The sequence below is a fragment of the Roseovarius salinarum genome, assembly GCF_002834145.1.
GTDB lineage: Bacteria > Pseudomonadota > Alphaproteobacteria > Rhodobacterales > Rhodobacteraceae > Roseovarius > Roseovarius salinarum.
In genome coordinates this window covers 1-111,729 of the sequence record NZ_PHNT01000003.1, presented here as the reverse complement: position 1 = coordinate 111,729, position 111,729 = coordinate 1, and the positions used below count along the sequence as shown (strand labels likewise).

At 65.5% G+C, this 111,729-nt stretch carries 108 protein-coding genes, 1 tRNA gene and 1 pseudogene (1 of these 110 only partly in view); 42 read left to right on the top strand and 68 right to left on the bottom strand.

Annotation, left to right across the window (positions count from 1 at the left end):
* Window positions 1-1,108, top strand: the 3' portion of a protein-coding gene (locus CEF10_RS04845) for a malonate--CoA ligase (RefSeq protein WP_101067102.1). 431 nt of this gene lie to the left of the window's left edge; only the last 1,108 of its 1,539 coding nucleotides appear in the window; its start codon lies beyond the left edge, outside the window; the stop codon is at window positions 1,106-1,108.
* Here CEF10_RS04845 and msrA (CEF10_RS04840) read toward each other — a convergent pair.
* From msrA (CEF10_RS04840) to CEF10_RS04795, 10 genes are all read right to left on the bottom strand, one after another.
* Window positions 1,048-1,563, bottom strand: coding sequence for a peptide-methionine (S)-S-oxide reductase MsrA (msrA, locus tag CEF10_RS04840; protein ID WP_101066905.1), 516 nt, complete (start codon window positions 1,561-1,563; stop codon window positions 1,048-1,050). The genes CEF10_RS04845 and msrA (CEF10_RS04840) overlap by 61 nt on opposite strands.
* The gene (gene msrB, locus CEF10_RS04835) at window positions 1,560-2,009 is read right to left on the bottom strand and encodes a peptide-methionine (R)-S-oxide reductase MsrB (protein WP_101066903.1); all 450 of its coding nucleotides are present in this window, start codon (window positions 2,007-2,009) and stop codon (window positions 1,560-1,562) included. Before msrB ends, msrA (CEF10_RS04840) begins: the two co-directional genes overlap by 4 nt.
* A 170-nt stretch (window positions 2,010-2,179) precedes the next feature.
* Window positions 2,180-3,205: an L-threonine 3-dehydrogenase gene (gene tdh, locus CEF10_RS04830; protein WP_198586150.1), complete on the bottom strand. Its 1,026-nt coding sequence runs from the start codon at window positions 3,203-3,205 to the stop codon at window positions 2,180-2,182.
* An 11-nt stretch (window positions 3,206-3,216) separates the two neighbouring features.
* Window positions 3,217-4,410: a glycine C-acetyltransferase gene (locus CEF10_RS04825; RefSeq protein WP_101066899.1), complete on the bottom strand. Its 1,194-nt coding sequence runs from the start codon at window positions 4,408-4,410 to the stop codon at window positions 3,217-3,219.
* A gap of 99 nt (window positions 4,411-4,509) precedes the next feature.
* Window positions 4,510-5,556, bottom strand: a complete 1,047-nt coding sequence (gene queG, locus CEF10_RS04820) for a tRNA epoxyqueuosine(34) reductase QueG (RefSeq protein ID WP_101066896.1) — start codon at window positions 5,554-5,556, stop codon at window positions 4,510-4,512.
* A gap of 78 nt (window positions 5,557-5,634) precedes the next feature.
* A complete protein-coding gene (fzlA, locus tag CEF10_RS04815) occupies window positions 5,635-6,300 on the bottom strand; it encodes an FtsZ-binding protein FzlA (RefSeq protein ID WP_101066894.1) in 666 nt (221 codons plus the stop codon).
* 99 nt (window positions 6,301-6,399) lie between these two features.
* Window positions 6,400-7,080 carry a monofunctional biosynthetic peptidoglycan transglycosylase gene (mtgA, locus tag CEF10_RS04810; RefSeq protein ID WP_232796404.1) on the bottom strand — a complete coding sequence of 227 codons (681 nt, stop codon included), beginning with the start codon at window positions 7,078-7,080 and terminating at the stop codon, window positions 6,400-6,402.
* Between the two features lie 97 nt (window positions 7,081-7,177).
* Window positions 7,178-7,546, bottom strand: a complete 369-nt coding sequence (locus CEF10_RS04805) for a DUF4189 domain-containing protein (protein WP_101066890.1) — start codon at window positions 7,544-7,546, stop codon at window positions 7,178-7,180.
* A 65-nt stretch (window positions 7,547-7,611) separates the two neighbouring features.
* Entirely contained in the window at window positions 7,612-12,144 is a 4,533-nt protein-coding gene (gltB, locus tag CEF10_RS04800; RefSeq protein ID WP_101066888.1) for a glutamate synthase large subunit, read from the bottom strand.
* Between the two features lie 64 nt (window positions 12,145-12,208).
* Window positions 12,209-13,642, bottom strand: coding sequence for an NAD(P)-dependent oxidoreductase (locus tag CEF10_RS04795; protein WP_198586146.1), 1,434 nt, complete (start codon window positions 13,640-13,642; stop codon window positions 12,209-12,211).
* A gap of 221 nt (window positions 13,643-13,863) precedes the next feature.
* On the opposite strand from CEF10_RS04795, the gene CEF10_RS04790 reads away from it, so the two are divergent.
* A complete protein-coding gene (locus tag CEF10_RS04790) occupies window positions 13,864-14,667 on the top strand; it encodes an undecaprenyl-diphosphate phosphatase (RefSeq protein WP_101066884.1) in 804 nt (267 codons plus the stop codon).
* Between the two features lie 4 nt (window positions 14,668-14,671).
* On the opposite strand, the gene CEF10_RS04785 is transcribed toward CEF10_RS04790, so the two are convergent.
* On the bottom strand, window positions 14,672-15,658 hold the full coding sequence (locus CEF10_RS04785; protein ID WP_101066881.1) for a complex I NDUFA9 subunit family protein: 987 nt from the start codon (window positions 15,656-15,658) through the stop codon (window positions 14,672-14,674).
* Window positions 15,659-15,806: 148 nt separating this feature from the next.
* Here CEF10_RS04785 and CEF10_RS04780 point away from each other — a divergent pair.
* The 7 genes from CEF10_RS04780 to CEF10_RS04750 all read left to right on the top strand — a co-directional run bounded on the left by CEF10_RS04780 (window position 15,807) and on the right by CEF10_RS04750 (window position 20,099).
* Window positions 15,807-15,893 (top strand) — tRNA-Leu (locus tag CEF10_RS04780).
* A 398-nt stretch (window positions 15,894-16,291) separates the two neighbouring features.
* The gene (locus tag CEF10_RS04775; RefSeq protein ID WP_101066879.1) at window positions 16,292-16,903 is read left to right on the top strand and encodes a ribonuclease D; all 612 of its coding nucleotides are present in this window, start codon (window positions 16,292-16,294) and stop codon (window positions 16,901-16,903) included.
* 47 nt (window positions 16,904-16,950) lie between these two features.
* On the top strand, window positions 16,951-17,523 hold the full coding sequence (locus CEF10_RS04770) for a hypothetical protein (RefSeq protein ID WP_232796403.1): 573 nt from the start codon (window positions 16,951-16,953) through the stop codon (window positions 17,521-17,523).
* Window positions 17,524-17,572: 49 nt separating this feature from the next.
* The gene (locus CEF10_RS04765) at window positions 17,573-18,019 is read left to right on the top strand and encodes an LptA/OstA family protein (RefSeq protein WP_101067101.1); all 447 of its coding nucleotides are present in this window, start codon (window positions 17,573-17,575) and stop codon (window positions 18,017-18,019) included.
* Between the two features lie 4 nt (window positions 18,020-18,023).
* Window positions 18,024-18,782 (top strand): LPS export ABC transporter ATP-binding protein, encoded by a 759-nt coding sequence (gene lptB, locus CEF10_RS04760; RefSeq protein WP_101066875.1) that lies wholly within the window; start codon window positions 18,024-18,026, stop codon window positions 18,780-18,782.
* 246 nt (window positions 18,783-19,028) lie between these two features.
* On the top strand, window positions 19,029-19,592 hold the full coding sequence (gene hpf, locus CEF10_RS04755; RefSeq protein ID WP_101066873.1) for a ribosome hibernation-promoting factor, HPF/YfiA family: 564 nt from the start codon (window positions 19,029-19,031) through the stop codon (window positions 19,590-19,592).
* Between the two features lie 42 nt (window positions 19,593-19,634).
* A complete protein-coding gene (locus CEF10_RS04750) occupies window positions 19,635-20,099 on the top strand; it encodes a PTS sugar transporter subunit IIA (protein ID WP_101066871.1) in 465 nt (154 codons plus the stop codon).
* A 5-nt stretch (window positions 20,100-20,104) separates the two neighbouring features.
* Here the strand turns inward: CEF10_RS04750 and CEF10_RS04745 are convergent, their stop codons facing one another.
* The 8 genes from CEF10_RS04745 to cysQ all read right to left on the bottom strand — a co-directional run bounded on the left by CEF10_RS04745 (window position 20,105) and on the right by cysQ (window position 29,168).
* Window positions 20,105-21,535 carry a nodulation protein NodH gene (locus CEF10_RS04745; RefSeq protein ID WP_101066869.1) on the bottom strand — a complete coding sequence of 477 codons (1,431 nt, stop codon included), beginning with the start codon at window positions 21,533-21,535 and terminating at the stop codon, window positions 20,105-20,107.
* Window positions 21,536-21,539: 4 nt separating this feature from the next.
* Complete coding sequence (locus CEF10_RS04740; protein ID WP_101066867.1) at window positions 21,540-23,234, bottom strand: DUF5927 domain-containing protein; 1,695 nt, start codon at window positions 23,232-23,234, stop codon at window positions 21,540-21,542.
* A 19-nt stretch (window positions 23,235-23,253) separates the two neighbouring features.
* A complete protein-coding gene (locus tag CEF10_RS04735; protein WP_101066865.1) occupies window positions 23,254-24,240 on the bottom strand; it encodes a glycosyltransferase family 2 protein in 987 nt (328 codons plus the stop codon).
* 216 nt (window positions 24,241-24,456) lie between these two features.
* Window positions 24,457-25,479, bottom strand: coding sequence for a glycosyltransferase family 2 protein (locus CEF10_RS04730; RefSeq protein WP_101066863.1), 1,023 nt, complete (start codon window positions 25,477-25,479; stop codon window positions 24,457-24,459).
* A gap of 31 nt (window positions 25,480-25,510) precedes the next feature.
* Window positions 25,511-26,494 (bottom strand): UDP-glucose 4-epimerase GalE, encoded by a 984-nt coding sequence (gene galE, locus CEF10_RS04725; RefSeq protein ID WP_101066862.1) that lies wholly within the window; start codon window positions 26,492-26,494, stop codon window positions 25,511-25,513.
* A gap of 17 nt (window positions 26,495-26,511) precedes the next feature.
* Window positions 26,512-27,405, bottom strand: a complete 894-nt coding sequence (locus tag CEF10_RS04720) for a UTP--glucose-1-phosphate uridylyltransferase (protein WP_101066860.1) — start codon at window positions 27,403-27,405, stop codon at window positions 26,512-26,514.
* Window positions 27,406-27,597: 192 nt separating this feature from the next.
* Window positions 27,598-28,398, bottom strand: coding sequence for a 3-deoxy-manno-octulosonate cytidylyltransferase (locus CEF10_RS04715; RefSeq protein WP_101066858.1), 801 nt, complete (start codon window positions 28,396-28,398; stop codon window positions 27,598-27,600).
* Window positions 28,398-29,168 carry a 3'(2'),5'-bisphosphate nucleotidase CysQ gene (gene cysQ / locus CEF10_RS04710; protein ID WP_408638415.1) on the bottom strand — a complete coding sequence of 257 codons (771 nt, stop codon included), beginning with the start codon at window positions 29,166-29,168 and terminating at the stop codon, window positions 28,398-28,400. The genes CEF10_RS04715 and cysQ overlap by 1 nt, the downstream gene beginning before the upstream one ends.
* A 162-nt stretch (window positions 29,169-29,330) precedes the next feature.
* Here cysQ and CEF10_RS04705 point away from each other — a divergent pair, with 162 nt between their 5' ends.
* Complete coding sequence (locus CEF10_RS04705) at window positions 29,331-30,152, top strand: ABC transporter permease (protein ID WP_101066854.1); 822 nt, start codon at window positions 29,331-29,333, stop codon at window positions 30,150-30,152.
* A gap of 24 nt (window positions 30,153-30,176) precedes the next feature.
* Here CEF10_RS04705 and CEF10_RS04700 read toward each other — a convergent pair whose 3' ends face one another.
* Window positions 30,177-30,785 carry an alpha-ketoglutarate-dependent dioxygenase AlkB family protein gene (locus CEF10_RS04700; protein WP_101066852.1) on the bottom strand — a complete coding sequence of 203 codons (609 nt, stop codon included), beginning with the start codon at window positions 30,783-30,785 and terminating at the stop codon, window positions 30,177-30,179.
* Window positions 30,786-30,991: 206 nt separating this feature from the next.
* On the opposite strand from CEF10_RS04700, the gene dnaK reads away from it, so the two are divergent.
* The 5 genes from dnaK (at window position 30,992) to radC (ending at window position 36,157) form a co-directional block, all read left to right on the top strand.
* Complete coding sequence (dnaK, locus tag CEF10_RS04695) at window positions 30,992-32,908, top strand: molecular chaperone DnaK (RefSeq protein ID WP_101066850.1); 1,917 nt, start codon at window positions 30,992-30,994, stop codon at window positions 32,906-32,908.
* Between the two features lie 74 nt (window positions 32,909-32,982).
* The gene (dnaJ, locus tag CEF10_RS04690) at window positions 32,983-34,134 is read left to right on the top strand and encodes a molecular chaperone DnaJ (protein WP_101066848.1); all 1,152 of its coding nucleotides are present in this window, start codon (window positions 32,983-32,985) and stop codon (window positions 34,132-34,134) included.
* Between the two features lie 144 nt (window positions 34,135-34,278).
* The gene (locus tag CEF10_RS04685) at window positions 34,279-34,626 is read left to right on the top strand and encodes a CidA/LrgA family protein (RefSeq protein ID WP_101066846.1); all 348 of its coding nucleotides are present in this window, start codon (window positions 34,279-34,281) and stop codon (window positions 34,624-34,626) included.
* Entirely contained in the window at window positions 34,619-35,335 is a 717-nt protein-coding gene (locus CEF10_RS04680; RefSeq protein ID WP_101066844.1) for an LrgB family protein, read from the top strand. The genes CEF10_RS04685 and CEF10_RS04680 overlap by 8 nt, the downstream gene beginning before the upstream one ends.
* A 54-nt stretch (window positions 35,336-35,389) precedes the next feature.
* Window positions 35,390-36,157 carry a RadC family protein gene (radC, locus tag CEF10_RS04675; protein WP_101066842.1) on the top strand — a complete coding sequence of 256 codons (768 nt, stop codon included), beginning with the start codon at window positions 35,390-35,392 and terminating at the stop codon, window positions 36,155-36,157.
* Here radC and CEF10_RS04670 read toward each other — a convergent pair.
* From CEF10_RS04670 to secA, 3 genes are all read right to left on the bottom strand, one after another.
* A complete protein-coding gene (locus CEF10_RS04670) occupies window positions 36,154-37,674 on the bottom strand; it encodes a substrate-binding domain-containing protein (protein ID WP_232796402.1) in 1,521 nt (506 codons plus the stop codon). The two genes, radC and CEF10_RS04670, sit on opposite strands and share 4 nt — an antisense overlap.
* 75 nt (window positions 37,675-37,749) lie before the next feature.
* Complete coding sequence (locus CEF10_RS04665; protein WP_101066840.1) at window positions 37,750-38,862, bottom strand: hypothetical protein; 1,113 nt, start codon at window positions 38,860-38,862, stop codon at window positions 37,750-37,752.
* Between the two features lie 79 nt (window positions 38,863-38,941).
* Window positions 38,942-41,650, bottom strand: coding sequence for a preprotein translocase subunit SecA (gene secA, locus CEF10_RS04660; RefSeq protein WP_101066838.1), 2,709 nt, complete (start codon window positions 41,648-41,650; stop codon window positions 38,942-38,944).
* A gap of 185 nt (window positions 41,651-41,835) precedes the next feature.
* On the opposite strand from secA, the gene CEF10_RS04655 reads away from it, so the two are divergent.
* The 3 genes from CEF10_RS04655 to mutT are packed head-to-tail and all read left to right on the top strand — an operon-like array spanning window position 41,836 to window position 44,320.
* Window positions 41,836-42,693 (top strand): peptidylprolyl isomerase, encoded by an 858-nt coding sequence (locus CEF10_RS04655; RefSeq protein ID WP_101066836.1) that lies wholly within the window; start codon window positions 41,836-41,838, stop codon window positions 42,691-42,693.
* A gap of 2 nt (window positions 42,694-42,695) precedes the next feature.
* Entirely contained in the window at window positions 42,696-43,925 is a 1,230-nt protein-coding gene (gene argJ, locus CEF10_RS04650; protein WP_101066834.1) for a bifunctional glutamate N-acetyltransferase/amino-acid acetyltransferase ArgJ, read from the top strand.
* Complete coding sequence (gene mutT, locus CEF10_RS04645) at window positions 43,922-44,320, top strand: 8-oxo-dGTP diphosphatase MutT (protein ID WP_101066832.1); 399 nt, start codon at window positions 43,922-43,924, stop codon at window positions 44,318-44,320. The genes argJ and mutT overlap by 4 nt, the downstream gene beginning before the upstream one ends.
* 320 nt (window positions 44,321-44,640) lie before the next feature.
* Here the strand turns inward: mutT and infB are convergent, their stop codons facing one another.
* From infB to pip, 5 genes are all read right to left on the bottom strand, one after another.
* Window positions 44,641-47,115, bottom strand: coding sequence for a translation initiation factor IF-2 (infB, locus tag CEF10_RS04640; protein ID WP_101066830.1), 2,475 nt, complete (start codon window positions 47,113-47,115; stop codon window positions 44,641-44,643).
* Window positions 47,112-47,744: an RNA-binding protein gene (locus CEF10_RS04635; protein WP_101066828.1), complete on the bottom strand. Its 633-nt coding sequence runs from the start codon at window positions 47,742-47,744 to the stop codon at window positions 47,112-47,114. Before CEF10_RS04635 ends, infB begins: the two co-directional genes overlap by 4 nt.
* Window positions 47,745-47,767: 23 nt before the next feature.
* Window positions 47,768-49,384: a transcription termination factor NusA gene (gene nusA / locus CEF10_RS04630; protein WP_101066825.1), complete on the bottom strand. Its 1,617-nt coding sequence runs from the start codon at window positions 49,382-49,384 to the stop codon at window positions 47,768-47,770.
* A gap of 3 nt (window positions 49,385-49,387) precedes the next feature.
* On the bottom strand, window positions 49,388-49,963 hold the full coding sequence (gene rimP / locus CEF10_RS04625; protein ID WP_101066823.1) for a ribosome maturation factor RimP: 576 nt from the start codon (window positions 49,961-49,963) through the stop codon (window positions 49,388-49,390).
* A 164-nt stretch (window positions 49,964-50,127) separates the two neighbouring features.
* The gene (gene pip, locus CEF10_RS04620) at window positions 50,128-51,099 is read right to left on the bottom strand and encodes a prolyl aminopeptidase (RefSeq protein ID WP_101066821.1); all 972 of its coding nucleotides are present in this window, start codon (window positions 51,097-51,099) and stop codon (window positions 50,128-50,130) included.
* A gap of 47 nt (window positions 51,100-51,146) precedes the next feature.
* Between pip and ubiG the strand changes: the two genes are divergently transcribed.
* Window positions 51,147-51,893 carry a bifunctional 2-polyprenyl-6-hydroxyphenol methylase/3-demethylubiquinol 3-O-methyltransferase UbiG gene (gene ubiG / locus CEF10_RS04615; RefSeq protein WP_101066819.1) on the top strand — a complete coding sequence of 249 codons (747 nt, stop codon included), beginning with the start codon at window positions 51,147-51,149 and terminating at the stop codon, window positions 51,891-51,893.
* Window positions 51,894-51,897: 4 nt separating this feature from the next.
* Here the strand turns inward: ubiG and CEF10_RS04610 are convergent, their stop codons facing one another.
* Genes CEF10_RS04610 through CEF10_RS04595 form a run of 4 tightly spaced genes read right to left on the bottom strand, consistent with a single transcriptional unit; the run spans window position 51,898 to window position 54,201 of the window.
* Window positions 51,898-52,344 carry a MarR family winged helix-turn-helix transcriptional regulator gene (locus tag CEF10_RS04610; protein WP_101066817.1) on the bottom strand — a complete coding sequence of 149 codons (447 nt, stop codon included), beginning with the start codon at window positions 52,342-52,344 and terminating at the stop codon, window positions 51,898-51,900.
* Window positions 52,341-53,174, bottom strand: a complete 834-nt coding sequence (locus tag CEF10_RS04605; RefSeq protein WP_101066815.1) for a carbon-nitrogen hydrolase family protein — start codon at window positions 53,172-53,174, stop codon at window positions 52,341-52,343. Before CEF10_RS04605 ends, CEF10_RS04610 begins: the two co-directional genes overlap by 4 nt.
* 5 nt (window positions 53,175-53,179) lie before the next feature.
* Complete coding sequence (gene grxC, locus CEF10_RS04600) at window positions 53,180-53,437, bottom strand: glutaredoxin 3 (RefSeq protein ID WP_101066813.1); 258 nt, start codon at window positions 53,435-53,437, stop codon at window positions 53,180-53,182.
* Window positions 53,438-53,472: 35 nt separating this feature from the next.
* Window positions 53,473-54,201, bottom strand: a complete 729-nt coding sequence (locus CEF10_RS04595) for a double zinc ribbon domain-containing protein (protein ID WP_101066811.1) — start codon at window positions 54,199-54,201, stop codon at window positions 53,473-53,475.
* Between the two features lie 17 nt (window positions 54,202-54,218).
* On the opposite strand from CEF10_RS04595, the gene CEF10_RS04590 reads away from it, so the two are divergent.
* Window positions 54,219-55,040: a methyltransferase domain-containing protein gene (locus CEF10_RS04590; protein ID WP_101066809.1), complete on the top strand. Its 822-nt coding sequence runs from the start codon at window positions 54,219-54,221 to the stop codon at window positions 55,038-55,040.
* A 60-nt stretch (window positions 55,041-55,100) separates the two neighbouring features.
* Complete coding sequence (gene hemH / locus CEF10_RS04585) at window positions 55,101-56,165, top strand: ferrochelatase (protein WP_101067099.1); 1,065 nt, start codon at window positions 55,101-55,103, stop codon at window positions 56,163-56,165.
* 84 nt (window positions 56,166-56,249) lie between these two features.
* On the opposite strand, the gene CEF10_RS04580 is transcribed toward hemH, so the two are convergent.
* A complete protein-coding gene (locus CEF10_RS04580) occupies window positions 56,250-56,435 on the bottom strand; it encodes a hypothetical protein (RefSeq protein WP_101066807.1) in 186 nt (61 codons plus the stop codon).
* Window positions 56,436-56,578: 143 nt separating this feature from the next.
* Window positions 56,579-57,160 carry a L,D-transpeptidase gene (locus tag CEF10_RS04575; protein WP_101066805.1) on the bottom strand — a complete coding sequence of 194 codons (582 nt, stop codon included), beginning with the start codon at window positions 57,158-57,160 and terminating at the stop codon, window positions 56,579-56,581.
* Window positions 57,161-57,330: 170 nt separating this feature from the next.
* On the opposite strand from CEF10_RS04575, the gene dalA reads away from it, so the two are divergent.
* On the top strand, window positions 57,331-57,870 hold the full coding sequence (gene dalA / locus CEF10_RS04570) for a divisome-associated lipoprotein DalA (protein ID WP_101066802.1): 540 nt from the start codon (window positions 57,331-57,333) through the stop codon (window positions 57,868-57,870).
* Here dalA and CEF10_RS04565 read toward each other — a convergent pair.
* The 5 genes from CEF10_RS04565 to hslO form a co-directional block, all read right to left on the bottom strand.
* On the bottom strand, window positions 57,854-58,348 hold the full coding sequence (locus CEF10_RS04565) for a L,D-transpeptidase family protein (RefSeq protein WP_101066800.1): 495 nt from the start codon (window positions 58,346-58,348) through the stop codon (window positions 57,854-57,856). The two genes, dalA and CEF10_RS04565, sit on opposite strands and share 17 nt — an antisense overlap.
* 77 nt (window positions 58,349-58,425) lie before the next feature.
* A complete protein-coding gene (locus CEF10_RS04560) occupies window positions 58,426-59,646 on the bottom strand; it encodes a class I SAM-dependent RNA methyltransferase (protein WP_101066798.1) in 1,221 nt (406 codons plus the stop codon).
* A 10-nt stretch (window positions 59,647-59,656) separates the two neighbouring features.
* Window positions 59,657-60,823: a CCA tRNA nucleotidyltransferase gene (locus tag CEF10_RS04555; RefSeq protein WP_101066795.1), complete on the bottom strand. Its 1,167-nt coding sequence runs from the start codon at window positions 60,821-60,823 to the stop codon at window positions 59,657-59,659.
* Window positions 60,820-61,428 carry a CoA pyrophosphatase gene (locus tag CEF10_RS04550; protein ID WP_101066793.1) on the bottom strand — a complete coding sequence of 203 codons (609 nt, stop codon included), beginning with the start codon at window positions 61,426-61,428 and terminating at the stop codon, window positions 60,820-60,822. Before CEF10_RS04550 ends, CEF10_RS04555 begins: the two co-directional genes overlap by 4 nt.
* A complete protein-coding gene (gene hslO / locus CEF10_RS04545; RefSeq protein WP_101066791.1) occupies window positions 61,412-62,413 on the bottom strand; it encodes an Hsp33 family molecular chaperone HslO in 1,002 nt (333 codons plus the stop codon). Before hslO ends, CEF10_RS04550 begins: the two co-directional genes overlap by 17 nt.
* Window positions 62,414-62,492: 79 nt before the next feature.
* On the opposite strand from hslO, the gene CEF10_RS04540 reads away from it, so the two are divergent.
* Window positions 62,493-62,936 carry an NUDIX hydrolase gene (locus tag CEF10_RS04540; RefSeq protein ID WP_101066789.1) on the top strand — a complete coding sequence of 148 codons (444 nt, stop codon included), beginning with the start codon at window positions 62,493-62,495 and terminating at the stop codon, window positions 62,934-62,936.
* On the opposite strand, the gene CEF10_RS04535 is transcribed toward CEF10_RS04540, so the two are convergent.
* Complete coding sequence (locus CEF10_RS04535) at window positions 62,929-64,209, bottom strand: PP2C family protein-serine/threonine phosphatase (protein WP_101066787.1); 1,281 nt, start codon at window positions 64,207-64,209, stop codon at window positions 62,929-62,931. The genes CEF10_RS04540 and CEF10_RS04535 overlap by 8 nt on opposite strands.
* Before the next feature lie 119 nt (window positions 64,210-64,328).
* On the opposite strand from CEF10_RS04535, the gene CEF10_RS04530 reads away from it, so the two are divergent.
* Window positions 64,329-64,661, top strand: a complete 333-nt coding sequence (locus CEF10_RS04530) for an Hpt domain-containing protein (protein ID WP_101067098.1) — start codon at window positions 64,329-64,331, stop codon at window positions 64,659-64,661.
* Here the strand turns inward: CEF10_RS04530 and ilvA are convergent.
* Complete coding sequence (ilvA, locus tag CEF10_RS04525; protein ID WP_101066785.1) at window positions 64,658-65,896, bottom strand: threonine ammonia-lyase IlvA; 1,239 nt, start codon at window positions 65,894-65,896, stop codon at window positions 64,658-64,660. The genes CEF10_RS04530 and ilvA overlap by 4 nt on opposite strands.
* A 75-nt stretch (window positions 65,897-65,971) precedes the next feature.
* A complete protein-coding gene (locus CEF10_RS04520; protein ID WP_157932958.1) occupies window positions 65,972-66,739 on the bottom strand; it encodes a hypothetical protein in 768 nt (255 codons plus the stop codon).
* Between the two features lie 149 nt (window positions 66,740-66,888).
* Between CEF10_RS04520 and CEF10_RS04515 the strand changes: the two genes are divergently transcribed.
* Window positions 66,889-68,115, top strand: a complete 1,227-nt coding sequence (locus CEF10_RS04515) for an argininosuccinate synthase (protein WP_101066780.1) — start codon at window positions 66,889-66,891, stop codon at window positions 68,113-68,115.
* Window positions 68,116-68,121: 6 nt separating this feature from the next.
* Here CEF10_RS04515 and CEF10_RS04510 read toward each other — a convergent pair whose 3' ends face one another.
* Complete coding sequence (locus tag CEF10_RS04510; protein ID WP_101066778.1) at window positions 68,122-68,835, bottom strand: sulfotransferase-like domain-containing protein; 714 nt, start codon at window positions 68,833-68,835, stop codon at window positions 68,122-68,124.
* On the bottom strand, window positions 68,835-69,743 hold the full coding sequence (locus tag CEF10_RS04505; protein ID WP_101066776.1) for a D-amino acid aminotransferase: 909 nt from the start codon (window positions 69,741-69,743) through the stop codon (window positions 68,835-68,837). The genes CEF10_RS04510 and CEF10_RS04505 overlap by 1 nt, the downstream gene beginning before the upstream one ends.
* A gap of 196 nt (window positions 69,744-69,939) precedes the next feature.
* On the opposite strand from CEF10_RS04505, the gene msrA (CEF10_RS04500) reads away from it, so the two are divergent.
* Entirely contained in the window at window positions 69,940-70,560 is a 621-nt protein-coding gene (gene msrA / locus CEF10_RS04500) for a peptide-methionine (S)-S-oxide reductase MsrA (RefSeq protein ID WP_232796400.1), read from the top strand.
* A 9-nt stretch (window positions 70,561-70,569) separates the two neighbouring features.
* Here msrA (CEF10_RS04500) and CEF10_RS04495 read toward each other — a convergent pair whose 3' ends face one another.
* Window positions 70,570-72,825, bottom strand: a complete 2,256-nt coding sequence (locus CEF10_RS04495; protein ID WP_101067097.1) for an NADP-dependent malic enzyme — start codon at window positions 72,823-72,825, stop codon at window positions 70,570-70,572.
* Window positions 72,826-72,990: 165 nt separating this feature from the next.
* Between CEF10_RS04495 and mutS the strand changes: the two genes are divergently transcribed.
* Window positions 72,991-75,603 (top strand): DNA mismatch repair protein MutS, encoded by a 2,613-nt coding sequence (mutS, locus tag CEF10_RS04490; RefSeq protein WP_101067096.1) that lies wholly within the window; start codon window positions 72,991-72,993, stop codon window positions 75,601-75,603.
* 7 nt (window positions 75,604-75,610) lie between these two features.
* Here the strand turns inward: mutS and CEF10_RS04485 are convergent, their stop codons facing one another.
* Both CEF10_RS04485 and hrcA read right to left on the bottom strand, forming a co-directional pair.
* Window positions 75,611-76,174 carry a nucleotide exchange factor GrpE gene (locus CEF10_RS04485; RefSeq protein WP_101066772.1) on the bottom strand — a complete coding sequence of 188 codons (564 nt, stop codon included), beginning with the start codon at window positions 76,172-76,174 and terminating at the stop codon, window positions 75,611-75,613.
* Between the two features lie 9 nt (window positions 76,175-76,183).
* Window positions 76,184-77,248, bottom strand: a complete 1,065-nt coding sequence (gene hrcA, locus CEF10_RS04480) for a heat-inducible transcriptional repressor HrcA (RefSeq protein ID WP_101066770.1) — start codon at window positions 77,246-77,248, stop codon at window positions 76,184-76,186.
* A gap of 117 nt (window positions 77,249-77,365) precedes the next feature.
* Here hrcA and rph point away from each other — a divergent pair, with 117 nt between their 5' ends.
* The 4 genes from rph to CEF10_RS04460 are packed head-to-tail and all read left to right on the top strand — an operon-like array spanning window position 77,366 to window position 80,195.
* Window positions 77,366-78,082 carry a ribonuclease PH gene (gene rph / locus CEF10_RS04475; RefSeq protein WP_101066768.1) on the top strand — a complete coding sequence of 239 codons (717 nt, stop codon included), beginning with the start codon at window positions 77,366-77,368 and terminating at the stop codon, window positions 78,080-78,082.
* Window positions 78,075-78,683 (top strand): RdgB/HAM1 family non-canonical purine NTP pyrophosphatase, encoded by a 609-nt coding sequence (rdgB, locus tag CEF10_RS04470; RefSeq protein WP_101066766.1) that lies wholly within the window; start codon window positions 78,075-78,077, stop codon window positions 78,681-78,683. The genes rph and rdgB overlap by 8 nt, the downstream gene beginning before the upstream one ends.
* Window positions 78,676-79,833, top strand: coding sequence for a radical SAM family heme chaperone HemW (hemW, locus tag CEF10_RS04465; RefSeq protein WP_101066763.1), 1,158 nt, complete (start codon window positions 78,676-78,678; stop codon window positions 79,831-79,833). Before rdgB ends, hemW begins: the two co-directional genes overlap by 8 nt.
* A 2-nt stretch (window positions 79,834-79,835) precedes the next feature.
* The gene (locus tag CEF10_RS04460; RefSeq protein WP_101066761.1) at window positions 79,836-80,195 is read left to right on the top strand and encodes a YbaN family protein; all 360 of its coding nucleotides are present in this window, start codon (window positions 79,836-79,838) and stop codon (window positions 80,193-80,195) included.
* Here the strand turns inward: CEF10_RS04460 and CEF10_RS04455 are convergent.
* The 7 genes from CEF10_RS04455 to hemJ all read right to left on the bottom strand — a co-directional run bounded on the left by CEF10_RS04455 (window position 80,164) and on the right by hemJ (window position 87,548).
* Window positions 80,164-81,078, bottom strand: coding sequence for a ParB/RepB/Spo0J family partition protein (locus tag CEF10_RS04455; RefSeq protein WP_101066759.1), 915 nt, complete (start codon window positions 81,076-81,078; stop codon window positions 80,164-80,166). The genes CEF10_RS04460 and CEF10_RS04455 overlap by 32 nt on opposite strands.
* A gap of 17 nt (window positions 81,079-81,095) precedes the next feature.
* Window positions 81,096-81,905, bottom strand: a complete 810-nt coding sequence (locus CEF10_RS04450) for a ParA family protein (protein ID WP_101066757.1) — start codon at window positions 81,903-81,905, stop codon at window positions 81,096-81,098.
* A complete protein-coding gene (gene rsmG / locus CEF10_RS04445; protein ID WP_101066755.1) occupies window positions 81,898-82,509 on the bottom strand; it encodes a 16S rRNA (guanine(527)-N(7))-methyltransferase RsmG in 612 nt (203 codons plus the stop codon). The genes CEF10_RS04450 and rsmG overlap by 8 nt, the downstream gene beginning before the upstream one ends.
* Window positions 82,506-84,377, bottom strand: coding sequence for a tRNA uridine-5-carboxymethylaminomethyl(34) synthesis enzyme MnmG (mnmG, locus tag CEF10_RS04440; protein ID WP_408638414.1), 1,872 nt, complete (start codon window positions 84,375-84,377; stop codon window positions 82,506-82,508). Before mnmG ends, rsmG begins: the two co-directional genes overlap by 4 nt.
* Window positions 84,378-84,389: 12 nt before the next feature.
* A complete protein-coding gene (gene mnmE / locus CEF10_RS04435; protein ID WP_101066751.1) occupies window positions 84,390-85,676 on the bottom strand; it encodes a tRNA uridine-5-carboxymethylaminomethyl(34) synthesis GTPase MnmE in 1,287 nt (428 codons plus the stop codon).
* A 27-nt stretch (window positions 85,677-85,703) separates the two neighbouring features.
* On the bottom strand, window positions 85,704-86,975 hold the full coding sequence (gene rho, locus CEF10_RS04430) for a transcription termination factor Rho (RefSeq protein ID WP_101066749.1): 1,272 nt from the start codon (window positions 86,973-86,975) through the stop codon (window positions 85,704-85,706).
* A 123-nt stretch (window positions 86,976-87,098) separates the two neighbouring features.
* Entirely contained in the window at window positions 87,099-87,548 is a 450-nt protein-coding gene (gene hemJ, locus CEF10_RS04425; RefSeq protein WP_101066747.1) for a protoporphyrinogen oxidase HemJ, read from the bottom strand.
* A gap of 419 nt (window positions 87,549-87,967) precedes the next feature.
* On the opposite strand from hemJ, the gene CEF10_RS04420 reads away from it, so the two are divergent.
* The 4 genes from CEF10_RS04420 to dnaQ are packed head-to-tail and all read left to right on the top strand — an operon-like array spanning window position 87,968 to window position 90,678.
* Window positions 87,968-88,567, top strand: coding sequence for a Maf family protein (locus CEF10_RS04420; RefSeq protein WP_101066745.1), 600 nt, complete (start codon window positions 87,968-87,970; stop codon window positions 88,565-88,567).
* Window positions 88,564-89,397, top strand: a complete 834-nt coding sequence (locus CEF10_RS04415; RefSeq protein ID WP_101066743.1) for a shikimate dehydrogenase — start codon at window positions 88,564-88,566, stop codon at window positions 89,395-89,397. The genes CEF10_RS04420 and CEF10_RS04415 overlap by 4 nt, the downstream gene beginning before the upstream one ends.
* A complete protein-coding gene (gene coaE, locus CEF10_RS04410) occupies window positions 89,394-89,987 on the top strand; it encodes a dephospho-CoA kinase (RefSeq protein WP_101066741.1) in 594 nt (197 codons plus the stop codon). Before CEF10_RS04415 ends, coaE begins: the two co-directional genes overlap by 4 nt.
* On the top strand, window positions 89,980-90,678 hold the full coding sequence (gene dnaQ, locus CEF10_RS04405) for a DNA polymerase III subunit epsilon (protein WP_101066739.1): 699 nt from the start codon (window positions 89,980-89,982) through the stop codon (window positions 90,676-90,678). The genes coaE and dnaQ overlap by 8 nt, the downstream gene beginning before the upstream one ends.
* Here dnaQ and secB read toward each other — a convergent pair.
* Both secB and CEF10_RS04395 read right to left on the bottom strand, forming a co-directional pair.
* Window positions 90,675-91,184 carry a protein-export chaperone SecB gene (secB, locus tag CEF10_RS04400; RefSeq protein WP_101066737.1) on the bottom strand — a complete coding sequence of 170 codons (510 nt, stop codon included), beginning with the start codon at window positions 91,182-91,184 and terminating at the stop codon, window positions 90,675-90,677. The genes dnaQ and secB overlap by 4 nt on opposite strands.
* Window positions 91,185-91,244: 60 nt before the next feature.
* Window positions 91,245-91,733, bottom strand: a complete 489-nt coding sequence (locus CEF10_RS04395) for an FxsA family protein (protein WP_101066735.1) — start codon at window positions 91,731-91,733, stop codon at window positions 91,245-91,247.
* A 107-nt stretch (window positions 91,734-91,840) separates the two neighbouring features.
* On the opposite strand from CEF10_RS04395, the gene CEF10_RS04390 reads away from it, so the two are divergent.
* The 3 genes from CEF10_RS04390 (at window position 91,841) to CEF10_RS17415 (ending at window position 94,112) form a co-directional block, all read left to right on the top strand.
* Window positions 91,841-92,500, top strand: coding sequence for a Tim44/TimA family putative adaptor protein (locus tag CEF10_RS04390; protein WP_101066733.1), 660 nt, complete (start codon window positions 91,841-91,843; stop codon window positions 92,498-92,500).
* Window positions 92,497-93,531, top strand: a complete 1,035-nt coding sequence (gene mltA / locus CEF10_RS04385) for a murein transglycosylase A (RefSeq protein WP_101066731.1) — start codon at window positions 92,497-92,499, stop codon at window positions 93,529-93,531. The genes CEF10_RS04390 and mltA overlap by 4 nt, the downstream gene beginning before the upstream one ends.
* 239 nt (window positions 93,532-93,770) lie before the next feature.
* Window positions 93,771-94,112: a Smr/MutS family protein gene (locus tag CEF10_RS17415; protein ID WP_332870131.1), complete on the top strand. Its 342-nt coding sequence runs from the start codon at window positions 93,771-93,773 to the stop codon at window positions 94,110-94,112.
* Here CEF10_RS17415 and CEF10_RS04375 read toward each other — a convergent pair.
* The 11 genes from CEF10_RS04375 to regB form a co-directional block, all read right to left on the bottom strand.
* Entirely contained in the window at window positions 94,095-95,318 is a 1,224-nt protein-coding gene (locus tag CEF10_RS04375) for an MFS transporter (RefSeq protein WP_101066727.1), read from the bottom strand. The two genes, CEF10_RS17415 and CEF10_RS04375, sit on opposite strands and share 18 nt — an antisense overlap.
* Window positions 95,319-95,357: 39 nt before the next feature.
* Window positions 95,358-96,665 carry an ATP-dependent protease ATPase subunit HslU gene (hslU, locus tag CEF10_RS04370; protein WP_101066725.1) on the bottom strand — a complete coding sequence of 436 codons (1,308 nt, stop codon included), beginning with the start codon at window positions 96,663-96,665 and terminating at the stop codon, window positions 95,358-95,360.
* Window positions 96,662-97,219, bottom strand: a complete 558-nt coding sequence (hslV, locus tag CEF10_RS04365; RefSeq protein ID WP_101066723.1) for an ATP-dependent protease subunit HslV — start codon at window positions 97,217-97,219, stop codon at window positions 96,662-96,664. Before hslV ends, hslU begins: the two co-directional genes overlap by 4 nt.
* 122 nt (window positions 97,220-97,341) lie before the next feature.
* The gene (trxA, locus tag CEF10_RS04360) at window positions 97,342-97,662 is read right to left on the bottom strand and encodes a thioredoxin (protein ID WP_101066722.1); all 321 of its coding nucleotides are present in this window, start codon (window positions 97,660-97,662) and stop codon (window positions 97,342-97,344) included.
* A 65-nt stretch (window positions 97,663-97,727) separates the two neighbouring features.
* Complete coding sequence (addA, locus tag CEF10_RS04355; RefSeq protein ID WP_101066720.1) at window positions 97,728-101,111, bottom strand: double-strand break repair helicase AddA; 3,384 nt, start codon at window positions 101,109-101,111, stop codon at window positions 97,728-97,730.
* Window positions 101,108-104,050 (bottom strand): double-strand break repair protein AddB, encoded by a 2,943-nt coding sequence (addB, locus tag CEF10_RS04350; protein ID WP_101066718.1) that lies wholly within the window; start codon window positions 104,048-104,050, stop codon window positions 101,108-101,110. The genes addA and addB overlap by 4 nt, the downstream gene beginning before the upstream one ends.
* Complete coding sequence (locus CEF10_RS04345) at window positions 104,037-104,735, bottom strand: nucleotidyltransferase family protein (protein ID WP_101066716.1); 699 nt, start codon at window positions 104,733-104,735, stop codon at window positions 104,037-104,039. Before CEF10_RS04345 ends, addB begins: the two co-directional genes overlap by 14 nt.
* A complete protein-coding gene (locus CEF10_RS04340) occupies window positions 104,711-105,730 on the bottom strand; it encodes an aminoglycoside phosphotransferase family protein (RefSeq protein ID WP_101066714.1) in 1,020 nt (339 codons plus the stop codon). The genes CEF10_RS04345 and CEF10_RS04340 overlap by 25 nt, the downstream gene beginning before the upstream one ends.
* Window positions 105,723-106,199, bottom strand: a complete 477-nt coding sequence (tsaE, locus tag CEF10_RS04335) for a tRNA (adenosine(37)-N6)-threonylcarbamoyltransferase complex ATPase subunit type 1 TsaE (protein WP_101066712.1) — start codon at window positions 106,197-106,199, stop codon at window positions 105,723-105,725. Before tsaE ends, CEF10_RS04340 begins: the two co-directional genes overlap by 8 nt.
* A 40-nt stretch (window positions 106,200-106,239) precedes the next feature.
* Window positions 106,240-107,760 (bottom strand): PAS-domain containing protein, encoded by a 1,521-nt coding sequence (locus tag CEF10_RS04330; RefSeq protein ID WP_101066710.1) that lies wholly within the window; start codon window positions 107,758-107,760, stop codon window positions 106,240-106,242.
* A gap of 59 nt (window positions 107,761-107,819) precedes the next feature.
* A complete protein-coding gene (regB, locus tag CEF10_RS04325) occupies window positions 107,820-109,202 on the bottom strand; it encodes a sensor histidine kinase RegB (protein ID WP_101066708.1) in 1,383 nt (460 codons plus the stop codon).
* 84 nt (window positions 109,203-109,286) lie between these two features.
* On the opposite strand from regB, the gene CEF10_RS04320 reads away from it, so the two are divergent.
* Together CEF10_RS04320 and CEF10_RS04315 are read left to right on the top strand one after the other, a co-directional pair.
* Entirely contained in the window at window positions 109,287-109,913 is a 627-nt protein-coding gene (locus tag CEF10_RS04320) for an SCO family protein (protein ID WP_101067095.1), read from the top strand.
* A 75-nt stretch (window positions 109,914-109,988) separates the two neighbouring features.
* Window positions 109,989-110,540 carry an ActR/PrrA/RegA family redox response regulator transcription factor gene (locus tag CEF10_RS04315; RefSeq protein WP_101066706.1) on the top strand — a complete coding sequence of 184 codons (552 nt, stop codon included), beginning with the start codon at window positions 109,989-109,991 and terminating at the stop codon, window positions 110,538-110,540.
* A gap of 12 nt (window positions 110,541-110,552) precedes the next feature.
* On the opposite strand, the gene CEF10_RS04310 is transcribed toward CEF10_RS04315, so the two are convergent.
* Window positions 110,553-111,146 (bottom strand): HD domain-containing protein, encoded by a 594-nt coding sequence (locus tag CEF10_RS04310; protein ID WP_101066704.1) that lies wholly within the window; start codon window positions 111,144-111,146, stop codon window positions 110,553-110,555.
* A 180-nt stretch (window positions 111,147-111,326) separates the two neighbouring features.
* On the opposite strand from CEF10_RS04310, the pseudogene CEF10_RS17500 reads away from it, so the two are divergent.
* Together CEF10_RS17500 and CEF10_RS17495 are read left to right on the top strand one after the other, a co-directional pair.
* Window positions 111,327-111,425: pseudogene (locus tag CEF10_RS17500) on the top strand (adenosylhomocysteinase); the annotation flags it as partial.
* A 63-nt stretch (window positions 111,426-111,488) separates the two neighbouring features.
* The coding region (locus CEF10_RS17495; RefSeq protein ID WP_456300077.1) for an adenosylhomocysteinase at window positions 111,489-111,729 on the top strand (241 nt) is incomplete at its 3' end.

Genomic DNA, 111,729 nt, shown 5'->3' with positions numbered 1-111,729 from the left:
CGGATTCGAGGCCGCCGCCCGCGGTGCGGACGACCTCGCCGCGATCCTGTACACCTCGGGCACCACGGGCCGGTCCAAGGGCGCGATGCTCAGCCATGCGAACCTTTCGTCGAATTCCGAGGTTCTGCGCGATTTCTGGCGGTTCACGCCCGACGACGTGCTGATCCACGCCCTGCCGATCTTTCACACGCACGGGCTTTTCGTGGCCACCAACGTGGCGCTGCTTTCGGGATGCGCGCTGCACTTCCTGCCGAAATTCGATGCCGACGCCATCCTCGACGCGATGCCGGGCGCCACCGCGTTGATGGGCGTACCCACCTTCTACACGCGGCTTCTGGACGATCCGCGCCTCACCCGCGAACGGGCGGCCAGCATGCGGCTGTTCATATCGGGGTCGGCACCGCTGCTGGCGGCCACGCACGAGGCGTGGGAGGCGCGCACCGGCCACCGGATCCTCGAACGCTACGGCATGACCGAAACCAACATGAACACCTCGAACCCCCATGACGGCGAACGGCGCGCCGGCACGGTGGGCGTTCCGCTGCCGGGCGTTAAACTGCGCATCATGGACGGCGACCGCGAGGTGGCCCAGGGCGAGATCGGGGTGATCGAGGTGCGCGGCCCCAACGTCTTCCAGGGCTACTGGCAGATGCCGGAAAAGACGGCAGAGGAACTGCGCCCCGACGGCTGGTTCATCACCGGAGATCAGGGATTCATCGACGCGGACGGTTACGTCACCATCGTCGGCCGCGCCAAGGACATGGTGATCTCTGGCGGCTTCAACGTCTACCCGAAGGAGGTCGAGACCGAGATCGACGCCATCGACGGGATCTCGGAATCAGCCGTCGTCGGCGTGCCGCATCCCGACCTTGGCGAGGCCGTCATCGCCGCCGTGGTGCGCGCCGACGCCCGTCTGACGGCCGATGACATCGCCGCCGCCCTAGAAAACCGCCTCGCGCGGTTCAAGCAGCCCAAGGCAATCCGCTTCCTGCCCGAACTGCCGCGAAACACCATGGGCAAGGTGCAGAAGGCCGCCCTGCGCGCCGACTACGCCGACCTTTTCGACCGGTCCGACCGCGGCAGCACCCAGCCCGGCCGCGGGAAGTGACAGGTATAGCCGCCGGGATGCTTCTGCAGGTAGTCCTGGTGCTCCGGTTCGGCCTCCCAGAAATCTCCGGCCGGCTCCACCTCGGTCACGACCTTGCCGGGCCACAGCCCGCTGGCCTCCACGTCGGCGATGGTGCGCAGGGCTTCCTCCTTCTGGGCCTCGTTGGTAAAGTAGATCGCCGAACGATAGGACATGCCGATGTCGTTGCCCTGCCGGTTGGGCGTGGTCGGGTCATGGATCTGGAAGAAGAGTTCGAGAAGCTCGCGAAAACTGATCTTCGCGGGGTCGAAAACGATCTCGACCGCCTCGGCGTGCGTGCCATGATCGCGGTAGGTGGCGTTGGGCACGTCGCCGCCGGAATACCCCACGCGCGTGGAAATCACGCCATCCTTCTTGCGGATCAGGTCCTGCATGCCCCAGAAGCAGCCCCCGGCCAGAATCGCGCGTTCGGTCATGTCACGTCCTCCACTTGGTCCAGGTAGTCGCCGTAGCCTTCGGCTTCCATGTCATCGCGATGGATGAACCGCAGGCTGGCCGAGTTGATGCAATAGCGCAAGCCACCGGCCGCGCGCGGCCCGTCGGGAAAGACGTGGCCAAGGTGGCTGTCGCCGTGGCGGCTGCGCACCTCGGTGCGCACCATGCCAAGGCTGGTGTCCTGGCGTTCCACCACGTGCGCGGGCTCCACGGGCCTGGTGAAACTCGGCCAGCCGCAGCCCGAGTCGTATTTCGCCGACGAGGCGAACAGCGGCTCGCCCGATACGATGTCGACGTAGATCCCCGGCTCGGCCGTGTGCAGGTACTCGCCGGTACCCGGCCGCTCCGTCCCGTTCTCCTGTGTCACGCGGTAGGATTCGGGGTCGAGCGCCGCGATCACCTCGGGCCGTCTTTCGTAGTCCGCCATTGTCGCATTCCCCTGTCTTCTGGCCCAAAGATGGCCCGTTCGGCCCCGATGCCAACCCCGAACGCGATCAGTCGGCGGAAAACTCCCCGGTCGCGTCAGTTCGCCCAGTATCCCCGCCGAAGGCGCCCAGACGGCGCGGAGGCGATACCGTCCGCGGCGGCAAACCCGCGTCAGCCCCAGTCCATCACGACCTTTCCGGCATCGCCCGACAGCATCGCGGCGAAGCCGTCCTCGAAATCGTCGATCGGGATGCGGTGCGTGATGACCCCGTTCACGTCCAGCCCGCTTTGCAGCAGGGCGATCATCTTGTACCAGGTTTCGAACATTTCCCGGCCGTAGATGCCCTTGATCTGCAACATCCTGAAGATCACCGTGTTCCAGTCGACCGGGAACTCGGTGGGCGCGATGCCCAGGAGCGCCACCTTCCCGCCGTTGTTCATCCGCGCGATCATCTGCTGCATCGCCGGGGCGGCCCCCGACATCTCCAGCCCGACATCGAAGCCTTCGGTCATTCCGATCTCGTCCATCACGTCGCGCAGGGATTCCGATGAGACATCCACGACGTGCTGCACGCCGAGGGTCCGCGCCAGGTCGAGGCGATAGGCATTGATGTCGGTGATGACCGTCTTGCGCGCGCCCACGCGCTGGGCCACCAGCGCGCCCATGATCCCGATCGGTCCCGCGCCGGTCACCAGCACGTCCTCGCCCACGAGGTCGAAACTCAGCGCCGTGTGCACCGCGTTGCCCAGCGGGTCGAGGATCGCGCCGATCTCGTCGGGGATGTCGTCGGGCAGCGGCACGACGTTGTCCTCGGGGATGCAGAGGTATTCGGCAAAACTCCCGGGGCGGTGCACGCCCACGCCCCTCGTGTTGCGGCAAAGGTGACCGCGCCCCGCCCGGCAGTTGCGGCAGACCCCGCAAACGATGTGCCCCTCGCCCGAGACGCGCTGGCCGATGCGGTACTTGTTCGCGGCCGCGCCCGTCTCGACGATCTCGCCAGCGAACTCGTGGCCAACGACCATCGGCACCGGCACCGTCTTCGCGCTGAACTCGTCCCATTTCCAGATGTGCACGTCGGTCCCGCAGATCGCCGACTTGCGCACCCGGATCAGCACGTCGTTGGGCCCCGGCTCGGGCACGGGCACGCGCTCCATCCACAACCCCGCCTCGGGTTTCGCCTTGACCAGCGCCGTCATGCGGTTGTCCATCAGATGATCTCCAGCTCGCGGCCCACGGTTTCAAAGGCCGCGATGGCGGTGTCCAGCATCTCGCGGCTGTGCGCCGCGCTCATCTGCGTTCGGATGCGGTCCTGATGTTCGGGCACGACCGGAAAGCTGAATGCCGTGACATAGACGCCGTGATCGCCAAGGCGCGCAGCCATGGTCTGTGCCAGTTGCGGATCACGCAGCATGACGGGGATGATCGCGTGGTCGCCCGGCAGCAACTCGAAGCCCAGCGCGTCCATCCGTTCGCGGAAATGGGCCGCGTTGTCCCAAATGCGCGCGCGCCGGTCCGCCCCCGCCTCGAGCATTTCGAAGACCTTCAGTGAAGCGCCGGCAATCACCGGCGCCAGCGTGTTGGAAAACAGGTAAGGCCGCGACCTCTGGCGCAGCCAGTCCACCACCGGCACCGAGGCCACGGTGTAGCCGCCCGAGGCCCCGCCCAGCGCCTTGCCCAGCGTGCCCGTGACGATGTCCACACGGTCGGTCACGCCGAATTTCTCCGGCGTGCCGCGGCCGGTCTCGCCCACGAAACCGGTGGCATGGCAATCATCCACCATCACCAGCGCATCGTAGCGGTCGGCAAGATCGCAGATCTCGTCGAGCCGGGCATAGGTGCCATCCATCGAGAACACCCCGTCGGTTGCGATCAGCCGATGCCGCGCGTGCCGTGCCTCTTGCAGGCAGCGTTCCAGGTCCGCCATGTCGGAATTGGCATAGCGATACCTTTGCGCCTTGCACAACCGGATCCCGTCGATGATCGACGCATGGTTCAGCGCGTCCGAGATCACCGCGTCGTCGGGGCCCAGGAGCGTCTCGAACAGACCCGTGTTCGCGTCGAAACAGCTGGGATAGAGGATGCAGTCCGCCTTGCCCAGGAACCGGGCGATCCGCGCCTCGAGCAGTTTGTGCTCCTCCTGCGTGCCGCAGATGAAGCGCACGCTGGCCATGCCATAGCCGTACCGGTCAAGCGCGTCGTGCGCCGCATCGATCACCTGCGCATCGTCGGCCAGCCCGAGGTAGTTGTTGGCGCACAGGTTGATCGCCGCGCCGCCCCCTTCAAGCGCCACCTCTCCGGCCTGCATCGAGGTGATGACACGCTCGCTCTTGTAAAGCCCGTCCTCGCGCAAGCCATCGAGACGGTTGGCGATATCGCTGTCGAATCGTTGGGATGCTTGCATCGGTGCGCTCCTTGCGGTGTCCCGTGGTCAGATTGGGCATCCGGCGCGCCCCCTCTGGCCCGTTTGCGCCGTATCGCGCCGCAAACGGAAAGGTTGCGCTCAACCCGCGGTCCCCGACAGCCGCGCGACAGCCCAGCGCGCCGCGTCGGCAACGGTCGTATCGGCATCCTCGCACAGATCCTGCGCCACGGGCAAAAGCGCCGGGTCGCCGGAATTGCCGATGGCGTAGGCGACGTTGCGCACGAAACGGTCGCGCCCGATCCGCTTGATCGGGCTGCCCGAGAACTTCGCACGAAACCCCGCGTCATCCAGCCGGGCCAGCTCGGCCAGCGGCGGCGCGACGAGGTCCTCGCGCGCATGATAGCGCTGCTCGCGCGCGGCCTGCGCGAACTTGTTCCACGGGCAGACGGCCAGGCAATCGTCGCAGCCGTAGATCCGGTTGCCCAACAAAGGGCGCAGCGCCTCGTCCACCGGCCCGCGATGCTCGATCGTCAGATACGAGATGCAGCGCGTCGCATCGAGCTGGTAGGGCGCGGGAAAGGCATCGGTCGGACAGACGTCCAGGCATGCCCGGCAAGACCCGCAGTGATCGGTCTCGACGGGGTCGGCCGGCAGGTCGAGCGTGGTGAAGATCGAGCCGATGAAGAACCAGTTGCCCAGCTGCCGGCTCAGCAGGTTGGTGTGCTTGCCCTGCCAGCCCAGGCCCGCCGCCTGCCCCAGCGGCTTTTCCGGCACCGGCGCGGTGTCCACGAACACCTTGACCTCCACGCCGTCACCCGCCTCGGCGATCAGCCAGCGCGCCAGCCGCTTGAGCCGCTTCTTGACGATGTCGTGGTAATCGCGGTTCTGCGCATAAACCGAAATCGCCCCCCGGTCGGACTGTTCCAGAACCGACATCGGGTCATGGTCCGGCGTGTAGCTTTCGGCGAGCATGATGACCGAGCGCGCCTCGGGCCAAAGCGCGTGCGGATCGCCCCGCCAGTGCGCCCGCTCGGCGAGCCAGCGCATCTGCCCGTGCCGCCCGCGTTCGAGGAACTCGGCCAGCCGCGCCGGCACGTGGCCCACGTCCCATGGCCGGCAGACACGGGCCGCATCGAACCCTTCCTCAAGGGCCCGCGTCACCAGTTTGTCCTTCAAGGCATGCATGCTTCATCTTGCCCGAAATACTCCGGGGGAGTCGCCCGCAGGGCGACGGGGGCAGCGCCCCCGACCGCGCGGTTCGGTTCAGAAATCGAGGTCGGCATAATGCGCCGGCGGCGGGAACCCCGGCACCTGATCGGCCAGGATACCGCGGAACGCCGGCCGCGACTTGATCTTGGCGTACCAGTCCTTGACCGTCTCGCTGCGGTGCCAGTCCACATCCGATATGTAGTCCAGCGCCGAAAGATGCGCAGCGGCCGCGAAATCCGCCAGGGTCATCGTGTCGCCCGCCAGCCAGCGGCGATGGTCCAGCAGCCAGCCCATGTAATCGAGATGGTACTTGATTGCCCGCGCACCCGCCTTGACGTTGGTGCTGTCGGGAAACCCCTGCCCCGTGACCTTCTTGTTCACGCGTTCGTACAACAGGTTCGCCGTGACCTCGTGGTGGAACTTGTCATCGAACCAGGCCACCAGCCGGCGCACCTCGTAACGGGCCGCGGCGCCCTTGGGCATAAGCGGCGGCTCGGGGTGCTTTTCCTCCAGGTATTCGCAGATCGCGGCGCTTTCGGGCATCACCATGCCTTCCATGCGCAGCACCGGCACCTTGCCCGCCGGATTGCGGCGCAGGAAATCCGGATGCTTTTCCCAGTAGCGTTCTTCGACCAGCTCGCACTCGATCTTCTTCTCGGCCAGGCTCAGTCGAACCTTCCGGCAGAAAGGCGAAAGCGGGACGTGATAGAGCTTGGCCATGAAACCTTGGTAACCTTTCGGGAAGCGTGTCCTCAATGCCCCGAAGCGGAGCGGGTTTCAATCCTCGATCGGGGCGACAGCGCGGCGCTGCACCGCCGCTCATTCCCGTGGCGCGAAACAGGCGGCCCGCCCGTCCGCCTCGATCGTGGCCGCGCCGTCCATGATTGCCGCCGCGCGCTTGCGCAGGCGCGGTGCCGGGTCGACGGCCGAGCGGCGTTTCGGCGCGGGCAGAACGGCGGCCAGCCGCGCCGCCTGCCGGGCGCTCAGGTCCGTCGGGGCCACCCCGAAATGATGGCGCGCCGCGGCGCCGATGCCGAAAACGCCCCGGTCGAACTCGGCCACGTTGAGATAGACCTCCACGATGCGGCGCTTGGGCCAGAGCGCCTCCACCGCCGGCGTGATCAGCGCCTCGAGCGCCTTGCGCGCCCAGTTGCGACCCTGCCAGAGGTAGACGTTCTTGACGACCTGCTGGCTGATCGTCGACGCGCCGCGGCCGGCCCCCTCGGCCAGGGCCGCGCGGATCGCAGCCACGTCGAAACCCCAGTGCGTGCAAAACCCGGAATCCTCCGCCGCGACAACCGACCGCGCCATGACCGGCGCCACCGATTCGAGGGCCACCCAGTCATGCTGGATCCCGCCGAGGCGGGCGGCCTCCTGCTTCATGTAGTAGGTCGGCCCGGGGTCCAGGAACCGGTGCGACAGCACCACGAGAACCACGACCGTCACGCAGATCGCGGCAAATCGCAGCGTCCAGCGCCGCAGCCAACGCAGCGGCGTCATCCGCGCCCCTTTTCCTTTTCGTTTCCCGGCCATCCGGCCCAGCTATAGCGGCAAGCCGGCGAATGCAAAACCGCCTGTCGCGGCCGGGCCGGGCGCATTACCGCGAACAGGACCAGACGACGACTCGGCAGTTGTAGGTGTGCTGCCCGCAATGGTTCAGTGCGGCCGTCTCGGCGCGGGCGCGGATGCTGTCATGGGCCCAGCCCCAGCCGCCATCGTGCCCGACGGCCATCGCGGCACAGGCGTTGTGGAACGTCTTGATGTTCGTGCAGTCCCATCCGCACCCCTCGGCGGCGACATTGTAGGCTGCCTGTTCCGACCTTTGACCATAGGCATAGCCATGGACCCCGCCGGGTCCGAAGCCGACAGCCCCCCAACAATACCGGTATCCGCACTGTCCCGCGGCAGCCGCACTGGCCAACACGAGACCGGCGAGCACCGCGCAGGCCGCAATCCAGGTTTTCATGACGATTCCCCCTTTGACGCAAACCAGTATGCGCCGCAGGGGCGGAATCACCAAGGTGTTCGGGCCTACTCGGCCGGCACGGCGCTGTCCTCGATGCCGAGCGGATGATCGAGCTTGTCGAGCATCTCCTTCGGACAGACCTGAAGGAAATTGTCGCGCTCGAAGTCCCAGTTCTGCAGGATGTCGCGCGCCTTCCGGCTGCCGGTTTCATCGGCGTGACGCTCGATCAGGCCCTTGAGTTCCGACAGCCAGTGCGCCTCGCGCACGGGACAGGTGACGAGCGTTTCCATGTTCATGACCGTCTCCGCGCGCCCTTCCGGATCATGGAGGTAGGCCATGCCGCCGGTCATCCCGGCGCCGAAGTTGGCCCCGACCCGGCCCAGGATCACGGCGACACCGCCGGTCATGTATTCGCAGCCGTTGGAGCCGCAGCCCTCGATCACCACATGCGCGCCCGAGTTGCGCACCGCGAACCGCTCGCCGGCACGGCCCGCGGCGAAAAGATAGCCGCCGGTCGCGCCGTACAGCACGGTGTTGCCGATGATCGTGTTGTCGGCGGCGGTCAGCGGGCTGGCCATGGGCGGGCGCACGACGATGGTTCCGCCCGACAGCCCCTTGCCGACGTAATCGTTCGCGTCGCCCGACACCTCGAGCTTCAGGCCCGGTGCCGCGAAAGCGCCCAGGGACTGCCCCGCGCTGCCCGACAGCTTGATCGTCAGGTGGTCGGGTTGCAGGGCGTTGCGCATCCCGAAGTTGCGCACGATATGGCTGGAAACCCGCGTGCCGACCGTGCGGTGCGTGTTCTGCACCGCATAGGAAAGCTGCATCTTCTCGCCGTCCTCGAGGAACCGCTGCGCGTCGCGCACGATCTCGGCGTCAAGCGTGTCGTCGACCTCGTTGCGCGCGCGCTTCCCGTCGTATCTGACCTTCTCCGCGCCCTCCACGGTGATGAGCATCGGATTGAGATCGAGATCGTCGAGATGCGCGCTGCCCCGGCTGACCTGCGTCAGGAGATCCGCGCGGCCGATCACCTCGTCGAGGGAACGCGCGCCGATCGACGCCAGGATCTCGCGCACCTCCTGCGCGTAGAACGTGATGAGGTTGACGACCTTGTCGGCGTTGCCGGTGAACTTGGAGCGCAGGCGTTCGTCCTGTGTGCAGACGCCCACCGGGCAGGTGTTGGACTGGCACTGGCGCACCATGATACAGCCCATCGCGATCAGGGCAGCGGTGCCGATACCGTACTCCTCGGCGCCCATCATCGCGGCCATCACGATGTCGCGGCCCGTGCGCAGCCCCCCGTCGGTGCGCAGCGTGATGCGGCCGCGCAGGTTGTTGACCGACAGGACCTGGTGCGCCTCGGTCACGCCCATTTCCCAGGGCAGGCCCGCATACTTGATCGAGGTCGCCGGCGATGCCCCGGTACCGCCGTTGTGGCCCGACACAAGGATCACGTCGGCCTTGGCCTTGGCCACGCCCGCCGCGATGGTGCCCACGCCCGACTGCGCAACCAGTTTCACACAGACCTTCACGCGCGGATTGATCTGTTTCAGATCGTAGATCAGCTGCGCGAGATCCTCGATCGAATAGATGTCATGGTGCGGCGGTGGCGAGATCAGCGTCACGCCGGGCGTCGAGTGGCGCAGCCGCGCGATCAGCTCGGTCACCTTCATGCCCGGCAGCTGGCCGCCCTCGCCGGGCTTGGCGCCCTGTGCAACCTTGATCTCCAGCTCCTCGCACTGGTTGAGGTATTCCGCGGTCACCCCGAAGCGGCCCGAGGCCACCTGCTTGATCTTGGCCGACGGATTGTCGCCGTTTGGTTCGGGCACGAAATGCGCCGGGTCCTCGCCCCCCTCGCCCGAATCCGAGCGCGCGCCGATCCGGTTCATCGCCACGTTCAGCGTCTTGTGCGCCTCGGGCGAAAGCGCACCAAGGCTCATGCCCGGCGTGACGAAGCGCTTGCGTATCGTGGTGACGCTTTCCACCTCCTCGATCGGCACCGGGGTGCCCAACGGCTTGATCGCCAGCAGATCGCGCAGGTGGATCGGCGGATTGGCCTGCATCTTGGCGCTGTACTGTTTCCAGATCTCGTGGCTGGCCTTGTTGCAGGCCATCTGCATCAGATGCATGGACTGCGCCCCCCACGCATGCGTCTCGCCCGAGCTGCGCATCTTGTAGAACCCGCCGATGGGCAGCACGTTCTGGCCGCCGCGCCACGCCTGGGCGTGGATCTCCTCGATCTTGGTCTGGATGCCGCTCACGCCGATGCCACTGATGCGGCTGACCACGCCGGGGAAGTACTCGGCGCACATCGCCCGGCTCAGCCCCACGGCCTCGAAGTTCAGCCCGCCGCGGTAGGACGAGATCACGCTGATGCCCATCTTGGACATGATCTTGAGGATCCCGAGGTCGATGGCCGCGCGGTAGCGCGCCACGGCTTCGGTCAGCGTGCCGTCGATGAGGCCGCGGTCGATCCGGTCGGCAAGGCTGTCCTCGGCCAGGTAGGGGTTGACCACGGTCGCGCCCGCCCCCACCAGCACGGCGAAATAGTGCGGGTCGATGCATTCGGCAGAGCGCACGCCAAGCGAGCAGAACGTCCGCAACCCGCGCCGCGTGAGATGGCTGTGCACCGCCGAGGTCGCGAGGATCATCGGCATCGGGGCCCGCGCCACGCCGGAGTGGTGATCGGTCAGCACCAGGTGCCCGGCACCGGAGCGCACGGCGTCTTCGGCCTCCGACCGGATGCGTTCCAGGCCCTCGCGCAGCGACCCCTTGCCCAGGGCGAAGCTGCAGTCGATCTCGACCACCGCGCCCTCGAGTTCGCGCATCAGCGCGTCCCACTGCGCGTTGCCGACGAAGGGCGATTCCAGAACGTGGATTTCCGTCTGGCTGCTGGATTCGTCGAGCACGTTCTTGAGGTTGCCGAACCGCGTCTTCAGGCTCATGACCCGGAATTCGCGCAGGCTGTCGATGGGCGGGTTCGTCACCTGGCTGAAGTTCTGCCGGAAATAGTGGCTCAGCGGCCGGTATTTCTTGGACAGGACCGCGCTGGGCGTGTCGTCGCCCATGCTGGCCACGGCCTCCTTGCCGTCCTCTGCCATCGGTGCGAGGATCTGCTCCAGTTCCTCGACAGAGTAGCCGGCGGCGATCTGGCGCTTGCGCAGCTCGCTGCCGGTGAACATCGGGGATTCCGCCACGCCCGACAGCTTCTTCTCAAGGTCATTTATCTTGCCGACCCAGTCGCCGAACGGAAGCGCGCGCGCCAGCTTGTCCTTTATCTCGGTATCGTGAAACAGCTCGCCCTTCTTCATGTCGACGGCCAGCATCTGGCCCGGACCCAGCGCGCCCTTCTCGCGCACCGATGCCTCGTCGACGGGCACCATGCCGGCCTCCGAACCGGCGATCACCAACCCGTCACCGGTGACGACATAGCGCATCGGGCGCAGCCCGTTGCGGTCCAACCCGGCACAGACCCAGCGGCCGTCGGTCATCGCCAGCGCGGCGGGGCCGTCCCACGGCTCCATCACCGAGTTGCAGTAGGAATACATGTCGCGCCACGCCTGCGGCAGTTCACGCGCCTGCTTCGACCAGCTTTCGGGCACAAGCATCGTCTTGGCCATCGGCGCGCTGCGGCCGGCGCGCACCAGGACCTCGAACACCGAATCCAGCGCCGCCGAGTCGCTCGACCCGCCGGCGACGATCGGCTTGATATCGTCGGCCATGTCCCCGAAGGCCGAGGAGGCCATGCGGATCTCGTGGCTCTTCAGCCAGTTCAGGTTGCCCTTGAGCGTGTTGATCTCGCCGTTGTGGGCCAGCATGCGGAACGGCTGGGCCAGCCACCATTGCGGGAAGGTGTTGGTGGAATACCGCTGGTGGTAGATCGCGAAGCTGGACTTGAACCGCTCGTCCATCAGGTCGGGGTAGAACACGGCGACCTGCTCGGCCAGCATCATGCCCTTGTAGATGATCGACCGGCACGACAGCGAGGCGATGTAAATCTCATTGATACCCGCGCGGCTTGCGGCCTTCTCGATCCGGCGGCGTATGACATAAAGCTCGCGCTCGAACTCCTCCTCGCCGATCTCCTTGGCGTTGGAAATCAGGATCTGCTCGATCTCCGGACGGGTGGCGTTGGCCTTTTCCCCGAGGCAGGTGATGTCCACCGGGACGTGCCGCCAGCCATAGATCGTGTGCCCCATGCGCAGCACTTCGGTTTCCACGATGGTCCGGCAGGTCTCCTGCGCCCCGAAATCGGTGCGCGGCAGGAAGACCTGGCCCACTGCCATCAGGCGGTCCTCGTGCGGCTCGTGGCCAGTGCGGCGGACCTGGTCGTAGAAGAAGGGCACCGGGATCTGGATATGCATGCCCGCGCCGTCACCCGTCTTGCCGTCGGCATCCACGGCACCGCGGTGCCAGATCGCCTTGAGGGCGTTGATTCCGGCCTCGACCACGCGGCGGCTGGGCTTGCCATCAAGCGATACCACAAGCCCGACGCCGCAGGCGTCGTGTTCCTCTTCCTCGCGGTACATCCCGTTTTCGGCCAGCCACCGGCGCTTGGCGTCCTCTGCGGTTTTCCAGTCGCGATCCAGCTTCGTCATGTCAGGTTACCCTTCTTCTGGCCGGGTGGGCCGGTTTTCCTTTTGGGCGGTCCGCGGTGCGGCGTTATTCGGCGGCCATGGCCGTCGCGCCCCCAAGGTCATCAAGGATCGCCTGGGCCGCGTCACGGCCGTCGCGGATCGCCCAGACAACCAGGCTCGCGCCCCGCACGATGTCGCCCACGGCATAAACCCGCTCCATCGCCGTGCGCCCGGTCGTGAACTCTGCCTTGACGGTGCCCCAGCGCGTCACCTCCAGCTCGGGCTGATCCCAGAGCGCGGGCAGGTCCTCGGGCTCGAAGCCCAGGGCCTTGATCACCAGGTCGGCCTGTTCGTCGTATTCGGCGCCCTCGATTTCCTCGGGGCTCTGGCGTCCGGTGGCGTCCGGGGCGCCCAGCCGCATCTGCTGGACCTTCACGGCCGTCACCGGGTCGCCGACAAAACCCTTGGGGGCGCTGAGCCATTTGAAATCCACGCCCTCTTCCTCGGCATTCGCGACCTCGCGCTGGGACCCGGGCATGTTGTCACGGTCCCGGCGATAGAGGCACTTGACCGAAGTCGCGCCTTGCCGGACCGCAGTGCGCACACAGTCCATCGCGGTGTCGCCGCCACCGATGACCACGACGCGCTTGCCCTGCGCGTTCAGCTCGCCGCTGTCGAACTCGGGGACGCTGTCGCCGAACCCGACACGGTTGCTGGCCGTCAGGTAATCGATGGCACGGACGATTCCCGCCGCCCCCGATCCGGGGCCCTGCAGATCGCGCGACTTGTAGACCCCCGTGGCGATCAGCACGGCGTCATGCCCGGACCGGATGTCATCGAAAGACATGTCAGTGCCCACGTCGCAGTTCAGTTCGAACGCCACGCCACCTTTTTCCAGCTGGTCCATGCGCCGCATCACGACCTCCTTTTCCAGCTTGAAGCCGGGGATGCCGTAGGTCATCAGCCCGCCGCCACGGTCGTAACGGTCATAGACCGTCACCTGCACGCCCGCGCGGCGCAGCACGTCGGCGGCCGCCAGCCCGCCGGGGCCGGCCCCGATGATTCCCACCGATTCGGCCCGCTCGTGATCGGGGGCGGGCACGTCCACCCAGCCCTGCTCCCAGGCGGTGTCGGTGATATACTTCTCCACCTGCCCGATGGTGACCGTGCCGTGGCCGGCCTGCTCGATGACGCAGTTACCTTCGCACAGCCGGTCCTGCGGGCAGATTCGCCCGCAGATCTCGGGGAAGGTGTTGGTGGCCTGGCTGGTTTCGTAGGCCTCGCGCAGGCGCCCCTCGGCCGTCAGGCGCAGCCAGTCCGGGATGTTGTTGTGCAGCGGGCAATGCGTCTGGCAGTAGGGCACGCCGCACTGGCTGCACCGGCCGGCCTGTTCGCGCGCCTTGGCGTCGGCGTACTCGGCATAGATCTCGTGGAAATCCTGCCGGCGGTCCGCCGCTTCGCGCTTTTCGGGCATGTCCCGCCCGACGGTCACGAACTTCATCATCGGTTGCTTCGCCACGGCACGAACTCCGTTTTCCTGTTCCAGCCTTGACCTTGTAATTTATGTCGAGGGGAAAGAAAAGGCATACAGGCTTACCTAAAATACAGTTTCATAGCCGCAGCGCAGCATCAGGGCCGCAATTTGCCAAGATTTTCAGTCCGCTTCGGACCTAAAAGTGCCCTTTCATGTTCACGTCGATGCGATATAGGTGGCATCGGCAGCAGCGCAGGCCCGTCCCGATGACCCTTTTCCATCTATTCATCGTCGCCGTGATTCAGGGCCTTACGGAGTTCCTGCCGGTCTCCTCTTCAGGACACCTGATCCTGCTGCCCAGGCTCGGTGGCTTCGACGATCAGGGACAGGTCATCGACGTCGCCGCCCACGTCGGCACGCTTCTGGCGGTAATCGTCTATTTCTGGCCGGACGTGCGCGGCGCGCTTGGTGGCCTGCCGCGGCTCCTGACCGGCCGGATCGACACGCCCGGCGCTCGGCTGGCGTTCCTGCTTCTCGTCGCCGCGATCCCGGTGATCGTGGTCGGCTTGGCACTCAATCTCACGGGGTTCAGCGACGTCCTGCGCTCGGTCGCCGTGATCGGCTGGGCGATGCTGCTTTTCGGCCTCCTGCTCTACTGGATGGATCAACGCGGCGCTTCGATCAAAAGCCAGGCCGACTGGACACTGCGCGACGCCATCAGGATGGGCCTTTGGCAGGCGCTGGCGCTGATTCCCGGCACATCCCGGTCGGGCATCACGATCACGGGCGCCCGCGCGCTCGGCTATGGCCGGCACGACGCCGCCAAACTCGCGATGCTGATGTCGATTCCGACGATCATCGCCAGCGGCGTGCTCATGGCAAGCGAGGTTGCGCTTCGGGCCGACGTGGCGGCGGCACGCGACGGCCTTCTGGCAGCGCTGCTTGCCTTCCTGGCCGCGCTACTGGCGCTGGCGGTGATGATGCGGTTGCTGCGCCGCGTCAGCTTCACGCCCTACGTGATCTACCGCGTCGCGCTGGGCCTCGTTCTGCTGGCCATCGCCTACGGCTGACCCGCTAGCCCCCGGTGCGCAAGTTTTCCGCCGATTCGTGAATATCCGAATACTGGCCGGCCGCGCGGAACCGCCAGAGGTAGTCGGGAAGAACCGCCTCGAGCAACATCGGCTCGATCCCCAGCGCCTCGAATCCCTGAGCATCGGCGGCGACCACGTTGTCCACCTTGAGGCTCTGGACCTGGTCTCGGGTGATCTGGGCCGGGAACAGGCCCAGCGTCACCGTCTGCGCGAGTTCCATGAACCAGCCGAGGATCGACGCCATCCAGAACGGAATGTTGACGATCGCGCGGCGGCGGCGGATCACCTGCAGCATCTGCTGCATCAATTCGCGGAAGGTATTCACGTCGGGCCCACCCAGTTCGTAGATACCCGGCGCCGCCTCGCCAAGGACGCCCATCGCGGCGGCATGCGCGACGTCATCCACATAGACCGGCTGGAATTTCGTGTCGCCGCCCACGACCGGCAGGATCGGCCCCCAGCGCGTCATTGCCGCAAAGCGGTTGAAGAACGCATCCTCCGGCCCGAAGATGACCGAGGGGCGCAGGATGACCGCATGCGGGAAGTGATCCCGGATCGCGGCCTCGCCCTTTGCCTTCGTCTGCGCATAGATGCTTTCGGAGTCGGGGTCCGCCCCGATCGCCGAGATGTGGACGAGCCGGTCCACGCCTTCCTCGGCGGCGATGCGCGCAATGCGTGCCGCGCCCTCGTGCTGCACGGCATAGAAATTGTTGCGCCCCTTGCGGTCGAAGGTGCCGACGCAGTTCACAACGGCATCCGCGCCGCGCGTCACCGCGCGCACGCTGTCATCGTCGCGGATGTTGCAGGCCACGGGCGCGACCTGGCCCACGACGCCATAAGGCTTGACGAAGATCGCCTCGTGAGGATTGCGCACCGCCACGCGCACGCGCCAGCCCGCCTGCGCCATCCGCAGCGCGATGTAACGGCCGACGAACCCCGAGCCGCCGAAAATGGTCACGAGCTTTGACATGCGCTGGCCTCCGGGCTGTTTTCTGTCGTGCCCCTAACTACCCGTCAGGGCGGACTTGGACAAGACGAATGCGCCTTCCCGCGGTTTCGACGAAAAAGCCCGTTGACAGCGTTGCGCACCGCGTCTAAACGCCGTCGCCACGACACCTGCCCAGGTGGCGGAATTGGTAGACGCGCTAGCTTCAGGTGCTAGTGTCCGTATGGACGTGGTGGTTCGAGTCCACTCCTGGGCACCATAAAATTCCCGTAAGCTACTGATATTTCCGGATATGGTCGAGGCACCGCTCGCGCGCATCCGCCCAACCATACACCCTTGGGCCGCTGCACCCCCACCTGGCCCCGTCCCGCTTTTGTGCCGCTCCAGGTTCTCGTTTTCGCGACTTGCGGGCCGGGTCGTCGCCATCGGGTTTCGCGCAGGTTCGAGCATGGCGCGGAGGACCGGCCCGGGTTCCGCATGACCCCCCCGCTCGGGCGGAATGCGTTGACCGTGTTGCGGCCCGCCTGACGCCCCTGTGACCCGGGTCGAAACCGGTGGCGACATGACAGAACATCGCTTGCTCATCGGCGACGGTGTTGCCCTCCGCCCACCGAACGCATATCTGTCGCGCATCTCGTTTTCGCTTCCGGAACCGGCATGGCCAATCACCTGCACAAGACCGATCTTCCCGATGGGCTCGACCTCGGGCCGGTCGTTGCCATCGACTGTGAAACCATGGGGCTCAATCCGCACCGGGATCGGCTCTGTGTTGTCCAGCTGTCTGGCGGTGACGGCCACGCGCACATGGTACAGGTCGAGCAGGGGCAGAGCCGGGCGCCCAACCTCGAGGCGCTTATCGAGAACCCCGATGTTCTCAAGCTGTTCCATTTCGGACGCTTCGACATCGCCGTGCTTTACCACGCTTTCGGGGCGCTTGCTGGGCCGGTCTACTGTACCAAGATCGCCAGCAAGCTGGTGCGCACCTACACCGACCGCCACGGGCTCAAGAACCTGCTGCAGGAACTGCTGGGAATCGACATCTCGAAACAGCAGCAATCCTCGGACTGGGGCGCGGAAACGCTGACCGACGCACAGCTCGAGTACGCGGCCTCGGACGTTCTTTACCTTCACCAGTTGCGCGCCGCGCTCGACACGCGGCTCGCGCGCGAGGGACGGGCGGAACTGGCACAGAGCTGTTTCGATTTCCTGCCGACCCGGGCACGCCTGGATCTCGCCGGCTGGCCCGACATCGACATCTTCGCCCACTGACCACCATGACGTGGCGCGACAATTTCTATTCCAACATGGTGGCGTGGATGAAGATCCTGCTGCCACTGGCGGCGCTGGGGATACTGTCGACGGTTTTCATGCTCTCGCGCTCCGTGGATCCGTCCCGCTCCATCCCCGCAGCTGCAGTCGACGTTCAGAAACGTGCGCGCGACCAGGGCGCCACACGCCCCACTTTCGCCGGCGTCACCACTGGCGGAGACCAGGTTTCGCTGTCGGCCGACAGCGCCCGCCCCCACCCGGACCACAAGGAAAGGATCATCGCCCGGAAGGTGCGCACCGATGTTCGGCTGACCGGCGGCACGGTGATCGAGATGCGCGCGGAAACGGCAGAGATCGACCAGGCTGCGCTGACTGCAGACCTCAGGGGCGACGTCACCTTCGAAACCTCCGCCGGGTACAGCCTGCACACCGAAGCGCTTGCGACAAGCTATGACCAGCTGTTCGCCGAATCGAAGGGCGCGGTTTCGGGCAAGGCACCGGCCGGTCGGCTCGAGGCCGGACGCATGCGGCTGACGTCACGCCCCGGGAGCGACGACGCCGAATTGATTTTTGCAAACGGAGTCAAGCTGGTATACAAGCCGGCGAAATCCGGGGATTGACCGCGTGCACCGACTGACCCTTCTGGCCGCTTTCCTGGCCCTGGCCACCATGGCGGCGCAGCCCGCCGCGGCACAGGGCGCCGAAGTCGCCTTTGGCGGCGCAGGGCAGGCGCGCGATCTTCCCGTCGAGATCAGCGCGGACAACCTGACGGTCAACCAGAACGACGGCGCGGCGGAATTCACCGGCGACGTGTTCATCGGGCAGGGCGACATGCGGTTGTCGGCGCCGCGGGTGCGGGTCATTTATCGCGAGAACAGCGACCGGATCGCACGGCTCGAGGCGACGGGTGGCGTGACACTCGTCAGCGGCGATGACGCGGCAGAGGCCGCGCGCGCCGATTACGACGTCGAGAACGGCACCATCGACATGCGCGGGGACGTGCTGCTGGTCCAGCGCAACACGACACTCACGGCCGAGCGCATGACCGTCGACACCGTCGCCGGCACGGCACGGATCTCGGGCCGGGTCAAGACCGTGATCGGCGCAGGGGACTGACCGCGTGGCAGCCCCGGACCTTCATATCGCCCACGAGAACACCGGCCTGACGGTGGAGAACCTGCGCAAGAGCTACCGCCGCCGCGTGGTGATCCGGGAGGTCTCGCTCACCTTGCGGCAGGGCGAGGTCGTGGCCCTGCTCGGCCCCAACGGGTCGGGCAAGACGACGACCTTCTACGCCATCGCCGGGCTGGTCCAGCCCGAGGGCGGGCACGTTCGGCTGGACGGGCGCGAGGTCACGACGCTGCCAATGTACCGCCGGGCCAAGCTCGGAATCGGTTACCTGCCGCAGGAGATGTCCATCTTTCGCGGCATGTCGGTCGAGGACAACATCAGCGCCATTCTCGACGTCGCCGAGCCCGATCGCCACAAGCGGCGCGAGAGGCTCGAGGAGTTGCTGTCGGAGTTCTCCATCGAGCACCTGCGCCGTGCCCCCGCGATGGCGCTTTCGGGCGGGGAACGCCGCCGGGTCGAGATCGCGCGCTGCCTTGCCGCCGATCCGCGCTACCTTCTTCTCGACGAGCCGTTCGCCGGGGTCGACCCGATCTCGGTCGGCGACATACGCCACCTCGTCGCCGACCTGCGCAACCGCGGGATCGGCGTCCTCATCACCGACCACAACGTGCGCGAGACGCTGGAGATCGTCGACCGGGCCTACATCCTGCACGACGGGCAGGTCCTGATGTCGGGCACGCCGGACGAGGTGGTTGCCAACGAGAACGTCCGCCGCGTCTATCTCGGCGACACCTTCAAGATCTACTGAGGCCCCCGCATGGCGCAGGGAATTCACGCGTGGCGCCGGCTGCGCGCATTGACAAGCCACCCGGAAAGCGCCTCAATTGGTGGCATGGCTTCCGTGATTTCCGCGCCTTCAACGACCCGGGCCCGCCGCCGGCCCGCGTTCCGGCGCGCCGGGCGGAGGTCATGTTCCTGCATTCGGGGCTGACCTTCCGGCCGGCGGCCGGTATCCATTTCGCTGTGCCCCGAGATGTCAAGAAAAGGAGAAAAGATGCGCTACCAGATAAGCGGAAAGCAGATCGACATCGGCGATGCCCTTCAAACCCACGTCAAGGAGGAGCTGGGCACCGCCGTGGCCAAATACGCCGAAAGGCCGACCGACGCGCACATCATCTTTTCCAAGAGCGCGAACGAGTTCGTCTGCGAGTCCATCGTGCATCTTTCCACCGGCCTGACGGCCCAGGCCAAGGCCCACGCCCACGAGATCTATTCGGCCTTCGACAAGTGCTGTGACAAGCTCGAGAAGCAGCTTCGCCGGTACAAGAGACGCCTGAAGGACCACCACCGAGAGCGCGCGCAGCCGGTTGAACTCTCCGGGGCGTCCTCATATATCCTCGCGACTGGAGACGGAGGCGAGGATTCGGAACCGGAGAGCCTGCAACCCGTGATCGTGGCCGAGATGGAGACCAAGATCCCGTCTCTTTCGGTCGGCGAAGCGGTAATGCAGATGGAACTCGCCGGGGCGCCAGTGCTCGTTTTCCACAACGAGAAAAACGACGGGTTGAACGTGGTCTACCGCAGGGATGATGGCAACATTGGCTGGATCGACCCGTAACCGGGGCAACGCCGCCCGCACCGTCGCAACGATCCGAGACGAATGGATATCTCAATGATCCTCAAACCCGAGGCCGTCCGCGTGGTTTCCGCCGCCTCGAGCAAGAAGCGGCTGCTCCACGAACTGGCCGATATCGCCGCGACAAGCTATGCCGTGTCAGCGACCGAAGCCGTCGAGGCGTTGCAGGAACGCGAAAGCCTCGGGCCCACGGGTGTCGGGCAGGGTGTCGCCCTGCCCCACGCGCGCCTCGACGGGCTGGACGATGTCGTGGGCGCGATGGTGCTGCTGGAAAAACCCGTCGATTTCGAGTCGGTCGATCGCCAGCCGGTCGACCTGGCGTTCGCGCTGTTCGCGCCGCACGACGCTGGGGTGAAGCACCTCAAGGCTCTGGCGCTTGTCTCGCGCACGCTGCGTGACCCGGCCATCCGCTCGAAACTGCGCGCCAACAACGACCCGGCGACGCTGCACACCATCCTGACCGAAGCACAGGCCGTTCAGGCAGCCTGAACGCCTCAGCCTCTCCAGGGGCCGAACCCGAACATGACGTAATCGCGGTGATAGATCGCCGCGACCCTGTCCTCGATGTCCTGGTCGTAGATCTCGGCAAGCGGAAAGGGCACATCCGGGCCCGGCGTTCCGGGTGGCCCGGCGGCCGGATATCCCACCTGCATGGCCAGCGCGGGCAGGTAGGCCTCCATCTCTGCGTCCCGCACGATCATGTCGGGCAGGAGAACCTGCGCCATCCCCTGCAGCACGGCCTCCTGCGTCGCCCAGCCGGCATCGACACGAACACCTGTCTGACCGGACAAGTTCATGCGGAGGAAATCGAGGAAGGCCACGAAGGCCGCCCGATGCGCATCGCGATCATAGCTTTCTCCGGGTCCGCGCGCAGGAATCGGAAGCTTGTAGAAATTGCGCAAGGTCTTTCGGATCTCCGGCAGCGCGTTGGGGCCCGGGTGCAGGATCCGGGTGCAGAACACGGTGTGGACGCGTGCCACCGGGTGCCGCAGCACGGTGAAACTCCGGTGGCCCGGCGACTGGCGCTTCCAGCGGCGCAGATCCTTCTGGTTGAAGCCGGTCCGCAAGTCCTCCGGCGTAACATCGTCAAGCCCGGCCAGCCAGCCGCGCACCTCTGTCACCGGCCCACCCGGCACCGGCATGTAAAGCAATGGCGCATGCAGGCCCGCAGCGTGGGCCGGTACCGCGGGGCCGCGGCGCGGTTCGAAATTCGGCGTGCGGGTCAGGTTGAACCGGTCGGGCCGCGACAGCGCGCGCTCCATTTCCTTCGGGTTGGTCACCTTTTCGGTCAGCGCGCCCGGGTTCTGTATCTTCAGGGCCCCATCAAGCCGGTCCAGTTGCTCCCGGCTGCCGAGGAACCGCGCCAGCCCGTTGATGACGTCCAGGTCGCCCAGATCCTCGTAGGCGAGATAAAAGGCCGTCTGCCCCGTCGTCTGCAGCCCGTGCAGGATTCGCATCTGGAACGCCTGGAGTTCGGTGACGTGCCGGTCGAATTCGGCGGCATCGAAGCGGGCCTTGCCGGGCTTTCGTCGCTTGACGTTGGTCAGCTTCCACTGCCCGGTTTGCTGGGCGATCTTCCACGACACGTAGCTTTCTGCCGGGTTGCGGGTCAGGACGATCTTGGCGCAGCGCGGATCGGCCAGGCAGATCTCGAACGCGCGCGCATCGTGGTCGTGAAAGAACCGGAACCCTCCCAGGCCCTGGCTATGGCTCTTGATCCGCGCGATCAGTTCGGCAGGGGCGGCCTCGCGCATCGAGCGCGTGACCCCGAGGATGTGGTCGCGGTTGGGATTCCCGATGAAATGCGGGTTGAACGCCTCGCCGTGGCACTCGAAGGAATCGAACGCATTGAGGTTGGCCTCGAGGAAATTGGACCCTGTGCGCATCTCCGCGAACACCACGAAATAATCGAAAGGGCCCACCATCGCGTTACTTCACCACATAGGGCTTGCGTGCCGGCTCGGACGCCTCGACCATCGGCTCGGCCGAGAAATCGCCCATCAGGTAAGGGTGCATCCCCTGGTTCTTCAGGTTCTGCAGGAACTGGCCAAACCCGGTCAGATCGGTCATGCGCGGGACCTCGGCCAGGCCGCGCGCGCTTTGCTGGCCGATCTCGTCTATCACGGTCTGCAAAGGCTCCATCGGTGCCTCGACGAACTCGGCCATCGTCCACACCCGGATCCGCGCCCTGGACCATTGTGACCGCAGAACATCAAGGTGGGCGCTTTCGACCTTCTGCAGGCGGGCGGCTTCCTTCCGTATGTCGGCGAAGTTGAGATTGGACTTGAAAAGGGGGACGGCCCAGGCGCCGGTGATCACCGAGATCTGCGCGTTGCGGTCAGTCGCGAGATCCCATTCGATGGCCCGCTTGTCGCGCGGACCGTACTGGAAACACTGGCGCTCGCCCCGGGTGTTCCAGATCAGGTTCGACAGGAAGGCACGCGCATTGCGGTCACGCAGCTTGGCGCTGTCGCTGAGCGCGCCGTTCATCGTGCCGTGCCCGCCGGCGAATTCCGCGCGTTCCGGCGCGAAAAGATGCCCGTGAACGCGTGCGCCCGTCATCTTTGCAAGCCAGGTTTCGAAATTCTCGAACAGGTCGCTGAACCCTTCGAAGACGGAATAGGGCGCACATGTAAGCCCGTTTTCCTGCGCGGCGGCGGGAAAACGCGACTGCATGAACAGCCCCGGCCGGCCGCGTGTGCGCCGCTCGACCGCCTTGGCGAAGACCCGGTCGATCTTGCCGGGGTTGGGTTCGGCGCGCTTCATCGCACCAGCCTCGTCGGTCAGGAAGGCATCGTAAAGCTTGTCGGCATAGGGCCAGATCTTGCGCGCCACGAAACAGTCGGACCGGCGCAGCAACTGCAGATGGTCATCGTAGAAAATGTGCGGCTTGCCCTGGAAATCGAACTTGGACAGCGTGAGCGACCGGCTTTCGATCTGCCGCGAGTACAGCCGCGCCAGCGTCTGGAAATAGCTTTCGTCGGGTATCCAGACCTTGCTGAAGAACCGGTCGTAAGTGGCGCGCTCGGGATCCTGCAGGATGGCCGAAAGCGTTTGCCGCGTCAGGCACCACCACTGCGAGCCCATGTGCGGTTCGATCCCCGCGGGCAGCCGCCGTTTCAATCCCAGCTTGCGTTGCAGAGCAACGTAGGCATCGAAAAGCCAGCGCCGCTTCTTCCAGGAAAACGGGAACCGAAGGGTGAAGCGTTCGTGCTCCAGCCCGCCGATGGTCCACGGCACATCGGTCGTCGTGGCGGATTCGATGAAGTCCGTTTGCGGTCGCGCGGCGAGATAGTCGATCAACTCCTGCACCGGCCGCAACGGCAGGCAGGACCCCGACGCCAGGTAGACGTGCCGAACCTGCGGAAAGCGCTCCAGCATCATCTCGGAGGCGTCCTGGGTGGCAGCCACGATGCCCCAGGTTCCCCATTCGCACCGGTGGCGCGCGCAGAATGCCACGTCGGGAAGATCGGACAGCCGCTTGACGAAACCGTTGTAGGTCTTCGCGGGCACCCGTCGATCGACGTGAATGACGACCGGGCAGTCCGAGGCGGCCCAGTGCCGGATCACCTGCTCGGCCCGGCCGAACGCGGTGTGCACCAGCATGACGATCCCGACACTCACGCGAACCCGTCCTTTCCCGTCATGCCCAGTTTCCTTTGGACATAAGGCCCAGGATCTCGAGCTGGCGCCAGTTTATATACTTCTCCGACCATTTGCACCAAAGCTCCGTCTGCTCGGCAAGGCCTTCGGAATAGGCCGCGTATTCCTTGCTGTTGGCATAGTGCTGGCGCCGCGCCATTTCCTCGCGCGCCTTGGCGGGAAAGGTATCGAGGAACTTGGTGTGCAGCAGCATGCCGCTGACCCTCTCACCGCCCCATTCGTCGTAAACCAGGTTGAGCCCCCGCGGCAGCAGCATGTGGGTGGAGCTGACGTAGGCATAGCGCCGGTGCCACTTGACCAGCGGGATCTTGTTGAGCGCGGGCGCCTGGCCCGGTGCATCGCGAAAGAACACGCGCGCCCGCGGGCCGCCCTGGATCCAGAGGTTCCCGTAGAAATGGTTCTTCTCGATCGTGTAGTTTCCCGGATCGAACCACGACGCGATCTCCAACGGATCCTGCCCCGCAGAGTAGGGCGTCGCGTTGATCGTCCCCTTGGGATACATGTCCAGCAACATCGCGCTGAACGACCGGATCGACGAGACGTCGAGCCAGTCCGTCAGGGCCCGGATCGGCCGCGTGTCGCAGAACGGGTAGACGAAGAACTCGTCGGGGTCGACGACCAGCGTCCAGTGTCCGTGCCCGTAGCGGGACTGCAACCAGTTCAGCCAGTCTACCCCGAACCGTGACCGCTTGTAACTGGCCCCGGTGGACCAGAGCGACACATCCTCCTGTTCGGCCAGGTAATCACGCCCGCCGTCCGTGCTGGCATTGTCGACCATGAGGAAATGCGAGATCCCCATCTCGCGGTAATACCGCAGGAAATAGGGCAGCCGGACGCGTTCGTTGCGGAAGGTGGAAAACAGCAGGATGTCGCCCGGCCGGATCGCGCGCGTCCGATTGACGACGGGCGTCAGCGAGAAATGCTTGCGAAAGGCACGTGCCCTGGCGTGCTTGCGCCGAAGGCGCATCCGGTATGACTGCCACAAGCTCACGCCCCAAGTTCCGTCCTTGCCCCGATCATCGCCCGCCTGCCGACAACGGGCGGTTAACGCGCCTCAGTCCGCCGCGTCCCTGTTGCGGGAACTCCGGCATGACGATCCCGGTCTTCGCCGGGTTCCCGGGCAGAATAGGCGCTATCGGCGCATGGGTAAACGGTTTTGACCGGGCCACCGGGGGCGCCTCGGTCAGATCCATCCCCCCCGCGACATCAGCCCCATCGCCTCCAGCTGGCGCCAGCTCCGCAGCCGGGTGGACTGTGGATCCCACAGGTCCGGGTTTTCCATCAGGCTGTCATAGTAGCTGTCGTAAAGCGCACTGTTGGCGAAATGCTCCCGCCTGCGTTTTTCCTCGGCCGATTTCTCCACGATCGTGTGCAGGAACTTGGTGTGCAGCAAGACACCCGACGTCTTCTCGCCGCCGGCTTCGTCGTAGACCAGGTTCAGGCGTCGCGGCAGAAGCGCATGGGTCGAGTTCACATAGACATACCGCCAGTGCCACCGGACCAGCGGCACCTTGTTCATCGTCGGCGCCCGGCGCGGCCGGTCGGCGAAGAACAGCCGCGCGCGCGGACCGCCCTGCACCCAGAGGTTCCAATGCTTTTCCTGGCGGGTGATCGTGTAATTGCCGCTGTCGAACCAGCACAGAATCTCGAAAGGGTCGCGGCCGGCATCGTAGACCTGCGACCTGACCGGCCCTTTCGGATACATGTCCAGCATCAGCGCCCCGAAGGACTCCGCCCCGGCACGCTCCAGCCATTCCGTCAGCGCCGGCAGGGGGCGCGTGTCGTGATAGGGATAGACGAGGATCTCGTCGGCATCGAGCGTCAGGCACCAGTGGCCGTGCGCATGGCGCATCTGCAGCCACGTCAACCAGTCCAGCCCGAAGCGCGACAGCTTGTAGCTGTGGGGGGTGGACCACAGCGAAACGTCGGGCTGCTGCGCAAGGTAGGCGGCGGTGCCGTCGTCGCTGCCGTTGTCGACGAAAAGGAAGTGATCGACGCCCAGCCGACGGTAATGGTCCAGGAAGTACGGCAGCCGGATCGCCTCGTTGCGCACCGTCGAGGCGGCAAGGATGTCGCCGGGGCCGATCCGGCCCGTGCGATCGGCGACCGTCGCAAGCTGGCGCCGCTTGCGGAATGCCCGGTGAAGCAGCCGGCGGCGTTTCCAGCGAAGCCGGTAGGCCATGACAGGGTCCGCGATGCGCTCCATCCCCGTGCGTCTCCCTGCGCGCTGCGGGACTTTACCCCGCGTATCCGCCGCCCCGGTACCACCTCCAGGCGTCGCCGATCATGGTTTCGAGGTCGGAGCGTTCGGGCGTCCAGCCGAGGTCGGTCGCAGCCTGCGCCGACCCCGATACCAGGCGCGTGCAATCGCCGTCGCGCCGCGGGCCTTCCGTCACCGGCACGGGCCGGCCCGTCACGCGGCCGGCTTCCTCGATCACCTCGCGGACGGAAAACCCCTGCCCGGTGCCCAGGTTGAACACGCCGCCGCCGCCCCCCGACCGAAGCCGGGCGAGGCCCGAGAGGTGCGCATCGACCAGATCGCTGACGTGCACGTAATCGCGAATGCAGGTTCCGTCCGGCGTGGGATAGTCCGTGCCGTGGATCGTCAGCGCGCCCCGGTCACCGGCCGCCGCGGCCAGCGCGAGCGGCACCAGATGCGTCTCGGGCATGTGCCATTCGCCCACATCGCCATCCGTATCCGCGCCGGCCACGTTGAAATAACGAAAGATGACCGTCCGCAGCCCGTGCGTCGCACCCATGTCACGCAGCATGTCCTCCACCGCCCGCTTGCTCGCGCCATAGGCGTTGAGCGGCGCCTGGTGTGTCGCCTCGTCCAGCGTGACCCCGTCGTGATCCCCGTAGACGGCGCAGGTGGAGGAAAAAACGAAATCCCGGCAACCGGCCGCCGCCGCGGCCTCGGCCAGCGTGAGTGACCCGCACAGGTTGTTGCGCCAGTAGAGTGCAGGTTCCCGCATCGCCTCGCCCACCTGGCTGAGGGCAGCGAAATGCATCACGGCAACCGGCGCGTGCCGGGCGAAAACCGCGTCGAGGCGCGCCCGGTCGGTCAGGTCGCCGCGTTCGAGCGGGCCGAACCGGACCGCCTCCGCCCAGCCCGTCGACAGGTTGTCGTAGGTCACCGGCAGGTAGCCCGCCGCGGCCAGCGCCTTGCAGGCGTGGCTGCCGATGTATCCCGCGCCCCCGGTGACCAGAACCTTCTGCATGCCCGGCCCCGTCGGGTTCACTGCGCGGCGCGGTCGGCGTTGACGACCTCGGCGAGGTAGCGGGCGAGGTCGTCGCGCAGGTCGTCGCGGGCCAGCGCGAAGGCCACCGTCGCCTGCAGGAAGCCCGCCTTCGAGCCGCAGTCGAACCGCTCGCCGCGGAAGCGGTAGCCCCAGACGTCGTCGCCGTCGTCGCGCGCGTCCGCGATCGCGTCGGTCAGCTGGATCTCGCCGCCCGCGCCCGCCTTCTTCCGGTTGAGCTTCTGAAGCACCCTGGGCGTCAGGATGTAGCGCCCGATCACCGCAAGGTTCGACGGCGCCTCGCCCGCCGCCGGCTTCTCGACCATCCCGCGCGTCGACACCACCGAGCCCATGTCCTCGGCCACGTCGAGAATGCCGTAGGACGACGTCCGCGCCTCCGGAACCTCCATCGCCGCGACCATGTTGCCCCCCGTCTCGGCGTGCGCCTCGACCATCTGCGCAAGGCACGGCTGCTCGGCCGCGATCACGTCGTCGGGCAGGATCACCGCGAAGGGCTCGTTCGCGATCAGGCGCCGCGCGCACCACACCGCGTGGCCCAGCCCCAGCGGCTTGTGCTGGCGCAGGTAGGCCACCTCGCCGCTGTCCATGTTCGTCGACTTGAGAAGATCGAGAAGCGCGTCCTTGCCCTTCTGGCGAAGCTGCTGCTCGAGCTGCGGCGCCGCGTCGAAGTAATCCTCCAGCGCCCCCTTGCCGCGCGACGTCACGAAGATGAATTCCTTGATCCCCGCCGCGCGCGCCTCGTCGATCGCATACTGGACCAGCGGACGGTCCACCAGCGTCATGATCTCCTTGGGTACCGACTTCGTCGCCGGAAGAAAACGGGTCCCCAGACCCGCAACCGGCAAAATCGCCTTCGTCACCTTGTTCTGCATAATGCGCTCCGGGTCCTGTGACCAAAATTCTGATCGCTCCGACGGATCAGCCGAAATGGCCTGGCGGCGATCGCGGGGACGTCACCCCTTGCCTCCCCAATATCGACAAAACACGCCGTTTCCAAGACGGGAAAACTGACGCAAGGCGGCAATCGCGTGACGGCATCTGGCCATGCGCCGCCCAGGCGTGTCTCAGGGCATGTTCATGCCCGCCATCATGTCCTCGATACGGCCGATGTCCTCGGGATTGTTGAGTTCCCAGAATTGCCGGCCACGCGCCTCGACCTCGACGCACAGGACCGTTTGACCGCGTTCGAGGAACCGCAACTGCTCAAGCCCTTCCAGCGCCTCGAGCGGCCCGGGCGCCCACTCCGGATACCCGGCCAATGCCGCGGGGCGGTAGGCATAGACGCCCACGTGGTGAAACACCGGCGTCGGCGCTTCGGGCCCATAGACATCCGCCGTGTAGGGGATCACTTCCTTCGAGAAGTAGAGCGCGCGCCGGTTCCGGTCGAAGACCGCGGTCGTCCCTCCGACGCGCCCGTGCCGGCGGTCCTCGCGGAACCCCGAAAGCGCGGCACCGTCGCACCGCAGAACCGGCGTGGCGACATCGGCACCGGTGTCGGCGCGCAGGCCGGCGACAAGCTCCTCGACGAACCAGGCGGGCGTCAGCGGGGCATCGCCCTGCAGGTTGACAACGACGTCATGGTCCCCGCCCAGCGCAGCGTGCGCCTCGGCGCAGCGCTCGGTCCCGTTGGCACAGTCGGGCGATGTCATCACGACCTCCGCGCCGAACCGATCGCAGGCCGCGCGGATGCGATCGTCGTCGGTCGCCACCACGACGCGGTCCACGCCGGTCACCCGGCACGCGGCTTCCCACGAGCGCTCGATCAGGCTTCTGGCCGTGCCGGTCGCGCCGGTCAGCATCGCGAGCGGCTTGCCCGGATAGCGCGAGGACGCATAGCGCGCCGGGATGACGACGAGCACGGACATCACGGCACCTGCAGCGTCACCCCCGGTGCATGGGCAATGAAGAACGGGTTGGCATGGCCCGCCTTTCCGTACGTCAGCGGCTCATGCGTGTCGAACCGCACCACGCGGCCGCCCGCGGCGCGCAGCACGGCCTGACCGGCGGCGGTGTCCCATTCCATTGTGCGACCCAGGCGCGGATAAAGGTCGGCCTCACCGGTCGCGACGAGGCAGAACTTCAGCGACGAGCCGGCGCTTGTCATGTCGCGCACGTTGTACTTGCCGATGTAATCGTCGGTGGCGGCATCGCGGTGCGATTTGCTGGCCACCACCATCAGGGAATCGTTGTCCGGCTCACCCACAGAAATCGGGCGCCGCTCTCCGATGGTGCACTTGTCGAAAGGGCCGGCCTCCTCGACGGCCCGGCCGTCGGCGGTGGTGTAGAACATGCGCTGCCGCGCCGGCGCATACACCAGCCCGCGCATCGGTTCGCCGTTCTCGACGTAGGCGATGTTGACCGTGAAATCGCCCCGCCGGTTGACGAATTCCTTCGTTCCGTCAAGCGGGTCCACGATCAGGAACGTCTCGGCCGCCAGGTCGTGCGAGGCCGCCTGTTCCTCGGTCACCAGCGGCACACCCGGGAAAGCCGCGGTCAAACCGGCGGAAATGATTTCGTCCGCGGCTTCGTCGGCCTCGGTAACGGGGCTTTCATCCGCCTTGGCGCGCACACCGAAATCGTCGGCATCGTAGATCTCCATGATCCGGTCGCCGGCCTCCAGGGCGAGGCGGCGCATTTCCCTTTCAAGGTCTTGATAATCCAATTGATGCGTCCTGCTTGCCGGCGGGCCTGGCGTGGCCCGCAGTTGAAGAATTGCCCGGCGCCCCTTATGATGGGGCAACAACAAAACGGCAAGACGTTCTTGCGATAATCCGGGCAGGCCGCAGCGCAGGGTGACATGTTTCAGCAGATCCGCCGAAAAACCGCGCTTCAGTCCGCTGCGTCGATCGGCGAACTGATCTATCACGCCACCGTCCGCGAGGTGCGGAAGACGCACAACAACGCGCTGCTGGCGATCCTTTTCAACATCTTGCAGGCCGTGATCTTCGTCGCGGCCTTCTACGTGATGTTCTCGATCCTCGGGTTGAAGGGAGCCGCCCTGCGCGGCGATTTCCTGATCTACCTCATGTCGGGGATCTTCCTCTACCTGACGCACGTCAAGACGCTGGGCGCGGTCGTGGGGTCGGAGGGGCCGACATCGGCGATGATGAAGCACGCGCCGATGAACACGATCATTTCGATTTCCGCGGCAGCGCTGGGATCGCTCTACATCCAGGTACTGACGCTGTTCCTGATCCTTTTCATCTATCACGTCGCCTTCACGCCCTTCGAAATCCATCAACCGTTCCCGGCGTTCGGCATGTTTCTCGGGGCATGGTTCACGGGGCTCGCGCTGGGGCTGGTTCTGCTGGCTCTCAAACCCTGGTTTCCGCGGTTCGTGGAAATCTTCCAGACGGTGTACCGCCGGGCGAACATGATCGCCTCCGGAAAGATGTTCGTGGTGAACACGCTGCCGGGCTTCATGCTGGCGATGTTCGACTGGAACCCGCTGTTCCACCTTATCGACCAGTGCCGCGGTTTCGTGTTCGTCAACTATTTCCCACGCTACACCAGCATCGAATATCCCCTTATCGTCGGCACGGTGATGATCGTGATCGGCATGATGGGCGAGTTCTATACAAGGCAGCACGCATCACCCAGCTGGGAAGCGCGCCGTTGAGGCGCACGCGCGCCCGGGCCCCTGTCAGTCGACCACCCGCAGCGTGAGGTTGATCCGGCCGCCGTCGGGCAGCAGCGTCGAGGTCCCGGGCCGGATCCTGTCAACGCCGTGGTAGGTCAGGCGTGCATCGCCGCCCATGACGACCACGTCCCCCGAATGGAGCCAAAGCGATTCCGTCTTTCCGCCCCGCGTGGCGTTGCCGATACGGAACAGCGCATCATCGCCCAGCGACACCGACAGCACCGGCCACGAGAAATCGGCCTCGTCTCGATCCTGGTGCAACCCCATGCGGGCCCTGGCGTCATAGAAATTGACAAGGCAGCAATCCGGCCCCCGGTTGGGCGATACCAGCGCCGACCAGATCGCCTGCACCCGTTCCGGAATCGGCGGCCAGGGCTGCCCGTCGGGGTGGCGGCGTTCGTAGCGGTAGCCCGCGCCGTCGGAATACCAGCCGTAGGTGCCGGCGGATGTCATTCGCACCGACATCGGCTTGCCCCGAGGCGTTCGCGGCGAGAAAAGGGGCGCACGCGCGACCACGTCACGCAGATCGTCCAGCAGCGCCACCTGCGCCTCGCGGTCGAGGAATTCCTTGTGGATGTCGAATCCGCGCAGGCGGAAACTCGGCGTGACCATGGGCTTCCTCCTGTTATCTCTACAGGTCATGGAACCGGACGGAATTTGCAAGATCGGCGCAAGACGCCGGCTTGCAGGCCTTGGGCGGTCTGCCTATATACGCCGGAAACGCGGTCAGGGTGCACCCGGCCGCAAACAATTCGGGGCACCGATGCCGAAACGGGTCGGGCCCCCGATGTCGCCTCAAGAAGAAGGGATTGAAAAACATGTCCAAAGTCATCGGCATTGACCTGGGTACCACGAACAGCTGCGTCGCCATCATGGATGGCAGCCAGGCCCGCGTCATCGAGAACGCGGAAGGGTCGCGCACCACACCCTCGATCGTTGCCTTCACCGACGACGAACGCCTCGTCGGCCAGCCGGCCAAGCGTCAGGCCGTCACCAACCCCGAAAACACGATCTTCGGCGTCAAGCGCCTGATCGGGCGCCGGGTGGACGACTCGGATCTCGCCAAGGACAACAAGAACATGCCGTTCAAGATCGTCGATGGCGGTCAGGGCGACGCCTGGGTGGAAGCCAAGGGTGAAAAGTTCTCGCCGGCGCAGATTTCCGCCTTCATCCTCGGCAAGATGAAGGAAACCGCCGAAAGCTACCTCGGCGAAGAGGTCACGCAGGCGGTCATCACCGTGCCGGCCTATTTCAACGACGCGCAACGCCAGGCCACCAAGGATGCCGGCAAGATCGCCGGGCTCGAGGTTCTGCGCATCATCAACGAGCCGACGGCGGCCGCGCTGGCCTATGGCCTGGACAAGGACGAATCGCACACCATCGCCGTGTATGACCTTGGTGGCGGCACCTTCGACATCACGATCCTCGAGATCGACGAAGGCCTGTTCGAAGTGAAAGCCACCAACGGGGACACGTTCCTCGGCGGCGAGGACTTCGACATGCGGATCGTCAACTACCTCGCCGAGGAGTTCAAGAAAGAGCACGGCATCGACCTGACGCAGGACAAGATGGCCCTGCAGCGCCTCAAGGAAGCGGCGGAAAAGGCCAAGATCGAGCTGTCCAGCTCCAGCCAGACCGAGATCAACCAGCCGTTCATCTCGATGGACAGCGCCACCGGCCAACCGCTGCACATGGTGATGAAACTGACGCGCGCCAAGCTGGAAAGCCTGGTGAGCGACCTCATCAAGCAGTCCATCGACCCCTGCAAGGCCGCTCTGAAGGACGCGGGCATCAAGGCGGACGACGTTGACGAGATCGTGCTCGTCGGCGGGCAGACCCGCATGCCCAAGGTCGTCGAGGAAGTCACCAAGTTCTTCGGCAAGGAGCCGCACAAGGGCGTGAACCCCGACGAGGTCGTGGCAATGGGCGCCGCGATCCAGGCCGGCGTGCTCCAGGGCGACGTGAAGGACGTTGTCCTGCTCGACGTGACGCCGCTGAGCCTCGGCATCGAGACGCTGGGCGGCGTGTTTACCCGGCTGATCGACCGCAACACCACGATCCCGACGAACAAGTCCCAGATCTTCTCGACCGCCGAGGACAACCAGAGCGCGGTGACGATCCGGGTCTTCCAGGGTGAACGCGAGATGGCGGCCGACAACAAGCTGCTCGGCCAGTTCAACCTCGAGGACATTCCGCCGGCGCCGCGCGGCATGCCCCAGATCGAGGTGACCTTCGACATCGACGCCAACGGCATCGTGAACGTGTCGGCCAAGGACAAGGGCACCGGCAAGGAACAGAAGATCACCATCCAGGCGTCCGGCGGCCTCGACGAGAGCGAGATCGAACGCATGGTCAAGGACGCCGAGGAGCATGCCGAGGAAGACAAGAAGCGCAAGGAACTCATCGAGACGAAGAACCAGGCCGAAAGCCTGATCGACTCGACCGAGAAGTCGCTCGAGGAACATTCCGACAAGGTCGACCCCTCGACCGTCGAGGCGATCGAGCTGGCGGTTTCGGCCCTCAAGGAGGAACTCGAGAAGGACGATGCCGAGAAGATCAAGGCCGGTATCCAGAACCTGACCGAGGCTTCCATGAAGCTTGGCGAGGCCATCTACAAGGCCGGCCAGGAAGAGGGCCAGGAAGAGCCGAAGGAGACGGGCGAAGGTGAGTCCTCGAGTGACGAGGATATCGTCGATGCCGACTTCGAGGATCTGGACGACGACAAGCGCGGCTGACGCGTCCGACAGGTTCCGCGGAGCCGGCCCCCCATCGGGCCGGCTTCGTCGCGCTTAAACCAGGGAGCTCTTCGATGGCCAAACGCGACTACTACGAGGTGCTCGGCGTCTCACGGAACGCCTCGGCCGACGAGATCAAGAAAGCCTACCGCCGCAAGGCGAAGGAACTGCACCCCGACCGCAACGGCGACAACCCGAACGCGGAGGCGGAGTTCAAGGAGGCCGGTGAGGCCTACGACGTGCTCAAGGATGCCGACAAGCGGGCGGCCTACGACCGGTTCGGCCACGAGGCGTTCGAGGGCGGCATGGGCGGCGGCGCACGCCCGGGCGGCGGCTTTGGACCCGGCCAGGGCGATTTCGCCAGCGCGTTCTCGGACGTGTTCGACGATCTCTTCGGCGATTTCATGGGCGCCCGCGCGGGCGGCGGCCGCAACCGGGCCGCACGCGGCTCCGACCTGCGGTACAACCTGCGTGTCACGCTCGAGGAGGCCTACACCGGCCTCCAGAAATCCATCACGGTGCCCACCGCCGTGCCCTGCGAGTCCTGCGACGGCTCCGGCGCCGAAGGCGGCGCGGAACCCACGGCCTGTCCCACCTGTTCGGGAATGGGCAAGGTGCGCGCGCAGCAGGGATTCTTCACCGTGGAACGCACCTGCCCGACGTGTTCGGGCATGGGCCAGATCGTCAAGAACCCGTGCCGTACCTGTGGTGGCAACGGGCGTGTCGAAAAGGAACGGACACTGTCGGTCAACATCCCCGCAGGCGTCGAGACCGGCACGCGGATCCGTCTTGCCGGCGAGGGCGAAGCCGGCATGCGCGGCGGCCCGCCGGGCGATCTCTACATCTTCATCGACGTGGCCCGCCACGAGATCTTCGAACGCGAGGACACCAACCTTTTCTGTCGCGTGCCGGTGTCGATGACAACCGCGGCGCTTGGCGGCGACATCGAGGTCCCCACGATCGACGGCGGACGCAGCCGGGTGAAGATCCCGGCCGGAAGCCAGTCGGGCCGCCAGATGCGGCTGCGCAACAAGGGGATGCCGGCGCTGCGCGGCGGTGGCCACGGCGACATGTTCATCGAACTGGCCGTCGAGACGCCGGTGAACCTCACCAGTCGCCAGAAGGAGCTGCTGCGCGAATTCGAGGGCATGTCCGAAGACAACAACCCCGAAAGCAACAGCTTCCTGTCGTCGATAAAGTCCTTCTGGGACAGCATGAAAAGCTGACGCGCGACCTGCGCAGCATGGATGCCGGAACACCTGCCAACGCTCGCGCGCGGCAGGTGTTTCCTTTTTGCGGCTGCCCTTTTTCCTTGATCCCTCGGGCCGGGCCAAGAAGGCTCGGCCCGAGACACAAGACGGGAGGTCGCCATGTTGCCATATCTGACACTGATTTTCGCCTGCCAACTGGTCGGGGAGACGCTCACCGGCGTCTTCGCCCTGCCGGTCCCCGGACCGGTCGTCGGCATGGTGCTGCTCCTGTGTTACCTGATGGTGCGCGGCTCTGCGCCCGAGGATCTGGAACGCACGGCGGACGGCCTGCTGAGCGCCATGTCGCTGCTCTTCGTGCCGGCCGGCGCCGGCGTCATCCTGCATTTCCGGTTGCTGGGTGAAGGGCTGCTGCCGTTGGGCGGGGCGCTGATCGCCAGCACGCTGCTGGCCATCGCGGTCACGGCCCTGCTGATGCGCTGGCTCACGCGCGGGGGCAGGGATGCCTGACCTGCAGGAAACATGGGTCTACCTCAGCGCGTCGCCGCTGTTTCACCTCACCCTGACGCTGCTGGCCTTCCAGGCCGCGACTTGGGTGTTCGAAAAGGGCGGACGCCGCCCGCTGCTGAACCCCGTTCTCGGGGCAGTCATCCTCGTGGTGCTGGTTCTGCTGGCCACCGGCACCGATTACGCCACCTACTTCGAGGGCGCGCAGTTCGTGCATTTCCTGCTGGGCCCGGCAACCGTGTCGCTGGCCGTGCCGCTCTACAGGCAATGGCACCATGTGCGGCAATCCGCGGTCGCTATCGGCGCCAGCCTGCTGTGCGGGTCGCTGACGGCAATTCTGTCGGCGGTGGGTGTCGGCTGGGCGCTGGGGGGAACCGAAGCGATCCTTGCCTCCCTTGCACCGAAATCGGTGACGGCACCGGTTGCCATGGCGATCGCCGAACAGATCGGCGGCCTGCCGTCGCTGACGGCCGTGATCGTCATTGTCACCGGCATTCTCGGTGCCATGGCCGGGCCGTATCTGCTCGACCTGATCGGCGTGCGCGACTGGAAGGCGCGCGGACTGGCCATCGGCACGGCCAGTCATGGCATCGGCACCGCCCGCGCGTTGCAGGTCAACGAAACGGCGGGCGCCTTTTCCGGCCTGGCCATGGGCCTCAACGCCCTGGCGACGGCATTGTTGCTGCCGATCGTCTGGGGGCTGCTTTTCTGAGCCGCGCGGGTCGGCGTTAACGATTGGTCAACCGCGCGGCGGCACGCTCGGGCCATGTCACGCCGCCGCGCTTTCGACGAAACGCCCCTGCCGCTGTTCGCGCCGGATAAAGCCGCGGTGCAGGCGGCCCCGGCGGCCGCCGCCCGGCCGCCCTCCTATCTCCGCGATCACCGGCAACGGTTGCGCGACAGGTTCCTGTCGGGCGGGGCGCGGGCGGTGCCCGACTACGAACTGCTCGAACTGGTGCTCTTCCGCGCCATTCCGCGGCGCGATGTCAAGCCGCTGGCGCGCCAGTTGCTGGACCGCTTCGGCGATTTCAACGGCGTTCTCTCGGCCCCGAACGACCAGCTTGCCGCCGAACCGGGCGTCGGCCCCGCGGTGATCTGCGAACTCAAGATCGTCGAGGCCGCCGCGCACAGGCTGTCGCGCGCGCGGGTGATGCGCCGGCAGGTCATCTCGTCGTGGGATGCGCTTCTGGATTACTGCCACACCGCGATGGCCCATCGCGACACCGAACAGTTCCGGGTCTTCTACCTCGACCGGAAGAACGTGCTGATCGCTGACGAGGAACAGGCGCGCGGCACCGTCGACCATGTGCCCGTCTACCCGCGCGAAGTGGTCAAGCGCGCGCTGCAACTCAACGCCAGCGCGCTGATCCTTGTTCACAACCATCCGTCCGGTGACCCGACGCCGTCAGAGGCGGACATCGCCATGACCCGGCAGATCGAGGAGGCCGCCAAGGCACTGGGACTCGCCCTTCACGACCACCTGGTGATCGGAAAGGCATGCGAGGTCAGTTTCAGGGCAGCGGGATACCTCTAGCGCACCCAGATCTCGACCCGCCGGTTGATCCGCCGGCCCCAGGCATTGTCGTCGCAGGCCATCGGCATGGCCTCGCCGAAAGCTTCGGTGCTGATCTCGAGCCGGTCCGTGTCGGCCGTCGTCGCGGCCGCCAGCACCGCCTCGCGCACCGCCTCGGCCCGCCGCCGTGAAATCCTGCGGTTGGCCCTCGTCGGCCCGGCGCCGTCGCTGAAACCGACGAAGACCAGGCGCCGCGTGTCGAAGGTGCCGCGCTCCAGCGCCCGCGCCAGCCGAAGCACATTGGAGCGTGACTGCGGGTCGAGCTGCACCGACCCGGCCTCGAACCGGAAGGTGGTCGTCAAACGCTGCAGCGGAGAAAGAACACGGATCATGCGCTTGAGTTCGATGAGGTTGATCTCGGTCCCGGCGTTGGAAACCGCATTGGCCAGCCGGCGGCCCTGCGCAGCAATCGGGATTTCCTCGGGCGCCTGGTCGACGAAACCGGCGCGGCGGATGACCATCTGCGCCTCGGGAGACGTCGCGAACGCAAGGAATTCGCGCACCAGCTTGGGAAACCGACGGGCGGGCGTGTAAAGAAACAGCGGCGCCGTCAGCGGGTAGTCCTCGGTCTTGACCGTCTGCCGCGTGGCGCGAAGGCGTTGGCCACAGCCCCCGTCAAGCGCCAGCTTCCGCGCGCTTCCCGACGCCGACAATGTTCCGACCCCCAGCGCGAAGGGATCGCCGACGACCGCGGCCGCAACCTCCCGCGCCGCCTCGTGCCGGTTCGCCGAAGGCGTGGCGCCGCCGCCCCCAGGGGTCAGGAGCTGATCCCTGACGGCCTGCCCAAGGCCCGACTGGGCCTCGGCGAGATGTACGTCGATGGGTGCGTCCGGCGCCTTGTCTGGCGCCAGAGCCTTCCAGTTCTCTACCTCTCCGGCAAGTACGCCCGCGAGTTCGGAAAGGCCGATCTGCGCGACAGGATTGTCCGGCGCGACAAGCGGCACGAGGGCGTCCAGCGCCAGGACACGGCTGCGCGCCGCCTCCGACAGATCCCCGACGCCGGCTTCGCGGAAGCGTTGCAGTTCGTCGTCGCGCACGGGTCGGCGCGACATGACGATATCGGCCTCGTTGGCCAGCAGATCGGCGAATCCTTCCTCGCTGTCGGTCATGCGAACGGAGAAGCGACCGACCTCCCGACCGCTTTCGCTGTCCGACAGGACATAGCGGAACCGGCCCGGGCCAAGGTTTTCGCGCCGGCTTCTCATGCCCCGACGCAGCGCGAAGGCCTCGATCAGCGCCGGCATCAGAACCCGCCCCATCGCCGGGGCGCCGGAAATCGTGGTGCGCGCGACGTAGTGCTCGAGGTTGGGACACCCCGGCCCTTCGCAAAGCACACCGGATCCGTCCACCGTCAATTCGCCATAGATGGTTTCCACGCGGTAGAACTCGCCGTCGAAACCCAGCAGGTCGCCCGAGATCTCGACATCCCCGTCACGCGACGTCAGCGTGACGTCCTGCGCGCGGGCCGCTGTGGCCACACCAAGAAAAACGAGTGCGGCGCCCAGCGCCGCACATGCTCCGCCTTTCACTCAACGATCCCCGATCGCAACCCTTCAGTTGCGCGCGATCTTCAGGTCATCAAGCGCCTTTTTCAACACCAGAAAATCGCCCACCGCGTCACAATCGGGCATGGCAAGCTCGATCTCGCGCGCCTGTGCCTTTGCACCGCGAAACACTTGCAACGCCTGAGCGGCCACATCGCGCCCGCAATTGCCCCGGGTCACTTCGGCTTCGAGGCTAAGGACCACGCGACCCTCACGTTTCGCGGTGCCCGAGGGAAAGGTGTAGACCTCCGCAAGCCGCGCTTCGGGCACCTCGGAGGCGCCCAGCCGGGCAAGAAACCCGCCAGCGCCCTCGACAGCCGCGGAAATGTCACGTGCCGCGCCGTTCCAGACGTGGCCGTCTTCACCGTACCCGGCACCGTATTCAAGCGCATGAACCTGAAGTCCGCCCGGTTCCTGCCACTGAACGACAACCCGGTCATAGAATTCCAGAGACGTCACCTCGGCCCGGGCGATAGCGCTGTCACCTGCCGGGAAGGACGCGATGAAGACCGCGTTTTCGGCCAGTGCCGGCACCCGAAGCTCCGCCTGCCCGGACTCGTCGGTCGAAGCGGTGATCATCATGCCGTGATGGTGCAGGGTGACCCTCTGGTTGACCATGCAGGGGGCACCGAGGCTGAGATCGACCATCGCGGCCCCTGTGACGCGGGCCTCGAGTGACAGGTCGCAGGGAAACTGGCCGGAGGGCTTTTCCTCGGGAACATCCGCCACGGGTGTCGTCGCCTCGGCCCCCATCGAGGCCCGCACCACGCGCGGGCCGTCCGGGCCGCCCGGAATCGGGGCCTCCGCCGGGGGCGCCGGCAGCGCCGACGTCAGGGCGACATCCGAAAGGTCGAGGTCGGGGTTCTTCGCGGTCAAGTCCGCGCCGTCGACCATCTGGCCGGTCGGCGCCCTCTGTCCCGTCTGCCCCGCGCCGGCGGCCTGTTCCTTGCCATCGCGCGAGACGGGCACGACAGAGGACGAGGCCGTCGCGACCGGGGATGTCGCCGGCCGGTCGACGAGGATCGTTTGCATGAGAAACCCCGCGCCCAGCGCCATGCCGAGCGTGCCGCCGGCGATGATGATCCGTCGCGCAATTTGTGATCTGTGAACGAGTGCCCGCATGGGGCGTGGCTAGCGGGCGATTCGGGCCGTGTTGTGGCAGCGGCGCGGCACAATTCGGCAAACCTGTCCGCCGCAGGTGTCAGCCCAGTCGCCCGTGACAGTGCTTGAACTTCTTTCCCGACCCGCAGGGACACGGCTGGTTGCGGCCCGGGTTGCCCCAGGTCGAACGATCGGACTCGTCGAAGGCGTTGTCCCCGTCGGCCGAGGTTTCGGCAATGATCTGGCCTTCCTTTTCGGGTTCGGCGGCCTTGGCCATCGCGTCGCGCTGCTGCTCCATCTCCTGCAGCATCTGCTGTTGCTCCTCGTCCGTCATCGGACGGATCTGTGCGAGCTTCTGGGTCACGTCCTGCCGCAGGCTGTCGAGCATTCCCTCGAAAAGCTGGAATGCTTCGGTCTTGTATTCGTTGAGCGGGTCGCGCTGGGCATAGCCGCGGAAGCCGACGACGCTGCGCAGGTGCTCGAGCGTAAGCAGGTGTTCGCGCCACTTCGTGTCGATGGTTTGCAGAAGCACCTGTTTCTCGATGGCGCGCATGTTCTCGGCACCGAACTGGGCGGTCTTTTGCGCCATCATGTCGTCGGCGGCGTCCTCGAGGCGTTCGGTGACCGTATCGTCGTCGACGCCTTCCTCGTCACCCCATTCCACGATGGGCAACTCCATGTTCAGGCTCTCGCGCACCGCGTCGCGAAGGCCCTCCATGTCCCACTGGTCGGCGAAGGTCTTGGGCGGCATGTGGGTTTCCACGAGGTCGTCGATGACCTGGCTGCGCATGTCGCGCACGATCTCCGACAGGTCCTCGGCCTTCATGATGTCCAGCCGCTGGTTGAAGATGACCTTCCGCTGCTCGTTCATCACGTCGTCGAACTTGAGAAGCTGCTTGCGGATGTCGAAGTTGCGCCCCTCGACCTTGGCCTGGGCGCGTTCGAGCGACTTGTTCACCCACGGGTGGATGATCGCCTCTCCCTCCTTCATGCCGAGCCCCGAAAGCACCTTCTCGAGCCTGTCCGAGCCGAAGATGCGCATCAGGTCATCCTCGAGGCTGAGGAAGAAGGCCGAGCGCCCGGGGTCGCCCTGGCGGCCCGAACGGCCGCGCAACTGGTTGTCGATCCGGCGGCTCTCGTGCCGCTCGGTGCCCAGCACGAAAAGGCCGCCGGCCTCAAGCACCTTCTTCTTCTCGTCGGCGTGCTCGGCCTCGATCCGGTTGCGGATTTCCTCGGGGTCGGCGTCGGGGTTGGCGTCCAGCGCCTCCATCACCTTCAGCTCGACGTTTCCGCCCAGCTGGATGTCGGTCCCGCGGCCGGCCATGTTGGTGGCGATCGTCACGGCCCCCAGCTTGCCGGCCTCGGCAATGATCTGTGCTTCCTTCTCGTGCTGCCGCGCGTTGAGCACGTTGTGCTTGATCCCCGCTTCGTCGAGCAGGCGGCTGAGCATCTCGGACTTGTCGATCGACGTCGTGCCGACAAGGATCGGCTGGCCCTTCTCGTGCGCCTTCTTGATCGATTCGACGATCGCCGCGAACTTGTCCTCGGCCGTGCGGTACACGGCGTCGTCCTCGTCGACGCGGGCGATCGGCATGTGCGTGGGCACCTCCACCACGCCCAGCCCATAGATCTCGGCGAATTCCTCGGCCTCGGTGGCGGCGGTGCCGGTCATGCCCGACAGCTTGTCGTAAAGCCGGAAGTAGTTCTGGAAGGTCACCTGGGCGAGTGTGACGTTCTCGGGTTGGATCTTGCAGCCTTCCTTGGCCTCGATGGCCTGGTGCAGGCCGTCGGACAGGCGACGCCCCGGCATCATGCGGCCGGTGAACTCGTCGATCAGCACGACCTCGCCGCCGCGCACGATGTAATCCTTGTCGCGCGTGAACAGCTTGTGCGCGCGAAGCCCCTGGTTGACGTGGTGGACGACCGTGGTGCTTTCAGGGTCATAGAGCGACTGGCCCTCGGGAAGAAGCTCGTTCTGTTGCAGAAGCTGTTCGAGGAACTCGTTGCCCTCGTCGGTGAAGGTGACGTTCCGCGTCTTCTCGTCGATGGTGTAGTGATCCTCGGACAGCTCGGGGATCAGCGCGTCTATCGTGGTGTAGAGTTCGCTGCGGTCCTGCGCCGGTCCGGAAATGATGAGCGGCGTGCGCGCCTCGTCGATCAGGATGCTGTCCACCTCGTCGACGATGGCGAAGTGATGCCCGCGCTGGTTCATCTCTTCCAGCGTCGACTTCATGTTGTCGCGCAGGTAGTCGAAGCCCAGCTCGTTGTTGGTGGCATAGGTGATGTCGGCCCCATAGGCCGATTTCTTCTCGTCCTCGGGCTGCTGCGGGTAAACCACGCCGGTGGTCATGCCCAACGCGCCATAGACCTTGCCCATCCACTCGGCGTCGCGCTTGGCGAGGTAATCGTTGACCGTGACGATATGCACGCCTTTGCCTGTCAGCGCATTGAGATAGGCCGGGAAGGTCGCGACCAGGGTCTTGCCCTCGCCGGTCTTCATCTCCGAAATGTTGCCCTGGTGCAGAAAGATGCCGCCCATGAGCTGCACGTCGAACGCCCGCAGACCCAGCGTGCGGCGCGCCGCCTCGCGGCAGTTCGCGAAGGCCTCGGGCAGAAGCACGTCGAGGCTTTCGCCATTGGCCAGGCGTTCCTTGAAGCTTTCGGTTTTCTGCTTCAGGCCGGCATCGTCGAGGGCCTCGTACTCCGGTTCAAGCGCATTGATCTTCGCGACCAGCGGGCGCGTCGCCTTGATCTTGCGGTCATTCTTCGTGCCGAAGACCTTCCTGGCGACATTTCCAATACCCAGCATGTTCCATCCGTTCCGGTGTTTCGCCTGTTCGTGAAAGGCAATCGCTTGCCCCGCAATACCTGCAGCCCTACAAGGGGCGCGGGCCGGCCCTGTCGTGATGCCTTCGCGATGTAAGGGGCCGCCGAGACAGTGTCAACGTCACGCGCCGCGCGACGCTCCAAGCAGGAAACGCAAAGGAACACGCAATGCTCAATCGCCTCAAACGCCTCTCGGCCATCTCGCTGCTCGCGGTCGCGCCGCTCGGCCTGCCCGCCGCGGCCGAGGATGCCCCCACGGCCGAAACCGTGGTGGCGACCGTGGACGGCACCGAGATCACGCTGGGGCACATGATCTCTCTGCGCACCAGCCTGCCGCAGCAATACGCCCAGTTGCCCGCGAAGGTCCTGTTCAACGGCATACTGGACCAGCTGGTGCAACAGACCGTCCTGGCGCAATCGACGGACGGCGAGATCTCGAAGCGCGCGCAGATCCGTATCGAGAACGAGCGCCGCGCCATCATCGCCGGCGACGCCCTGGAAGACGTCGTCGCCGAAGCCACGGACGAGGAAGCCGTCGCGGCCGCCTTCGAGGAAAAGTACGCCGACGCGGAACCCGAGCGCGAGTACAAGGCCGCGCATATCCTCGTCGAATCCGAGGACGAGGCGAAGGCGATCGCCGAGGACCTGGCCGGCGGCGCCGATTTCGCCGAGCTGGCGCGCGAGAAATCGACCGGCCCGTCGGGGTCCAACGGCGGCGATCTGGGCTGGTTCAGCCAGGGCATGATGGTCGAATCCTTCGAGGAAGCCGCGATGGCGCTTGAACCCGGCGAAGTGTCCGACCCGGTGAAGACCCAGTTCGGCTGGCACGTCATCCGCCTGGACGACACGCGGATGAAGGACCTGCCGGAACTCGAGGAGGTGCGCGGCGAGATCGAGCAGGAACTGCGCGAGGCTGCGGTCGACGCACATGTCCAGAAGCTGACCGACGCGGCCGACGTCGACCGCCCGGAGGCGAACGCATTCGACCCGTCGTTGCTCAACCGCACCGAGCTTCTGGAGCAGTAAACATGGGCAAGCGCCCTATCGTCTCGCCGCTCGCCCCGGCGGCATTTCCCCGGATGCCGAAGGTTGGCGGCGTGACCCTTGCGACGGCGGAGGCCGGCGTGCGCTACCACGGCCGACCCGATGTCATGCTGGCGAAGCTGTCGCCGGGAACGGCAGTGGCGGGGGTGTTCACGCGCTCGGCGACCCGTGCCGCCTCGGTGCTGGATTGCCAGGCCAAGATCGGCGGCGACAGCGCCGCCGGTGCCGCGATCATCGTCAACTCCGGCAATGCCAACGCCTTCACCGGGCGTGCGGGCGTGCAGGCGACGCAAGCCATCACCGGCGCGGTCGCCGATCAGCTCCGGCTTCCGGGCGAGCGCGTCTTTTCCAGCGCGACCGGCGTGATCGGCGAGGCGCTGCCGTACGAGAGGATCACGGGAAAGGTGGGAGAGCTGGCCGCTGCGCTGGCACCCGGCGGCATGGAAGAGGCCGCCCGCGCGATCACGACAACGGACACTTTTCCGAAGGGGGCGACCACCACCGTCACGGTGGACGGTCAGACGGTGCATATCGCCGGGATCGCGAAGGGCTCGGGCATGATCGCGCCGGATATGGCGACCATGCTGGTCTACATCTTCACCGACGCGGTGATCGAACAGCCGCAGCTTCAGTCGATGGTTTCCGTGCTCAACGCGTCGACCTTCAACTGCATCACCGTGGACAGCGACACCTCGACCTCCGACACCCTGCTGGTGGCCGCGACCGGGGCGTCGGGGATTCGGGTAACGGACAACAGTCTGGCCTTCATGGAGGGTTTGCGCCGCGTCATGCTCGACCTCGCCCATCAGGTCGTGCGCGACGGTGAGGGTGCGACCAAGTTCATCGAGGTCTCGGTTACCGGCGCGGCCAGCGATGACGACGCGCACCGCCACGCCATGGCGATCGCCAATTCGCCGCTGGTCAAGACGGCGATCGCCGGGCAAGACCCGAACTGGGGCCGTATCGTTATGGCGGTTGGCAAGTCCGGTGCCCGCGCCGACCGGGATTCGCTGGCGATCTGGTTCGGCGACCAGCTCGTGGCATGTGATGGACAGGTCAGCCCTGATTATAAGGAAACCGAGGCAGCAGCCTACATGAAGAACAGTGAAATCACGATTCACGTGGACCTTGCCCTTGGTGGCGGCACGGCGCTGGTCTGGACCTGCGATCTTACCCACGGTTACATCGATATCAACGCCGATTACCGCTCATGAAGATCGTTCTCGTGTCGGCCGTGGCGCTGATCGATCCCGAAGGCCGGATCCTTCTCACCCGGCGTCCCGAGGGCAAGACAATGGCCGGCCTCTGGGAATTTCCCGGCGGCAAGGTGGACCCCGGTGAGACGCCCGAAGCGGCGCTGATCCGCGAACTGCATGAAGAGCTGGGGATCGAAACCTGGGACAGCTGCCTCGCGCCGCTGAGTTTCGCCAGCCATGCCTACGAGGATTTCCACCTGTTGATGCCGCTTTTCGCCTGCCGCAAGTGGCAGGGCACGGCGCAGCCGCGCGAGGGGCAGGCGCTCAAATGGGTGCGCGTCGCCGATCTGCGATCCTACCCGATGCCGCCGGCCGACCTGCCGCTCATCCCTGTTCTGCGCGACTGGTTGTGACTGCCTTCGCGCTGTGTCCCGTTCCCATGACGAAAAGGTTACCCGCCGGTTAGTCGAATTTTTACCAAGACTACCTATCTCTGGAACAGGAGAGAGATGCGGGAGAACGACCGATGCTTCGAACAATAACGCTCGGCAGCTGTGTCTCGGTGCAGGGCGAATTCGTCCGCACCCTTCCGGATGGCCGGATCCAGGTGCGGGTGGGTCCGCGCGTGTATGCCGGCCGCCCGGTCGCCAAAGCTGCCTGAACCGACCCCACAAGATGAAAGGGGCGACCCGACGGGCCGCCCCTTTCGCATTCCCGAAAAACCGATACCAGATCATTCGAGCGTACGCGTGACCTCTTCGCGCTCGAAGATCTCGATCACGTCGCCCTTGCGGATGTCTTCGTAGTTCTCGAACGCCATGCCGCATTCCTGACCGGACTGAACCTCGGTTACCTCGTCCTTGAAGCGCTTGAGCGTCTTCAGCGTGCCCTCGTGGACCACGACGTCGTCCCGCAGCAGGCGCACACCGGCCGAGCGCCGCGCGATCCCTTCGGTGACCAGGCAGCCGGCGACCTTGCCGACGCCGGAGACCTTGAAGACCTCCCTGATCTCCGCATAGCCGATGAACTTCTCGCGGATCTCCGCGCCCAGCAGACCGCTGGCGGCCGCCTTCACGTCGTCGACCAGGTCGTAGATGACCGAGTAATATCGGATCTCGACCCCCTTCTGGTTGGCACTCCTGCGGGCCGGGGCGTTGGCGCGGACGTTGAAGCCGAACACCGGGGCGCCCGAGGCTTCGGCAAGGCCGATATCCGATTCCGTGATCGCACCCACGCCGGAGTGAAGCACGCGCACGCGCACCTCATCGTTGCCGATCTTCTCCATCGCCTGCACGATCGCCTCGGCCGAGCCCTGGACGTCGGCCTTCACCACGATGGGGAACTCGGCCACGTTCTCGTTCTCCTTGGCCTGCGACATGAGCTGTTCCAGCGTTGTCGCGGCGCCGGCGGCGGCACGCTTGTCCTTGGCGGCCTCCTGGCGGTATTCGGCGATCTCGCGCGCCTGCGCCTCGGTCTCGACGACGTTGAGCACGTCGCCCGCCTCGGGCGTGCCGTTGAGACCCAGAACCTCGACAGGCACGGACGGGCCGGCCTCCTCGACGCGTTCACCGCGGTCGTTCATCAGGGCGCGGACCTTGCCCCACTGTTCGCCCACGACAAAGATGTCACCGCGCTTCAGCGTGCCCTTCTGCACCAGGACGGTGGCCACCGGGCCGCGGCCCACGTCCAGCTGCGCCTCGATCACGGCCCCTTCGGCAACGCGGTCCGGGTTGGCCTTGAGTTCAAGGATCTCTGCCTGCAACGCGATCGATTCCAGAAGCTCGTCGAGACCCTGTCCCGACTGGGCCGAAACCTCGACATCCTGAACGTCGCCGGACATCGATTCGACCACGACCTCGTGCTGCAACAGGTCGGTGCGCACCTTGTCGGGGTTCGCTTCGGGCTTGTCGCACTTGTTGATGGCGATGATCATCGGCACTTCGGCCGCCTTGGCGTGGTTGATGGCCTCCACCGTCTGCGGCATCACGGCGTCATCGGCCGCGACGACCAGCACCACGATGTCGGTGACCTGCGCGCCCCGTGCGCGCATCGACGTGAAGGCGGCGTGCCCCGGCGTGTCGAGGAAGGTCAGCGTGGACCCGCCATCGGTCTCTACCTGATAGGCGCCGATATGCTGGGTGATGCCGCCGGCTTCGCCCGACACGACCTTGGCATTGCGGACCGCGTCCAGAAGCGAGGTCTTGCCGTGGTCGACGTGGCCCATCACGGTGATGACGGGCGGACGCGGCTTCATGTCCTCGGGGTTGTCCTCGACCTGGTCGATGACCTCCTCGACGTCCGCGTCGGAGACACGCACGACCTTGTGGCCGAATTCCTCGATGATGAGTTCGGCCGTGTCGGCGTCGATCGATTGGTTCTGCGTGACCATCATGCCGTTCTGCATCAGCGCCTTGACGACGTCGCCGACGCGTTCGGCCATGCGGTTGGCGAGTTCGGACACGACGATCGTTTCCGGAAGTTGCACCTCGCGCACGATCTTCTCACGCTCGGCGGATCCGCCCATCGCCTTTTGCCGCGCGCGCTCCTGCTTCCGCTTCATCGCGGCCAGCGATTTCTGCCGGCCGCCCTCGCCGCCGGACAGCGCCTGGTTCAGGGTCAGCTTGCCCGAACGGCGACCGTCGCCACCCTTTCCCTTGCCTTTGCCGCGGTTCTGGTCGCGCTCCTTCTCCTGCTTGCGCGCGGGCGCCGGCTTGGTCGGGGCGGGTTTCTGGGTTTCGGATTGCTGCGGTTCCTGCGCGGAGGCTTCGGCCTCGCGCTTGCGGCGCTCTTCTTCCTCGGCCTTGGCTTTTGCACGTTCCTCGGCCTCGCGCTGCTCGCGTTCGCGCGCCTCGGCCTCTTCGCGGCGGCGCTGGCGCTCCTGCTCGCGCTGGCGCTCTTCCTCGGCGCGACGCTCGGCTTCCTCGGCCTCGCGGGCCTTGGCGGCCTGGAGCGCCTTCATCCGGCGCTCCATCTCGGCATCCGAGATCCCGGCCGGGCGCTTCGACGAGTCCGACGACGACGCCGCGGATTTGCCCTGCGACGCCTGTCCCTGGCCCTGCCCCGTACCGGGCTTGGGCTTGACGACACGCTTGCGCTTGGTCTCCACCACGACGTTCTTGGTCCGCCCGTGGCTGAAGCTCTGCTTCACGTTCCCCGAGCGAGGACCGCCACGCACACCCAAAGTCTTCTTTCCGTCGTTGTCGCTCATCTGGTTCTACTTCCTTTCCGGCGGGTCGTCCCGCCGTCCGAGACGCGCAGGCCTTGCAACCTTGCCGCCTCCTCTACAACACGTTGGGCCAAACCGCCAGCACCCAGTGCCGCATGCACCGCGGTGGTCCGCCCGAAGGCCCGGCCGAGCTCCGCTGCCGTCAGCCAACCGATGAAACGGCCCCGGTACGGCGTGCTCAGCTTCGATTTTCCCCGCGCCGATCCGTCCGAGGCCTGAATCAGCACCTGCGCCGCGTCCGTATCGAGGAAGGCCTTGACCTTCTCGTAGCCGGCGACGGCCTCGCCGCTCTTGCGCGCGAGGCTGATCAACTCGACGACGCGCCGCGCGAGCTGCGCCTCGACCCGGTCGGCCAGGTCGGCGGGCGCCTCGACCTTCTGGCGCGCCGCCCGCGCGAACAGGCCCTTGGTCACCGCCCGATCGATCGCGGCCCGGTCGGCCGAAACCCAGATTCCCCGCCCCGGCAGCTTCTCGGCGAGATCCGGGGCGATCCGGCCGTCGGGCGCAACGACGAACCGGATCAGCCCCGTCTTCGGCCGGGCATCGCCGGTGGCGATGCACTTGCGTTCGGGACCGGTACTGCGATCCTTCGTGCGGCCACCGCGGCTCATGCTATGACTCCCGGCGTCGGCGATCAGGCTTCAGCCTCCTCGGCGGTGGCTTCGCCGTCTTCCGCAGCCTCGGCCTCCAGCTCGGAGGGATCGACCCATCCCAGCATGACACGGGCCGACATCACAAGATCCTGGGCTTCCCGCAGCGAAACGTCGAAGGGTTCCAGGATCCCGTCATCCTTGACGCGCTCACCATCGACGGTCGTCCAGCCGCCGGCGAGTTCCCAGTCCGCGCAGGTCGCGAAATCTTCCAGCGTCTTGATGCCGTCCTCGGCCAGCGCCTGAATCATCTGGGGCGTCAGGCCCTCGAATTCAACCAGGCTGTCCTCGACCCCAAGTTCGCGCGCCGTCTCCAGCGCCTCGCGCGCCTGCGCCTCGAGCACGTCGCGCGCGCGGGCCTGGAGCTCGTTGGCGGTGTCCTCGTCGACACCGTCGATCACCAGCAGTTCGTCGAGGTCGACATAGGCGACCTCCTCGAGGTTGGTGAACCCTTCGGAGACCAGAAGCTGCGCAAAGAACTCGTCGAGGTCGAGCGTGTCCATGAACAGCTTCGTGCGCTCCTCGAACTCTTTCTGGCGCTTCTCGGAATCCTCGGTTTCGGTCATGATGTCGATGTCGAGACCGGTGAGCTGGCTGGCCAGGCGCACGTTCTGCCCGCGGCGCCCGATCGCCAGGCTGAGCTGATCGTCGGGGACGACGACCTCGATGCGCTCGGCCTCTTCGTCGAGCACCACCTTGGACACCTCGGCCGGCTGCAGCGCATTCACCAGGAACGTCGGCTGGTCCTCGTTCCACGGGATGATGTCGATCTTTTCGCCCTGAAGCTCGTTGACCACGGCCTGCACGCGGCTGCCGCGCATGCCCACGCAGGCGCCGACCGGATCTATGGAGCCGTCGTAGGAGACGACGCCGATCTTCGCGCGGCTGCCCGGGTCGCGCGCGACCGCCTTGATCTCGATGATGCCGTCGTAGATCTCGGGCACCTCCATCTTGAACAACTCGGCCATGAACTCCGGTGCGGTGCGGCTCAGGAAGATCTGCGGGCCGCGCGCCTCGCGCCGGACGTCCTTGATGTAGCAGCGGATACGGTCGTTCGGGCGATAGCTTTCGCGGCCGATCTTCTCGTTGCGACGCAGGATCGCCTCGCCGCGGCCGACGTCGACGATGACGTTGCCGTATTCCTCGCGCTTGACGACACCGTTGATGATCGTGCCGATGCGGTCCTTGAACTCCTCGTACTGGCGGTCGCGCTCGGCTTCGCGCACCTTCTGCAGGATGACCTGCTTGGCTGACTGCGCGGCGATCCTGCCCATGTCGACGGGGGGGACTTCCTCGACGTACTCGTCACCGACCTTCGGGTCGTCCATGTACTGCTTGGCCTGCTCGACCGTCATCTCGGCCTGGTGGTTTTCCAGCTCGTCGTCCTCGACGACGGTGCGCACGCGGGTGAAGGTCGCCCGGCCCGTCTTGCGGTCGATCGAGACGCGGATGTCCATCTCGGAGCCGTAGCGGCTCTTGGCGGCCCGGGCGAGGCTGTCCTCCATCGCCTCGACCACCAGCGCGGGGTCGATCATCTTTTCGCGCGCCACCGCCTCGGCGGTCTGCAGAAGTTCAAGCTGGTTGGCAGAGGTGATCGCCATTGTTCAGTCCTCCTGGGAACCGGGTTCCGTTTCTATGTCGTCGAATGCGTCTTCCCGCAGGGCCCCGGCCGCCTTGCGCTGGCGCAGCATTTCCTTGATCAGCTCATCGGTAAGCACGAGCTTGGCGTCGCTGAGCCAGTCGAACTGCAGCCCGATCGTGCCCTCTGCAACGTTGATCAGAACCTCCGGACCGTCAGTACCGGCCAGCACGCCCTTGAACCGCTTGCGTCCGTCGATCAGTTCGCTGGTCTCCAGCTTCGCCTCGTATCCTTCGAAGTCGTCGAAATCCTTCAGCCGCGTGAGCGGCCGGTCTATGCCGGGGCTGGAGACCTCCAGCGTGTAGGTGTCCTCGACCGGGTCCTCGACGTCGAGGACGGCGCTGACAGCATTCGAGATCTCCGCACAATCGTCCACCTCGATGCCGCCGCCGGGCTTCTCGGCCATGATCTGAAGCGTGTGCGTCTTGCCACCCTGCATCCGCACGCGAACGAGATCGAAACCCATGTCCTCGATCACCGGGGCGATGATCTCGGCCAGGCGGCGGTCGAGCGGGGTCTTGGCAACCAGGTCGTGGCTCATGATTCATCCGAACACAAAAAAACGGGCACGCGGCCCGTCATGTCTCACCGGTGGAGCGGCCGGTTTGGACCCGGTCGCGCCGCTGTTGTGCGTGATATACGCGTCGGGGCCCGAATCTGCAAGGGGCGGTGCGGCCGCATGCGAACAAAAACCTGTCTTTCTTCTCAGAGGCGGGACAACCGTTTCATCGCCTCGACAAGTTCGCGGCTGATGCCGGGTTCGGAAAGCGCGTGGCCCGCGACGGGAATCATCCGCAGGTCCGCCCCGGGCCACGACTGCGCCAACCGGTGGGCCGAGGCGGGCGGGCAGATCATGTCGTAGCGGCCCTGGACGATTGTCCCCGGCACATCGGCCAGCCTGTCCATCCGGCCGAGAATATGATCCTCCTCGTCGAGAAAGCCCGCGTTGATGAAGTAATGGTTTTCCAGCCGGGCGAAGGCTCGGGCGTAATCGGCCGGGCTGTCGCCGCCCACGCCGGTTGAATGCACCGTCGCCAGCGCGTTTTCCCAGGCCGACCAGGGCTTGGCAAAGGTGATCTCCTGCGCGCGGTCACCCGAGAACAGCCGCCGGTGATAGGCCGCGATCATGTCGCCACGCTCCGCCTCGGGGATCGGTTCCTGGAACCGCGCCCAGGTGTCCGGCCAGAACCTTGCAACACCGCCGCCGTAGAACCAGTCGAGCTCCGGTTGCGTCATCAGGAAGACGCCGCGCAGCACAAGATGCATGACCCGGTCGGGATGTTCCTGTCCATAGATCAGCGCCAGCGTCGCGCCCCAGCTGCCGCCGAACACGACCCACCTGTCGATGCCTAGGGTCTCGCGGATTTGCTCGATATCCGCCACGAGGTGCCAGGTGGTGTTGCCCGAGACCTCGGCATGTGGTTTCGACCGACCGCAACCGCGCTGGTCGAAAAGCACGATGCGATATATGTCGGGATCGAAATAGCGGCGCATCGCCGGGCTGCACCCGCCCCCCGGGCCGCCATGCAACACGACAACCGGGATGCCGTCGCGCCGTCCGCACTGCTCGACGTAGATCTGGTGGCCGTCGCCCACGTCCAGCATCCGCCGGTCGAACGGTTCCAGCGGCGCAAAGAGATACTGGACTGCGCTTTTTTGGCTCGGGAATTTGTCCATGACCGTCCTATATAGACTTGCGACCAGATGAGCACATGGAGAGCAGAATGCAAGCCGCCCAGAGCACCGTCGACTCCGCGGAAATCGCCAAGTTCGAGGCCATGGCCGCCGAGTGGTGGGACCCGAATGGCAAGTTCAAGCCGCTGCACATGCTCAACCCCTGCCGGTTGGATTACATCACGGGACAGATCGCGGCCGAGTTCGATCGCGACCTTTCCGCGCAAGACCCCTTCAAGGGGCTGCGGATTCTGGACATCGGCTGCGGCGGCGGGCTGCTTTGCGAACCGATGGCCCGTCTGGGTGCCACCGTTGTGGGCGTCGATGCGGCCGAGCGCAACATTCCCGTTGCCCAGCTTCACGCGGAACAGTCCGGGCTGAAGATCGACTACCGCCACACGACCGCCGAGGCGCTGGTCGAGACCGGGGAACGGTTCGACGTGGTCCTCAACATGGAGGTGGTCGAGCACGTCGCGGACCCGGCGGCCTACCTTGCCGCCTGCCGCGCGCTCCTGAACCCGGGCGGTCTGCACATCTGCTCGACGATCAACCGCAATGCAAAGAGCTACGCCATGGCCATCGTGGGCGCGGAATACGTGATGCGCTGGCTGCCCAAGGGCACCCACGAATGGCGCAAGTTCATCACCCCCGACGAGCTTTACGCGCTGCTCGAAGGCGCGGGGCTGGAGCCCGTCGACCGCAAGGGCTTCGTCTTCAACCCCGCCAGGTGGTCCTGGTCGTTGTCTGCCCGCGATCTCAGCGTGAATTACGTCACCACGAGCGTCCGGCCCGCGTGACGCCTCAGCGGTCGTCTTCCAGCTTCGCGCGCAGTTCGCGCAGCACTGGAAGCGCGGCCCGCACCTTGGCCGCGCCCAGTTCGCCGACCATCTCGGTGATCACCGGCGTGATCGCCGAGATCGCCGAATCACGCGCCTGGCGTCCCGCCGGGCTGATCGCGACCTTCTTGCGGCGCGCATCGTCCCAGTCGGGGCGGATGTGGACATACCCTGCCCATTCCAGCTTGCCCAGCGTGTTGGTCATGGCGCCGCGGGTGACATGGAAACTGCGCGCCAGTTGCGCGGGCGAGCGTTCCTCTCCCGAGTGTGCCAGGTGGTTGAGCACCGAGAAATGCGAAATCTCCATGCCCTTCGGCAGGACCCGACTCAGCCGGCTTCGGATCATCTGATCGTTGGTCAGGATCTCGCTGAACAGCGCGACAGCCAGGGCATTGTGGGTTTCGTCATTCATTCCGGGCCATCGAATTCCGGGTTGCTGTTCAGTGACGGCACGCGCCGGCGGGCATCCTCGACCGCTGCCATGTCCAGATCGACATGGGCAAGCCCAGGACCCGTGCCGGCATCCGCCAGAATCTCGCCCCACGGCGAGACGGCCAGAGCATGGCCCCACGTCTCGCGCTGCCGCCCGCGTGTTGCAGGATGCGTGCCGGTCTGCGCCGGCGCAAGGACGAAACACCCGGTCTCGATCGCGCGCGCCCGCAAGAGCGGCGCCCAGTGCATCGCCCCCGTGACCGGCGAAAACGCCGAGGGCACCGTAAGCACCTGCGCCCCGGCCTGCGCGAGGCGCCGGTAAAGGTGGGGAAAGCGGACATCATAGCAAACCGTCAATCCGATTCGGGCGAACGGCGTCTGTGCCAGCACGGCGCGCGTGCCGGGACGGTAGGCCCGCGATTCGCGATAGGTTTCCGTTTCGGTCACGGCAACGTCGAACATGTGGATCTTGTCGTAGCGGGCGGCGACCGCGCCGTCGGGACCGACCAGAACAGACCGGTTGGCATATCGACCGTCCGGGTCTTGGGTCTTTACCGCGACGGAGCCGGCCAGAAGCCAGATCCCCAGCCGCGCGGCCTGGTCCCGCAGGGCGTTCAGAACAGGATCATCCCTTTCGTGGACAAGTACCGCCTCCTGCCGGGTCCGGCTGCCGGAAATGCAATTCGACACCTCCGGTGTCAGCACGAAACCCGCCCCGGCGGCTGCCGCGTCATCGATCATCGGCCCCAGCCGCGCGAGATTGTCGGCCGGGTCGTCGCTGCCGGTGAACTGGACGAGGGCCGTGCGCATTCCCGTTACCCTTCGAGCAACGGGTCGAGCTTGCCGGACCGATCGAGCGCATAAAGCTCGTCACACCCGCCAACGTGGCGTCCACCCACGAAGATCTGCGGCACCGTGCGCTTGCCGCCCGCACGTTCGATCATTTCGGGCTTGCGCGCGGGATTCGTCAGGACGTTGATTTCTTCGAAGCTCACGCCCTTTTTCTTCAGCAGCCGCTTGGCCGCGATGCAGAACCCGCAGAAGGGAGAGGTGTAGATCTCGACCTGTTGCATGTGGCGTTCGTTCCTCGTGTCCGGATGCGGCCAACCTAGTCATCCTTCACGACACGCGCCAGAGTCAGGATACGAACATCCGTCGCACCCCTGGCCAACAAGGCCTGCGCGGCAGCCGACAGGGTCGCGCCCGAGGTCATCACGTCGTCTACCAGAAGAACGGGTCGGCCACCGACACGATCCGCCCGGCGCCGGTGCACCGCGATGGCCCCCGTCAGCGTCTCGTGGCGTGCCGCCACGCCAAGCCCGTCCAGCTTGGCCGTGCGCCGGTGCCGCACCAGCAGATCGGGGCACCAGGGGCACCGCGTGCGCCGTGCGACTGCCGCCCCCAGAAGCGCCGCCTGGTTGAACCGCCGACGCATCATCCGCGACCAGTGCAGCGGCACCGGCGCGACGATCATGCCGTCTGCCAGAAGCGGCTTTGCGGCCTGCGCCATCCAAAGGCTTGCCGGCCGCACGATATCGTGCCGGTCGCCATGCTTCAGCGCGAGGACGATCCGGCGTCCGTTGTCGCGGTAGATCAACGCGGCACGCCCGCGTGACCACGGCAGGGCGTTGGCAAGGCATGCATCGCACAGTTCGCGCTCCACCCCGGGCTCACCGGGCAGCGGGCAGCCGCAGGCGTCGCAGGTCAGCCCGGCAATGAAGGGGGTGTCGCGCCAGCAGGGGCCGCAAAGCCCGAAGTCACTGTCGACCTGCGCGCCGCACAGAAGGCAACGCGGCGGGAAAACCAGCCGCAGCGCGGTTTGAAATGCTTCCGTCATCGCCTATCGTCCCGCCCATGTCCGCGCCGACCCGACTGACCGACCGCACCGCACTCAAGGCACACCGCCGCCGCGCCGCACGCGACCCGGCGCTTTTCCTGCATGAGGCCGCGCGTGACGAGATGCAGGATCGCCTCGCCTTCATTAAGAAATCATTTACCAAGCCGGCCATCGTGACGGGGTTTCCGGACTTCTGGTCCGGTGTCATTCCCGACGCCATCGTCACCGGCGATTCGGAAACGCTGGACCTCGCGCCGGCCGCGCATGACCTCGTGATACACGCGATGGCGCTGCATTGGGCGGATGACCCCGTCGGCCAGCTCATCCAGGCACGCCGCGCGCTCGTGCCCGACGGTTTCTTCATGGCAGCGTTCTTCGGGGGGACCACGCTGCACGAACTTCGCAGCTCTCTGGCGGATGCGGAGGTGGCGTTGACAGGCGGGCTGTCACCACGCATCGCGCCCATGGGTGAAATCCGAGATCTCGGCGCCCTGCTGCAGCGGGCGGGTTTTGCCCTGCCCGTTGCCGACAGCGTGCCGCTGACGGTGAGCTATCCATCGCCGCGACATCTCATGCACGATCTCCGCGCGATGGGCGAAACGAACGCTCTGGCGGCCCGGCATCGCGCGCCGGCCGCCCGCGCGCTGTTCGACCGGGCCTCCGAGACGTATGTCTCCACTTTCGGTGACGCCTCGGGACGCGCGCCCGCCACCTTCGAGTTGATATTTCTTGCCGGATGGAGCCCGCACGCGGATCAGCCGCAGCCGCTGCGCCCCGGCAGCGCGCGGGCCCGCCTGTCCGACGCCCTCGGGACCCGGGAACATCCCGTCAAAGATTGACGCCGCGACCATTCTCTTTATGTCACGCGAGGCACGCACAGGAAAACGGAGCCGATGGTCATGCTCGACGCCCAGCCGATTTCGGAACGCCCCGAACACGCCCCCGCGGATCACCCCGCCATCCCGAAGCAGAAGACGGGCATCCTGCTGGCCAACCTCGGCACGCCGGACAATTACGATTACTGGTCGATGCGGCGCTATCTCAACGAGTTCCTGTCGGACCGTCGCGTCATCGACTATGCGCCGTGGAAATGGCAGCCGCTGCTGCAGCTCGTCATCCTGACCAAGCGGCCGTTTTCCAGCGGCGAGGCCTACAAGTCGATCTGGAACGAGGACAAGGGCGAAAGCCCCCTGATGACCATTACCAAGGACCAGACCGGGAAGATCGCCGAGGAGATGCGCGCACGCCACGGCGACGATGTCATGGTCGACTACTGCATGCGCTACGGCAATCCGTCGACGAAATCCAAGGTCCGTGCCATGGTCGACGCGGGGTGTCGCCGGATCCTTTTCGTGCCGCTCTACCCGCACTATGCCGGCGCGACCTCGGGCACCGCGAACGACCAGTTCTTCCGTGCGCTGATGGAAGAACCGTGGCAGCCCGCTGCGCGGACGATCGAACCGTATTTCGAGCACCCGCTCTACATCGAGGCGCTGGCCGAGTCGGTCGAGCGTGCCTACGCCCAGCTCGAGACCAGGCCGGATATCCTCGTGGTCTCCTACCACGGCATGCCGAAGCGCTACCTCATGCAGGGTGATCCCTATCACTGCCAGTGCCAGAAGACGACGCGGCTGCTCAAGGAACGTCTGGGCTGGCAGGACACCGATATCACGACGACGTTCCAGTCCGTGTTCGGCCCCGAGGAATGGCTGCGCCCCTACACCGTGGAGGAGGTCGCGCGCCTGGCGAAGGAAGACAACAAGAAACGAATCGCGGTAATCGCGCCTGCCTTCTCGGCGGATTGCGTGGAGACGCTCGAAGAGATCAACGAGGAGATCAAGGAGAGCTTCGAGGAAGCGGGCGGAGAATCATTCACCTACATTCCCTGCCTCAACGACGAGCCGGCGCACATCAAGGTGATTTCGGCCGTCATCGACGAGAACCTGAAGGGCTGGGTCGGCTAACATCAGGTTTTCAGCAATGGCGAACCCGCAAAAGAAAAAGGCGGTGGCTGCGCCACCGCCTTTCCCGGGAATGTTCGAACGCTATCAGTCGGCAGCGGCAGCAGCGACGATCGCCAGCAGAACCAGCGGGATCCAGATGCCGGCTGCGGACGAGCTGGCCTGGGTCTCCTCGACGACCACGGGGGCCTCGACTACCGGCTCTTCCATGGTGCCGGCGGTTGCGGTCGAAGCGGCGGCGGTCAGGGCAGCAGCGAGAACGAGTTTCTTCATTGTATCCTCCAGATATTCGCCTGCTGTCGGTCAGGTCGACACCAGGCACCAAGACTTACCTCGTAGGATTTTTTGTAATCAGCAATCCCCGACGATTGCAAATGCAACTTGACGCGCCGCGGCGAAAAATGGCCCCGCTTTCGTCAAATAAGCAACACCTGCGTGCCAACCTTGGTCAACGCGAAGAGTTCGGCGATGTGTTCGTTGTAAAGGCCGATGCAACCGTTGGAGGATCGACGCCCGATCTTGCGCGTGTCATGCGTTCCGTGAATCCGGTAATAGGTCCAGCTCAGGTACAGCGCATGCGTGCCCAGCGGGTTGTCAGGGCCCGGCGGGACGTATTTCGGCCAGTCCGGGTTGCGTTCGAGCATCGAGGGTGTCGGGCGCCAGTCGGGCCCTTCGACCTTGCGCACCACGCGTGTGCGGCCGCGTCGTGTCAGCTCTTCGGACAACGGAACGCTCGTCGGGTAGAGCTTGTAGACCGATTCGTCCTCGGACCAGTAATGAAGGGCGCGTGACCGCGTATCCACAAGGATCGCACCGTTGCGAAGCGACGTGAAATAGGGCTTCCAGTCGAGGGTTCGGAAACTCGAAACGTTGCGGCGCACCTTTTCGTCTTCATTGCGTTCGGCCCGTTCCGCCGCGACCGCGGGCGCACCCAGCATGGCCGCCGTTCCGGCCACGAACGCGCGCCGGTCCAGGTTGGGGATCCTTCGCCTTGCCATTCTGCTTCTCCGCAATCCAAAGCCAGTGATCTATGCGGGAAATATATGGCCGGAAAGCCTCAGCCGCAATTCAAACCGCTGTGTGCCATGCATGTTTCCGCTTTGCGGGTTTGAATCGCCGGTCGGGGCGCGCTAGAGACATGAAAACCGGATTGTCTTGGGTCGTATCCATGGTGCGCATCGCCGTTCTTTTCCTCGCCGCAGCGTTGGCACTGTCCGCCTGCAGCTCGCAACCTGCCCAACCGCAGATGGGAGCCGATGGCAAGCCGCTGCCCAAGGTCTACAGGATCCGGCCCGGCGAGACCTCCAAGGTCCAGTTCCGGCTGCTGGATTCCGTGAATACCCTGCGCAAGGCGGCCGGCCACGGCCCCGTGGAGCTCGATCCGCGCCTGAACGCCGCGGCCGCGACCCACGCTCGCGACATGTCGGTGCAGAACCGCCCGTGGCACTTCGGCTCCGACGGCTCCTCGCCGATCGACCGCGCGCGCCGCGCGGGATACGAGGGACGGCTCATCGGCGAGAATATTTCCGAAACCTACGAGACCGAGCTCGAAACCCTCGCCGCCTGGATGGACAAACCCGGCACGCGCGAAGTCATCCTTGCGCCGGACGCGCGCGAAATGGGCTTTGCATGGCACCAGGAAAACAACGGCAAGATCTGGTGGACGCTGGTCATGGGCGCCCCGGCGCGGGTCACGGCCGGATCGTGATCGGCGTTCCGTTGCGAACCATCGCGTAGATGTCCTCGATCTCGCGGTTGCTGACCGAGATGCACCCGGCCGTCCAGTCCGGGCCGTTCCCCCAGTACTTGAACGGCCGCCCGTGGATGAAGATGTCACCGCCCGGATCCCGGCCGGCCTCGAGCGCGCGCGCGATGTCCTCCTCGTCGGGATAGGATATCCCGATCGACAGGTGGAATTCGCTGTTCGGGTTGCGGCGATCGATCACGTAGTCGCCCTCGGGCGTGCGGCCGTCGCCCTCGAAACCCTTGTGCCCGTTGGGTGCGAAGCCCAGCCCGATGTCGTAGCTCTCCAGAACCACGTCGTGATGCAAAAGGTGCATCTCGCGCGCGTCCTTGTTCACGACAATACGCGTGACCTCGGGCCCGTTATACGTCTTGAACTTCGAACTGCACCCGGCCAGTGCAGCCAACATCACCAGAAGGGCGACACTCCTGAAAGCGCGCATTGCAAATCACCCGTCATCCTGCCCCCCGATTCTCGTTTCTACAGCGAAAGCCGCGCACTGCGTAGAGCAAATCGCGCTCACACGGGCTCGCGGCGAAACTCCGCGACAAGTTCGACATGCGCCGACCACCGGAACTGGTCGATCACGCGCACAGGCCCCATCACATAGCCGGCGCGCACCAGTGTCCGGGCATCGCGGGCAAAGGTCACCGGGTTGCAGGAGACATGTGCGATTCTCTGTATGCCGGAATCGGCCAGCCGCCCGATCTGGGCGTGTGCACCCGCACGGGGCGGGTCGATCACGGCCGCCTCGAACCCTGCAAGCTCCGCCGGTTCAAGCGGGTCACGGAACAGGTCGCGAGCGGCGTGCGTGACGGGCTTGAGTCCCTGTGCATGGCGCCAGCCGGCATCGAGGGCCGCGACCATCGCCGCGTCCGCCTCGACGGCGTGAACGGGGGCATACTGTGCCAGCGGCAGGGAAAACGTTCCGCAGCCGGCGAAAAGGTCCACGATCCGGCCGGCGCCGTGCGTGATTCGCAAGACCTCCGAACGCAACGCCGCCTCGCCCTCGGCGGTGGCCTGCAGGAAGGCGCCGGGCGGCGGCACCACCCGTGCTGGACCGAACTGTTGCTCCGGCGGCAGCCGCAGGGCAATCACCTCGTCTTCCCATGACAGGCGCGCCAGGTCGTGGCGGCGGGCCAGATCCCCGAGCGCCGCACGCAGCGGGCCATTCAGCGGCTTTCCACCACGCACGAGAATGTCGGGCCCGTTGAGGGTCTCCGTCACGGCTACGGCCAGGTTGCCCTTGCGACTGCCCCCGGTCACCGCGAGATCGCGCGCCGCGGGCACCGCGGCCATCAGCCGGGGATGCAGCAACTGACAGTCGGGGATTTCCGTGATGGTATCGGAACTGCGGCCGTGGAACCCGACCAGGGCGCCCCGTTTGGTACGCCGCGCGGCCAGGGTGGCACGCCGGCGGCTTCCGGGCGGCGAGGTGACGACCGGGCCCACGTCCGCCGACAGGCCCTGCGCCTCGAGCGCGGTTTCCACGACCTTCCGTTTCCAGTTTTCCACGAAATCGTCGGCGGCATGTTGCAGCTGGCATGCCCCGCATGCACCGAAATGCCGGCACGGCGGGCGCACCCGGTTCGCCGAGGGCGTTTCGATGCGGATGTCCCGCAACGTGTCACCGTCCAGCGTGCCAGTGACCACTTCGCCGGGCAGGGTGCGGGGTGCATAGACGGGACCGTCGGCAATGCCGTCGCCAAGGTGTCCCAGCCGCTCGATCACGTAGGTCACGCCGCCCCCGTCAACTCTGCCCGTCGTCCGACGCCAACAGCACCTCACGACCAAGGGAAAACCGGGACTCGATCCACCGTTGCTCGAGCTCCTGCAGCCGCGCGCCGAGCGACGGGCCTTGATAATCGGGCATCAAGTCGCGCGCTTCCAACGGAAAAACCGCCGTTGCCCCCTTCTCCAGCGCCGATTGCGCCCCCTCGGGCAGTGCTTGCTCAAGGAACGCCGCACGCAACAGCAGGATGTCACGCCCGGCCTCGACCCCGAATCGGTACCCGAGTTCGTGCGGCGGTGTCGAAGCGGTAGCCTGCGTGCGCAAGATGTCCAGCCGCCGGGCTTCTGCCTTGCTCAGCCGCAGTAGATCGGCAGTCTCGTCGCCGCCCAGCGCGGCCAGACGCCGGATGCATTCGGGGTCCGCGCTCCATTGCCGTTCAAGGTGAACAAGGGGGCCAAGCGCACGGTCGTGCGCCCCCGGAAGGATCCGGGCCAGCACGCCGGCCTGCCGCATCGCCGCAACCGATGGCGCCGGGTCGGGCGCGGCCAGAAGCTTGCGCATCTCGTGACCGATCCGTTCACGCGAAAGCGCCGACAGGCCATCGGCCAGGTCGGCGGCCGCCGCCAGCCCCTCGGGATCGAGCCCGCCTGCCGGATCACCGTAGCGGGCATGGAACCGGAAGAACCGCAGGATGCGCAAATAGTCCTCGCGGATGCGCTGATAGGGGTCCTCGATGAACCGAACCCGCCGCGCCAGGAGGTCCGGCAAGCCGCCAAGCGGATCGACGATTTCGCCGTCCGGCCGCGCATATAGTGCGTTCATCGTGAAATCGCGCCGGCGCGCATCTTCGCGCACATCGGTGGCATAGGCCACGACCGCGTGCCGGCCGAAGGTCTCGACATCCTCGCGGAAGGTCGTGACCTCGTGCGGCACATGTTGCGACACGACCGTGACGGTGCCGTGATCGATCCCGGTGGGCACCGGCTTCATGCCTGCGGCCCGGGCGAGGTCCATCACGGTTTCCGGGTGCGCGTCCGTCGCGATGTCGATGTCGTCCACCCGCACGTCCAGAAGCGCGTTACGCACGCACCCCCCCACGAACAGCGCCTGAAACCCGGCATCTGTCAGCGCGCGGCAGACGGCCTGGGTTTCCTCGGCCGCGATCCAGTCGCCCGAGATCCTCATCGCTGGCCCGCCGCCTCTGCGATGGCGCGCAGGATTCGCGCGGTTGCCCCCCAGATGTAATACGGCCCGAACGGCACCGTGTAGTAGCGCCGCCAACTGCCCCGCCACCTCCGCGCCTCAACGCGAAAATTGCCGGGCGTCAGGACATGGGTCAGCGGCACGGTGAAAACTTCCTCCACCTCGCCTGCCTCCGGCCGGAATTCGAACGGGTGCCGCACGCGCGCCACCACCGGTGTCACGTCGAAGGCCGTCACGGTTTCATGGGTGGGCAGGCATCCCAGAACCTCGACGTTGGCGGGGTCGAGCCCGACCTCCTCATGCGCCTCGCGCAGCGCGGCGGCGGTGACATCCGGGTCGCCCGGATCCTGCTTTCCGCCGGGAAAGGCAATCTGGCCGGGGTGATGCTTCAGAGCCGAGGAGCGTTTCGTCAAGATCAGACGCGGGGCACCGTCCCCGTTCAGCACCCCCAGCAGAACCCCGGCCGGCCGCAACCGGCGGCCGGGTGCAAGAACCGTATCCGGGTTGAGATCGAAATCGGACGAGCCGACGCCGGGGTTGGCCAACGCGGCGCGCACCGGGTCAAGCGGATCACTCGGCATCGCCATCCTGATCCGGTGCGACCGGGCCCGTGCCCAGCGTTTCGGGGTCGAGATCGTAATGCGCCCCACAAAACTGGCAATCCGCAGTCACCCGGCCGTCCTCGGTTGTCATCTCTGCGATGTCCTCGGGGCCATAGGCCGACAGGCTGCGCCGGACGCGGTCCTCGGAGCAGGTGCAGCCGAACCGGATCGGCTGGATCTCGAAGACGCGGGGCGTTTCCTCGTGGAACAGGCGCACCAGCAGGTCAGTCGGCGAAACGTTGGGGCCGATGAGCTCCAGTTCGTCCACGGTGTCCAGCAAGGTGTTCGCCCGGTTCCAGTTCTCGGCTTCCTCGCCTTCGACGATATCCTCGGGCCTCAGCAGGCCCTGGTCTCCGGATCCCCCGCCCGTCGCGCGGGGCGGCGCCTCGGGCAGATGTTGCAGCATCACGCCGCCGCCGCGCCAGGCCGCCGGGCGGCCCGGCTCGGCCGATTTGCCGTAGCCAAGCGCGAAGCGGGTCGGCAATTGCTCGGACTGCGCGAAATAGGTCTCGGCGCAGGCTGCAAGGCTGTCGCCAGTGATCGGGGTTAATCCCTGATAGGGGGTCGTGCCCTCGCCCTGGTCGATCGTGATCGCGAAATACCCCTCTCCGAGCTGGTCGAACCCGCGCCCCGCGGTCAGACGATCGGCATCGAACCCGGCGTAGGCACGAATCCATGCCGGTTCGCCTTCCTTCGAGGGGCTGTAGTAATCGGTCGCGATAAGACGCACGGCACCGCGCGTCTGAACCTGCAACGACAGCTTCCAGCGCAGCTTGATCGTCTGGCCGATCAGGGCGGTCAGCAACGCCATTTCGGCAACCAGCGCTTCCACCGGCTCGGGATAGTCGTGCTGCTTGAGAACCCCGCCCAGCACGGTATCAAGGCGCGCCACGCGCCCGCGAATGTCCGCGCGGTCGAGCTGAAACGGCAGCACCGTGTCGTCCCAAGCGAGTTTCTGTCCGATTGTCATGGCGGGGGTTCCTTGCGCGCTCGATTTACCCTACGCGCCCTATACATGGTGCTTGACCGCTTGGCAAAGGGACGGGCCGATGATCCCGCGTTTCGGAACACCACCCGCGAAGGGGCGCGATTACAGGCGGCGGCCGGGCGTCTATGCCATCCTGCCGCGGGCGGGCCGCCTGCTTTTGACCCGCCAGAGCCACCCGCACCCGGAGGTTCAGCTTCCCGGTGGCGGAATCGACCCGGGCGAAGCGCCGGTGCAGGCGCTTCACCGCGAGGTGCTCGAGGAAACCGGCTGGAAGATCGCCGCGCCGCGCCGGCTGGGCAGCTTCCGGCGGTTTGCCTACATGCCCGAATACGATCTCTGGGCCGAGAAACTGTGCATCGTATACCTCGCACGTCCGGTACGGCCTCTGCATGCGCCGACCGAGCCGGGCCACAGCGCGCTTTGGATGGCGCCCGCAAGGGCGGCATCCTCGCTGGGCAATGCCGGCGACCGGCATTTCGCGGCACGGTTCGGGTGCGTCACCTGAACGCCAGAAGCGCGGCAGAGGCATCATCGGGCATGTCGCGCCCACCCGCGAAATCCGCGATTTGCCACAAGAGCGTATCGAGGAACTGACGCGGCGGCAGCCCCGCCAGACTGCCGACAAGGCGTTCCAGCCCGGCCTCGCCCATTTGTCGGCCCTGAGGATCGGTGCAATCCGTCAGGCCGTCGGAATGGATCAGCAAGGCATCCCCGCTGTTGAGGCATACTTCGAAGTGGTCATAACGCGCGCCGTCTACCAGCCCGACAGGAAGCCCGCCGGGGCCGACTGATTCGACCTGTCCGCCCGCGCGCAGGACCAGCGGATGCGGATGCCCGGCCTGCGCCATGCAAACCCGGCCTGTCACGAGATCAACATCGGCCAGCAGAAGCGTGAAGTAGAGTTCCGTGCGCAGCTCATCCAGGAAAAGCTGGTTGAGTTCACGGGTCACCTCGGCCGGCGGGCGCGGGACGAAAAGCCCCGAGGACAAGCGTTTGAGCGCCACGTTCTGTTCGGGCACTGCCGACGAAAGGAAGCCTGAAAGCCGCGCGGTCAATAGAGCGGAGCTTATGCCATGGCCGGAGACGTCTATGCCGAACAACCCGATCCGCCGCTCACCGATCGGGAAGAACCCGACGAGGTCGCCGCCGACATCGCCGCTGGACTGCAGCATCAGCGCAACCTCGGCGCGACCGAAGTCGCGGTAGCGTTCGCTGACCAGGGACTGCTGGAGTTTGCGCGCCTCGACCAGGTCGGTCTTGAGCGAACCGTAGACCGTCTGGAGTTCTCCGAGCGTGGAGCCGAGCAGCCGGTTTTTCTCGGTCAGTTCGCGCTCCATGCGCAGGATACGCGCACCCGCCGAGATGCGCGCGCGCAACTCGCCCGGGTTGACCGGCTTCGTCAGGAAATCGTCGGCGCCGGCGTCGAGGCCATGGGCGATATCGTCCTTGTCGCTCTTCGAGGTCAGCAGGATGAAATACCCGTAGCTCTCGCGCGGCATCCGGCGGAATTCGCGGCAGAACGCGACACCGTCCATGCCCGGCATCATCCAGTCGCTCAGCACCAGGTCGGGGGGGCGTTCGCGGCACAGGTCCAGCGCCGCGCGGCCACTGTCGGCCTCGAGAATCTCGAAGCCCCAGCGTTCGAGCGAGGCCGCCAGGATACGGCGCTGCAAACGACTGTCGTCGAGCACGAGAACCCGGCGGATGACATCGCCACCCACCAGGGTCGTCTCGGCCGGGTTCGGCTTGTCCGGTAACTGCCCGTCGGCTTCCTGCATGGGGCAGTCATACGGGGTTTCCCTTAAGTCGGTATGAAACGGTGATTTTTCAGCCGGAAATGCAGGGTTTGTTAACTTGCACGGGCCACCGTGAAGACCAAGCGACGGAAGGGACGCCCATGATCGACTGGGGACGCTTGGAGGAGCTGCGCGACGAGATCGGCGACGACGACTTCGCAGAGGTCGTGGCATTGTTTCTCGAGGAAGTGGAAACTGAGATTGCCACGCTCGAGGAGGGTATGCCGGCGCAGGTGCTTGAGCAGAAACTGCATTTTCTCAAGGGCAGCGCCCTGAACCTTGGGTTCCGGTCATTCGCGGAACTTTGCCTCGAAGGTGAAAGACAGGCCGCGGCCGATGAGCCCGGGCCCGTGGACCTTGACGCCGCGCGACAGTGTTTCGCCACGTCGCGGTCCATCCTGCTTTCCGCGATCGAGCGTACCAGCGATGGCTAGATCAGGAATTCCGCCAGGACCGGGTCATCGGTGATGTCACGGTGATCGAACCCCGCCGCGTTCAGCGCACGTTCGAGCGCGATGAAGTTGTCGGCATGGCTCGTCTCGATCCCGATCAGCACCGATCCGAAATTGCGCGCGGATTTCTTGAGGTATTCGAATCGCGCAATGTCGTCCTCGGGGCCGAGGATCTGCAGGAAATCCTTCAACGCGCCCGGACGTTGGGGCATGCGCAGGATGAAATACTTCTTCACGCCCGAATAACGCTGTGCACGTTCCTTCACCTCGGGCAAGCGTTCGAAATCGAAATTCCCGCCAGAGGCCACGCAGATGATCGTCTTGCCACGGATCTCGTCCGCCAGGTCCTTGAGCGCGTCGATGGCCAGTGCGCCCGCGGGCTCCAGAACGATCCCTTCGATGTTGAGCATCTCCAGCATCGTGGTGCAAAGCCTGTCCTCGTCGATCGTCAACGTCGCGCCCGGGTCGAGATCGGCCAGCCGCGCGAAGGTCCTGTCACCGATCCGGGCGACCGCGGCGCCGTCGGCGAAGTTGGCCACGTGATCCAGCCGAACCGGCGCCCCGGCGCGCAAAGCGGCCGCGAGACAGGCGCCGCCGGACGGCTCGGCCAGGGTAAAGGCGCAACGCGTCCCGAAGTAACTGCGGACACCGGCCGACAGCCCGCCGCCGCCCACGGGCATCACGATGCGGTCCGGCGCGCCACCATGCTGCATCTCGATTTCCACGGCGACCGAGGCCTGGCCCTCGATCACGTCGGCGTCGTCGAACGGCGGCAGGAAATGCCCGCCGACTTCCGCGCAATAACCCTGCGCGGCGGTGAGCGTGTCGTCGAAGTAGTCGCCGGTCAGGTGGATCTCGATCGCATCACCGCCGAACTTCCGGGTCTTGCCGATCTTCTGCTGCGGCGTGGTGACGGGCATGAAGATGGCACCTTTCACGCCGAAGTGCCGGCACATGAAAGCCACGCCCTGCGCATGGTTGCCCGCACTGGCACAGACGAAGCGGGGCGGCGCCGATGCACCGCCGACAACCTTGCGCATGGCATTGAATGCCCCGCGCAGCTTGTACGAGCGGACGGGGCTGAGATCCTCGCGCTTGAGCAGGATCTCGGCGCCGTAGCGCTCGCTCAGGTGATCGTTGCGTTGCAGCGGCGTGGGCGGGAAAACGGTGCGCATCGCCTGTTCCGCCGCCCGGGCATTCGCGGGAAAATCGGTCATGCCTCTCAGTGGCCCAAGTGCCCCGGGCTGGCAAGAGCGGCGCAGAAAGCATACCGCCGCATACCTTCCGCGAACTCACTCCAGCGCGCGACCCTGGACGTAGTGACCATAGAAACTCGTCAACAGGCTGGCGCCCAGCAGCGTCATGAACACCGTCACGGCGAAGGCGGCAAGCAAACCGAGGGGCGCGAAGATGGCGAACAGGATCGCGGTGACGAACTGAAGAAACAGTTGCAGCACGAACACGATCACCGCGATTGCAACGATCGCACCGGCCGTGCCGTTCGTCGATTCCCACGCGGCGCGCAGCGTCAACGGCGTGCCTATGGCAGCTGCCGGCAATATGGGCGAAAGCCTGTAGAACACCACGCCGACCGCCATGACCCCGACGATGGCAAGAACCGGTGCGATCGCCGCGCTCCCGCCGCCGGCGGCAAGCCCCACGACGACGAAGACCGGGATCATCAGCGCCAGCGATATGCCCGCCAGCATCAGCATCCGGCCCAGGTAGCCGATGCTTTCCGGGCCGTGCAGCGGCGGGATCCAGCCCTCCGGGTATTCTTCGAGAAGGACGAACCTGTGCCAGCCCACGAAGACCCAGACCGTCACGGCCATCCAGAGGAACCACAGCAAGAGTGCCGTTCCCCCGCTCAGCGTGCCGCTGCCGGAAAACGCGCTGACGCCCCCGCCGCCGGTGGCCATGAACGTGAAACCGCTTGCGCGCAGGATCGCCCAGGTGACGGCATAAAGCCCGAGCATCGGGACGACGGCAAGGCGCATCGCCTCCTGCCGGTTGCCGGTGACAAGCCGCATGGCGTGTCGAAAGATCGTCCAGCCTTTCATGGGTGGCGCCCCTGATGTTGAACAAGAGGGCGTGCAATGGCCCGCGAACCCGTCATAGCGGGCAGGTGCTGCGCTGCAAACCCCGCAGGCTTGCCCCTTGGTTCAAAACCCGGTAAGCGCGCGCAGCATCCGGAAAACGGGGGAAGACCATGTCCGCGCCCAAGAAAGTTGTGCTCGCCTACTCCGGCGGCCTCGACACCTCGATCATCCTCAAGTGGCTCCAAAGCGAATACGGCTGCGAGGTGGTGACCTTCACCGCCGACCTCGGCCAGGGCGAGGAACTCGAACCCGCCCGCAAGAAGGCCGAGATGCTGGGTATCGCGCCCGAGGACATCTTCATCGAGGACATCCGAGAGGAGTTCGTGCGCGATTTCGTTTTCCCGATGTTCCGCGCCAACGCGGTCTACGAGGGGCTCTACCTTCTGGGCACCTCGATCGCGCGGCCGCTGATCTCCAAGCGGCTGGTCGAAATCGCCGCCGAAACCGGGGCCGACGCCGTCGCGCACGGGGCCACCGGCAAGGGCAACGACCAGGTCCGGTTCGAGCTGGCGGCCTATGCGCTCGACCCCGAGATCAAGGTCATCGCACCGTGGCGCGAGTGGGACCTCACGAGCCGCACGAAGCTTCTGGATTTCGCCGAGAAGCACCAGATCCCCATCGCCAAGGACAAGCGCGGCGAGGCCCCATTCAGCGTCGACGCCAACCTGCTCCATACCTCGTCGGAGGGCAAGGTGCTGGAGGACCCCGCCGAGGCGGCGCCCGATTACGTCTATCAGCGCACCGCGCATCCCGAGGAGGCACCCGAGACCCCGCAATTCGTCGAGATCGGGTTCGAAAAGGGCGACGCCGTCAGCATCGACGGCGCGGCGATGTCGCCCGCCGAATTGCTCACCCGCCTGAACGAGCTGGGGGGCACCCACGGCATCGGCCGGCTGGATCTTGTCGAGGGGCGCTTCGTGGGCATGAAATCGCGCGGCATCTATGAGACGCCCGGCGGCACGATCCTGCTGGAGGCGCACCGCGGGATCGAGCAGATCACGCTCGACCGGGGCGCGGCGCACCTGAAGGACGAGCTGATGCCGCGCTATGCCGAGTTGATCTACAACGGCTTCTGGTACAGCCCGGAGCGCGAGATGCTGCAGGCGGCGATCGACGCCAGCCAGGCCCATGTCACCGGCACCGTGCGCCTCAAGCTCTACAAGGGATCGGTCCGCACGGTCGGGCGGTGGTCCGAGCACAGTCTCTATTCCGAGGCGCATGTGACCTTCGAGGACGACGCCGGCGCCTACGATCAAAAGGACGCCGAAGGTTTCATCCAGCTCAACGCCCTGCGTCTGAAGCTGCTGGCGGCGCGGGAACGCCGGCTCAAGGGCTGAGCGGCCCTAAAGCGCTGCCGCGCGCAGCCGTTCGTAGAATGGCATGGCCGCGCGGGCCAGCTCGGCGCGATGCGGGTCAAGCTCCGGCAACGGCCCGTCCGGCCCGGCAAAGCCGGTGCTTTCGTGCACCGCGCCGTACCAGTGCGGCGCCCAGACCCCGTCAAAGGGTTTCGGACCGGCCGGCCAGTGCAGTATCTCCGGCCGCCACTCCAGGCCCAGCGCCGCGCATAGCTTGCGCAGCTTCGCCTCCGGATCCTGCCGGATGTCGGCGGAATCGATGACGACGGGCGCCGCGCCGGCCGCAGACAGCGCATCGTGAAGCTCCGCCTGCTGGCGGAAGCCGATATCGTCCAGGGTGGGGTTGTCGTACTTCGCCGAGAAACTGGCCGCGACGCGTGCGGGATGGCGGATCAGGAAGACGTTGGTCACCGCATGCACCCAGTCGCGCGGAAAGCCGTCGATCATGTGCTGGGCCATGTGTTTCTGGTAGAAATGCGGCTTGCCACCCGGCACCGCGCCAAGAAGCTGCGCCACCACGGTCTCCGGCTCGCGGGGCTGGGCCGCGAGGATCGCCTCGCGCATCGGATGATCGAGGCCCGTTCGTGCAAGGTAGGCGGCATAGAAGGGTTCGTCGACGGCGGCGAAATCGCCGCGCGCGGCAAAAGCATACATCATCGCCGTCGACAGGTTGCGCGGCCCTGACCAGACTGCGAGCCGCATCAGGCCGCATTCGCCTTTATCAGAGCCTTGTAAAGGCCCTGGATGTGCTCCGTGACCGGGCCGATCCGGCCGGTGCCGATCCGGCGGCCATCGATCTCGCCCACCGGCGTCTGCGCGCCGAACGTGCCGGTCAGGAACGCCTCGTCGGCGTCGTATGTCTCGACCAGGGAAAAGTTCTTCTCGAAGACCGGGATACCGTCTGCGCGGCAGACGTCGATAACCTTTTGCCGCGTGATCCCGTTCATGCAGTAGTCGCCCGTGCTGGTCCAGACCTCGCCACCGCGCACGACGAAGAAGTTGCAGGCGTTGGTGGTGTTCACGAAGCCATGGACATCGAGCATCAATGCCTCGTCGGCGCCAGCCTTCTCGGCCGCGATGCAGGCCAGCACACAGTTGAGCTTGGAATGCGAATTCAGCTTCGGATCCTGGCTCATCGGCAGGCCACGGATATGCGGCACCGTGGCCAGCCGGATGGGCCGGGCGATCTGCGGGCGGGAGTGTTCCATGATGATCGCCACCGTCGGCCCCTGGCGCGACAGCGACGGGTGCTGGAACGGGCGCGACTTGACACCGCGCGTGACCATCAGCCTGGCATGCGCATCGGTCTGCATCCCGTTCGCGCGCTGTGTTTCGCGCAAGGCGGCAGAAAGGTCATCCCCCGTCATGCCAACGTCGAGGTCGATCGCCTTGGCGGCCTGGAACAGCCGGTCGAGGTGTTCGTCGGCGAACGCCCAGACGCCATCGTAAAGGCGCAGGCCCTCCCACACGCCGTCGCCCAGCATGAAACCGCTGTCGTAGACGCTGACCAATGCTTTTTCACGCGGCAGCAACCGCCCGTTCAGCCAGACCAGCACGGTCTCGTTGCGTGCATCCTCTGCCGCCTGGTGGGTTGTCTGGTGATCGTCCATGCGCACCTCCGGGTTCGCCTCGACACGCTAGGCAATGCGCCGCACCGTGCCAAGCAGTAAACCCCGATCACCATGCCGTGACACCGGGACGCCGTGACGCCGCGACGTGCTAGGCTCCACGGTGAAACGCCACGACACGAGCGAGATTTATTCGATGGTAGTACGCAGGTTGGACTTGAGAACGGTGGCCCTTGTGATGGCCGTCACGGCAGGGCTGATCGTTCATTGTAGCCGAGCACAGGCGGCCGAGACGGATGTGCTGACCGTGGCCGGGGGATGCTTCTGGTGCGTCGAAGCCGACTTCGAGAAAGTGGAGGGCGTTCGCGAGGTTGTCTCGGGCTATACCGGAGGGACCACAAGGAACCCGACCTACAAGGAAGTCGTGCGCGGCGGCACGGGCCATTACGAGGCGGTCGAGATCATCTACGACCCCGACGTCGTGAGCCGCGAACGTCTTCTTCATCTGTTCTTCCGCTCGATCGATCCGACGGATGCCGGCGGGCAGTTCTGCGATCGCGGCGACAGCTACCGCACGGCGATCTTCGTGGACAGCCAGGAGGCGCGCGCCGATGCCAAGGCGGCGAAGCGGCGCGCGCGGAATGAACTGGACCGGAAGATCGTGACGCCGATCCTGGAGAAAGACACGTTCTACAAGGCCGAGGCCTATCACCAGGATTACTACAAGAGCAAAGAACGCACATTGACGCGCTTTGGCTACATAACGCGGGCCGACGCCTACGAGCGATATCGCGAGGGCTGCGGCCGCGACGAGCGGGTGCGCGAACTGTGGGGCAAGGACGCGCCTTTCGTCGGCTGACGCACGTCGTCAGCCGACCTTGCAGGCGGCCAGCACGGCCATGTTGAGGATGTCGCTGGCCGTCGAATTCGACGAGCATATCTGGATCGACTTGTCCACGCCCGACAGGATCGGGCCTATGATCGTGGCACCTGCCATCTCCTGCATGAGCTTCACCGAAATCGACGCCGAATGCCGCGCCGGAACCACCAGGATATTGGCCGGACCGGTAAGGCGCTGGAAGGGGTAGGCCTCCTGCGCGCGGGTGTTCAGCGCCACGTCCACCGTCATCTCGCCCTCGAACTCGAAGTCGACACCGCGCTCTTCTAGAACCTGCGGCGCCCGGTGCATCTTGGTTGCACGTTCCGAACGCGGATATCCGAAGGTCGAGAACGACACGAACGCCACGCGGGGCACGAGCCCGAGATGCCGGGCGACGCCGGCGGACCGTTCCGCGATGTTCGCCAGGTCCTCCTCGTCGGGCCACTCGTGCACCAGCGTGTCCGCGATCATCACGATACGGCCCTTGTGCAGCAGCGCCGTCACGCCCGCGGCGCCGTGTTCCGCGTCAGCGTCGAAAACGTGGTTGATGAACTCCATGACATGCGCCGATTTGCGCGTGGCGCCCGTGACCAGCCCGTCGCCGTGGCCATGCGCCAGCATGAGCGCCGAGAAAACGTGCCGGTCCCGCGCAGCCAAACGGTGAATGTCGTGCCGGTCATGGCCCTTTCGCTGAAGTCGCTGGTAAAGGAACTCCTTGTATTGATCGAGGTGGCGGGTGTTGGCGGCGTTCACCACCTCGATCTCGCGCACGGCATCCCCGAGGCCGGCCGCCTCGAGCTTGTTCTTCACGTCCGGTTCGCGGCCCACGACGAGGGCCTTACCCAGGCCGGTGCGCTGATACTGCACTGCCGCACGCAGGACGCGCGGATCATCGCCCTCTGCAAAGATCATGCGCGCCTGGGCGTGGCGGGCACGCGCGTTGATAGAACGCAGGATGCTTGCCGTCGGGTCCATGCGGGCGCGCAGTGTTTCCTCGTATGACTCCATGTCGACGAGCGGGCGCCGCGCCGCGCCGGTGTCCATGCCCGCGCGCGCCACGGCCGGCGGCACGGTATGAATGAGCCGCGGATCGAAGGGTGTCGGAATGATGTAGTCGCGCCCGAAGGTCAGCTTCCTCCCGTAGGCCATCGCAACCTCGTCGGGGACATCCTCGCGCGCCAGCTCGGCAAGCGCCTCGGCACAGGCGATCTTCATCTCGTCGTTGATCGCCCGCGCGTGGATGTCCAGCGCGCCCCGGAACAGATACGGAAAGCCAAGGACGTTATTGACCTGGTTCGGGTAGTCCGACCGTCCCGTCGCGATGATCGCGTCGGCGCGTACCGCTTGCGCCTCTTCCGGCGTGATCTCGGGGTCGGGATTGGCCATGGCAAAGATGACCGGATCCTCGGCCATGCTTTCCACCATTCCCGGCGTCACCGCCCCCTTGACCGAAACGCCGAGGAATACATCGGCGCCTTCCATCGCCTCTTCGAGCGTGCGAAGGGGCGTGTCGACGGCATGGGCCGATTTCCACTGGTTCATGCCCTCTTCGCGACCCTGATGGATGACACCCTTCGTGTCGCAGGCGATGCAGTTGTCATGCCGCGCGCCCATCGCCTTGAGCAGCTCGATACACGCGATTCCCGCCGCGCCCGCGCCGTTGAGCACGATCCTGCAGTCCTCTATCCGCTTTCCCGAGATGTGAAGCGCGTTGATCAGCCCCGCGGCGCAGATGACGGCCGTGCCGTGCTGGTCGTCGTGAAAGACCGGAATGTCCATCTCTTCCTTGAGCGTCTGCTCGATGATGAAACACTCCGGCGCCTTGATGTCCTCGAGGTTGATACCGCCGAACGTGGGTCCCATCAGCTTGACGGCCTGGATGAAGGCATCCGGGTCTTCGGTGTCGAGTTCGATATCGATGCCGTTGACGTCGGCGAAGCGCTTGAACAGCACTGCCTTGCCTTCCATCACCGGCTTGGACCCCAGCGCGCCCAGGTTCCCCAGCCCCAGCACGGCGGTGCCGTTGGACACCACAGCCACCAGGTTGCCCTTGTTGGTGTAGTCATAGGCCGTTTCGGGCCGTTCCGAAATCGCCTCGCAGGGCACGGCGACGCCGGGCGAATACGCCAGGCTCAGATCGCGCTGTGTCGTCATCGGCACGGTGGGCTGGATCTCGAACTTGCCCGGCGCGGGTTCGAGGTGAAAGGCAAGCGCCTCTTCGGGGGTGAGTTTCGATTTCGTCATCATGCGTGCCCTTCGTGCCGTATCGCCTTGGCGTCTTAGCGTGGCGGGCCCGCCGGCTCAACTGCACGGCGTTTTCCGGTTTCACCCGGGAGGCGGGCTTTGTAAGGTTCGCGGCAATCCGAAAACCCGGGGGACAGCGTGACGACCGAAACCGCCGCCACGCCGATGATGGCGCAATATCTCGAGATCAAGGCGCAGCATCCGGAGGCGTTGCTGTTCTATCGGATGGGCGATTTCTATGAACTGTTCTTCGACGATGCCGTGGCCGCGGCCGAGGCGCTGGACATCGCGCTGACCAAACGGGGCAAGCACCTGGGCGACGACATCCCGATGTGCGGGGTGCCCGTTCATTCGGCGGAAAGCTACCTGCTCAACCTGATCCGCCATGGATTCCGCGTCGCCATTGCCGAACAGATGGAGGACCCGGCGCAGGCGAAGAAGCGCGGCTCCAAGGCGGTCGTTCGCCGCGAGGTAACGCGTGTTGTTACGCCCGGCACACTGACCGAGGAAAGCCTGCTGGATGCGCGGCGCCACAATTACCTTGCATCTTTCGCCAGCATCCGGGACGGCGCTGCGCTGGCCTGGGTCGATATCTCGACCGGGGCCTTTCACGCCATGCCGATCACGCCGGCACGGCTCGGGCCGGAACTTGCCCGGCTTACCCCCTCCGAGGTGATCCTTCCGGAAGGCGGCGACGCGGCAACACGCGAAACGGTGGCCGACAGCGGGGCGGCCCCCACGGAACTTGGGCGTGCCGCCTTCGACAGCACCGGCGGGGAAAAGAGACTGTGCAGCCTGTTCGGTGTCGCCACCCTCGAGGCCTATGGCCGGTTCTCGCGGGCCGAGATCGCCGCCATGGGTGCCATTGCCGAATACCTGGAGATCACGCAGAAGGGCAAACTGCCGCTGCTGCGCCCGCCCCGGCAGGAGGCGGAGAGCCGGGCAATGCAGATCGATGCAGCCACCCGGCGGAACCTTGAGATCACGCAGGCGATGTCCGGCGGACGGGCCGGATCGCTTCTGGCGGCGGTGGACCGCACGGTGACGGCGGGCGGCAGCCGTTTGCTGGAGCGGCGCCTGTCCAGCCCGGCGCGCGCCGTTTCCGAAATCGAGGCGCGCTTGGACGCCGTTGACATCTTTGCGGAAAGAACATCGGTCACCGGCGAACTTCGCAGCATGTTGCGCCAGGTGCCGGACCTGGACCGTGCGCTGTCGCGGCTGGGAATCGATCGGGGCGGGCCGCGCGACCTTGCCGCGGTGCGCGATGCGCTCGCGCAGGCGGAAGGGATCGCCGGGTTGCTGTCAGGTCAGAACCTGCCGGAGCTCGCGGCGCAGGCCAGATGCGATCTCACGGGTCACGCGGAACTTTGCGATCTGCTCGATCGAGCTCTCGTGGCCGAACCGCCGCTGCTCGCGCGCGACGGCGGTTTCATCGCGCCGGAACACGACGCCGAACTCGACGAGGTGCGCAAGCTGCGCGACGAAGGCCGCGGCCTGATCGCCGGCATGCAGAGCGAGTATGTCCAGCAAACGGGAATCCAGTCCCTGAAGATCAAGCACAACAACGTGCTCGGCTACTTCGTGGAGGTGACGGCGACGCATGCCGAAAAGATGCTCTCACCGCCGCTGAACGACACGTTCCGGCACCGCCAGACCACCGCCAACCAGGTCCGCTTCACGACGCCGGAACTGAGCGAGATGGAAACCCGTATCCTGAACGCTGGCGGCCGTGCGCAGGAAATCGAGAAACGCCTGTTCGAAAACCTGAAGCAGTCAGTGCTGAATTGTGCGCCCGCATTGGGCCAGACGGCGCGCGCGCTGGCAAACCTTGATGTTGCAGCGGCACTGGCCGACCTTGCCAACGGCGAGGGCTGGTGCAGACCGGTCGTCGACGAAAGCCGCGCCCTCGATATCGAGGGCGGCCGTCATGCCGTCGTCGAACAGGCGCTGCGCGCGCAGGACGGCGCACCCTTCGTTGCCAATGATTGCCACCTGGGCACAAGATCTGACATATGTTTGCTTACCGGCCCCAACATGTCGGGCAAGTCCACCTATCTGCGGCAGAATGCGCTGATCGCGCTGCTGGCGCAGGCGGGCTGCTACGTGCCCGCCGAAAGCGCGCGCATCGGTGTTGTCAGCCAGTTGTTCAGCCGCGTCGGCGCCTCGGACGATCTGGCGCGGGGGCGGTCGACCTTCATGGTCGAGATGGTGGAGACGGCAGCGATCCTGAATCGCGCCGACGACCGGGCGCTGGTCATCCTCGACGAGATCGGTCGCGGCACGGCGACCTATGACGGATTGTCGATCGCCTGGGCGACGCTGGAACACCTGCACGAGGTCAACCGTTGCCGGGCGCTGTTCGCCACGCATTATCATGAACTCACCGGGCTGGCCGACAAACTGGACCGGCTGGAAACGGCCACGGTCTCGGTCAAGGAACACGCGGGCGACGTGATTTTCCTGCACGAGGTACAGCCCGGTGCGGCCGACCGCTCCTACGGGGTTCAGGTCGCCCGGCTCGCCGGCCTGCCCGAATCAGTGGTCGAGCGCGCCCGCGTCGTCCTGGATGCCCTGGAAAAGGGCGACCGCGAAGGTGGTGGCGCGCGCGAGGCCTTGATCGACGACCTGCCGTTGTTTTCGGCTGCAGCCGCGTCTCCCGCGGACACGCACACCAGTTCGCCGGTTGAAGAGCGCCTGCGCGACATTCTGCCGGACGAGCTGACGCCGCGCGAAGCGCTCGACCTGGTCTACGAACTCAGGAAACTCGCCGGAAGCTGAAACCGCGTCAGCCCCCTTGGTTCGATGACACGCCGACCTGCGCGGGACGCAGGATCCGGTCATGCAGCATGAAACCCTCGGCCGAGACCTGAATGATCTCACCCGCCGTCGTTCCGGGAACGGGCGCCTCGAACATCGCCTCGTGCTGGTTCGGATCGAACTTGTCACCCACCTCCGGCGAAATCGGCGTGATCCCGTGCTTGGCGAAGACGCTCAGCAGCTCGCGAAGCGTCAGCTCGACACCTTCGAGCAGCGCGGCAGATTCCTCGCGCTGCGCGTCACCGGCCGCATCCAGCGCGCGCTTCAGGTTGTCATAGACGGGAAGAAGGTCGCGCGCCAGCTTGGAGCCACCGTAATGCTCGGCCTCGCGGCGATCCTTTTCCGAGCGCTTGCGCGCGTTCTCGGCGTCGGCGAGTGCGCGCATGAACTTGTCTTTCAGGTCATCCCGCTCGGCGCGCAGTGCATCCATTTCGGCCTCCTGACCGGTGGGTTCGGACAGCTCCTTCTGGAGCTCTTCGGCTTCGGCCTGTTCCACGTCGTCCAGGAAATCCTCGTTCTTGGGCTCTGCCATAATCCACCTCTAGTTGCGGTCGGCGATCAGCTTTCCGACCAGCTGTGCCGTGTAATCCACGATCGGCACGATGCGTCCGTAGTTCAGGCGCGTCGGGCCGATCACGCCCACCGCGCCGATGATTCTCCGGTCTGCGTTCATATAAGGAGAGACCACCAGAGAGGAACCCGAAAGTGAGAAAAGTTTGTTCTCGGATCCGATGAAGATCCGCACGCCCTCCCCGGCATCGGCCAGTTCGAGAAACTCGGCGATGTCTCGCTTGCGTTCAAGATCGTCGAACAGGTTGCGGATGCGCTCCAGGTCCTCGGCGTCGGCCTCCTCCTCCAGCAGGTTGGCCCGGCCACGCACGATCAAACGCTCGTAGGTCTCGCTGTCGTCGTCCCAGACAGCCAGGCCGTTTTCGACCAGCTGGCGCGCCAGGCTGTCGATTTCCTGCCGGCGCTCGGAAATCTGCGTCGCGATGACCTTGTGCAGATCGCTCAGCGTACGTCCTTCGATCAGCGCATTCAGGAAGTTGGCGGCCTCGCGCATCGAGCTCGGGGTGTGGCCGGGCGGCGGGGTGAAGATCCGGTTCTCGACATGGCCATCGGCAAAGACGAGGACCACCAACGCGCGATCATGTGCAAGGCTGACGAACTCGATGTGCTTGATCGGCGCCTCGTGCTTTGGTGCCAATACCAACGACGCACCCTGCGTCACACCGGACAGCGCGGCACCGATCCGGTCCAGCGCACCGGTCACGTCCTGCGAGTTGCTGCCGAGTGTGGCGTCGATGCGTTCTCGGTCGGCCATTTCCAGATCGCCGACTTCCAGCAGCCCATCGACGAACATGCGCAGCCCTTCCTGCGTCGGCACGCGGCCGGCACTGACGTGTGGGCTGTCGAGCAACCCGAGATACTCCAGATCCTGCATGACGTTCCGGATCGTGGCGGCGCTTACCCGTTCGTTCATCTGACGGGTCAGACTGCGCGATCCGACCGGGTCCCCGGTCGCAAGGTAGGCTTCGACGACGCGCCGAAAGACCTCGCGCGACCGGTCGTTCATTTCCGCCAGGATATTGCTCACGTCGTTCATCTTGCCCGCATGTCCTGTCTGCCCATGATTAAGGAGCCATCGGGGAAAAAATCAATCGGGGTTGCAGTCCCCTCCGGCCCGGCTATATGCCCGTTGCCAAACGGCAAGGGGAACATCATGCGGCCTTCCGGACGAGATTTAAGCGAATTGCGCCCCGTTTCAATCGAAACAGGGGTCACGAAGCACGCCGAAGGCGCGTGCCTGATCCGCATGGGCGACACCCATGTTCTTTGTACCGCCACGCTGGAAGATCGCGTGCCGCCCTTCATGAAGGGCTCCGGACTGGGTTGGGTGACGGCGGAATACGGCATGCTGCCACGCTCCACGACCAGCCGCATGCGCCGCGAGGCCACTGCCGGCAAGCAGGGTGGCCGCACCGTCGAGATCCAGCGGCTGATCGGGCGCAGCCTGCGCGCCGGCGTTGATCGCGTTGCAATGGGAGAACGCCAGATCACCATCGACTGCGACGTTATACAGGCTGACGGCGGGACGCGCTGCGCCGCCATCACCGGCGGTTGGGTGGCGCTTCGCCTGGCTGTGAACAAGCTTCTGAAGGCGGGCGACATCGTGAGCGATCCGCTGACATCGCCGGTCGCCGCGCTGTCGTGCGGGCTTTATGCCGGCCAAGCGGTGGTCGATCTGGACTACGCCGAGGACAGCGAAGCCGGTGCCGACGGGAATTTCGTCATGACCGGCGACGGCCGCCTGATCGAGGTGCAGATGTCGGCCGAGGGGGCGACTTTTTCACGCGACCAGATGACCGAGCTCATGGACCTCGCGCAGGCCGGGATTGAACAGCTTGCCACCAAGCAGGTGGCCGCGGTCGATGCGTAACCTCGAAAGCCGCGAGCTGCTGGTTGCGACGCACAACGCCGGCAAGCTGGCAGAAATCCGTGCGCTGCTGGCACCGCACGGCGTTTCCGTGATCGGGGCTGACGAGCGCAATCTCGATGAGCCATGCGAGACCGAAACGACATTCCTCGGAAACGCGCGCATCAAGGCGCACGCCGCCGCCAAGGCGACCGGCCTTCCCGCGCTTGCCGACGATTCGGGAATCGAGATCGATGCACTCGACGGCGCGCCCGGGGTATACACCGCGAACTGGGCCGAAACGGAACACGGACGCGATTTCACCCGCGCGATGACCCGCGCCCATGACGAACTCGTGGCTCGGGGCGCGCCCGAACCCTGGACTGCGCGGTTCCGGTGCACGCTTGTGCTGGCCTGGCCGGATGGGCACGACGAAGTGTTTCCGGGCAAGGTGGAAGGCCGCGTGGTCTGGCCCACGCGCGGGATGCACGGCCACGGGTATGACCCGATGTTCGTGCCGAAGGGACACGATTTGACGTTTGCAGAGATGAATGCCGACGAAAAGAACCGCATCAGCCACCGCGCGGACGCATTGAACAGGTTTCTCAAGGGCTGTTTTGGCTGAGGATTGGGAAAAGGGCGGCTTCGGCCTTTACATCCACTGGCCCTATTGCGCGGCCAAGTGCCCCTATTGCGATTTCAACAGTCACGTCGCGGACGGAATTGACCACGGTGCATGGCGCGAAGCGTATATCGCGGAAATCGACCGGTACGCCGCCCGGCTGCCGGGGCGGGTATTGAATACGGTATTCTTCGGCGGCGGCACGCCCAGCCTGATGTCTCCCGAAACGGTCCATGCCGTGCTTGACCGCATCCGTGCGAGTTGGCCGGTGGCCAATGACCTGGAGGTCACGCTGGAAGCCAACCCCGGCTCGGTGGAAGCCGGGCGGTTCGCCGGATTTGCCGACGCCGGCGTCACCCGGCTTTCGCTCGGCGTGCAGACCCTCGATGACGATGCGTTGCGGCGCCTGGGCCGGATCCACAGCGTCGCGGATGCACGACGCGCCTATGATGTCGCTCGAAACGCGTTCGGCCGCGTCAGCTTCGATCTCATCTACGCGCGGCAGGACCAGGGCCTGGATGACTGGCGCCGGGAACTGAACGAGGCGCTGGCCATGGCGGCCGATCACCTGTCTCTTTACCAGTTGACGATCGAGCCGGGCACGGCCTTCGGCGCACGCCATGCCCAGGGGGGGCTCCGCGGGTTGCCGCAGGACGATCTTGCCGCGGACATGTACGAACTGACCCAGGGACTTTGCGATGCGGCAGGCCTGCAAGCCTACGAAGTGTCGAATCACGCCGTATCAGGGTCTGAATCAAGACATAACATGATCTATTGGCGGTACGGTGATTACGTCGGCATCGGCCCCGGGGCACATGGCCGCATCACCGTTGACGGCGAGCGGCGGGCAACCCGTGCCGTCAATGATCCTGCCGCATGGTTGCGCGCCGCGTCCTCCGGGGCCTGTGAAGATACGTCATCCAAGCTTTCGCGGACCGACCAGGCCGACGAATACCTGATGATGGGATTGCGGCTGGTCGAAGGAATCGACATGGACCGCTATGCGGCCTTGGCTGGAAAACCGATTCGACAGGGGGCGAGGTCGATGCTTTCGGATCTCGGGCTGATCTCCGAAAACGGTTCCCGTTTGCATGTCACGCCTTCGGGGCGAATATTGCTCAACGGGATTATCCGTGAATTCTTGTCGGGATAACGATGTATATCCTGTGGCTCTTGCTTGGCTTGCTCAGTCTCGGGTTGGGTTTGCTTGGCGTCGTGGTGCCGTTGTTGCCCACGGTGCCTTTCATCCTTCTCGCGGCCTTCTGCTTCGCCCGCTCCTCGGCACGCCTGCACAACTGGCTGGTCAGGCATCCGCGCTTCGGCGCGGTCATCGCCGACTGGCGCGATCACGGCGCCATATCCTTGCGTGGAAAACGGCTCGCGACACTCGGTATCGTCGCGGTCGCCGTGATATCCTTCGTGTCCGGCGTCGCGGCTTATATCATATTGATCCAGCTGGTCGTTCTGTCGCTGGTCCTGCTGTTCATCTGGACCCGGCCGCATGGCCCCCGCTGAGCAAACCGCACAGCGAATCCAGTTCATCGAGCGAATCGTAGCGAATGATGACCTGACCGGCTTCGCCGCCGGGCTTGTGATCGACGGTCACGCGCATCCCCAGATTTGCCGAAAGATCGCCTTCCAGGGCTTTCGTGTCCGCATCCTTCTCCGATGAGCTCCCGGCGCGTTGCTTCTTCGCCGGCTTGCCGATCCCGGCTTTCGCGAGTTTCTCGGTCTCGCGCACGGACAGGCCCTTGCGCATCACCTCCCTTGCGAGATCGAGGGGTGTATCGGATGTAATCAACGCGCGCGCATGTCCCGCGGACAGCTTGCCGTCGCGCAGCAGCGACTGGACCTCGTCCGGCAAGTGCAAGAGGCGCGTGGCGTTCGCGATGTGACTGCGGCTCTTGCCGAGGACCTCGGCGAGTTTTTCCTGGGTATGGCCGAACCGGTCCATCAGTTGCATGTAGCCGGAGGCTTCTTCCACCGGGTTCAAATCCGCGCGCTGGATATTCTCGATGATGGCGACCTCGAGCACCTCGGTATCATCGAAGTCGCGCACGATCACCGGCAGTTCATGAAGTTTCGCAATCTGCGCCGCACGCCAGCGGCGTTCGCCCGCCACGATTTCGTATTCGTCGTCATGCCCGGGACGGGGACGAACGATGAGCGGCTGGATGATACCCTTTTCCCGGATAGAACTTGCCAGTTCGTTCAGGTTCTCTTCGTCGAAACTGCGGCGCGGCTGCTCGGGATTGGGTGCCACCTTCTCGATCGGCACGGTCATGTCCGACCGGCGGGTGCCCTCTTCGACATCGGGCGCCGTCTCCTCGTTGACATCGGCCATCAGCGCGGACAGGCCCCGGCCCAGACCGCGCTGTTTGTTTTTCCTGTCGGACATTCCTGTTTCCTTCCTGCTCAGGCAGCTGCCTTCGTCTGGTTCTTCATCAACTCGTCGGCAAGGGCCCGGTATGCTTGCGCGCCTTTCGAGGATGGATCGTATTTCAGCACCGAAAGCGCATAGGACGGCGCCTCGCTCACACGTACGTTGCGGGGGATGATCGTCTTGAAAACAAGGTCGCCGAGATTTTGCCGGGCGTCCTGCTCCACTTGCGCGGACAGGTTGTTGCGGGCGTCATACATCGTCAGAACGATCCCCTCGATCCGCAAATCCGGGTTGGCCGACTGCCGAACCTCGCGGACCGTCAGCATCAATTGCGACAGCCCCTCGAGCGCGAAGAACTCGCTCTGCAATGGCACGAGGACCGAATGCGCCGCCACCATCGCGTTGACGGTCAGAAGGTTCAGCGACGGCGGGCAGTCGACAAGGATGTAATCGAATGCATAAGCGTCCATCGCGTTCTGGCGAAGCGCGTCGTGGAGCAGGAAACTGCGCTTTTCGTTGGCGATCAGCTCGATATCCGCCGAACTCAGATCCACCGTTGCCGGAACGATCGACAGGTTCTCGATTTGCGTGGGCCGTATCACCTCTCCCAGGTCGATGTCTTCCAGGAGAAGCTCATAAGTCGTGTATTCCCGTTCGTCGGGCTCCACACCGATCCCGGTCGACGCATTGCCCTGGGGATCCAGATCCACCACGAGTATCTGCTGTCCCGCCTGTGCCAGGGCGGTACCGAGGTTGATCGCAGTCGTTGTCTTGCCGACGCCTCCCTTCTGGTTGGCAATCGCGATGATCTTCGGGCCACGTGGGCGGGTCGGGTCAGTCACGGGCAACTCCTGTAATGCGTAGAATGACGGCGAGAGGCTCCGTTTCGCTTTTAGCAACCTCGTGGTGGAAATGCCACTGGCTTTGCGCCCGGGCGAGCTCCTCCCGCCAGCGTGCGCCTTTCGGAAAGATCGCGACGCCGCCGGGTTTCAAATGCCGCTCGGCATGCCCCAGCAATTTGTCGAGCGGGGCGAGGGCACGCGCGGAAAGAACGTCCGCGTTCATCGGCTGAAGGTCTTCGATTCGTTCCGCGATCACGTCGGCCGGTGCACCGGTTTCGCGGATTACTGTCCGGAGGAACACCGCCTTCCGCTGATCGCTTTCGACGAGCGTAACCCGACGGGGGTTGCCGCTTTCCATTGCAAGGATCGCGATGACCAGCCCCGGAAATCCGCCGCCGGCACCAAGATCGAGCCAGTGTACGGAGCCCGGTGGCGCGAACCTCAGCAGTTGTGCCGAGTCCTGGATGTGGCGCTGCCCGATGCTATCCAGTGTTCCCGGAGCCACCAGATTGATTTTCCGGTTCCACTTGCGAAGAAGCTCTTCGTAGCGGTCAAGCCGGGCGGATGTTTCACGTGAAACATCGCACTGCCACCCGCCGTTCATGCGCTCCGCTCACGATGTCCCTGACGGATCCTCGAAAGGATCAGGGCCAACGCCGCCGGAGTCATCCCATCGATCCGGCCGGCCTGTGCAAGTGACGCCGGCCGTTGCGCCGACAGCTTTGCCTTCAGTTCGTTCGACAACCCGTTGATCGCGTCGTAATCGAAACCATCGGGGATCTCATGTGCTTCATCGCGGCGAAGCGATTCAACATCACGCTCCTGCCGCCCGATATAGTTCGCGTATAATGCGTCGCGCTCCAACTGGCGCCGGGTACGCTGATCAACATCCGCCAGCGTCGGATCCAGACATTCCAGGTCATCGAAATCCACGTTGGGAAATGCCAGCACCTGAAACCCGGATCGCCGCGTTCCATCGTGATTCACCCTGATCCCGATATCGTTCAGCCTGTGTGGTGTGACCACCAGTTCTTCCAGCCTATTGCGACCGCGATCCAGCCGCTCCATCTTTTCCGCGAACAGCCGTGCACGGACGTCGCCCACGCAACCCGCGTTCATGCCCCGCGGCGTCAGCCTTTGATCCGCATTATCCGCGCGCAGCGAAAGCCGGAATTCCGCGCGCGAGGTGAACATCCGGTAGGGCTCCGAAACGCCCCTTGTGATCAGATCGTCGATCATCACCCCGATATAGCTGTCCGAGCGGCTGAACCTCACCGGCGCGCGACCAAGCACAGAACGCGCCGCGTTCAGTCCGGCAACCAGCCCCTGGGCGGCGGCCTCCTCGTAGCCGGTGGTCCCATTGATCTGCCCGGCCAGATAAAGACCCGGGATTTTCCTGAGACCCAGCGTCGCGTCCAGCGCACGTGGGTCGACGTAATCATACTCGATGGCGTAGCCCGGTTGCAGGATCTCGGCGCGCTCCAACCCCAAGATCGACCGCACGTAGCTGAGTTGCACCTCTTGCGGCAGCGAGGTCGAAATACCGTTCGGATAGATCACGTGATCCGACAGGCTTTCCGGTTCCAGGAAGATCTGGTGCGAGGGTTTGTCCGCGAACCGCACGATCTTGTCCTCGATCGACGGGCAATACCGCGGGCCGGTTCCGTCAATCCGTCCGCCGTACATCGCCGATCGCCCCAGGTTATCGCGTATGATCTCGTGCGTGCGCTCGTTCGTGTGCGTTATCCCGCAGGCGACCTGATCGGCGACCGGTGCGTCTTGCGAAAGGAAGGAAAACATGACCGGGTCGTTATCCCCGGGTTGGGTTTCCAAGCGGGACCAATCGATCGTTCGACCGTCCAGCCGCGGTGGCGTCCCGGTCTTCAGCCGACCGAGCTCAACACCGAAGGAATCGATGCGTTCCGCCAACCGAACCGAAGGTTTATCACCCATGCGGCCGCCCGGGCGCGACTCATCGCCGATATGGATCACGCCACGAAGGAAGGTGCCAGTGGTAAGGACAACCGCACCGGCCGTGATCTCGACATCATCCACAAGGCGAACGCCGTTGACCTGTTCACCCCGCATGATGAAGTCCGCGACCTCGCCCTCGACGATCTCGAGGTTGGGACACGCCTCCATCTCGGCCAGCATGGTCTCGCGGTAGATCTTCCGGTCCGCCTGTGCGCGCGGGCCCTGCACGGCGGGGCCCTTTCGCCGGTTCAAAAGCCGGAACTGGATGCCCGCGCGGTCGGCAACACGACCCATGACGCCGTCCAGCGCGTCGATCTCACGGACAAGATGGCCCTTGCCCAGACCGCCGATGGCCGGGTTGCATGACATCACGCCGATCCCCGTACGCGACAGCGTGACGAGTGCCGTGCGCGCGCCGGTCCGGGCCGCGGCGTGCGCCGCATCGGCACCAGCATGCCCCCCGCCAACCACAACAACGTCGAAGGCCCGTTGTTTCACGTGAAACACTCCTTACTTGCCCAGGCAGAAGCTCGCGAAAATCTCGTCGAGAACGTTCTCGACATCTATCCGTCCTACCAGAGAATCAAGCGCGCGAATACCGTTGCGCAGCTCCTCGGCGGCAATCTCCGCACTCGCCTCCCCTTCCGGCAGCAAAGCGAGCGCCGCCGCCAGCGCCTCGGACCCTCTTTCCATCGCGTGGCGGTGCCTCTCACGGGTCGCCAACCCGGCACCGCTCGCGCGCCCGGCCAGTTCTTCGGAAATCCGGTCAACAAGCTCGGGGATCCCTTCACCGGAACGGCCTGAGATCGCCCCGGCGGCATCGTCAAGAAGATCCCCTTTAGCGCGAAGAACGACATCTCCTTCCCTGGGCGCAAGGTCAGGCGCATCATCTTCTTCGATAAGGAACACACGCAGGTCGGCTTCTTCCGCCCGTTTGCGCGCCCGATCCACGCCGATCGATTCCACCCTGTCCGTCGTTTCCCGCAAACCCGCCGTATCCAGAAACGTCACCGGCAACCCGGAAAGATCCATGCGCACCTCGATCACATCCCGCGTCGTTCCGGCAACTTCCGAGGTGATCGCGGCCTCCCGCCCCGCGAGCGCATTGAGCAACGTGGATTTCCCGACGTTCGGTGCACCGACAATCGCAACCTCGAAACCCGTCCGAATGCGTTCCGCGACAACCTCACCGGAGATCTGACACCGCAACTCGTCCAGGACCTTCTCCACCAGTTCCTTGACCTCCGGGCCAACGTCAACCGGAACCTCCTCGTCGGCGAAATCTATCGTCGCCTCCAGAAGCGCGGCCGCGCGGATCAACCTTTCCCGCCATATGTCCGCCCGCTTGCCCAGGTCGCCGGAAAAAACCCGCATTGCCTGCCGCCGTTGCGCCTCGGTCTCGGACTCGATCAAGTCGGCCAGCCCCTCGACCTGCGCGAGGTTCATTCTCCCGTTTTCCAGCGCTCTCCGCGTGAACTCCCCCGCGGACGCGGGTGCCAGTTCTTCCATTCCACCCAAGGTTCGCAACAGCGCCGAGACCACCGCGGGGCTCCCATGAACCTGGAACTCCGCGACATCCTCGCCCGTGAAGCTCGATCCCGCCGGGAAAGCCAGGACGATCCCCTCGTCGAGGCGGCCACCATCCCCATCCTGCAATCGTCTCAGCGCGGCGTACCGCATGGGCGGCACGTCACCTGCCACCCGGCGCAAGGCATCAAAGGCGGCGGGGCCGGAAACGCGCACCACCGAAACACCCGCCTTGCCGGGCGCCGAGGACAAAGCGTAGATCGTTCTCATGCAAGCCGCCCTCCCGGGCCAGCCTTGTCAGGTATTCATCGAATCGAAGAACTCGGCGTTGTTCTTCGTCTGCTTGAGCTTGGACAGCAGGAATTCGATCGCATCGGTCGTACCCATCGGATTGAGGATGCGGCGCAGAACGAACGTCTTCTGAAGATCGGCCTTGTCGATCAACAGGTCTTCCTTCCGCGTTCCGGACTTCAGGATGTCGATGGCAGGGAACACGCGCTTGTCCGCGATCTTCCGGTCGAGCACCAGTTCGGAGTTTCCGGTGCCCTTGAATTCCTCGAAAATCACCTCGTCCATACGGCTTCCGGTATCGACCAGCGCCGTAGACACGATGGTCAGGCTGCCGCCTTCCTCGATGTTGCGGGCGGCACCGAAAAACCGTTTGGGCCGTTGCAGCGCGTTCGCATCCACGCCGCCCGTGAGAACCTTGCCGGACGACGGCACGACCGTGTTGTAAGCCCGCCCCAGTCGCGTGATCGAATCCAGAAGGATCACCACGTCGCGCTTGTGCTCCACCAGTCGCTTGGCCTTTTCGATCACCATCTCCGAAACCGCCACGTGCCGCGCCGCCGGCTCATCGAAAGTCGAGCTGATGACTTCGCCCTTCACGCTGCGCTGCATGTCGGTCACTTCTTCAGGGCGCTCGTCGATGAGCAGCACGATCAGGTAGCACTCCGGGTGGTTGTGCTCGATCGAATGGGCGATGTTTTGCAGGATCACGGTTTTCCCGGTGCGAGGCGGTGCCACGATCAGGGACCGTTGCCCTTTGCCGATGGGCGCGACGAGGTCGATCACGCGCGGCGACTTGTCCTTGATTGTCGGGTCGTCGATTTCCATCGTCAGCCGGTCATCCGGGTAAAGCGGCGTCAGGTTGTCGAAGGCGATCTTGTGTTTCGCACGCTCGGGATCCTGGAAGTTGATCTGCGTGACACTGGTCAGCGCAAAGTACCGTTCGTTTTCCTCCGGCTGCTTCATCTCGCCTTCGATGGTATCGCCGGTGCGCAGCGAGTACCGCCGGATCATGTCGGGCGACACGTAGATGTCGTCAGGCCCGGGCAGGTAGTTGGCCTCGGGCGAACGGAGGAAACCGAAACCGTCCTGCAGAACCTCGAGCACGCCGTCGCCGAAGACGATCCACCCATCTTCGGCCCGCTCCTTGAGGATCGAGAACATCATCTCGCCCTTGCGCATGGTCGAGGCGTTCTCGATCTCGAGGTCCTCGGCCATCGACAGGAGGTCCTTGGCGCTATGCGCCTTGAGATCCGAAAGATTGAGACGGTCTTCGGGCATTTTGGAATCCTTCGGTCCGCGCGCTTGCCGCCCGCGTCCTATGTCATGTCATGGAAGTCTGCCGCCCGGACGAGCGGATTGACCGCTGCTCTTACGCGCTTGGCAAGCCCGAGTCAATTACCGCTAGAACTTCACGACGACGGAAAGGACGATCACCACCATCAAGACCGTCGGAACCTCGTTCATCATCCGGTAACCTCGGCCGGAAAGGTGCTGCACTCCGCTTGCGAACGCCTTTCGTTGCCCGGAAAGCCAGAAATGGAATACCGTCATCGCCAGGATGCCGGCCGTCTTGGGATAGGGCCAGACAGAACCCCAATCGACAATGCCGGGCGTTGCCACCAGTGCCAGGCCGAAGATCCACGACGAGATCATCGCCGGCGTCATGATGACGCGCAGCAGCTTCTCCTCCATCACCTGGAACACGGCGTCGCGACTGTCTCCGGCCGTGGCCTGTTCGGCATGGTATACGAACAGCCGTGGCAGGTAGAACAACCCGGCCATCCACGAAATCACCGACATGATATGGATGGCCTTGTTCCAAGGGTATAGCAGCGCGAGCAGATCGGTCATCGGTATCCCCAGCGGTTCGGTTCCGGTCCTACTCATAATAAAGAAAATGGAAAAGGATGATGTTTTAGTAGGGATAGCCATGCGTGTGGATCCTGTTGTTGACCACCGGGTTATCCCGAGATCCACCAAGCTGTGGACAGGATCGTGGACAACTTGCCACAAAACATGATGAACAGGAATTTATCTTGTCATTGCATGCAATTGCGCCGTTGAACCGTGACCGCAATACTGGGATAACTCCCCCATGCTGATCCCGTTTCCGGCCTCAATCAACAACGATGGGCTTTTCCTTTTCCCAATGGGAAAAAGCACGAGCGAGTGCGTGGCGCAGCGTGGTTTTCCATCGCTCGCCGGGGCGGGCGTGCATCGGCGGTGTTTCCTCCCGCGATCGTTCATGTTTTCTCCCGGAGCTTCTCCACATGGCATCTGAGATCGTTCTCGCGTCCGCCTCGCCCACCCGCCGGGTCCTGCTGGAGAATGCCGGTCTTTCACCGGAGGTCATTCCCGCCCGCGTGGATGAAACGGCGGTGAAGGAATCCTTGTGCCACGATGGCGCATCACCGCGGGAGGTGGCCGATGCGCTGGCCGAACTGAAAGCGTTGCGTGTCAGTGAGCGGGCGCCGGGGCGCATGGTTCTCGGATGTGACCAGGTGCTTGATCTTGACGGGCACCTGATGAACAAGCCGGAAACGATCGATGCCGCGCGGTGCGATCTCATGGCCCTACGCGGCCGGCGGCATGATCTCTTGTCCGCTGTCGTGGTTTGCCGCGACGGGGAACCGATTTGGCGCCATGTGGGCGAGGTGCGCATGACGATGCGCCGGTTCTCCGAGGATTACCTGGATGAATATCTCGCGCGGAACTGGCACAGCGTGCGAGACAGCGTAGGCGGCTACAAGCTCGAGGAAGAAGGTGTAAGGCTTTTTTCCAAGGTCGAAGGCGATTACTTTACCGTTCTGGGAATGCCACTTCTGGATGTCCTGTCCTTTCTGATGCTCCGAGGAGACCTGCAAGCATGAGCGACGAAAAGATACCGCTCGCCGGGGTGATCGGATCGCCCGTGGCTCACTCGAAATCGCCGCAACTGCATCGTCACTGGCTTCAGGTGAACGGAGTGGCGGGCCATTACATCCCTATGGACGTGAACACCGATGACCTGTCTTTGGTGATGCAAGTCCTTCCGAAGATGGGGTTCGTGGGCATCAACGTCACCGTGCCACACAAGGAAACGATTCTCGAATTCGCGGACCTGGTGACCGACCGCGCCACGTTGATCGGGGCCGCGAACACGATCATCTTTCGGCGCGACGGCAAGGTTCATGCCGACAACACGGACGGTTACGGTTTCGTACAGAACCTGCGCGCGGGCGCGCCGGACTGGGATCCGAAGATCGGCCCGGCGGCAGTGCTCGGCGCCGGGGGTGCAGCGCGGGCGGTGATCGCTGCGCTTCTCGACGAAGGGGTTCCCGAGATCATGATTTCCAATCGCACCCGCGTGCGGGCCGAAGGCCTTCAGGCGGATTTCGGAAAACGACTGCGGGTGGTGGACTGGGTCCAGGCCGGCAACATGCTCGAGGATGCTAGGACGGTCGTGAACACGACGTCGCTCGGCATGTTGGGCAAGCCCCCGCTACGCGTGCCGCTGGACGGGTTGCGCAAGGATGCCGTGGTGACCGATCTCGTCTACGCACCCCTGAAGACGCGGCTGCTCGAGGTCGCCGAGGCCAAGGGATGCACCACCGTCGACGGGCTTGGCATGTTGATCCACCAGGCTGTACCAGCGTTCGAACGCTGGTTCGGTGTACGTCCCGAGGTCGACAGCGCAACACGCGCCGCCGTTCTGCGATGACCTTCCGGCTGGGTCTTACCGGTTCCATAGGAATGGGAAAGTCGACAACGGCGCAGCTGTTCGCCGAGGAAGGTTGCGCTGTCTGGGATGCAGATGCCGCCGTGCACCGGCTGTATGCGCCGGACGGGCTGGCCGTCGGCCCCGTGGGCGAACGGTTTCCCGAAGTCATCGAGGACGGTGCGGTGTCCCGCGCCGCGCTCAAGCGCGTGATCGAGAAGGACCCGGAAGCGCTGAAGCAACTCGAGGCCATCGTTCATCCCCTCGTTGTAAAGGATCGGGAAACCTTTGTCGCACGCACGACGGCCGACATCGTCGTGCTTGACATACCGTTGCTGTTCGAGACCAACGCAGATCGCGACATGGATGCCGTGGCTTGCGTGACAGTCGATGCGGAAACCCAGCGAAAACGCGTCACGGATCGCCCGGGCATGGATGACGCCCGGTTCGAAGCGATGCGCGACCGCCAAATGCCCGACGCCGAGAAACAGGCGCGCGCCGATTACGTCATCGAAACCGACACGATTGAACACGCGCGTGCGCAGGTGCAAGCTGTGATCGCCGACATCCGCAAAAGGTGTGCCGATGCGTGAGATTGTACTGGATACCGAGACCACGGGCCTCGACCCCGGGGACGGTCACAGGATCGTTGAAATCGGGGCGGTGGAACTGTTCAATCATATGCCGACCGGGCGGACCTACCACCAGTATGTCAATCCCCAGCGTGCGATGCCCGAGGAAGCATTCAAGGTGCATGGGCTCGGGGATGACTTCCTGCGAAACCAGCCTGTCTTTGCCGCAATCGCGGGGGATTTCCTGGAGTTCGTCGCGGGCGCCAAGCTGGTGATCCACAACGCGTCCTTCGACATGAAGTTCCTCAATGCCGAACTGGAGTGGTGCAAGCACCGGCTTCTGGACTGGAACCTGGCAATCGACACTCTTGCCATGGCGCGGCGCCGGTTCCCCGGGTCACCGGCAACACTGGATGCCCTGTGCCGTCGATTCGAGATCGACAATTCGGCACGGAGCTTGCACGGCGCGCTTCTGGATTCGGAAATCCTCGCGGACGTTTACCTTGAACTCATAGGCGGCCGACAACCCGATTTCGGATTGACCGCGACACAGGCCAACGACGAGTCCCGCGGCACCGCATCCCCGGACGCATGGAAACCCACACCGCGGCCAACGCCTTTGGCGCCGCGCCTGACCGACGCCGAGGCAGCAGCGCATGCCGAGATGATCGACGCGATGGGCGAGAAGGCACTCTGGAACCGCTTCACCTAGGCATCGGCGGTGCCTTCGTTTCCGTCCTGTTGCTGCTGGGCCTGTTGCCGGCGCGCGATCTCGTTTCGGTAGAGTTGAACGAAATCGATGTTGTCAAGGTTGAGTGGCGGATAGCCCCCGTCGCGGGTGATATCGCTCACGATGCGGCGCAGGAACGGGAAGGTCATCCGCGGGCATTCGATCAGAAGGAACGGGTGAAGCTGGTCATCGGGCACACCCTCCACGTGGAAGACCCCGACATATTCCATTTCAAGAAGGAAAAGCGGGTCTTCCGTTTCCTTGTTCTTTGAATTGATGGTGATCTTGGTCACCACCTCGTACTGGTGATCGGGCTTGCGCTTCTTGGCATCCAGGTTGACCTGAACGCTCACGTCGGGCTGGACGTCACCGCCCGTGCCTTTTTGCGCCAGGATGTTCTCGAATGACAGGTCGCGGATGAACTGCGTGAGAATGTTCATCTTGACCTGCTGCTGTTGCTGATCGGCGCCGTTGCCTTCCTCGGCCATGTGTGTTCTCCCCGGGCGAAGCAAATGTCAGCGGTGCTCTAGCAGGATGACACCGGGGCCTCAATGCCTTGTCCAGCCGGACGGGCGGCGCGGTCCGCCACGGCGGTCCGGATCGATTTCCTGGAACTCGCCTTCGATGATGTCGGGGCGTCCCCCTGGGCGGTTGGACGGGCCGTTGTCGGGACCCATTTCGAAGCGAGCAACATGAACGCGCTTGCGCAGGTAGGCGAAGGCGGCGCTGCGGACCGGGGGCATCAGCAGGGCGAACCCGACAGCGTCGGTGAAGAAGCCCGGCGTCAGCAACAAGGCCCCGGCGATCAGGATCATCGCGGCATGCGCCAACGGCTCCGTCGGATCATCGAGCTCCGAAAATGATTGCCGCAGGTTGCCGATGGCAAGTTGCCCCTGTGCGCGGACCAACCAGGCGCCGGCGACGGCAGTCACCACGACGATTGCCAGTGTCGGCGATAGCCCGATCGCACCGCCGACCTGTATGAACAGCGCGATCTCTACAAGAGGGACGATAAGAAAGGCCAGAAGAAGCCACATGCGGATACTCCGTTCGATTTGCGTCGGCGGTAGACTTGTTGGCACCAGTCTCCTACATAAGAGCCACGATCCGACGTTGCCATGCCCCACCCCTTCAAGAGGTCCGTATGAATTCCCCCCTGCTTCAACTCCTGGTCCTCGCCGGCATCGCGGTCTTCCTCATTCTGCGCCTGCGCAGTGTGCTGGGGACCCGGGATGGCTTCGAAGGGCCGCCCCGCAGCCAGCAGAAGGCCGGCAATGAACGCCGTCCGGACTTCGAGGTTATCGAGGGCGGGCCGGACCGCGACATCACCGACTATGTCGAGGAGGGCAGCGAAACCGCGGAAACGCTCGCCCGAATGAAACGTGTCGAACCGTCCTTCGGTGTGGCCGAATTCCTGCAGGGTGCGCGCGGTGCCTACGAGTTGATCCTCATGGGCTTCGAGCGCGGCAACCTCGAAGAGATCAAGCCCTATCTCGCCGAGGATGTTTACGAGGCCTTCGCCGAAGTGGTGCATCAGCGCGAGGAAAACGGCTATACCATCGAGGCCGATTTCGCCGGCGTGCGCGAAACCTCGCTTGTCGCGGCGGAGTTCGACGAGGATACCGGGCGTGCGTCGATCACCGTCAGGTTCATCGGGGAGCTGACGTCGGTCGTCTACGACAAGGATGGCAACGTGGTCGAGGGCAAGCACGGCCAGATCAAGCGCCAGAAGGATCGCTGGACCTTCGAGCGTTTCATGGGGTCGGACGATCCCAACTGGCTGCTTGTCGCAACGGGCGAATGAACCGGGCGGTCCGGGCTGCCCTGGTTCTTGTCCTGTCGCTGTCCGGCGGGGCCTCTGCGGGTGAGCTGACCCGGACCGTGCTCGATTTCAGTGACCTCGACGGTTGGGCCAAGGATGACCACGAAGTCGCGCTCGACGTTTTCCTGAAAACCTGCCCGGACATGAGGGATCCGGATTGGCAGGCGATCTGTGCACTGGGCCAGCAAAGGCCGGAGGCCCGGGATTTCTTCGAGCTGCTGTTTCGCCCGGTGCTGATCGAGCGGGGCAAGACAGCGCTGTTCACCGGGTATTTCGAACCGGAACTGGCCGGTTCGCTGACCCGCACGGAGACCTACAAGTATCCGGTCTACCGCGAGCCGACCGAATCCCGCACCGCGAGCCGATGGCTGTCACGCAGGGAGATCGAGACCAGCGGCGTTCTCGAGAATCGTGGGCTGGAAATCGCGTGGGTGAAGGATCCCGTTGACCTGTTCTTCCTCCAGATCCAGGGATCGGGCCGCATCCGCCTGCCCGATGGCGATCTTCTGCGCGTCGGATACGGTGGCTCGAACGGTCATCCCTACAAGTCCGTGGGGCGCGAGATGGTGAAACGGGGCATCTACGATCCGCATCAGGTCTCTGCCCAGGTGATCCAGAACTGGGTGCGACGGAACCCGGAACGCGGACTCGACCTGCTGCATCACAACCCGTCTTACGTCTTTTTCCGCAAGATCGACGATGTGCCGGCGAATGCCGGTCCGTTGGGGGCAATGAACCGGTCGGTCACCGCCGGGCGCACGGTGGCCGTCGATCCGGCATATGTGCCCCTGGGCGCCCCCGTCTGGATCGAGAAGGACGGGCAATCCCCGATGAACCGGCTGATGGTGGCGCAGGATACCGGCTCGGCGATAAAGGGGCCGCAGCGGGCGGACATATTCCTTGGCACTGGCCGTGGCGCGGGTCGGGCGGCCGGAAGGCTGCGTGATCCGGGGCGGATACTCGTTCTGCTTCCGATCCAGCGCGCCTATGCAATGGCGAGGGACGGCTCGTAGTGGGGGGACGGCGTCTCAAACCCGAGGAAAAGGCGCTGTGGCGGCGCGTGGCCGAAACGACGGACCCGATCCGGCGCGAGCGGGTTTCGGAGAGGTCCCGGTTGGAAGACCGGGAAACTTCCGAGGCTTCAGCGTCACCGCACCACGAGAAACCCGCCTGGGAACCTCGGCCATTCGAAATCGGCCAGGCCGCCAATCCCACGGAGACAACGGCGGCCGCGTTGCGCCCGTCGGTACGCATGGATCGCAAGGCGTTCGACCGCATGCGCCGCGGCAAGCTCAAGCCGCAGGCGCGGCTCGATCTGCATGGCATGACGCTCGACCGTGCGCACCCCGCGCTCAACGGCTTCATCATGCGCGCACATGCGTCCGGTCACCGCCTGGTGCTGGTGATCACGGGAAAAGGCCGTTCCGGTATCGATGCCGGCCCGGTTCCCGAACAACGCGGCGTCTTGCGCCGCACGGTTCCGAGGTGGCTGGCGCTTCCGCCGCTCGCGCAGGTTGTCCTCCAGGTGACCCAGGCGCACGCGCGCCACGGCGGTGAGGGTGCATTTTACGTCTACCTACGGCGGCAGGGATAGCATCGGCCGCGCCTTGGCGATGCCGATGGCCATCATGACGGTGGCGAACACGAAATACCCGGCGACGATCAGGTATTGCGTTTCGATTCCCAGCCCAAGGTCTATGGCGAGCCCCGTGAGACCCGGCCCGATGGCCGAGCCCAGCACCATGATCGCAGCCGCCATCGCCTTGATCGAGCCAAGGTTTCCGGTGCCGTAGAATTCCGCCCAGAAGGCATTGGGCAGCGTGGTATTCGCCCCCGTCGTCAACCCGAGGAAGAAGAATCCGGCCAGCATGGCCAGCGGGTTGCCGGCCACGGCGAAGATCGCGAAGGCCGCGACCATCGGCAGCTGCATGAACGGCATGAGCCGCGCGGTGCCCAGCCTGTCGAGCGCCCAGCCCGACAGGACCATCGCTCCGATGCTGGTCGCGGTGTAGAAGGGAAACATCGCGACCAGTTCGACATGCGGCATCGCCTTGATCTCGGCGAAATGCACCTGGTGGAAAAAGAACGCGGTATTGAAGGCCGATGGCCCCAGAAGCGCGGGCACCATGAACCAGAACAGCCAGTGGGTCAGCGCCTGGTTCCGGGTCCAGTGCCGGGCGAGCATACCCAGCGCCTGATCGGCATGCGCCATCGATTGTGGCGTACGCTCCCGGCGCAGCAAGGCCAGAAGCACGGGGATCCCGGCGACGGCGATCACGCCGGCAAGCACCCACAAAAGGCGCCAGTCGAAATAGAGCATGAGGGTGACGAAAAGAAGCGGCATCAGTGCCTCGCCGCCCGCGAATCCCAGCGTTGCGACCGACAGCGCCTTGCCGCGCGTGGCCACGAACCAGCGCGACATCGCGACGACGGCGATGTGGCTGGTCATTCCCTGCCCCGTGAAACGCAGTGCGAAAACCACGAGCGGCAGCGCCCAGGCGGCGGTGTTCGCGGCCATGAAAAGGCACGCCAGCATCGCCAGCAAAAGAACGGCCGCACCCAGCCAGCGCACGCGGAACCGGTCGGTCAGCCCGCCGGCCCAGACCATGACGATGGCCGAGGCCGCCGTGCCCAGCGTGTAGATTCCGCCCCATTCCCCGTGGCTCAGGCCGAACTCCGCCCGGATTTCGCCAGCGAAAACCGAGATGAAGAAGGTCTGCCCGAAACTCGACAGGAAGGTCAGCAATACCCCCGCAGCGAGCCAGGGCGCGTTGTCACGGAGGAAGGCGAGAATCGGCATGCCCCTCCCTCGCGCGGAATCGGCCCGAATGAAAGCCGCCTAGAGGACGTAACGGCTTAGATCGGTCGTCTTCATCAGCTCGCCCAGGTTCGCCTCGACGAAGGCCTTGTCCACCGTTACCGTCTCGCCCGCCTTGTCGGGGGCGGTGAAGCCCAGATCCTCGAACACGCGCTCCATCACGGTGTAAAGACGGCGCGCGCCGATGTTCTCGACCGACTGGTTCACTTCCGCCGCGATCCGGGCAAGCTCGGCAATGCCATCCTCTGTGAACTCGACGGTCACTTCCTCTGTGCCCAGCAGCGCCGAATACTGCCGGGTCAGCGCGTTGTCCGTCTCGGTCAGGATGCGCACGAAATCGGCCTCGGACAGCGCGCGCAGCTCCACCCTGATCGGCAGACGGCCCTGCAGCTCGGGAAGCAGGTCGGACGGCTTGGCGATATGGAAGGCACCGGAGGCGATGAACAGGATGTGGTCGGTTTTCACTGCACCATACTTCGTGGAAACGGTCGTGCCCTCGATCAGCGGCAGCAGGTCGCGCTGAACGCCCTCGCGGCTGACGTCGCCGCCGCGCGCCTCGGACTTGGCGCAGACCTTGTCGATCTCGTCGAGGAACACGATGCCGTTCTGCTCCACCGCCTTGAGGGCCGCCTGGTTCACGGCCTCGTCGTCAAGCAGCTTGTCGGCTTCTTCCCGGACAAGGATGTCGTGGCTGTCGGCCACGGTCATCCGCCGCCGCACCTGCCGGCCCCCGAACGCCTTTCCGAACAGGTCGCCCAGGTTCATCATGCCCATCTGGCCACCCGACTGGCCGGGGATATCCATCATGCCCATGGGGTTGGAATGATCCTCGATATCGAGATCCACGACCGTGTCGTCGAGTTCGCCGTTGTGTAGCTTCTTGCGGAACATCTCGCGCGTGGCCTCGCGCGCGTCCTCGCCGGCAATGGCATTGATCACGCGGTCCTCCGCCGCCTGGTGCGCGGCTGACCTGACCTCTTCGCGCATGGACTCGCGTGTCATGACAATGGCGCTGTCCACAAGGTCGCGAATGATCTGTTCCACGTCCCGCCCGACGTAGCCGACTTCCGTGAACTTCGTGGCCTCGACCTTGACGAAAGGCGCGCGTGCGAGCTTGGCCAGCCGGCGGCTGATCTCTGTCTTGCCCACGCCCGTGGGGCCGATCATCAGGATGTTCTTGGGGTAGACCTCCTCGCGCAGGTCGTCGGGCAGCTGCTTGCGGCGCCAGCGGTTGCGCAGGGCCACGGCGCTGGCGCGCTTGGCGTCCTTCTGCCCGATAATGAAACGGTCGAGTTCCGAGACGATCTCGCGCGGGGTCAGGTCGGTCATTTGGAAATGCTCTCCACCGTCAGGGTGCCGTTGGTATAGACGCAGATATCGGCGGCGATCGTCATGGCGTCGCGCGCGATCTCCTCGGCGCTGCGGGCACTGTCCATCATGCCGCGCGCGGCGGCCAGCGCGTAGTTGCCGCCCGATCCGATGGCCGCCACGTCGTGCTCGGGCTCCAGAACGTCGCCCGCGCCGGTAATGACGAAGATCTGGTCGCCGTCGGTGACGATCAGCATCGCCTCGAGTTTTTGCAGGTACTTGTCGGTGCGCCATTCCTTGGCCATCTCGACGCAGGCGCGCTGCAACTGCCCCGGCGTGGCCTCGAGCCGGGATTCCAGCCGTTCCAGAAGTGCGAAGGCATCGGCCGTGGACCCCGCGAACCCGGCGACCACGTCATATCCGCCGGGGCTGAGCCGGCGCACCTTGCGCGCGCTTCCCTTGATCACGGTGTCGCCCAGGCTCACCTGCCCGTCGCCCGCGACCACGACGCGGCCATCCTTCTTGACACCGATGATCGTCGTGCCGTGCCAGCCCGGAAAGGAAGTTTCGGCCATCTGCGCTCTCCTGTCGTGGTCATGCCGTGTATGGCGTGTCGCGTTCGGTCCGGCAAGCGCGCCGGAAATCAAAAGGGGCACCGGTCGGTGCCCCTTTCACGCGAATTCCTGCAGGGCCGGGCTCAGATCGATTCCTCGATCCAGCTTTGCAATGCGGCCTTGGGCGCCGCGCCGGCACGGTTCGACACGACCTCGCCGTCCTTGAAGATGAACAGTGCCGGGATGCCCCGCACGCCCATGGCGGCGGCCGTGTTCGGGTTGCTGTCGACATCGACCTTCGCGACCTTCACCTTTCCGTCCATCTCGCTGGAGATCTCCTCGAGCGCGGGGCCGATCTGCTTGCAGGGGCCGCACCACTCGGCCCAGAAGTCCACAACGACGGGGACATCGGAATTCTTCACTTCGGCATCGAAGGTGTCGTCGGTAACGGCAACGGTGGCCATGAGCGTTCTCCTGATCGGATGAGGGATGAGGTTGACCGCGAAAGTATGTAGCGGCCCGACGAACGTCAAGCAGGCGGCACGCGCGCCAGTGCCGCTGTCACGACATCGTGGGGAAGCGGCATCAGAGTTGCGGTGCGCGTCCACAAGAGGGCGGTTTCGACCCGGCGGTCGGGATACACCTTGCCCAGCGCCTGGGCATAGGCACCCATCTGTCGCAAGAGCCCCTCGGGCGTTTCCCGCGGGCTTCCGGGCACAATCGCGTTCGTCTTGAAGTCGACGGCCAGGACCCGATCACGGCATACCAGCAGCCTGTCAAGCACGCCGTGGATACGGCGCCCCTGAAGCGCGTCGACCTTCGCGGAAACCGGGACCTCCGCCAATGCATCATGGGCGAACAGATGCGCCAACCCGGGCCGGGTCAGGACATACCGTGCCTCGGCCAGTGCTTCGGCGCAGGCCTCCGGCGTCGCGGGGTCCACCCCTTGGCAGAGCAATCGTTCGGCGGCGTCGGGCCAGTCGTCGCGCGGCAGCTGCGGAAGGTGTTCGAGCAGCAGGTGAACCCGTGTGCCTTTCGCCTTTGCTGCGGCCTCGTCCTGCCCTTCCTCGCCCGGCAGCGCCTTCGCGCCGCCCAGTTCCGAGGGGCTTAGCACTTCGGGCGGATGCAGCGGGGTCGGGGCGGGTTGGCTGAAGAAATCCGGCAGGTGCGGTGGCTCGTCCGGGGGGCCGGCCTCGGCGGCAGGTGGCGCGATGTTCCAGTTCCCGGTTTGCAGCCTGAGCCCGGGGCCGAGACCGAAGTCCTTCGTATAAGCGCCGCAGGCCGTCATGCCGCGCTTGACCTTTTCGTACCAGCTTGTCCCGTCTTTCCCGAGATCCCCGGCGGCTGCCACGATGAGCCATTTCTCGGCGCGGGTCATCGCGACATACAGAAGCCGGGTCCGCTCGGCCTCCTGCGCGGCCTTGAGCCCCTCAACGGCATCGCGCACCGCCGATGGCGAGTCATCCGCCGGCGTGCGCCAGAGCGCATGGCCATCGACGGGAAGGATCTGATCGCGGATCCGAAGTGGCCATTGCGCCGTGTCCGGCAGGATCACGATCGGCGATTCAAGGCCCTTGGCGCCGTGCACGGTCATCACGCGGATCCGGTCGCCCGCGCTGTCCATCTGCCGCTTGATCTCGAATTCGTCGGTCTGCATCCAAACGAGGAAACCGGTCAGGCTGTCGACGGCCTGCCGTTCATAGGCCAGCGCCTGTGTCAGAAGCGCGTCTATGCCGTCCTCCGCCTCCGCCCCCAGCCGGGCGAGCAATCGCCGCCGTCCGCCGTGGCGCGTCAGGATCCGCTCTATCAGGTCATAGGGGCGCAAGTAGTCGGTGTGATCGCGCAGGTCACCGATGATCGCCATCGTGTCGGGGAACTCCGCCGCGCGCCGGCGCAGCGCCTCCCAGAGAAACCGCGTCTCACGATCATGCGCAAGATCGTAAAGCGCCGCCTCGTCCCAGCCGAAAAGAGGGGATCGCAGCGCAGCGGCCAGCGACAGATCGTCCTCCGGCGTGTCGAGAAACGACAGGAGCGCGCCAAGATCGCGCACCGCCAGCTCTGCGCCCACCTTCAGGCGGTCCGCCCCGGCCACGGGCAGGTCCCGTGCCTTGCATTCCCGGATGATCTCGTGGAACAGATCGGATCGGCGCCGCACGAGGATCAGGAAATCCCCCGGCGTGACGGGCCGCATCACGTAGCTGCGATCGTTGCGCTTTCCTTCGGGTATCGGGTGCCGCTCGTCCAGGAGCCGGCGGATCCGGGCCGCGATTTCGCACGCCAGGACCACGGGCGGCGCGTTGCGGGCCAGCACGTCGATCGGATCGGTCCAGGGTGGCTCCTCCTCCTTTTCAGGTGGTGTGACGGGTGGCCACAGATCGACGCGCCCGGGCATCTCGGCGCGGTAGGAGACATGCCCCGACCCGGGCGTGAATCCGGCCGTCGTGTCGCCGGCGAAGGTCCGGTCGACCAGCGTCAGGATGCACTGGGCGGACCGGAAGGAATGCGCCATCTGGCAGGCTTGCAGGGGGGTTTCCGAGTTTTCCAGCCGCGTGGCGAAATCCGCGCGCATCCGATCGAACGCGCCGGGATCGGCCCCCTGGAAGGAATAGATCGACTGTTTCTTGTCACCGACGACGAAGATCGTGCGCGTTTTGTCGGCCCGCGCGCCGGTGCCGCTGGTGAACTCCTGCGCCAGCCGTTCGATGACCTGCCATTGCGCCGGGCTCGTGTCCTGGGCCTCGTCGACCAGGATATGGTCAATTCCGCCGTCGAGGCGGAACAATACCCATGCGGCAAGGTCGGAGTCGGTCAGCAGCCCGCGCGCCTTGAGGATCAGGTCATCGAAGTCGAGAAGGCCGCGCAGCTTCTTGGCCTCTTCGTACGCCTGCAGGAAAACACCCGCGAAATCGCGCAGCACGCGTGTCTTTTCCATCGCGGCAAGCGCGATCCGTTTCTCGCGCGCGGTTTCGACACGCGCCATCAAGGCGTTGAGCGCGGGGATCAGCCCGGGATTTGCCGCGCGGGATGCCTTGGTCGGAAATGAGCCAATCTTGGCCGAGAAAGGTTCTTTCGCGTCTTTCCCGGTCAGGAACACCTTTTCCAGGACGGGCAGGGCCGAGATGTCGAGGCGCGGGATCTGCCCGAGCCTTTCGGCGGCCTTGACGTCATTGGAACTGCCCGAGCGGAGGGCCGCCACAAGCGCATCGAGAAGCGGTGCTTCGTCCCCGGTGAACGCGCAGGATTCGACCCCGGTCCGGTCAAGGCCAACGGGCTGCCCGAACATCGCGGCGATCTGCGCGTCGCTCATCGGATTGGCCAGCGCTCCGCGGTGGCGCACGATCTCGCCGGTCAACTCGTCCAGCGAGTCGCCGGCGTGCTGGCGCGCAACCGCATACAGTGTCGACGCATGCGGGCCGTTGGCTATGTCCTCGACGATCTCGGCGCGCAGCTGGCGCGCGGCGCGGTCCTCCATTTCTCGGAACTGGGGGCTGACGCCGGCTTCCATCGGGAAACGGCGCAACAGGGCGGCGCAAAACGAGTGGATCGTCTGGATCTTCAGCCCGCCGGGTGTCTCGATTGCCTGGGCGAACAGGGTCCGCGCGCGCCGCAGGGCTTCGGCGTCACGCAGGCCCTCATACCCCAGTTCGGTCAGATCATGCGCCAGCGCGTCGTCGCCGCGCATGGCCCAGGCGCCCAGCCGAGCGAACAGGCGGTTCTGCATCTCGCTGGCCGCGGCCTTCGTGTAGGTCAGGCACAGGATGTGCTGCGGGTCCACGCCGTCGAGCAGAAGCCGCGCCACCCGGTCGGTCAGCACGCGCGTCTTGCCCGAGCCGGCGTTGGCCGACAGCCAGGTGGAGCGGTCGGGCCGCGCCGCCTCGATCTGGCGCCGGGTCGCGTCGTCGGGTGCGGTCATGGCAACCTCACCTTCGTGGGCCGGTCGGTGGTGTCCCATTCGCCGAACCGGGCAAGCTGGTCGTAGTCGCTCGCCTCGTGCTTCGACACCAGGGCACGACGGGCCGAATAACCTTGTTCAGGGTCGAAATAGGCGCCTATCAGCGTTTCGAAGTCCTGCCAGGTCTTGTCCGGCGGCTCGGCGTCCAGGGGCGCTGGTATCTCCTTGCCCTCGCCGCCAAGCCCGACATAGACCGCACTTGCGACAGGGGCCGGCCCGACCGTTCCGAAAGCGGTTCGCTCGGCCATCGCGGCCTCGAGCAACAGTTGCTTGTCATAGGTTTTCTGCTGCTTTTCCGTCGGCGGCTGACCCGACTTGTAATCGTAGAGGTGCAGGTTGCCGGCGTCGTCCATGTCGATCCGGTCGGCCTTGGCCGCCAGCGTGAAGCCCAGCGACGGGACCATGACCTCCCCGCTCTCCTCGAAGGCGACGGGTCGGGCCTTGCGGCGCCGCTCGAGCTCCGTTTCCACGAAGAAATCGGCCACGCGTTCCAGGCGTGCCAACCACAACGCGCGGGCCTCCGCCCATGGCACCTTCTCCGACAGCACGGCTTCGGCACACTGCATCAGGTTGGCCGTCGTGCAGGCGGCGGGGTCCTCACGCGTCCGCTGGACAAAGCGTTCAAGGACATCGTGCAGGACGATCCCCCGCAGCAGCGAATCCGGCACCTGCATCAACGGATCCAGCGGCCGGAGCCCCAGAACATGCTTGGCATAAACGGCATAGGGATCGCGGACCAGCCGCGGTATCTCGGTCACGGTCAGGCGCCTGGGGCGGGCAGCCGGTGGCGGGCAGGGTGCCGGCCTGGTGGCCGGGGCGGTGGTACCGGGTTCATCGAGGGCCTCGGCCATGTGCAGCCAGTGCGCGCCGCGGTCCCGCATGTCCTTCAACGCGCCCGGCCCGTGGCGGTCCGGCAGACCCGACAGCAGGTTCTGCAACCGGTTGAGCCAGCGTGATACCACCGTTTCGGCGTCGTCCGACCGGATCGACCGGGTCAGCCAGACATCCGAGGCGCCTATGGCCTGCTGGAAATCATGGGCCGCGAGCCCGATTCGCCGCTCTGGCAAAAGCAGCCCGGCCTCGTGCCGCATGGATCGGTTGAGCCACGGGTCCGGGGGCGGTGCCTCGGGCCAGCACTTTTCATTCAGGCCGGCCAGGACAAGGAGGTCCGCCCCCTGGACGCGGGCCTCGAGGGTGCCCCAGATGCGGATGCCCGGGTGCGGGACCTCGGGCGAGCGCACCTCGCCGCGGGCCAGAACGGCCTCGAACAGCGAAAGGTAATCCGGAACGCTCAGTTCGCCCGCGGCCGGCGCCTCGGCCTGCAGGGACTGCGTGACCTCGAGGGCCTTCTGGCCGGCGTCCTTGTCCCAGAGGGTTCCGGTAGATATTCCGGTGGCCGAACTGCCGCGCGCCAAGTGTTCGGCCAGCGCGACATGCCGCGAGACATGGAGTTCCAGCGGGGCATTGGCCGAGTCATGCCCGGCGAGCGCGGTATCGCACAGCCAGCCGGCCCACTGCGTGGCAAACGCTTCGTCGCGTGCCTCTGCCCAGTCGCGCAGGTCCGATGCGGCCGGGTGCGGCGGCCCGTTGCGGCGAAGGTGAAGCTCGAGGTCGTGGGTCAGCCGGAGGTGTTCGCCCCGGTCGGCACCGCTGTGCGTGATCGGGTGCTTGAGAAGGGCCAGCAACGTCTCGCAGCTCGGTCGGTGCCGGATGGTCTGTGCCACGTGCCGCAGGAACCGACCCGGCGGGGACAGGTGCAGGGGCACGCCGGCGCTGTCGTCGGGCCTGATGTTCCAGCGGTCCAGCGCGGCGGTCACCTGCCGGGTCAGCTCGCGGTCGGGCGTCACCAGCGCTGCGGTCTGCCCGTCCTCGGCCGCACGACGCAATCGCATCGCGATGGCAAGTGCCTCGATCCGGGTTGACCGTGCCTCCACGAGCGTGACGCCCTGCATGGCGGTGCGCAGGTCCGGAAGCGCCGGACCGTCGCGCAACCACTGGTCAGTGACGGGAGCCGGGCGCAGGGCCAGCGAAACGACCTTCGCCCGAGCCGGTGACTCGGGTTCCGCGTCAGTCCACCGCGGGACATCGCCGGGCGAGATGTCCAGCGCGGACAGGAAGCGGTGGAAACGGAACTGCGGGTGATCTTCTGACGAAAGCGCGTTGTGCATGCTGGCCCACACGGGCTGGGGCATGTCGAAATCGAAACCCGGCAACACCACGGCCCCCTGGGGCAGCCGCGCCACCGCCTGCATCAGCAGCTGCGTGGCGCCGCGTGACCCGGTCGATCCCGCGATGATGACGGGATCTGCCGGTGGTGCGTCACGCCAGCGGTGTGCCAGCATTTCGGCAATCCGGCGCTGGCGACTTTCGGGATCGGGGGCCTCCCGGGTGGGCTCGAAGTACTGGTCGACGATCCCCAGGAACGTCTTGATGCGGCCCCAATGCCCGGATTCGTCACTCACATCGAGTTGCTTGATCGTCTCGGGGGCAACACCTTCACCGTGCATTTCCTCCATCAGTGAAGCAAGGCTGTCTGCCAGGTCGAACAGCGCCGAGCGCGGGGCGAGATCCGGCTGATGGTCGAGCAGCGATGCCACGAGGTGCACCAACTCGAGCCGCTGGCGCAGTGACGGGACGGGTGGCGGCACATGGGCGAGTCCCCAGCCCTCGCCAAGGTCCGGGACAAGCTCGATGCGCGGCAGCAAGACCGGCGGTCCAGCGTCGAACAGCTCGCGGATGCGACGGGCCATGCGGCGGGTGTTCACGATCAGCCGCACGCGCGCCAGCGCCTCGGGGGGGCGGTCGGCGGTGCGGGCCCGAAGGCCCGCGACCAGCGCGGCGGGGAAATCCGCACCGGGCGGCAGGCCGAAAACACGGGGCGTGCCGTCACCCGTGAACATCTCGGCCTCCGACCATGCGCTCGGCCAATGCGATGCCCTCGGGGGTTCCAACGTCGCACCATGACCCGTCGTAGCTGACGGCCTGGAGCCGTCCGCGTGCCATCATGTCATCCCAGAGCCGGTTGAGCGAGAAAACCCTGTCCGAGATGCCGGACAGGCCGCCCGTCTTGAAGATCTGCGCGCCGGTGTAAACCAGGTTCCCCCCGCGATGTACGCGCCCGTCGCCGCCCACCCGGAAATCCCCGCCGCCGGCATGGCCCTCGGCCCGTTCCGCGGGGACGCACAGCAAGAGCGCGTCCATTTCCTCGGGGTGCCAGCGCTCCAGAAGCGCCGTCAGCGGGTTCGTCCCGGCGAAAATGGCGTCCGTGTTCAAAGTGAATGCGGTCGCACTGTCGAGAAGCGGCAGCGCGGCGCGCAGCCCACCTCCGGTGTCGAGGATATCGGGCGTTTCGTGGGACAGCAGGACGCCCGAGCCTTCGAGATGACGCGCCATCATCTCGGCCTTGTAATGCAGGTTGACCACGATGCGCGGTGCGCCGGCCTGCCGCGCCAGGCCGAGCGCGTGATCCACGAGCGGCCGGCCCGCGACGGGAAGCAGCGGCTTCGGCCGCTCGGCTGTCAGCGGACCCATGCGGGTGCCGAACCCGGCGGCAAAAAGCATCACGGGGAATGGGACGTCGGGCATCGCTCTTCCAGTTGGCGCAAAATCTCCGGGGTTGGCGCCGGCAGCATGCGGGGCAGGAGCTCGGCGAGGTCGGCAAGCGCCGGGTGTTCGAGATCCCTGGACAGGTGCGCCCAGACACGCGGCATCAGGGAAAGGTAGCGCGGCTTGGCGTCGCGAAGGGCAAGCCGTGCAAAGACGCCCAGGATCCGAAGGTTGCGCTGCACGCCGAGGCACCGGTAGGCGGCGTGGAACGGTTCGGGTGCGAGTCCCGCTCGATCCACGTAGCGATCAATCATCGCCGCCTCGCGTGCCTCCGGAACGTCGCGTCGCGCGTCCTGAAGCAGCGAGACAAGGTCATAGGCCCGGTGCCCGGTCATGGCATCCTGGAAGTCCAGCAGGCCGACGCGCGCAACGTCGCTGCGTTCGGGCAGCCAGACCAGGTTTTCCGCGTGGTAGTCGCGCAGGACAAGAACGTCCTGCACGGGGGCGTGCTTTGCAAGGATCGCCTGCAGACGCGCGGTGAACTCGCCCCGCGTCTCCGGTTGGATGTCCCCGCTGGCGGCGCCGTACCAGTCGAAGGCCAGCGCGGCGAGCTCCGTCATGCACGGCGCATCGTAGGCCGCGACATCGGCAGGCGGGCCGGCGTGCAGGCGCACAAGCAGGTCGGTCGCGGCGGTGTAAAGTTCGGCCTCGTGCGCCGGGTCTTGCTCGAGGACGCGTGCGAAGACCGCGTCGCCAAGATCCTCGAGCAGCAGGAACCCCTCCGTTTCATCGGCGGCAAGGATGCGCGGTGCGCTGAGTCCAAGGTCGGACAGGTGTCGCGCGATGTGCAGGAAAGGGCGCACATCCTCGCCCCGCCCGGGCGGGGCATCCATCAGAACGGCACGTTCCCCGGCCTCCCGGATCAGCCGCAGGTAACGGCGGTTCGAGGCGTCGCCGGCAAGCGGCGTTGCCTGCGCCCCGGCCCATCCCTCGGTTTGCAGAAACCTTGCGATGCCGTGGTCCCGGTCAGTCATGGCCGACCCCCGCGAGGCGCTCGGCCCATGCCGGATCGGTCCAGCTGAGCGTGACATTGCGGCCGATGCCCGAAGAGGGGATCTCGAATTCCAGTGTGAGGGCCTTTTCAGGTGCCGCATCCCCGAGGCGATCGGGCCATTCGACGAGACAGATGGCCGTGTTGAATGCCTCGTCGAGGCCAAGCTCGGCCAGTTCCGAGGTGTCGCCCAGCCGATACAGGTCGGCATGCACGACCTCGCCCCGGCGCGTGGCATAGGACTGCACCAGCGTGTAGGTGGGCGAGGGCACGTCTTCCGGCATGTCCTGGGTCGCCTGGATCAGGCACCGGGCGAAATGGGTCTTTCCGGCGCCGATGGGCCCGTCCAGCAGAAGCACGCACCCAGGCGCAAGGCGCGACGCAAGCGCCTGCGCGAAGCGGCAGGTCCTGTCCGCGTCCTGCATGAAAAGTGTCAGCTGGCCACCGGTCATGGCGCGAGATTACATGCCATCGGCGCACCCGCAACCGCGATCAGCCGTGAACGGATGCTTCTTGCGCGTTCCGGACGGGGCCGGTTTCGGTCCACGACAGCATCGTTGCACCGCCCGGCAGGGACGAGACGGTGCAGCGCAGGAAACCGCCGTGCGAAAGCGGCGCTTGACGGTGCCACGCCGTGCCAGGGGCCGTCCCGTTTCGCAGGCGCGTCTCGACGGCTTGCCAGAGCTCCGGAACGGGCCGCGCGACTTGGCAGGCCGTGATGAAATCGGAAATGCTCAGGTCCGTTACCGCGCCATCGGGATCGAGGCGAAGCGCTTCGCGGCACGCGGCATTGGTGAAACACAGGCGGCCGTCCGGCCCGAACAGCACCGCGGAGGATTCGAGGGCGTCGAGCGCCGCCTGATGCAGCCACAGTTGCCGCCGGGTGCCCCGCGTCATCGCGACCTCCGGTGAAATGTCCTCGAACAGGAAGACCAGTGCACCGTCCGGGTGCGGCTGGCCCGTGACCCTGTAGGTCACGTCGCCAGGCAGGTTCCATGTTTCCTGGAACGCCTCTCCGTTGGCGCGCGTGGCGAGGTCTTCGAGCCGCCGCCGCCAAGAGGAATAGCTTCGCGGTTCAGGCATGGCGCCGTTGTCCCGCAACCGGTCGAAGAAACTGGTGAAATGTGGCCGTGCGCTCAGGAACTCGGCACGCAGACCGGTCAGGTCGACGAGCGCCGGGTTGAACAGGGCAAGCCGGCGCTCGTAGTCGAAGACGGCCAGGCCGGTCGCGAGGTTCGCGAAGGTCTTTGTCAGTGTCTGGACGAAGCTGCTTTGCGCGGTCTCCGCGGCGACGAGCCGCGTCACGTCGCGGGCATGGTGAACCGTCATGTGGCCGGTCACCTCGCAGGCCACTTCGTATTGATGCGGGTCTCCGGCCGAGACGGGGATTTCGATCCGACTCCTGGTGTCGCGCCCCGGCTCCGCGGCTTGGCCTTCGGTGTTCCATTTCCCGGGCAGCTCGGCAGCCATTTCGCAGGCGGTGTTGCACCAGACCTGCGCGCCGTCGGCGTCGGTGATCCAGATCGGGTCGGGTGCCGTCTCCGTCGCCGCTGACAGGAGCGTGATTTTCCGCCGCAACCGAACGACTTCGTGCGAATCCGCCGCAGACGGCGGGCGCGCCTGACGGAGCGTGACCCGGGTGACGCCATCCGCCTGATCCAGCAACAGCCGCCCGCCGTCGGACGTCTCGGTAGGAGCGAGTTCCCTGCCGGCAACGGTCGCAACCTCGTCGATCCTGGCGGGCAGTTCGGGAAACCGGAAGCTGAGCCACTGGTGCAGGTCACGCCAGCTTTCGATGCCGCCGGGCGGCATTGCGGCCGCCTCCGCGTCGCAATCGACAAGCTGTGAGCCGTGGAAAAGGAACGAAACCTCGCGGGTCTTAGCAAGTTGGGAAGCGTCAGGATCGGACTCGGCGCCACGCCCCGTTGCGCCGGCTGCGAAGATAACGATGAGCGAAACCGCAACGCTCAGCGCGACGACGGCAATCCAGACAGCGGTAGGGATGTCTTCCATGTCGCGACCCTGCGGTTACGCACCACGGGTCACCTTGTGGACAGAAGGTTAACGCCACGTTAACCGTGGTTCGGCGCCGTTTCGCCCGCGCGGCGCCCACCCATCGCGGCGTCGAAACGGTCACGAGGCCAGCGGACCTCGACGACTGCGCCGCGGCCGGTCTTCCTCCCTTGCTCTCCGGATCGGCGCGAACCATTGGCGAAGCTCAGATCGGCGCCGGAGCGTTCGAGGAGGGTCTTTGCGATGAACAGGCCCAGCCCCATGCCTTCGTAGCCCGGCCGGCGCGCATCATCGCCCGAAGGACGGCTGCGCATGAAGGGGTCACCGATCCGCCCGAGGATATGTGCGGGAAACCCCGGTCCATCGTCCACGATCCGGACCGAGATATGGTCAGCGGTCCAGGTGCTCTGGATCCGGACGTTGCCGCGCGCGAAATCGACGGCATTCTGTATCAGGTTCCGCAAACCGTGAATGATCTCGGGGCGGCGCTTCACGGTGGGTGGTGACGATGGTGCATCGGTCTCCGCGGTGGTCTCGAAGTGAATGTCCTTGCCCCGCTCGATGTGCGGCTGTGCCGCCTCTTCGAGCAGGGCCGGCAGGGGCACGCTGCGAAGCTGCGGGTCGTCCTTCAACTGCCCGCCCATGGCCCGCAGAATGTCGCGGCACCGATCCGCCTGTTCGCCGATCAGGGTGGCGTCCTCGCGCAGTTCGGGCGTGTCTGAAAGTTCCTCGGCCAGCTCCGCGCTGGTCAGCTTGATCGTTGCAAGGGGCGTTCCGAGTTCGTGCGCCGCCGCCGCCACGACGCCGCCTAGGTCGGTCAGCTTCTGCTCGCGTGCCAGCGCCATCTGCGTGGCTTGCAGCGCATCGGACATCGCGTGCATCTCGGACAGGATCCAGCGCGAGTAGACGCCAAGGAAGACCACCGCGATCACGATGGCCGCCCAGTTCCCAAAAAGGAAAACCCCGGGCGTGCGCAGTATGAACCCCTGCTCGGTTCGCAGGGGAAGGTAGAATTCCGTCAAAACGGAGACGATGAGGATCGCCGTCAGACCCAGCAGGACCGTCGACCGGGTGGAAAGAGCGGAGGCCGAGACGATCACCGGCCCCACGATCAGGATTGAAAACGGGTTGTGCAGACCGCCGGTCAGATACAGCATCGCCCCGAGCTGCAGCATGTCGAAGAGAACGAACAGCATGTTCTCGGATTCCGACAGGCGCTTGTTTTCCGGGAACACGAAGGCGGCAACAAGGTTGCTGACAACGGCAACACCCACCACGAGATAGCAAAGTCCCACCTCGAGGTTCAGGTTATAGAGCCGCTCGGCCGCCACCAGTGCCGAGATCTGCCCGAAGATCGCCCACCATCGCAGCAGTACCAGCGTGCGCAGGCGGATCCAGTTGCCGCCACCCTGACGGAAAAGGCCGCCGGAGATGTCGCTCATTTGTCGCGCCTCTTCCCGTTGCAACTGTTCGGTCCGATGATAGATGTGGAGAACGATCAGGACCAGACAACCGGACGCTTGCCCATGACCCGCTATTTCGCGATTGCCGCCGTCGCCGCGCTCCTCGTTGCACTCGGGGGTGTCTACTACGTGACCACGGGCAACGGCGAGGACCGCTTCGCTCAATGCCGTGGCGGACAGGTCGCGGGCGGCAGTTCCAAGATCGGCGGCCCGTTCACGCTGGTCGACGAAACCGGCCAGACCGTCACGCACGAGGATGTCATCGACAAGCCGTCGCTGCTGTATTTCGGGTATGCCTTCTGCCCCGACGTCTGCCCGCTCGACAACGCGCGGAACGCCGCCGCGATCGAGATCCTCGAAGCGCGCGGCAAGATCGTCAAGCCGGTCTTCATCTCGGTCGATCCCCAGCGCGACACGCCCGAGCTTCTGGCGGATTTCACCGACAACCTGCACCCCCGGATGGTGGGGCTGACCGGCAGCGAGGAGCAGGTGAAAGCGGCCAGCCAGGCTTACCGCACGTTCTACCAGAAACAGGAACCCGCAGAGGGTGACGAGGATTTCTACCTTGTCGATCACTCCACCTTCACCTACCTGACCCTACCCGAGGAAGGGTTTGTCGGCTTCTTCCGGCGTGACCTGAGCCCGGAAAAACTGGCCGACAAGGTCGAGTGCTTTCTCGAGGCACGTTGACCCTGCGAAGGTTTGACGCAGCGGAACGTGTTGGATAGAACGACGCGACTGCACGCGCGCGTAGGGAGAAGCTGGATGTCCGAAGAGCTGCCCGAAATCGGTGAGGACAGGTCTCTTCTGCTCGTCGACGACGACGAGGCTTTCATCCGGCGTCTGGCCAAGGCCATGGAGAAGCGTGGCTTCGAGGTCGAAACGGCCGAATCCGTCGCGGCCGGCATGGCGATTGCCACGGCACGTCCGCCGGCCTACGCCGTGTGTGACCTGCGGCTTGAAGACGGCAACGGCCTCGACGTGGTCGAGGCGATCCGGGAAAAACGCGCCGACAGCCGTATCGTCGTGCTCACGGGGTACGGCGCCATCGCCACCGCGGTTGCGGCGGTAAAGATCGGCGCCGTCGATTACCTGTCCAAGCCCGCCGATGCCCGGGACATCACGCAGGCCCTTCTTGCCGGCGACGACGAACTTCCGCCACCCCCCGACAACCCGATGAGCGCGGACCGCGTTCGCTGGGAACACATCCAGCGCGTCTATGAGCTTTGCGATCGCAACGTCAGCGAAACCGCGCGGCGGCTCAACATGCATCGGCGCACGTTGCAGCGCATTCTCGCAAAGCGGTCTCCGCGCTGAACTGCCTTCGGTTCATCCCAGCTGTTTCATCAATTCGCCATGTCGCGCGGTATAGGCCGCACGCACCTCGCGCGGCGGGCGCAGGCTTATCCCGAACCGGGACAGGATCGCGGCGTCCGGGCGACCGAAAAACCTGTCGGCCTCCGGCTCGGTGAAACCCGCGATCCGGGTCGCCTCCAGCCACGCGCTGGCCTTGTCCGCGCGTTTGATCTGCCGCCGGACGGTGTCGGGAAGCGTCGCGGGCAGGCCGAAGCGGATGTGCACCGCCGCCGCGAGGCGGGCCTCGAGCATGTCATACCCCGGCCCGACGGCGGCCTTGACCGGGCTTATCATGTCCCCGATCACGTATTCCGGGGCATCGTGGAGCAGTGCCGCAAGCCGCCATTTCGCCGGTGTGCGCGGATTGGCGTGGGCGTAAAGCTGCTCGACCAGTAGTGAATGCTCTGCCACGGAATAGGGGAAATCGCCCTGCGTTTGCCCGTTCCACCGCGCAACGAAGGACAGGCCGTGCGCGATATCCTCGATCTCGATGTCCACCGGCGTGGGATCGAGCAGGTCGAGCCGCCGGCCCGAAAGCATCTTTTGCCAGGCGCGCGGCTTGGCCATGTCTCCTCCGGGAAAACGCTGCGCAACGAGGTTTCTCTCCTAACGTCCGGGGCCGGTGATTGCAAAGGCGCCGGATCGCATGCACCGGCGCCAAGGCAGTCACGTGGCATTCCCGCGTTGCCGGGCGTCGGTCCCGGTGCTATCTGCCCGGCGACATCCCAGTTGGAAGGAGCCGGCCCGATGGCCCAGGATTACATCATCAAGGACATTTCCCTTTCGGCGTTTGGCCGTCGCGAGATTGCGATTGCGGAGACGGAGATGCCGGGTCTTATGGCGCTTCGCGCGGAGTACGGCGCGGCGCAGCCGCTGAAGGGCGCGCGGATTGCGGGCTCCTTGCNCCCGATGGCCCAGGATTACATCATCAAGGACATTTCCCTTTCGGCGTTTGGCCGTCGCGAGATTGCGATTGCGGAGACGGAGATGCCGGGTCTTATGGCGCTTCGCGCGGAGTACGGCGCGGCGCAGCCGCTGAAGGGGGCGCGGATTGCGGGCTCCTTGCACATGACGATCCAGACGGCGGTTCTGATCGAGACGCTTGTCGCGCTCGGGGCCGAGGTGCGCTGGGCGTCGTGCAACATCTTCT

Excerpts from the sequence above, each read along its gene's own strand:
- pip (WP_101066821.1), bottom strand. The coding sequence starts at position 51,099 with ATGGACAAATTCCCGAGCCAAAAAAGCGCAGTCCAGTATCTCTTTGCG.
- CEF10_RS04310 (WP_101066704.1), bottom strand. The coding sequence starts at position 111,146 with ATGGCCAAGCCGCGCGCCTGGCAAAAGATGCTTTCGGGCCGGCGGCTC.
- CEF10_RS04720 (WP_101066860.1), bottom strand. The coding sequence starts at position 27,405 with ATGCAGAACAAGGTGACGAAGGCGATTTTGCCGGTTGCGGGTCTGGGG.
- CEF10_RS04770 (WP_232796403.1), top strand. The coding sequence starts at position 16,951 with ATGAAGATCCTGCTGCCACTGGCGGCGCTGGGGATACTGTCGACGGTT.
- CEF10_RS04375 (WP_101066727.1), bottom strand. The coding sequence starts at position 95,318 with ATGCCGATTCTCGCCTTCCTCCGTGACAACGCGCCCTGGCTCGCTGCG.
- hemJ (WP_101066747.1), bottom strand. The coding sequence starts at position 87,548 with ATGACCGATCTGCTCGCGCTGCTATACCCTTGGAACAAGGCCATCCAT.
- hslO (WP_101066791.1), bottom strand. The coding sequence starts at position 62,413 with ATGACAATCGGACAGAAACTCGCTTGGGACGACACGGTGCTGCCGTTT.
- CEF10_RS04785 (WP_101066881.1), bottom strand. The coding sequence starts at position 15,658 with ATGTCAAAGCTCGTGACCATTTTCGGCGGCTCGGGGTTCGTCGGCCGT.
- CEF10_RS04580 (WP_101066807.1), bottom strand. The coding sequence starts at position 56,435 with ATGAAGAAACTCGTTCTCGCTGCTGCCCTGACCGCCGCCGCTTCGACC.
- mltA (WP_101066731.1), top strand. The coding sequence starts at position 92,497 with ATGAACCGGGCGGTCCGGGCTGCCCTGGTTCTTGTCCTGTCGCTGTCC.
- tsaE (WP_101066712.1), bottom strand. The coding sequence starts at position 106,199 with ATGACCGGTGGCCAGCTGACACTTTTCATGCAGGACGCGGACAGGACC.
- CEF10_RS04555 (WP_101066795.1), bottom strand. The coding sequence starts at position 60,823 with ATGAGGATCTCGGGCGACTGGATCGCGGCCGAGGAAACCCAGGCCGTC.
- addB (WP_101066718.1), bottom strand. The coding sequence starts at position 104,050 with ATGTTCACGGGTGACGGCACGCCCCGTGTTTTCGGCCTGCCGCCCGGT.
- CEF10_RS04705 (WP_101066854.1), top strand. The coding sequence starts at position 29,331 with ATGTTTCAGCAGATCCGCCGAAAAACCGCGCTTCAGTCCGCTGCGTCG.
- CEF10_RS04685 (WP_101066846.1), top strand. The coding sequence starts at position 34,279 with ATGTTGCCATATCTGACACTGATTTTCGCCTGCCAACTGGTCGGGGAG.
- CEF10_RS04730 (WP_101066863.1), bottom strand. The coding sequence starts at position 25,479 with ATGGAGCGCATCGCGGACCCTGTCATGGCCTACCGGCTTCGCTGGAAA.
- rho (WP_101066749.1), bottom strand. The coding sequence starts at position 86,975 with ATGCCCGAAGACCGTCTCAATCTTTCGGATCTCAAGGCGCATAGCGCC.
- hemH (WP_101067099.1), top strand. The coding sequence starts at position 55,101 with ATGCTCGACGCCCAGCCGATTTCGGAACGCCCCGAACACGCCCCCGCG.
- CEF10_RS17415 (WP_332870131.1), top strand. The coding sequence starts at position 93,771 with ATGGATCGCAAGGCGTTCGACCGCATGCGCCGCGGCAAGCTCAAGCCG.
- nusA (WP_101066825.1), bottom strand. The coding sequence starts at position 49,384 with ATGGCGATCACCTCTGCCAACCAGCTTGAACTTCTGCAGACCGCCGAG.
- hslV (WP_101066723.1), bottom strand. The coding sequence starts at position 97,219 with ATGGCCGAAACTTCCTTTCCGGGCTGGCACGGCACGACGATCATCGGT.
- radC (WP_101066842.1), top strand. The coding sequence starts at position 35,390 with ATGTCACGCCGCCGCGCTTTCGACGAAACGCCCCTGCCGCTGTTCGCG.
- CEF10_RS04395 (WP_101066735.1), bottom strand. The coding sequence starts at position 91,733 with ATGTGGCTTCTTCTGGCCTTTCTTATCGTCCCTCTTGTAGAGATCGCG.
- msrA (WP_232796400.1), top strand. The coding sequence starts at position 69,940 with ATGGCCGTCACGGCAGGGCTGATCGTTCATTGTAGCCGAGCACAGGCG.
- CEF10_RS04485 (WP_101066772.1), bottom strand. The coding sequence starts at position 76,174 with ATGGCAGAGCCCAAGAACGAGGATTTCCTGGACGACGTGGAACAGGCC.
- queG (WP_101066896.1), bottom strand. The coding sequence starts at position 5,556 with ATGCATGCCTTGAAGGACAAACTGGTGACGCGGGCCCTTGAGGAAGGG.
- CEF10_RS04550 (WP_101066793.1), bottom strand. The coding sequence starts at position 61,428 with ATGGCGATGCCGAGTGATCCGCTTGACCCGGTGCGCGCCGCGTTGGCC.
- CEF10_RS04515 (WP_101066780.1), top strand. The coding sequence starts at position 66,889 with ATGTCCGCGCCCAAGAAAGTTGTGCTCGCCTACTCCGGCGGCCTCGAC.
- msrA (WP_101066905.1), bottom strand. The coding sequence starts at position 1,563 with ATGACCGAACGCGCGATTCTGGCCGGGGGCTGCTTCTGGGGCATGCAG.
- CEF10_RS04805 (WP_101066890.1), bottom strand. The coding sequence starts at position 7,546 with ATGAAAACCTGGATTGCGGCCTGCGCGGTGCTCGCCGGTCTCGTGTTG.
- addA (WP_101066720.1), bottom strand. The coding sequence starts at position 101,111 with ATGACCGCACCCGACGACGCGACCCGGCGCCAGATCGAGGCGGCGCGG.
- CEF10_RS04665 (WP_101066840.1), bottom strand. The coding sequence starts at position 38,862 with ATGCGGGCACTCGTTCACAGATCACAAATTGCGCGACGGATCATCATC.
- CEF10_RS04775 (WP_101066879.1), top strand. The coding sequence starts at position 16,292 with ATGGCCAATCACCTGCACAAGACCGATCTTCCCGATGGGCTCGACCTC.
- CEF10_RS04390 (WP_101066733.1), top strand. The coding sequence starts at position 91,841 with ATGAATTCCCCCCTGCTTCAACTCCTGGTCCTCGCCGGCATCGCGGTC.
- CEF10_RS04750 (WP_101066871.1), top strand. The coding sequence starts at position 19,635 with ATGGATATCTCAATGATCCTCAAACCCGAGGCCGTCCGCGTGGTTTCC.
- CEF10_RS04320 (WP_101067095.1), top strand. The coding sequence starts at position 109,287 with ATGACCCGCTATTTCGCGATTGCCGCCGTCGCCGCGCTCCTCGTTGCA.
- grxC (WP_101066813.1), bottom strand. The coding sequence starts at position 53,437 with ATGCAACAGGTCGAGATCTACACCTCTCCCTTCTGCGGGTTCTGCATC.
- CEF10_RS04590 (WP_101066809.1), top strand. The coding sequence starts at position 54,219 with ATGTCCGCGCCGACCCGACTGACCGACCGCACCGCACTCAAGGCACAC.
- CEF10_RS04745 (WP_101066869.1), bottom strand. The coding sequence starts at position 21,535 with ATGGTGGGCCCTTTCGATTATTTCGTGGTGTTCGCGGAGATGCGCACA.
- CEF10_RS04505 (WP_101066776.1), bottom strand. The coding sequence starts at position 69,743 with ATGGACGATCACCAGACAACCCACCAGGCGGCAGAGGATGCACGCAAC.
- CEF10_RS04420 (WP_101066745.1), top strand. The coding sequence starts at position 87,968 with ATGGCATCTGAGATCGTTCTCGCGTCCGCCTCGCCCACCCGCCGGGTC.
- CEF10_RS04455 (WP_101066759.1), bottom strand. The coding sequence starts at position 81,078 with ATGTCCGACAGGAAAAACAAACAGCGCGGTCTGGGCCGGGGCCTGTCC.
- secB (WP_101066737.1), bottom strand. The coding sequence starts at position 91,184 with ATGGCCGAGGAAGGCAACGGCGCCGATCAGCAACAGCAGCAGGTCAAG.
- fzlA (WP_101066894.1), bottom strand. The coding sequence starts at position 6,300 with ATGGCCAAGCTCTATCACGTCCCGCTTTCGCCTTTCTGCCGGAAGGTT.
- CEF10_RS04680 (WP_101066844.1), top strand. The coding sequence starts at position 34,619 with ATGCCTGACCTGCAGGAAACATGGGTCTACCTCAGCGCGTCGCCGCTG.
- CEF10_RS04565 (WP_101066800.1), bottom strand. The coding sequence starts at position 58,348 with ATGCGCGCTTTCAGGAGTGTCGCCCTTCTGGTGATGTTGGCTGCACTG.
- rsmG (WP_101066755.1), bottom strand. The coding sequence starts at position 82,509 with ATGAACGGCGGGTGGCAGTGCGATGTTTCACGTGAAACATCCGCCCGG.
- argJ (WP_101066834.1), top strand. The coding sequence starts at position 42,696 with ATGGGCAAGCGCCCTATCGTCTCGCCGCTCGCCCCGGCGGCATTTCCC.
- hpf (WP_101066873.1), top strand. The coding sequence starts at position 19,029 with ATGCGCTACCAGATAAGCGGAAAGCAGATCGACATCGGCGATGCCCTT.
- mtgA (WP_232796404.1), bottom strand. The coding sequence starts at position 7,080 with ATGACGCCGCTGCGTTGGCTGCGGCGCTGGACGCTGCGATTTGCCGCG.
- CEF10_RS04700 (WP_101066852.1), bottom strand. The coding sequence starts at position 30,785 with ATGGTCACGCCGAGTTTCCGCCTGCGCGGATTCGACATCCACAAGGAA.
- CEF10_RS04715 (WP_101066858.1), bottom strand. The coding sequence starts at position 28,398 with ATGTCCGTGCTCGTCGTCATCCCGGCGCGCTATGCGTCCTCGCGCTAT.
- cysQ (WP_408638415.1), bottom strand. The coding sequence starts at position 29,168 with ATGCGCCGCCTCGCCCTGGAGGCCGGCGACCGGATCATGGAGATCTAC.
- CEF10_RS04610 (WP_101066817.1), bottom strand. The coding sequence starts at position 52,344 with ATGAATGACGAAACCCACAATGCCCTGGCTGTCGCGCTGTTCAGCGAG.
- CEF10_RS04510 (WP_101066778.1), bottom strand. The coding sequence starts at position 68,835 with ATGCGGCTCGCAGTCTGGTCAGGGCCGCGCAACCTGTCGACGGCGATG.
- CEF10_RS04495 (WP_101067097.1), bottom strand. The coding sequence starts at position 72,825 with ATGACGAAATCGAAACTCACCCCCGAAGAGGCGCTTGCCTTTCACCTC.
- regB (WP_101066708.1), bottom strand. The coding sequence starts at position 109,202 with ATGAGCGACATCTCCGGCGGCCTTTTCCGTCAGGGTGGCGGCAACTGG.
- CEF10_RS04530 (WP_101067098.1), top strand. The coding sequence starts at position 64,329 with ATGATCGACTGGGGACGCTTGGAGGAGCTGCGCGACGAGATCGGCGAC.
- mutS (WP_101067096.1), top strand. The coding sequence starts at position 72,991 with ATGATGGCGCAATATCTCGAGATCAAGGCGCAGCATCCGGAGGCGTTG.
- CEF10_RS04540 (WP_101066789.1), top strand. The coding sequence starts at position 62,493 with ATGATCCCGCGTTTCGGAACACCACCCGCGAAGGGGCGCGATTACAGG.
- CEF10_RS04735 (WP_101066865.1), bottom strand. The coding sequence starts at position 24,240 with ATGCGCCTTCGGCGCAAGCACGCCAGGGCACGTGCCTTTCGCAAGCAT.
- dalA (WP_101066802.1), top strand. The coding sequence starts at position 57,331 with ATGGTGCGCATCGCCGTTCTTTTCCTCGCCGCAGCGTTGGCACTGTCC.
- hslU (WP_101066725.1), bottom strand. The coding sequence starts at position 96,665 with ATGACCGACCTGACCCCGCGCGAGATCGTCTCGGAACTCGACCGTTTC.
- rph (WP_101066768.1), top strand. The coding sequence starts at position 77,366 with ATGCGGCCTTCCGGACGAGATTTAAGCGAATTGCGCCCCGTTTCAATC.
- CEF10_RS04825 (WP_101066899.1), bottom strand. The coding sequence starts at position 4,410 with ATGCAAGCATCCCAACGATTCGACAGCGATATCGCCAACCGTCTCGAT.
- CEF10_RS04330 (WP_101066710.1), bottom strand. The coding sequence starts at position 107,760 with ATGGAAGACATCCCTACCGCTGTCTGGATTGCCGTCGTCGCGCTGAGC.
- CEF10_RS04575 (WP_101066805.1), bottom strand. The coding sequence starts at position 57,160 with ATGGCAAGGCGAAGGATCCCCAACCTGGACCGGCGCGCGTTCGTGGCC.
- mutT (WP_101066832.1), top strand. The coding sequence starts at position 43,922 with ATGAAGATCGTTCTCGTGTCGGCCGTGGCGCTGATCGATCCCGAAGGC.
- CEF10_RS04790 (WP_101066884.1), top strand. The coding sequence starts at position 13,864 with ATGACCCTTTTCCATCTATTCATCGTCGCCGTGATTCAGGGCCTTACG.
- CEF10_RS04655 (WP_101066836.1), top strand. The coding sequence starts at position 41,836 with ATGCTCAATCGCCTCAAACGCCTCTCGGCCATCTCGCTGCTCGCGGTC.
- CEF10_RS04605 (WP_101066815.1), bottom strand. The coding sequence starts at position 53,174 with ATGCGCACGGCCCTCGTCCAGTTCACCGGCAGCGACGACCCGGCCGAC.
- trxA (WP_101066722.1), bottom strand. The coding sequence starts at position 97,662 with ATGGCCACCGTTGCCGTTACCGACGACACCTTCGATGCCGAAGTGAAG.
- CEF10_RS04765 (WP_101067101.1), top strand. The coding sequence starts at position 17,573 with ATGGCGGCGCAGCCCGCCGCGGCACAGGGCGCCGAAGTCGCCTTTGGC.
- secA (WP_101066838.1), bottom strand. The coding sequence starts at position 41,650 with ATGCTGGGTATTGGAAATGTCGCCAGGAAGGTCTTCGGCACGAAGAAT.
- rdgB (WP_101066766.1), top strand. The coding sequence starts at position 78,075 with ATGCGTAACCTCGAAAGCCGCGAGCTGCTGGTTGCGACGCACAACGCC.
- rimP (WP_101066823.1), bottom strand. The coding sequence starts at position 49,963 with ATGAGCCACGACCTGGTTGCCAAGACCCCGCTCGACCGCCGCCTGGCC.
- CEF10_RS04415 (WP_101066743.1), top strand. The coding sequence starts at position 88,564 with ATGAGCGACGAAAAGATACCGCTCGCCGGGGTGATCGGATCGCCCGTG.
- CEF10_RS04535 (WP_101066787.1), bottom strand. The coding sequence starts at position 64,209 with ATGCAGGAAGCCGACGGGCAGTTACCGGACAAGCCGAACCCGGCCGAG.
- tdh (WP_198586150.1), bottom strand. The coding sequence starts at position 3,205 with ATGACGGCGCTGGTCAAGGCGAAACCCGAGGCGGGGTTGTGGATGGAG.
- hrcA (WP_101066770.1), bottom strand. The coding sequence starts at position 77,248 with ATGAACGACGTGAGCAATATCCTGGCGGAAATGAACGACCGGTCGCGC.
- ubiG (WP_101066819.1), top strand. The coding sequence starts at position 51,147 with ATGCAAGCCGCCCAGAGCACCGTCGACTCCGCGGAAATCGCCAAGTTC.
- mnmE (WP_101066751.1), bottom strand. The coding sequence starts at position 85,676 with ATGAGAACGATCTACGCTTTGTCCTCGGCGCCCGGCAAGGCGGGTGTT.
- galE (WP_101066862.1), bottom strand. The coding sequence starts at position 26,494 with ATGCAGAAGGTTCTGGTCACCGGGGGCGCGGGATACATCGGCAGCCAC.
- dnaQ (WP_101066739.1), top strand. The coding sequence starts at position 89,980 with ATGCGTGAGATTGTACTGGATACCGAGACCACGGGCCTCGACCCCGGG.
- CEF10_RS04345 (WP_101066716.1), bottom strand. The coding sequence starts at position 104,735 with ATGCCCGACGTCCCATTCCCCGTGATGCTTTTTGCCGCCGGGTTCGGC.
- msrB (WP_101066903.1), bottom strand. The coding sequence starts at position 2,009 with ATGGCGGACTACGAAAGACGGCCCGAGGTGATCGCGGCGCTCGACCCC.
- gltB (WP_101066888.1), bottom strand. The coding sequence starts at position 12,144 with ATGACGAAGCTGGATCGCGACTGGAAAACCGCAGAGGACGCCAAGCGC.
- CEF10_RS04520 (WP_157932958.1), bottom strand. The coding sequence starts at position 66,739 with ATGAAAGGCTGGACGATCTTTCGACACGCCATGCGGCTTGTCACCGGC.
- dnaJ (WP_101066848.1), top strand. The coding sequence starts at position 32,983 with ATGGCCAAACGCGACTACTACGAGGTGCTCGGCGTCTCACGGAACGCC.
- dnaK (WP_101066850.1), top strand. The coding sequence starts at position 30,992 with ATGTCCAAAGTCATCGGCATTGACCTGGGTACCACGAACAGCTGCGTC.
- CEF10_RS04595 (WP_101066811.1), bottom strand. The coding sequence starts at position 54,201 with ATGACGGAAGCATTTCAAACCGCGCTGCGGCTGGTTTTCCCGCCGCGT.
- CEF10_RS04635 (WP_101066828.1), bottom strand. The coding sequence starts at position 47,744 with ATGAGCCGCGGTGGCCGCACGAAGGATCGCAGTACCGGTCCCGAACGC.
- CEF10_RS04315 (WP_101066706.1), top strand. The coding sequence starts at position 109,989 with ATGTCCGAAGAGCTGCCCGAAATCGGTGAGGACAGGTCTCTTCTGCTC.
- infB (WP_101066830.1), bottom strand. The coding sequence starts at position 47,115 with ATGAGCGACAACGACGGAAAGAAGACTTTGGGTGTGCGTGGCGGTCCT.
- CEF10_RS04340 (WP_101066714.1), bottom strand. The coding sequence starts at position 105,730 with ATGACTGACCGGGACCACGGCATCGCAAGGTTTCTGCAAACCGAGGGA.
- ilvA (WP_101066785.1), bottom strand. The coding sequence starts at position 65,896 with ATGACCGATTTTCCCGCGAATGCCCGGGCGGCGGAACAGGCGATGCGC.
- CEF10_RS04460 (WP_101066761.1), top strand. The coding sequence starts at position 79,836 with ATGTATATCCTGTGGCTCTTGCTTGGCTTGCTCAGTCTCGGGTTGGGT.
- coaE (WP_101066741.1), top strand. The coding sequence starts at position 89,394 with ATGACCTTCCGGCTGGGTCTTACCGGTTCCATAGGAATGGGAAAGTCG.